The sequence below is a fragment of the Bradyrhizobium sp. LjRoot220 genome, from assembly GCF_964252915.1.
In the GTDB taxonomy this organism is placed as follows: Bacteria; Pseudomonadota; Alphaproteobacteria; order Rhizobiales; family Xanthobacteraceae; genus Bradyrhizobium.
Genome location: NZ_CAXUPS020000003.1, coordinates 1 through 111,872 on the forward strand (window position 1 = coordinate 1; position 111,872 = coordinate 111,872).

Genomic DNA, 111,872 nt, shown 5'->3' on the forward strand with positions numbered 1-111,872 from the left:
TATGAGAGGGCAAGGAAATTACTGGCAAAAGCTCGGGCGCAATGCGTCGCGAGAATGCAAACACATATTCAGTTGTCATCACCCGCGAAGGCGGGTGATCCAGTATCCCAGAGACAGCAGTGATTGAACCGATACGCCGCGGCGTACTGGATCACCCGCCTTTGCGGGTGATGACAGTTGGGGGTGGAGCGGCATCCCGATGGATTGCTTCGCCTCGCTCGCAATGACGAATGTAGATATGGTAACGATATCAACACCATAACCCCGCCGTTAACGACGCAATGCAGCCTCCACCAACATTCCATGGCGCTTTGGCTGCGAATGGCCTAAAGGGTGCCTATCTCATTCAAATCGTTCGGGTCATGGGACCCGCGCATCCTGCAGCCGGCAGCTTCGACCGTTTGGTTGGTGGCGTTGTCAGGTGTTTCCGGCGCAAAAGCGCCCATTAAGGTTCTGATCTCGTGACATCCCTGACCACAAGTCCGCCGCTCGCCCGAGCTTTGGCCGAGCGCAATTTTGATTCCCTGACGCCGGTGCAGACCGCCGTGCTGGCGAATGACGCTGCCGGCCGCGATCTGCTGGTGTCGGCGCAGACCGGCTCTGGCAAAACCGTCGCCTATGGGCTGGCGATATCAGCCGAACTGCTCGGTGATGCCGAGCGCTTCGAGCGCGCGGGCGCACCGCTGGCGCTGATCGTCGCGCCGACGCGTGAGTTGGCGTTGCAAGTCCATCGCGAACTCGCCTGGCTCTATCAATATGCCGATGCCCGCGTGGTTTCCTGCGTCGGCGGCATGGACCCGCGCCGCGAGCAGCGTGAGCTTGCGGCCGGCGCCCACATCGTGGTCGGCACCCCGGGCCGGCTGTGCGATCATTTGAGGCGCAACCGCCTCGACATTTCCGAATTGAAGGCCGTTGTGCTCGACGAGGCCGACGAAATGCTCGATCTGGGATTCCGCGAGGACATGGAATTCATCCTCGAGACCACGCCGGAGACCAGGCGCACGCTGCTGTTCTCGGCGACCCTGCCGCGCGTCATCATCGCGCTCGCAAAAGAATATCAGCAGGAAGCGTTCCGGATCGAGGTCGGTGGCGACGAAGGCGGTCACGCCGACATCGATTACCGCGCCATCCGGATCGCGCCCGGCGACGTCGACCATGCGGTCGTCAACACCCTGCGCTTCTTCGAATCGCCGAGCGCGCTGGTGTTTTGCAATACCCGCGAGGCCGTGCGGCATTTGCAGGCGACATTGTCGGAGCGCGGCTTCTCGGTCGTGGCCCTGTCAGGCGAATTGACCCAGAACGAGCGCACCCACGCACTGCAGGCGCTTCGCGATGGTCGTGCCCGGGTTTGCGTCGCGACTGACGTTGCCGCGCGCGGCATCGATCTGCCGAATCTCGACCTCGTCATCCATGCCGATATCCCGAACGATCCCGAAGTGATGCAGCATCGCTCCGGCCGCACCGGCCGTGCCGGCCGCAAGGGCGTCAGCGTCCTGTTGGTGCCGCCGGCGCGCAAGCGGCGCGCGGAAGTGCTGCTGAATTTGGCCGGTATCGATGCGATCTGGGGCACCGCGCCGCAGGCCGATGAAATCCGCAAGCTCGACCAGGAGCGCATGCTAAAGGACGCGCTGTTCGCGGAAGAAACCACGCCGGAGGATCTGATGCTGGCGCAGGCCCTGCTCGCCGAGCGGTCGGCTGAGGATATCGCCGCCGCACTGGCGCGGCTCTATCGCGCGCGGTTGCCGTCGCCCGAGGACATCATCGATCCCGGCGAGCATCGCAGCCGGGGCCGCGAGGAGCGCGGCCGCGAACGCGACAGCCGGGCGCCGCGCGGCGAGGATCGCCGAACCGATGCGCGCTCGAAGCCGAAAAAACCGTCGGCGCGCCATGTCATGGGCGAGGGCAGTGTCTGGTTCCGCGCCTCGATCGGCAGCCGCAAGAATGCCGAAGCGCGCTGGCTGCTGCCGATGATCTGCCGCCGCGGCGGCATCGACAAGACGGATATCGGCGCCATCCGCGTCATGGATACGACGACCGAGTTCGAGATTTCCGCGCGCGCTGCCGACAAGTTTGTCGGAAACCTGCGCCGTCCCGACAAGGAAGACAATATTCGCATCGAGTCGCTGCCCGAGGGCCCGCAGGGCGAGCCCGCGGCCGAACAGCGTCCGCCCGCGCGCGAGCGTGAGGAAAGGGCGCCGAGGCCGCACGGCAAGCCTTGGCAGGACAAACCGCGGGATGCCATGCCTTTGGACAACAAGCCTTGGGACAACAAGCCTCGCGAAGACAAGCCTCGCGACGAAAAAGCTCGAGGCGACAAGCCTTGGAGCAACAAGCCGCCCGGCGGCAAATCCCGCGACAGCAAGCCGTATGACGACAAGCCTCGCAGCGAAAAGACGCCTGGATTCGACAAGGAAAGGCGATACGATAAAAAGCGGCCGTTTCGGGAAAAGCCCGCTTACGCCGCCAAGCCGAAGCATGCCGGGGCTGCCAAACCTGCGTTCGGGAAGAAGAAGAAAAAATTCCGCGACTGAGGGGCGTGACGATGGTCTGAGTGTTCGTCATCCCTAGAGCACGATTCGAAGGACCCGACGATGCCCACCTTTCCGACTTCGACCACCGTTCTCGACTCCATCCTGTTCCGCGATGCCTTCGGCACGCCGGCGATGCGGGAAGTGTTCTCGGACTTCAGCCTGATCTCGCGTTACGCCGAGGTCGAGATTGCGCTGGCGAAGGCCGAGGCGCGCTGCGGCGTGATCCCGGCGGAAGCGGCCGAGGAGATCGCACGACGAACCGACGCCTCGGCGTTCGATTTCGAGCTGCTGCGCAGCGAGACCGACATCGTCGGTTATCCGATCCTGCCGCTGGTGCACCAGATGGCAAAACAATGCGGCGAAGCGGGCCGCTATGTGCATTGGGGCGCCACCACGCAGGACATCATGGACACCGCCGTGGTCCTGCAGGTCCGCGCCGGGCTCGAAATCATCGAGGCTGATATCACAGCCCTCCGCGGCATCCTCGCCGACCTCTCCAAGCGTTACCGTGACACGCCGATGGCGGGGCGCACCCATCTGCAGCAGGCGCTGCCGGTGACGTTCGGCTACAAGACCGCGATTTATCTGGCGATGTTCGACCGCCACGCCGAACGTCTCGCACAATTGAAGCCGCGCGTGCTTGTCGGTCAGTTCGCGGGCGCCGCCGGCACGCTGGCTTCGCTCGGCGACAACGGGTTTGAGGTCCAGCAAGCGCTGTGCGAGGAACTCGGCCTCGGTGTCCCCGTCTCGACCTGGCACGTCGCGCGCGACGGCTTGGCAGAAGTGATCAATTTTTTCGGTCTCGTCACCGGCTCGCTCGGCAAGATCGCGCTCGACGTCATGATCATGGCCTCGACGGAATTCGCCGAAGTTTACGAGCCGTTCGTCAAGGGTCGCGGCGCGTCCTCGACCATGCCGCAGAAGCGCAATCCGATTTCGTCCGAACTGATGCTGGCGGCGTGCAAGGGCGTGCGCCAGCACGCTGGTTTGATGCTGGACGCGATGGTGCAGGATTTCGAACGCGCCACCGGGCCCTGGCATGCCGAATGGATGGCGGTCCCGGAAAGTTTTGTCCTCACCGCGGGCGCGCTGCATCAGGCCAAATTTGCGTTGGGCGGCCTGATCGTGGACGAAAAGAAGATGGCCGAAAATCTCGATATCAGCCGCGGCCTGATCGTCGCGGAAGCCGTGATGATGGGCTTGGCGCCCGACATCGGCCGGCAGGAAGCGCACGACGTCGTCTATGAAGCTTGCCGTATCGCCAATGAGAAAGGCATGACGCTGGCGGATGCGCTGTCCGCGGACCCGCGGGTCGCATCGCGCATCGATCGCGCGACCATCGACCGGCTGACGTCGCCGAAGAATTATCTCGGCCTCGCGCCTGAGATGGTCGACCGCGTATTGGCGGCGTCGAAGCGTTGAAGGATCGCGCCGATTCGCCTATCTCTGTAGCAACGATTGATTTGAGGACCGGTCATGACCGCACACGAACGTAATTTTTCGACGCCGATCGACCCCGTGAAGCTTGACCGCCTCGCCGAAGTCGCGGTGAAAGTCGGCCTGCAGCTGCAGCCGGGGCAGGACCTGCTCTTGACCGCGCCCTCGGTGGCGCTGCCGCTGGTGCGAAAAATCGCCGAGCATGCCTACAAGGCCGGTGCGGGCCTGGTGACGCCGTTCCTGTCGGACGAGGAGATCACGCTGTCGCGCTATCGCTACGGCCATGATGACGGTTTTGATCGCGCCGCCGGCTGGCTCTATGAGGGCATGGCGAAGGCGTTCGGCAATAACACCGCGCGGCTGGCGATCGTCGGCGATAATCCGATGCTGCTGTCGGGCGAGGATCCGACCAAGGTGGCGCGGGCCAGCAAGGCCAATTCGATGGCCTATCAGCCGGCGCTGGAAAAGATCGTCAATTTCGAAACCAACTGGAACATCATCGCCTATCCGAGCCCGGCATGGGCGAAGCAGGTATTTCCAGACGTTGCCGAGGATGTCGCGGTGGCAAAGCTCGCCGAGGCGATCTTCGCGGCCTCGCGTGTCGATCAGGATGGCGCTGTCGCCGCCTGGGAGAAACATAACGCGGTGCTGCGCGAGCGGACCCAATGGCTGAACGGCCAGCGCTTCCACGCGCTGAAATATTCGGGGCCGGGCACGGATCTTACGATCGGCCTCGCCGACGGCCACGAATGGGAAGGCGGCGCGTCGATGGCCAAAAACGGCATCACCTGTAACGCCAATATCCCGACCGAGGAAGTCTTCACCACGCCGCATTGCCGGCGCGTCAGCGGGCATGTCGTGAGTTCAAAACCGCTGTCCTATCAGGGCACCTTGATCGACAACATCGCTGTTCGCTTCGAGGAAGGCCGCATCGTCGATGCCAAGGCCTCGCGCGGCGAGGAAGTGTTGAAGAAGGTGCTCGACACCGATGAGGGCGCCGCGCGTCTCGGCGAGGTGGCCCTGGTGCCGCATTCCTCGCCGATCTCCAAAAGCGGGTTGTTGTTCTTCAACACGCTGTTCGACGAGAACGCCGCCTCGCACATCGCGCTCGGCCAATGCTACTCAAAGTGCTTCATCGACGGCGGCAAGCTGACGCCGCAGCAGATCGCGGCGCAAGGCGGCAACAAGAGCCTCATTCATATCGACTGGATGATCGGCTCGGCCGAGACCGACATCGACGGGATTCACACCGACGGAAGCAGCGTCCCGGTATTCCGCAAAGGCGAGTGGGCGTAAGCTCACTTCCGCCGTGAACTAGGCGAGCTTCAGCTGATAGAAATCCGTCGCCGTCTTCGAAAACATCGCCGTCTTCTCGGCCTCGCTATATTGAGCGGCGAGCCGTTTGAAGGCGTTGAAGATCACCTGGTAGCTGCACTGGCCCTTGTCCGGCGGAAAATTGCTCTCGAACATGCAGCGGCTGGGCCCGAAGGCCTCGATGCAGGTCTCTATATAAGGATGCCACGCGGCGGCGGCCTGTTCCGAGGTCGGCGGCTTCGGACGCAAGTGGAAGTCATAGCCGAGCAGGCTCATCGCAAGCCCGCCGAGCTTGACCACGACGTTCGGGCACTTGGCGATCTCCTGGATCGAGGCCTTCCAGACCGCAAAGATCTCCTCGCGCCGGCCCGCATAGCTGGCGATGCCGATCGGGCCGCCGCAATGATCGAGCACGATTTTGGTATCCGGAAAGGCGCGGGCGAGATCGGTGAGTTCGCCGATCTGCGGATGAAACAGCCAGGCATCGAAGCTGAGGCCGAGCGGGGCGAGACAGGCAAAACCCTTGCGGAATGTCGGATCGAGCAGCAGGCCTTGCGGCCGCGTCGCATACATGCCGGCGACATTGGGGTCGGCATCCCATGCCGAGGAATGCCGGATGCCGCGGAAGCGGCCGTTGCCGGCGACGATCTCCGCCTCCAGCACCGGCTTGGCGTCGTCGCCGAGCAGGAGATTGACGTGGCTGACAATGCCGGCGCAGATCGCGGCCTTGCCGTAGCCGCCGCTCGCCGCCATCGCGGCGACGCCGTTGGCGAACTCGACCTCGCCGACCGGGCGAAAGGCCTCGGGCCCGTGCGCGCGATACATCGAGCGGCAGTCGACATAGACGGTGGCGATGATGTTGTGGCCGGAGGCGATGTCGGCCGCCATCTCCTCGATCATGTAGCGCAGCCCGCCGCGATCCCAGAGATGATGGTGCGGATCGACGATCGGACGGCCGGGGTCGAGGATCTCCTCGGTGTATTGCGCCAGCCAGTCCTCGCGCGGATCGGCATAGAGCCCGCTCCTGGAGGCGGGTGCAGTGCTGACGGCCATCGATGGTCACTCCCGATTATTGTTGTTGCTTCCCGTCATTGCGAGCGTAGCGAAGCAATCCATCTCTCCGCTTGCCGTACTATGGATTGCTTCGCTGCGCTCGCAATGACGATGGTAATCTATCGGATGCTTGCTTCACACCCCGTCGAGAATGATCACCGTCGGCGTGCGGGGCAGCGTTTCCCGCGAAATCTTCAGGGTGCGCTCGGTGCGCTGGTCGATCTCGAACTGCTTGCCGATCAGGCGCATGAATTCGTCGAGCGGGGTGGCGAAGCGGTGCATCGGCAGCACCACGGAGGCGCGCAGGCGCTTGGTGATCTCGGAAACGCCGTCGAGCGACATCGTAAAGGTGCCGTCGATCGGAACCATCACGATATCGAGCCGGCCGATCGCGGCGAAATGGCTGTCGTCGAGCTTGTGGTGCAGATGGCCGAGATGGCCGATGCAAAGCCCGGCGACCTCGAAGATGAAGATCGAGTTGCCGTCCCGGATCATCTCGCCGCCGGCGCCATCGCCGTAGTAGCGGCGGATGTCGGTGGGCACGTTGCGGATATAGACGTCGTCGACGCGCAGGCCGACCAGCGCAGGCTGACCCTTCTCGCCCCAGCCGTGCAGCACATGCTTGATCTTGGGATCCGGAAACAGCGTGAAATGCGTCGAATGCGCCCGGTTCATGGTGACGACGTCGGGCAGCCGCCCGGTCTGGTAGTAGCCGTTGAAGTCGGTCCCGATCCGCACGCCGCCGGGCGTGTCGATGTAATAGGTGGAATGCCCGACATAGGTGATCGCGACTTCCTCCACCTTGGCTGCGGTGTGGCGAAGGCTGACCGGGATCGCGCGCGGCGGGGCGTTGGCCATCGCCAGGCATTCGCTGCGCAGCGGCGATTGCGCGGTCGCCGGAATGATCAGCGAACCGAGAAAGGCAGTGGCAAGCACGAGCGATCGCAGCATGGCATGATCCGTATGCGGCGACGGCCGCTGGTGCAGTGTATCGCCGAATCCGGCGTCCGTCATGATGCCAATCGCGCACAGCTCCTGTGCCGCATTTGCTTCAGTGGCGTCAGGCGATACCGTGTGGCCGGATGCCACCACGGAGCGATGCCTTGACCGAACAAGCGCCTACCCAAAATGCCCCGCGCGCACCATCGTCGACGCGGCTGGAACCGCTGCGCCGTATCGACGCCGGCGTGCTCGAGATCGCCTATTACGAGGCGGGGCCGGCGGATGGGCCGGCCGTGATGCTGATGCACGGCTTCCCTTACGACATTCACGCGTATGTGGACGTGGCTCCTCAGCTTGCCGCCGCGGGGTGCCGCGTCATCGTTCCCTACCTGCGCGGCTACGGTCCGACCCGGTTTCGCGACAGTGTGACGCGACGTTCGGGCGAGCAGGCGGCCTTGGGCGCGGACCTGATGGCGCTGCTGGATGCGCTCGGCATCGCGCGCGCGGTGTTCGCGGGCTATGATTGGGGCGGCCGGGCGGCCTGTATCGGCGCGGCACTCTGGCCGGAGCGCTGCATCGGACTGGTGTCGGTCAACGGCTACAACATCCAGGATATTGCCAACGCGATGGTGCCGGCGCCGCCGGACCGCGAGGCGTCGCTCTGGTACCAGTACTATTTCCAGCTCGAACGCGGCCGGGCAGGGCTGGCCGCCAACCGGCGCGGCATCGCCAAACTATTGTGGCAGCAATGGTCGCCGAACTGGCAATTCGACGACGCCTGCTTCGATCGTACGGCGGCGGCATACGACAACCCCGATTACGTCGACGTGGTGATCCACAGCTATCGCCATCGCTTTGGTCTCGCCGAGGGCGATCCGCAATATGCCGATCTGCAGCGCCGGCTGGCGGCGCAGCCGGCCATTGCGGTGCCTACGATCACGCTGGATGGCGATCGGGATGGCGTGAGCCCGGCCACCGATGGCAGCAAGAGCGCGCCGAAATTCACCGGCCGCCGGGTCCACCGTGTGGTGCCGCGCGCGGGACATAATCTGCCGCAGGAACAACCCGAAGCATTCGCGGCGGCGGTGCTGGAATTGATCAAGGCGTAAGTCGAGTTTGCCGCATTGCCACGAGTGCCGAAAAACTCCTATCCTGCTGCACTCGCCCGATGCTGCTGCAAAAAGGCCGGGATGTTCCCGTTCATTGAGTCGGAGATCAAGCGCTGGGGCGACGTGATCGAGCGGGTGAAGCTGGGGAAGCCGCAGGGCGCGGATCGATCCCGGTCAGGATAGCAGCCGTACGGACTGACCCTGCGCTTCCATCAGCTTAACGGCCTTCCTGTCAAACGAAGCAAAGGTGTCGGCCCCAAGCCAATTCCCTTCATGGGCGATGACGCCGTCGGCAAAGTCACCCCCGCTGTCCAGCAAAGCCAGTCCAGCTTCGGCAGCAGAACGGTCTACGGCTACATTCCCAGCATTGATCAATCGTCGGATCGCTTCGGCAATTTCACCAGACGGAATCTTGTAACCTTGTGAGAGCACCCAGACCAACTCGCAAAGCGCCGGTATCGAAACCGCCACTATTTCGGCTCGCTTTAGTGCCGTCTGAGCCACTCTGCTTTGCTGCTCGTGGTCTTCGGTAATGGCTCGAACGAGCACGTTGGTATCGGCAGTGAGTTTCATCGCTTGCCGGCCCATCCCCGAGCCGCGATTTTATTCATCTCCTCGATCGAGAGAGATGGCCCCTCATTCCGCTTCAGGAAACCGAAAGCATCCGATATTTTCCCAGTTGGCCGGGCGGCCTTCACCTCGATCCGACCGTCAGGAAGCTTGTTCACGGTGATCTTCTCGCCCGGATGCACCCCAAGGTGCTCCAGCACATCCTTGCGCAGCGTTACCTGGCCTTTGGCCGTGACGGTGAGTGTGCTCATGGCAAAATCTCCTCGCGGACCCTTATTACAATGTAAGGCAGAAAAGCCTTACTATCAATAGATCGGCAAAAGCCCGACCCCCACGAGCCGCAAGCCTTGCCCGTAAGCCGTCGCCACCCGATCGAGCAGCGCCAGCATGACCGGCGCATCGGGCATCGGCAGTACCTGGTCGATCCGTTCGGTCAGGCTCTCTCATTCCCTGGGCCTGCGGGTGCGCCGAGTTGCGGCGGTGGTGGCCCGAGATCTTCGTCGAGTGAGCTCCTCAGCAGCTTGAGCTCAATGTCCAGATTGCCGAGGTCGGCACCCTGCAAATTCCGCGCGTAATGGGTGAAGGCGGTATCGAGCCGGTCGATCAGTTCGCCGGTCGCGGTGATGCGCGCCATGTCGCGCACGCCGCCCTTTTCAAGCAGGGCGTAGGCCTCGGCGAGTTCGGCCGCGCGCGGCAAGTAATAGGTGAGGAAGCGGCGCACCAGATCGACACGCAGCGGGTCATCTTCGACGCCTGCGAAGATCTCGCGGGATACCCGCGCCAAATGGCGGACGCGGTCGGCGACTTTGGGCGTGCCGATCGAACTCACCGCGACCTCCAGCCGAACCGCAAGCGGCTCGGCCTCGGTCAGCAGTTCCCGCGCGAACTCGATCTTGCCGCGCGCCGCCCCGCTGGCATCCAGCCCCTCGAACGGTTTGCGCGGCGCAAACGCGCTCACCAGCCCGCCGCCCGCCGCCACGCTGACGATGCAGGCGACCCAGAACGGCATGCCGGCGCCGATCGCCAGTACCGGCAGCAGAACAGCGGCCGCGGCGCCGCCCGCGATCCAGTTCATGGTTGAAAAGCCTGATAGCATTCGGTTGTAACCTCGCACCGCGCGAAATGCCTGGATCAGACGGTTGGGATCGACTTGGACATCGCTGATTTCAGCTCATCGGTCAGTTGCGCCATCCGCTGCTCGATCTCGGCGCGTTTCTTGCGGCCTTCCGCCTGGACGTTGAGCACGCCCGAAATCGTATCGACCAGATCGCTGTTGGTCTTTTCCAGCGTCGCGATGTCGATGATGCCGCGCTGCGATTGCTTTTCGATCTCAATCGCCTGGGTCTTCATCATCTCCGAAGCCTGCTTCATCATCTCGTTGGTGGCGTCGGTGACGGTCTTTTGCAGGTCGAGCGCGGATTTCTGGCGGGTGAGGCCGAGCAGCAGGATCATTTTCTGCTTCCAGACCGGAATCGCGAGTTCGGTCGTCGCCTGCAGGTTCTCGATCAGGGTCTCGTCGCCGGACTGCACGATGCGGATCTGCGGCAATTGCTGAATGCCGATCTGGCGCGCCTGCTGCAGATAGAAGACGCGCTTCTCGAGCCGGTCGAGCGCCTGGGCGGCGTCCTGATAGGTTTGCGCCGCCAGCAAGGCGTCGCTGCCTTCGCCGGCCGCCTTCACGGCCTGTTCCAGCTCGACCAGCCGGCCACGGCGGAAATCCTCGGCAAAGGTCTTGCCGGCGGCGATATGCGAATCGAGGTCGCCGAGCGATGCCTTGGTTTGCTCGTGCAGTTCATCCAGCACGGCGATGTCGCGCCGCAAGGTTTCCTTGTTGCGGTCGAGTTCGACGCAGACCCGGTCGATCTGCGAGGCGACATCGCCGAATTGTTCGGAGAAACGCCGCAGGCGCGATTCCATCGAGGAGAACAGGCGGGTGAAGAAGCCGCTGTCCTTGAGCGTCGCGGGATCGAGCCCGCGCGCCTTGCCAAGGATGTCTGACAACAGTTTGCCGGTGGTGCCGAGCTCCCGGTTCTGGGTCTGGGCGAGGATGCGGTCCGCGAACTCGACGACCGAACGCTGCGCGCGATCACCGAAGGTGACGATGCGCGATCGATCGGAGATGTCGATCTCCGACTTGATCCGCGCGACTGCGGACGCATCCACCATGACCGCCGGGACGTTGATGGTTTCGCTCATCGCGCTTTCTCCAGTGCTCATTTCCCGAGGGGCCACATGCTGCCGCGGTAGTGCTTCGGCAAGATAGCCCAGCCTGCGACACGAATCGACGACGAAGGCCGGGTCGTCCGGGCCATTCCGGCTGTCTGAAATCTATCTCAACTTCAATAAGATACCGCTTTGTCTGGGTTCGGTCCGCCAAGGTTCATGCTGAACTCCCGGCGCTTCTGCATCAGCCCCGTCGCGGGCTGAGCTTCAGTCCCGCCGCGGGCTGATCTTCCATGTCCCGGCCAGCATCAATGCGGTCATGGCGCCGCTGATGACGGCGGCAATCGGGATTGTGACGGCCAGGATCGCGGTCGCCGCCCATCCGATCGAGCAAAACGCTTCGGCGAACGTCGCCACCCGCGACGAAGTCTGGCGGCGGCGAAACTGGCTGCGTTTGGCCTGGACGCGAAACCAGAGCTGGATCGCAGCCGCCGACACCGTGGCGATGACGACGAAGATGGCGGTGATCGACGCCTGCACCGGTGAGGCCAACGCCAAAGCGGCAACCAAAGGCGTGAAGATCACGCCGATCGCGATCATCACCACTTCGACCTTGGCGCGGATCACACTGCCCGGCGGCATCGGGGCGGTCGCGACCAGGTCGGCGGCGTCCTCGCCTGAAATCGTGAGCCAGGCCAGACCGCCGGCGAGTTGGCCGGCCGCCATTACGATGACGGGCGTGATCAGGACGGTCGCCGCCGAGCTGTCGGAGAAGCTGCGCCACAGCATCAAGGCCGGCGGCACCAGATAAAGCAGTTGCATCAGGCTCTGCGACACCAGCCAGGGGTCGCGCCGCAGCAGCATGAATTCCTTCCAGCGAAGGGCCGCCTGGCGCGAGCCGCGACGAAACGAGGTGGCGCGAGATCCGCGACGGATCGTTGTGGTCGCGGACGCGCTGACGACGGTGCCGGCGAATTTCGGCGAGAATATCGCCATCACGCCGCCGAGCAGCACGAGGCTGCCGGCCAGCAAAATCGACAGTACCTGGCCGTCACCGATCGCGGCGCGCGCCGGCCACCACAGCGGACTGTCGAAATCGGGGGCATAGGCCGCGGCGGCGGCCGATGTCAGCACCGTGAACCGCGATAGCGTGCCGTAGGAAAGGATCGCGGCGACCTGGAGCGCGATGACAAAACCCGCGCCGATGATGGCGGCGAGGATTTGCGCGGCGAGCCGCGTCCGGCTCGGGCCAATCAAGCGAAACAGCAATACCGTGATCGCGATCGCAACCGCCGCGGCGGATAGGCCAATGGCGATGACGACGCCGAACGCCGAGAACCACCTGATGCCGCCGCCGATGATGAGAACGTCGACGAACGGGCTCGACAACAGCAGCGCCATGGCCGTGACCGACAGCGCGATCGCCGCAATCCGCACCGAGAAGACGTTGGTCAGTCTGGCCGGCGACGACATGATCAAATCGAGATCGGCACGCGCATAGAACACGCGCGTCACTGATTCGATCGCCTGCGACAATATCAGCGCCCAGGCCAGGAAGATGGTTGCCGACATCACGATCAGCGTCGGCTTGTCGAGCGGCGCCTGCAAATCGGCAAAGCGGCCGATCACCGCATAGGCCGGCAGATGCAGGAAGGCGGCGAGCACGAGCAGCCCGATCACCGCGCGCTTTCGCTTGCCGCGCGAGCCGGTCATCATCGCCAGCCATTCGCGCCACGCCAGCCGGATTTCGTGCCGGGCAAACCAGCTGATCGCCGTCGCCGAACTCATGCGGCGGCCGCGTCGGTGTCGACGAGTGCGATGAACATGTCTTCGAGGCTGGTGTCGCCACGGCCGTTCTGTTGGCGCAGTTCGGCCAGTGTGCCTTCGGCGACCAGCCGGCCCGCGGCGATGACGCCGATCCGGTCGGCCATGCGTTCGGCGACTTCCAGAATATGCGTCGTCATGATCACGGTGCAGCCGGCGCGGACGCGCGCCTGCAGCAATCCCTTGACGTGACGCGCGGACAGCGCATCGAGGCCGGTAAGCGGCTCGTCCAGAATGATCAGGCGGGGGTCATGGACCAGTGCACCGGCCAGCGCCACCTTCTGGCGCATGCCTTTCGAAAATCCTTCGCAGCGCTCGTGCAGATGCGGTGCGAGCCCGAGCGACACCAGAAGGTCCTGGGCCGATGATTCGGCAACGGCGGCATCGACGCCCCATAGACCGGCGACGAATTCGAGATATTCCAGCGGCGTCAGCTTGTCATAAATCATCGGCTCGTCCGACACCCACGCCATGATCTGCTTGGCGGCGACGGGATCGGCCAGCGCATCGATGCCCAATATAGAGACAGCACCGGCGTCGGGGCGCAGCAGGCCGGCCACCATCCGCAGCGTCGTGGTCTTGCCGGCGCCGTTGGGGCCGAGCAGGGCGTAGAATTCGCCTGACCGAACCGTGAGATCGAGCGCGTCGACCGCTGGGCGGTCAAAACGCTTCGTTAACCCTCGCACCTGCAACGCTGATACATCGGGGTTCATGATGTCGGGACGGTCCGGGTTCATGTGTCACCGCGAACCATGGACCGAAGAACTTTCGGCACGGTGAATCGAAGGCCCCAAATCGCGCGGATATGCGCTTGCAAGGCCACTTCCACCCTGCGGCATTTGTCCGCAATTGTTAACGCCGGGCCGCAACCAGCACTCTGTTGACAGTTGTCGGCGCTTTGGTCTCAATGGGGCCGGACATGTGTGGCCTTCAGCGCTTCGACACAAGAGCGTGAAGGCGGGATGCAATAGGGTGATCAGTAGAATCGCCGGGCATCCAGGGGGAGGGAAACGATGCTGGACTTCGTTCAGCAACTGGTGAGTGGCATCGCGCTTGGCTGCGTTTACGGCCTTATCGCGCTTGGATTCGTGCTGGTCTACAAGGCCACCGAAGTCGTCAATTTCGCCCAGGGCGATTTGATGATGCTGGGCGGGTTCTTCGCCTTCACGTTCATCGGTATGCTCGGCCTTAATTACTGGCTCGGATTCGCCGGCGCGGTGATCTGCATGGCGCTGTTTGGCATGCTGGCCGAACGCGTGGTGGTGCGCCCGATCCTCGGCTATCCCCAGTTTTCCATCATCATGGTGACCATCGGGCTCGGTTATTTCCTGCGCTCCATTGCCGGCATGATCTGGGGCACCGACGATCTCAAGATCGAGACGCCGTTCAGCCAGGGCGTGCTGCGGATCGGCTCGCTGGTGCTGGCCCATGACAAGCTCTCGGTGATCGCCGCGACCGGGATTCTTTGCGCGCTGCTGTATCTGTTCTTCAACCGCACCACGCTCGGCACCGCGATGCGCGCCAGTTCCGAGAACATGCTGGCTGCCTATTACATGGGCATTCCGGTCAAGCGTGTGGTGTCGATCGTGTGGGCGATCAGCGCTGCGGTCGCCACCGCCGCCGGCGTGCTCCTTGCGCCGATCACCTTCATTCATTCCAACGTCGGCCTAGTGCTGGGATTGAAGGCGTTTCCGGCCGCCGTGCTCGGCGGCTTCGGCTCGATTCCGGGAGCGGTAGTTGGTGGCGTGCTGATCGGCGTGATCGAGAGCATGGCCGGCTTCTACCTGCCGCAAGGCTGGAAGGATGTCGCGCCCTACATCGTTCTCCTCGTAGTGTTGCTGCTCAAGCCCGAAGGCCTGTTCGGCGTTCATACGCGCAAGAAGGTTTAGGGGCAGCGATGCGTTTTCTCTTCAAGACCGACTACGAAGACGACATCCGGCTGTTCCCGCACAGTGGCTATCTGGTCACGTATGGCACGCTGCTGGCCTTGCTGGCGGTCGCGCCGTTCGTGCTCTCCAGCTATATCGTCAGCCAGCTGGTGTTCGTCTGCATCTACGCCATCGTCGGAGTGGGTCTGATGATCCTGACCGGCTTTACCGGGCAAGCGTCGCTCGGCCACGCCGCGTTTCTCGCCATCGGCGCCTACACGGCGGCCTTTCTGCAGCAATACAACGTTCCGTTTCCGGTGTATTTCCTGGCCGCGGGGTTGCTGACCGGCGTGGTCGGCGCGCTGGTCGGATTCCCGGCGCTGCGGCTGCAGGGCATCTATCTCGTCATTGCAACGATTTCCTTTGCCTTCATCGTCGAGGAAATCCTGGCGCGCTGGGAAAGCGTGACCCATGGCAATGAGGGCATGCGCATCAAGACCATGCAACTGCTCGGCACCGCGGTGTCGCGCGACAGCCCGGGCTTCTATTTCGTTTGTCTGGGCTTCCTGATTCTGACCATTCTCGGCACGCTCAATCTGTTGCGCTCGCCGACCGGCCGGGCCTTCGTCGCGATCCGTGACAGCGAGACGGCGGCGCGCAGCATGGGCATTAACGTCTCGCTCTACAAGGTGAAGTCGTTTGCGATCAGCGCCGCGATCACCGGCTTTGCGGGCGTTCTGTTCGCGCACAAGCTGTCCTTTATCAGCCCGGAAATGTTTACCCTTCAGCTCTCGATCGAGTTCATCATCGTGATCCTGATCGGCGGCACCTTCAGCCTGCACGGCGCGGTGCTGGGTGCGATCTTCCTGGTCATGATCGATCCGTTCCTGACTTACCTGAAAGACGACCTGCCCGGCATCATCGCGGGAGTTGCCGCCACGTTCGGCGCCGGCAAGGACGCGGTTGCAAATATCAGGGACAACGTGGCTGCGATCGCCTCCGCCAACGGGCTGAAGGGCGCGATCTACGGCCTGATCATCGTGCTGTTCGTGCTGTTCGAGCCGCTTGGCCTCTACGGACGCTGGCTAAAGATCAAACTCTTCTTCCAGCTGTTCCCGCTGTACAAGCGCGCCACCTTCAAGCGGCAGAAGATCTATGTGAAGTCGGAGCGGAACCGATGAGCTATTTCCGTGCTGAAGACCTGTCGCTGCACTTCGGTGGCCTCAAAGCCGTCGACGCCGTCAGTTTCGCGGTGGAGAAGGGCGAAATTCTTTCGATCATCGGTCCCAACGGTGCCGGCAAGAGCTCGATCTTCAATCTGATCTCGCGCATCTACCCGCCGACCTCGGGCAAGATCTATTTCGAGGATCAGGACATCACCCAGCGGCCGCCTTACGAAATTGCCGGCCTCGGCATCGCCCGCACCTTCCAGAACATCGAGCTGTTCGAGAATGCGACCATGCTGAGCAATCTCCTGGTTGGCCGGCATCGCCACTCCACCACGCAGCTGTGGGAGGAATTGCTGTTCCTGCCGAAGGTGCGCGCCCACGAAAAGGCGCATCGCCGCCGCGTCGAACAGGTGATCGAATTCCTCGACCTCGAAGTCTATCGCGACAAGCTGATCTCGGGACTGCCCTACGGCGTCCGCAAGGTGATCGAACTTGCCCGCGCGCTGTGCTCGGAGCCGAAGCTGATCCTGCTCGACGAGCCGTCGTCCGGGCTGAACGTCGAGGAAACCGGCGACATGTCGTTCTGGATCCGCGATTTGAAGACCGACCTCGGCATTACCGTGCTGATGGTCGAACACGACATGTCGCTGGTGAACCGGGTATCGGATCGGGTGATCGCGCTGAACTACGGCAAGGTGATCGCGATGGGATCGCCTTCCGACGTGCAGCGCCATCCCGACGTCGTCGCCGCTTATCTCGGTGCATGAGGGTGATGCCATGAGCGCTTCCGACATCATCCTCAAGCTCAGCAATATCGAGAGCTATTACGGGCCGATCCAGGCGATCCGGGGCATCAGCCTCGAAGTGCCGCGCGGCCAGATCGTCACCCTGCTCGGCGCCAACGGCGCCGGCAAGACCACCGTGCTGAAAACCATCTCCGGCATTCTCGATCCGCAGAAGGGGTCGATTGAATTTTTGGGCAAGTCGATCACGCGCATGGAAGCCGACAAGATCGTGCGGCTTGGCCTCAGCCATGTGCCGGAGGGACGCGAGGTGTTCCCGTTCCTGTCGGTGCGCGAGAACCTGATGATGGGCGCCTACCCGCGCAAGGACCGCGACGGCGTCGCCGAGGATCTCGAACGGGTCTACGGCTATTTCCCGCGGTTGAGGGAGCGCATCAACCAGCCGGCCGGCCAGCTTTCCGGCGGCGAACAGCAGATGCTGGCGATCGGCCGCGCGCTGATGAACCGGCCGACGCTGTTGTTGCTGGACGAACCTTCGCTCGGGCTGTCGCCGCTCCTGGTGAGGGAGATCTTCACCATCATCAAGCGCGTCAACGAGGAGCAGGGCATGTCGATCCTGCTGGTCGAGCAGAATGCCAAGGTGGCGCTTGAGACGGCGCATTACGGCTATGTGCTGGAAATCGGCCGGGTCGTCATGAACGACAGCTGCGAGCGGCTGATGCATTCAAAGGACATCCAGGAATTCTATCTCGGCGCCAAGGAAGAAGGCGCCCGCGGCGAACGGCGCTGGAAAAAGAAGAAAACCTGGCGCTGAAGAACGTGGCTTTAAGGCTGAGTTGAGGCTAAATTCGAAGCCCTGCTACGGAAAAAGACCGCCCAAAGCGGCATTCGGGCAGGTGAAAGAGGGAGAAAACGAGCATGGCCAGACCGGCAGTGCTGACGGTCGCCGACACGATAGCGAGGAGTTTTCTGCTTTCCGTGGAGACGCGCGGCGATCGGCCGGCGATCCGCGAAAAGAAGTTCGGCATCTGGCAGCCGACCAGTTGGCGGCAGTGGCTGCAGATATCGAAGGATATCGCCTACGCCCTGCATGCCACCGGCTTCAAGCCGGGCGACGTCGCCTCGATCATCGCGAACGCGGTTCCCGAGTGGGTGTATGCCGACATGGGCATTCTCTGCGCCGGCGGCGTCTCATCCGGGATCTATCCGACTGACTCGGCGGTCCAGGTCGAATACCTCATCAACGATTCCTCGACGCGGGTCCTTTTCGCCGAGGATGAAGAGCAGCTCGACAAGATCCTGTCGTGCCGCGCGCGCTGTCCGACCCTGCAGAAGATCGTCGTGTTCGACATGGAAGGCCTTTCCGGCTTCAGCGACCCGATGGTGATGTCGCTGGCCGAATTCACCGCGCTCGGGCGCAACCACAGTCACGACAACCCCGAACTGTGGGATGCGATGATCGCAAGCCGCAGCGCGGGCGATCTTGCCATTCTGGTCTACACGTCCGGAACCACAGGCCCGCCCAAGGGCGCGATGCATTCCAATCGCAGCGTCACGCACCAGATGCGCCACGCCAACGATCTGTTCCCCTCCACCGACGCCGAAGAGCGGCTGGTGTTCCTGCCGCTCTGCCACGTCGCCGAGCGGATCGGCGGTTACTACATTTCGCTGGCGCTGGGATCGGTGATGAATTTCGCCGAAAGCCCGGAAACCGTGCCGGACAATCTGCGCGAGGTACAGCCGACCGCGTTTCTGGCGGTGCCGCGGGTTTGGGAAAAATTCTATTCGGGAATCACGATTGCACTCAAGGACGCGACCCCGTTCCAGAACTGGATGTACCGCCAGGCGTTGGCAATCGGCCATCGCATGACCGAGCGCAAGCTCGAGGGCGAAACGCCGCCGCTGGCCTTGCGGCTCGCCAATCGGCTCGCCTATTGGATGGTGTTCCGCAACATCCGTCGCATGCTCGGGCTCGATCGCTGCCGTCTCGCCTTCACCGGTGCGGCGCCGATCGCGCCGGATCTGATCCGCTGGTATCTCGCGCTCGGCATCGACATGCGCGAGGTCTACGGCCAGACCGAAAATTGCGGGGTGGCCACCGTGATGCCGCCCGACCGCATCAAGCTCGGCTCGGTCGGCAAGGCCGCGCCCTGGGGCGAGGTCGCGATTTCCCCGCAAGGCGAGATCCTGATCAAGGGCGACTTCCTGTTCATGGGTTACCTCAACCAGCCGGAAAAGACCGCCGAGACCATCGACGCCAAGGGCTGGCTGCACACCGGCGACGTCGGCTCGATCGACAATGAGGGCTTCGTTCGGATCACCGACCGCATGAAGGACATCATCATCACCTCGGGCGGCAAGAATATCACGCCTTCCGAGATCGAGAACCAGTTGAAGTTCTCGCCCTACGTCTCCGATGCCGTGGTGATCGGCGACAAGCGGCCGTTCCTCACCTGTCTCATCATGATCGACCAGGAGAACGTCGAGAAGTTCGCGCAGGATCACGACATTCCCTTCACCAACTACGCGAGCCTGTGCCGCGCGCCCGAGATCCAGGACCTGATCCAGCGCGAGATCGAGGCGGTCAACGTCAACTTCGCGCGGGTCGAGACCATCAAGAAATTCTTCCTGATCGAGCGACAATTGACGCCCGAGGACGAGGAATTGACGCCGACCATGAAGCTGAAGCGCAGTTTCGTGAACAAGCGTTACGCCGCCGAGATCAACGCCATGTACGGCGAGCGGGCGGTGGCGTGAACGAAGACTTTTGAACCCAAATTGTAGAAACGGCGAAGGATAATAAGGCCCCGCCCTTCGCTCAACACGGGCCAACGAAGAGGAGACTGCAATGTCGAAATCGTTCAAGGCGCTGGGCCTTGCGGTGAGCGCCCTTGCGCTGACCCATCTGCCGGCCTCAGCGCAAACCAAGGTTACCAATGAAGGCATCTCGGCGAGCGAGATCGTCATCGGCACCCATCAGGATTTGTCCGGGCCGATCAAGATGTGGGGCGTTCCGGTCTCCAACGGCATGAAGATGGCGGTCGAGGAAATCAACACCGCCGGCGGCATCAACGGCCGCAAGATCAAGCTGATCATCGAGGACTCCGGCTACGATCCGAAGCGCGCCGTGCTGGCGTCGCAAAAGATGGTCGAGCGCGACAAGATCTTCGCGATGGTAGGCCCGATGGGCTCGCCGACCGTGCTGGCCTCGCAGGACATCCTGTTCGATGCCGGCGTGCTGCAGTTGTTTCCGCTGAGCGCGGCCGAATTCACTTACAAGTTCGATCCGGCCAAGCCGCAGGAAAGGCTGAAGTTCAGCAATTTGCTGCCCTATGTCGAGAGCACCCGTGCGGTGGTCAAATTCATGGTCGAGGCCAAGAATTTCAAGAAGCCCTGCATCATGTATCAGGACGACGAGTACGGTAAAAACGTGCTTGACGGCTTCAACCAGCAGGTCGCCGCGATGAAGCTGACGCCAGCGTCGATCACCAGCTACAAGCGCGGCGTCTCCGATTTCTCGGCGCAGATCGCCAAGATGAAATCCGACGGCTGCGACGTGGTCGTGCTCGGCACGGTGATCCGCGAGACCATCGGTGCAATGGGCGAAGCCAAGAAACTCGGGTGGGACGTGACGTTCCTCGGCGCCACCCCGACCAACGTGCTTGAAGTGCCGACGCTCGGCAAGGAAGCAGTGGAAGGGCTTTACGCTGCCGCGGCTTTCGAGATTCCCTATGAGGATACGGCCAAGGGAAAAGTGAAGGATTGGCTCGCCAACTACAAGAAGATGTTCAGTGCGGACGCCAACACCCAGGCCATCATCGGCTACAATTCCGTGGTGACTTTCGCTCATTTTGTGAACAAGGCCGGCAAGGATCTCACCGGCCAGAAGCTGCTCGATGCCCTGGAATCCGGCGACAAGTTCATGGATATCTTCAATTCGCCGCCGACCATCTTCTCCAAGACCAACCACCTCGCCAGCACCGTGACGCAGATCCAGCAGATCAAGAACGGCCGCTGGGTGCTGGTGAAGGAAGGCTTGATGTTCTGACATAGGTTCGCCTTCCGAAGGCTGACCTTCCAAGCGACGAAAGGGCTGCGCGATCATCTCGCGCAGCCCTTTTTTAGTTGTGTTCTGCGGACTCCTCCGTCATTGCGAGGAGCGAAGCGGCGAAGCAATCCATCTATCCGCTATGCCGCGCTATGGATTGCTTCGCTTCGCTCGCAATGACGGCTGCTACTTCTTCGGCTAATCACCTCGGCGGTGTGCTGGATGCAATCAGCCGGCCATCGTCAACGCGGCGCTCCAACGAAAAAGGGCTGCGCGATTGTCTCGCGCAGCCCTTCCTTGTTTGGCTTGAAGCCGCTTCCGTTACTTCTTCGGCTGCGCCGTGGCTTCGGCCGGTTTCGGCCGGATCGCGTCCGCGGTGCCCTGGATGAAGGCTGCGATCTTGGTCACGTCCGCTTCCGTCAGCTTGCCGGTGAAGTCGGGCATGCCCCGGTCGCGGAACGGGCCCTTGAACACGAAGTCCTTCAGGTTCTCGATGGTCTCCTTGGTCACATAGCCGAGGTTTCGGACATTGCCGCCCTTGTCGATGCCGGGCACGCCGTGGCACTGGGCGCAGGCGGTGACATAGAGCGCGGTGCCCTCGGGTACGTCCTTCGGGTCGTACTTGACGCCGGCGAGCAGGCCTTCGGTCTGGTACTTCACGAACGCCGGCAACGGCGCCTTGCCGTCGACCGCAAAGGTGTAGACCGTGCCCGGGCTCTGCAACTCGGTGGCGCGTGCGGCGATGCCGAACACGCCGCCCCAGCCGACCGCGATCGAGACATATTGCTTGCCGTCGATCATGTAGGTCGAGGCCGCCGCGACCACGCCGGTGCCGGTCGGCGACTCCCAGAGCTTTTCGCCTGACGTGGCGTTGTAGGCGATGAAGCGCCCGTCAGCGGTGCCCTGGAAAACCAGGTTGCCTGCGGTGGTGAGCGTGCCGCCGTTCCACGGCGCGACATATTCCGCGCGCCAAACCTCCTTCTGCTTGACCGGATCCCAGGCCAGCAGCCGGCCGAAGGCGGGCGCCTTCGGCGGCGTCGCATTCAGCATGAAGCCGACGTTCCAGCCCGCAGCCGAAGCGAATTTACCGGGCTCCTGAGCATTATGCTTGAACGCCTTTTCCGGCGTCAGGTTCACCGGAATGTTCTGCGCCGGCAGATAGACGAGGCCGGTCTGCGGATTGAACGACATCGGATGCCAGTTATGGGCGCCGTACGGGCCGGGAATGCTGTCATACGGATCCTTGCCCCGCGCCGCCGGTACTTCGATCGGCCGCCCATTGGCGTCGTAACCGGTCGCCCAGTTCACATCGACGAAGTTCTTGGCCGAGATGAACTTGCCGTTGGTGCGGTCGACGACGAAGAAGAAGCCGTTCTTCGGCGCGTGCAGAATGACCTTCCGCGGCGCGCCATCGATATTGATGTCGGCCAGGATCATCGGCTGCGTCGAGGTGTAGTCCCAATGATCGCCGGGGGTTTCCTGGTAGTGCCAGGCATATTTTCCGGTGTCGGCGTTCAGCGCCACCAGCGAACCGAGATAGAGATTGTCGCCGCCGGCGGGGCTGCGCAGATCGCGGTTCCACGGGGAGCCGTTGCCGGTGCCGATATAGACCAGGTTGAGATCGGGATCGAAGGTGATGGTGTCCCACGCGGTGCCGCCGCCGCCGTTGACCCAGTATTTGCCGGCCGGATCCCAGGTCTTGGCCGCCGCCGCCATCGATTCATCCTCGAACGGCTTCGATGGATCGCCGGGCACCGTGAACCAGCGCCAGGCCTGGTTGCCGGTCTCGGCGTCATAGGCGGTGACGTAGCCGCGCGCGCCATATTCGGCGCCGCCATTGCCGATCACCACCTTGCCGTTGAACACGCGCGGCGCGCCGGTGATGGTGTAGGAATGCTCCTTGCTGGCGATGGTGTCTTTTTCCCAGACCTTCTTGCCGGTCACGGCATCGAGCGCGATCAGGCGGCCGTCATAGGCGCCGACGAAAACCTTGCCCTTCCACAGCGCCACGCCGCGGTTGACGACGTCGCAGCAACCCTTGTAGCCCTTCTCCTTGTCGATGCCGGGATCGAAGGTCCAGAGTCTCTTGCCGGTGCGGGCATCGATGGCGTGGACCACGCTCCACGACGCGGTCTGGTACATGATGCCGTCGACCACCACGGGCGTCGCCTCGACGCCGCGGGAGGATTCGAGCGGATAGCTCCACACCAGGCCGAGCTTCTTGACGTTGTCGGTGTTGATCTGGTTCAGCTTGGAAAAGCGCGTTTCCGCATAGTCGAGGCCGATGGTCGGCCAGTCGTTCGAGGTTGCGGTGTTGGCCTTGATCGAGGCGCCGTCGACGGCCGCGGTAACGGCCTTGATGTGATCCGGCGATCCCTTGGCGGGACTTTGCGCGAGGGCCGCCGTGGAAGAGATCGCGAGCCCAAACCCGATCGCCAGCGCAAGGCGAAGCGGCCGATGCAGATTGGGAAAGCTTTCAGGAAAAAAACCGCAAACAGAATCGACGCACGGCGAACGTGTCATTCTAGTCCCCTCCTAATGATCTCTAGCGGATCTGGCGAGATCGTATGCCGGTGGGAACGATGGCGTCAATCAAAGGCGAGTGCGAAAAGAAAAAGAGAAAATTCGTATCGCCTTGTTTTCGCCAAGCCGACCGAGGACGCGATCCGGCTGCACCGCAGCATGGCGCAAGCACTCGCATTGTATCCGATCACCCATGGAAATCGCAGAAGCCTTGCATCCGATATTCCAGAGGCGCAGCATATATCGCGCACCGCGATACCGCATCGGTCGGCTACAACGCAGGCGTGACGCAGCATGCAGTTGCGCAATGATCGCTGCGAAATGGGAATGGCAGTCTGACTATTTTCAGTCTGCCTGCGGCAGAGCCTGATCGGCAGGCGCAATAGGGCTGGGTGCTGCCAGCGAGTTGACGACGACCGGCGCCTCGGGATTGCTGCTTGATGCGACGAGGACGGGCGCGTCGGTATAACGCATGACGCTGTGCCGATCGAGCATGTAGGTCGGCCGGACGTTTCGGATGTCGGAATCCTCGACCATCGCCATGCGGCGGTTGTCCAGCATCAGCCACCGCCCGTCCAGCCGCGCGGCGGCAACGGCGTGGTCCCCGCCGCGGATGGTGTCGCGCATGATCACGATCCGCAGATCGTCGGGCGCAATCCCGGCCAGGCGCAACGCCACGAATTTCGCAATCGCGTAATCCTCGCAGTCGCCGCCCCGCGTCAGCGTCGCGAGCGGCGAGGCCCAGACGTCGAGTTCGCCATATTGTGCGAGATCGCTCGTCGCCTTGACCGCAAGGTTGATGGCCCGATTGATCTCGCCGAGCCGGGCGCGGCCCTCGCGCAGCCTGGCGGCATCGACGATGGCGAGAAATTGCAGCGCGGCCGGCGAGACGCAGCCCTCGCGGTCGCCCTCGCACAGCGCCAGCTGCACCATTTCGTCGTCGAGGCGACGCTGCAGGCTTTGCCATTTCTGGTGCAGCCTGCCGTCGAGAAGCATCGCGGTGGGCTGCCCGAACGGCTCGACGGATTTCTTGATCAGAACCGCCGTGCCGGGTGACAGCAGCGTCCCCGCGGCCACCGGCCCAAACCAGGCCAGGCTACTTGCGAGCAAGCTGCACCCGAGAAAGGTTGCGCGCAACGCACGCGGATAATCTGAGATCGCCATCTGACACCCCTCGTCCGGGCATTATCGGCAGGCTCGTTAACCTGCTCGTGACCGGATCATTTCCCTGGGGGCATCCTGGGCAGGTGGGCTTTTGATCTGCTTAAAACGGGCGATACCGGGCCGGAAAGCGCAAAACAGCTTAAAATCTGTCTCGCCGGTTTCCCTAAAATATTATCGAACCTTTTCAGGCGCGAGGCTGCCCTATCCATGGGATGGTGCTTAACCGCGCCTTATCGTTAATTTCAGGTTAACATGATTTATTCGGTCAGATTCGCGTGAGTTGTAAGCTAAGTCACAGTTTTGACTTGGAAACTGTCATCATATGCCGTAGTTCCACGGCTTCAGAGAAGTAACAAGTATAGACTATATCCCTTTTACTTGGGGCGGGCGATCTAAGCTTCTAAACTCCAAAAATCCGGTCTTCATTTCCTCGATATGTTAGGACGTGCTTATGAATTTTGGGAACATAAGAGTATAATGCTCTATACTCGCTGCTGCCTAAGCAAGTTGCACAAGCAATGATTGGTTCCGTGAGGAGCCTTTCGATGATATGCAAGCTTAGAACATTGAATATTGTATATGTATTAACCTTAGCGCCGACGGTGCCCTTTTGAGCTTAGCCGGCAAATTTACCGACGTGCTGTCTGACGGCCAGAGCACTCATTTGGGTGGGCACGTCCACGTCGAAAGCGTTTCGGCGCATGCGCCGCCGGGCGCCATTATCGTTCCGGACGCGCATCTGCTGTTCACCGGCGATTTCAAGCGCGCAGGCGTCGATCTGATTCTATCGGGCGACGGCCGCGAACTGGTGCTGCACGACTATTTCAAGGGCGAGAAGCGGGCAGCCCTGGCCTCGACCGATGGCGCCCATCTGACCGGCGATATCGTCAACGCGCTGACCGGCTACACCCAGTTCGCGCAGGCCGACGGCAGTCCGAGCGTGGCCCAGGTCATCGGCCATGTCACCAAGCTGATCGGGACCGCGACCGCGATCCGCAACGGTGTTTCGATCATTCTGAACAATGGCGACAACGTCAACAAGGGTGACGTGGTCCAGTCCGGCTCCGATTCGACGCTCGGCATCACCTTCATCGACGGCAGTGTGTTCGGTCTCGCATCGAACGCCAAGATGGTGCTGAACGAAATGATTTACGACCCGAACGGGTCGAATAATTCGTCGCTGATCAGCCTGGTGCAGGGCACCATCTCGTTCGTCGCCGGCGCGACCGCCAAGAAGGGCGACATGAAGGTCGACACGCCGGTGGCGACCATGGGCATCCGCGGCACCGCGGTGCTGGTCGAAATCGATTTCGAGGTGCCGGGCCAGGGCGGCGCGCCGCCCGCGAAATTCCAGGTGCTGGTCGAACCCGACGGCACCACCGGCTCGTACATTCTGTATGACAAGACCACGATGACGCCGATCGCGACCGTCAATCAGGCCGGTACGCAGACGATCGTCAGCGGCCAGGGCACGGTCAACTTCCTCTCATCCGTGCAACTGTCGCCCGATGCGCAGAAGATCATCTCCGACGTCTTCCAGCTGAAATTCACCGATCTGAACAATCCTCAGCAACTGCAACGCTTTGGCTCTGCGCCGGTTTCGGAAACATTGAACCTCAAAACGGCGAGCGGGCAAGACGTCGCGGTGACGCTGAAATTCGCCCAGCTTACCGACACTCCCACCGTTTCAACTCCCAGCACGACCCCAAAAGGGCAGGAACGCATTCCGGGGCCACCGGATGTCGCCACCACCGATGCCGAATTTACCGAACGCGCCGGGCTGACCGGCAGTCCGTCGCAGGATACGCTGACCGGCCAGATCAAGTATAGCGACCTTAACGTCGCTGATCGGCCGACTGCCCAGGCGGCGTTCTATTCGTTTAAATACGAGAACGCGCAGCACAACGATGTCACGACGTCACTGACCGCCAAGCAGATCGCCGCGATCACCGCGGTAGAAGTGCCGCTCGTCGTGGTGCAGGATCCCGCCGCCACGAACAAGGGCATCGCGACCTGGACCTACACCGTCCCGGACGGCGCCTTCGACTTCCTGGCCGCCGGCGAGACCTTGACGCTGACCTATCAGGCGCGGGTCGACAATAATTTCGCGGCAAACAACGAGATCACGTTCAAGACCTTCACCATCACGATCACCGGCACCAATGACCGGCCGACCGTTACCACCAGTGGCGGCACCGTCATCGAGCGGGACGGCACGGGCAATACCACGATCGATACGATCTCGGGCACGGTCAACTTTACCGATGCCGATTTGACCGATCGTCCGGTGGTGAGCGCGGCGCTCTCGACAAACGAGCCGTTTCGATATCTCGACGCGGAGGGACATAACGTCACCGCCACGCTGACGCCGGCGCAATTGGCGGCGATTGCAGCCGTCAAGGTTCCCTTGAGCGTGGTGCAGGGGGGCGGAAACGGCCATAACGGTTCGGCGACCTGGACCTACAGCATCGCCGACCATGCCTTTGATTTCATCGCCAAGGGCGAGACGCTGATCCTCAATTACGTCATCAAGGTCGACGATGGCCATGGTGGCGTGGTGTTCACGCCGGTCAGCATCTCGATCAACGGCGCCGACGTCACCGTGATCGGCACCAACGATGTCCCCACCATCGCGACGACAGACGACGCGTTCGCCGAGCTGTCGAACCCGAATCAGCCAAATCCGACGGGATCGCCGATAGAAGATACGGCATCAGGCACGATCACCTTCACCGACGTCGATTTGACCGACCTGCCGGTGGTGAGTGCCGCCTACACGTCGTACACCTATTTTGGCGCGGCGGAGAACCCGTTGTCGCTGACGGCGCAGCAATTGGCCGACGTCGCCGTGGCGCTGGGCGTGACGCAGACATCAGGCAATACCAATAATGGCTCGGCGAGCTGGACCTACAATGTTGCCGACGGCAAGTTCGACTTCCTCGCGGTCGATGAAATCCTGACGCTGACCTATACCGCCACCGTCGACGACGGCCGTGGCGGGGTGATCACAAAACCGTTCACGATCACCGTCACCGGCACCAACGATACCGCGACCATCACGACGACGAGTGCCGCTTTCACGGAGATGGCCGGCACCGGCAACGCCGCGACCGATCATGCCGGCGGCACCATCAACTTCACCGACGCCGACCTCAGCGACCGGCCGGTTGTGACCACGCAGTTCTCGGACTACACGTACAAGGCAGCCAACGGCACTACCAATCTGACGCTGACGCCGCAGCAGGCGGGCGACCTTGCGGCCGCGCTGTCGCTGACAGCGGCCGGCGGCAATACCAATGCCGGTTCGGTGACCTGGTCCTACGACGTCGCCGACAACAAGTTCGACTTCCTCGCCGATGGCGAGGTCCTGACGCTGACCTATATTGCGACCGTCAACGACAGTCATGGCGGGGTGATCACCAAGCCGATCACCGTCACCGTCGCCGGCACCAACGATGCGCCGACGGTGACCGCGGTGAATGCGGGCACGTTGACCGATTCGGCCATCAACGACAGCTTCGGGAATCTGACGGGAACGCTGGTCGGATACGATGCCGACCATGACGAGACCGCATCGCTAAGCTATAGCGCGCTCGATTTGACGAGCCATCCGGTGAACTCGGCCATCGCAGGCCAGTACGGTTGGCTGACGGTGAACGGCGACGGCACTTGGAGTTATGTCGCCAACGCCACGGTGATCAATGCCCTGCATGCTGGCGCCTATACCGAGACGTTTACGGTGCAGACGTCAGACGTGCACGATGCCGTCGGGACCGCCGTGCTCACCGTGCACGTCAATGGTGCCAACGACACCCCGACGCTGGGGGATGCAGTCGTGGGCAAACTCACCGACGGCACGGCGAACGACAGTTTCAACAATCTTACCGGAACATTGGTCGGCAACGACCGGGACAGCGGCGAAACCGCCACACTGCAATACGCAGCACTCGATGCCGGCGACCCCGTCAACTCAGCGGTAGCGGGCCTCTATGGGGCGCTCACGGTGAACTCCGACGGCACTTATACCTACGTCCCCAATGCAACCGTGATCAACGCGCTGCATGCCGGCACCTATACCGATACCTTCACGGTGCAGACGACCGACGCGAACGGCGCCACCGCCACTGCGATTTTGACGGTGGACGTGACCGGCGCCAACGACACGCCGACGCTGGGAGCGGTGACCGCGGGCAAATTCACCGATGGCGCGGCGAACGACAGTTTTAACGATCTGACGGGAGCGCTGACCGGCAATGATCGCGACAGCGGCGAAACCGCAACGCTGCAATATGCCGCACTCGATGTCGGTGAGCCGGTCGATACGGCGGTTGCAGGTCTCTATGGTTCGCTGACGGTAAACGCCGACGGCACCTATACCTATGTGCCCAATGCGGCCGCCATCAACGCGCTGCATGCGGGCGCCTACACCGACACCTTCACGGTGCAGACCACAGACGCGAACGGCGCCATCGCCACGGCGGTTCTCACCGTGGACGTCACCGGCGCAAACGACGCGCCGACGCTGGCGGCGGAGAGCGCGGGAACGCTCACCGATACCGCAGGTAATACCAGTTTCGGCAATCTGACCGGCACGCTGGACGGCGCGGATCTCGACAACGGCGAGACGGCAACGCTGCAATATGCCGCGCTCGACGCCTTGAACAGCGTCGCGGCAACGGTGGTCGGCGACTACGGTTCGCTGACGGTGAACGCCAACGGCACCTACAGCTATGTCGCCAATGCCGCCGCGATCAAAGCGCTGCATGCGGGCGCCTATACCGAGACCTTTACAGTGCAGACGTCGGACGTGAACGGCGTCTCCGCGACCGCTGTTCTCACGGTAGACGTGGTCGGCGCCAATGATACGCCGACCCTCACCGCGGTGAACGCGGGAACGCTGGCCGATACGGCCGCGAACGACAGTTTCGGTAATCTGACGGGGGCGCTGGTCGGGGCTGATCTCGACAGCGGCGAGGCCGCGTCGCTGCATTATGCCGCGCTCGATGCCGAAAACAGCGCCGCGGCAACCGTCGTCGGCGACTACGGTTCGCTGACGGTGAACGACGACGGCACCTACAGCTATGTCGCGAATGCGTCTGCGATCAACGCAATGCCGGCGGGCGCGTATACCGACACCTTCACGGTGCAGGTCGCCGACGCTAACGGCGCCACCAGTTTGACGACGCTCACGGTGGATGTCACCGGCGTCAACGATGCACCGTTGTTCGTGGGCCTCGATCTCGCCGCGACCTATCATGCCGGCGACGATCCGGTCGCGATCGTCAACAATGTCGCCGCCAGCGATATCGACAGCGCCAATTACGCCGGCGGTTCGCTGACCGCGACGGTGACGGAGGGCGGCCAACCCGGGGATACGCTTTCCATCGCCGGCAATCAGTACATCGCGCTCAACGGCGCAGACGTGATGTTCGATGCGGACGGCGTCGGCTCTGGCGCTGCCGTCGCGATCGGCACGCTGACCGATGGCATCAACAGCCTGACGATCGATCTGAATGCCGACGCCACCGACGTTGCCGTTGCGGCGTTGACACAGGCGATCGAGTTCTCGAACACAGTCGAGAGCCCGGAGACGGGCGATCGGACCGTAACGTTCACGCTCCATGATGGCGGCGGCATCGTCAACGGCGGAATTGATAGTGCGTACTTTACCGCCAAGGTGAAGGTCGACGAACCAGTCCTGCGGACCCCGACAAGCCTCGTGATCGAAACCGACCAGTTCCAGATCAGCGAGGACGGCGAAGGGGCGACGACGGTGACGGGTCTCTACGTCGGCGGTACCATCCCCTCAGGGGCGGCGGAAACAATCACGCTCACCGCGGCAACCGGCGCATCTCCGGCCAGCGGTGCTACACCGTCGACCGACACCGGCACGCTCGCGGAAATCAACGCGACATTGGGCGACGGCGTCACCTACGATCCCGGTGCTGACCCGCAGCCGCAGACCGACAAGCTCGTGTTCACCGTCACCGACAGCCTTGGCGGCTCGGACACGGTCAATTTCATCTTCAATCAGGCCGGCACCGGTCCGGACATCAGCCTGACCGGCACCTCAGGCAAGGATGTGATCTTCGCGACCGAAAACACCGACACCCTGACCGGCGGCGCGGGTGCCGACCAGTTCGTGTTCCGGACCAGCGATGGCCCCGACACCATCACCGATTTCGCGCCGGGCCAGGACCGTATCGACCTGCGGGCGTTTACGGAGATCGATTCGTCCAATATCGATGACTGGCTTTTGACGGCGGCCAGCCCGGCAAATTCGGATGACGTGCTGATCACGGTGAATCCCGACAAGAGCATCCTCCTGCAGCATCTCGTCGGCAGCCTGACCGCCAGCGATTTCATCGTGTCGCCGCACGCCTGATCCCGGACCTCCGCTCAGATTAGAGTGCCAGGAGCGCGGCGCGGTGCCGCAACCGGTTGGAACAATCGGCCTGACCGTGATACCGAAGCAGCATGAAGCGGCTGAGGATAATATCGCGATGGTTCAAGCGGCGCTTCGGCTATGCCCGGCTGGCTTGCCTTGCGCTGCTGATCGGGTTTGCCGCGCTGCGCGTGCTCGACCCGGCTCCGATCGAAGAGTTGCGCGTCCGGACCTTCGACGCCTTCCAGCGCGTCGATCCGCGCAAGAAGACCGCGCGTCCGGTCACCATCGTCGATATCGACGACAAGAGCCTGGAGAAGCTCGGACAATGGCCGTGGCCGCGGACGCGGCTCGCGGATCTGGTGACCGAACTGACCAATCTCGGCGCCGTCGTGATCGCCTTCGACGTGGTGTTTCCGGAGCCCGACCGGCTCAATCCTGAATTTGTCGCCGATACCTTCCGTAACCTCGACGAGGAAACCCGCAGCCGGCTGCGCGCGCTGCCGAGCAACGACCAGCTATTCGCCGATGCCATCCGCGCCTCGCGCGTGGTGCTGGGCGAATCGGGATTGCCGGAAGAACTGGGCGTGCTGGACAAGACGCTTCCGGTGACCGGGCTTGCGATGCTCGGCGAGGAGCCGCAACGCTTCATGTTCGAATTCCCCGGCCTGCTGCGCAACACCAAGGTGCTGGAACACGCCGCCGCCGGGCGCGGGCTCTTCACCATCCGGCCCGAACGCGACGGCATCGTGCGGCGGGTGCCGATGATCATGCTGGCGCAGGGCCAGGTCATGCCCTCGCTGAGCTTCGAGATGCTGCGCGTCGCCACCGGTTCGGGCACGATCCTGGTCAAGGCCGAAAAGGCCGGCATCAAGAGCCTCGGCATCAAGGGGTTTCAGCTGCCGACCGACGGCAACGGCCAGCTCTGGGTTCACTACGCCCGCCACGATGCCTCGCTCTATGTCCCGGCAATCAACGTGCTGGACAAAACCGTAGCCCCCGAGAAGATCGCCGGCAAACTGGTGTTGATCGGCACCTCTGCCGTCGGTCTCAACGACATCAAGACCACGCCGGTGTCGCGCGCCATGCCCGGGGTGGAAATCCACGCCCAGGTGCTCGAGAGCGCACTGACCGGGGAGGTCATCGCGCAGCCGATCTACGGCATCGCGATCGAGTTCGCCACCGCGGTCTTGTTCGGGTTGCTGGTGATCGCGTTCGCGCCCCTGTTCGGACCGGTCACGCTGGTCGCGCTCGGTGCGGCGTTTGCCACCGCGCTGATCGGAACGTCCTGGTATTTCTATTCGCTGCACCGGCTGCTGATCGACTTCACCTATCCGATGCTGTCGACGATGTCGATTTATCTTACCCTGATCTTCTCGAGCTTCGTCCGCGAGCAGCAGCAGCGCAAACAGATCCGCACCGCGTTCTCGCAGTATATGTCGCCGGCGCTGGTGGCCCAGCTGGCGCAGTCGCCGGAAAAGCTCGTGCTCGGCGGCGAGGAGCGCGAGATGACCATCATGTTCTCCGACATGCGCGGCTTCACCTCGATCTCGGAGACCTACAAGCGAGATCCGCAGGGGCTCACCGCGCTGATGAACCGCTTCCTGACGCCGCTGACCAACGCCATCCTCCACCGCAAGGGCACCATCGACAAATATATGGGCGATGCCATCATGGCGTTCTGGAACGCGCCGCTCGACGACAAGGAGCACCAGCTCAACGCCTGCGAGGCGGCGCTGGACATGCTGGAGCGGGTCGACGAACTCAACCAGGAGCGGATGGAGGAAGCCGAGGAAGAGGGCCGTCCGTTCATTCCGCTCAACGTCGGCGTCGGGCTCAATACCGGAACCTGCGTGGTCGGCAACATGGGATCCGACATGCGCTTCGACTATTCGGTGTTCGGCGACAGCGTCAATCTGGCGTCGCGGCTGGAGGGCCAATCCAAGGAATACGGATTCCCGATCATCGTCGGCTCGAAGACCGCGCTCGCGGTCAAGGACAAGTTCGCCATCCTCGAACTCGACTTCATCATGGTCAAGGGCAAGAAGGAGCCCGAGGTGATCTACGCCATCGCCGGCCGGGAAGATACCGCGCAGTCCGGCCGCTTCCAGCGCTTGCGCAACCTGACCATCGAGATGCTGGCCTGCTACCGCGGCCGCGACTGGCAAGGCGCGCTGGCGGCGATCGAGCGCGGCCGCCGCACCGACGAGGTGAATTCGCTGGAGCTGTTGTTCAACCTCTACGAAGCGCGGATCCGCAACTTCCAGGAAGCTCCGCCGCCGGAAGACTGGAACGGCGCCTTCGCGCTGCTGACGAAGTAGGGCGCGCCGCTGTCATCACCCGCGAAGGCGGGTGATCCAGTATTCCAGAGGAGTCAGTGATCAAGCCGAGAAGCCGCGGCGTACTGGATCCCCGCGTTCGCGGGGATGACGATCGTTGGTTGGAATGCGGTAGGTCCGTAGGGTGGGCAAAGCGAAGCGTGCCCACCAATCCGGTACATGATTCGTTGATCGATGGTGGGCACGGCGCAAGGGCGCCTTTGCCCACCCTACGCTTCCTGACCTACTCCAGCCCGATCGTCGTCAAATCCTGAAACCAGTGCTGCGCCTGCACGAACTTCTTCACCTTGGGCGACAGCGCATGCGGGTTGGTGTCGTGCACCACCCACACCAGCGTGGCATCGTCGACGATCTGGGCGTGGGCCTGCGCCAGCAATTGGTCCTGCCTGGTGGCATCGAAGGTCTGCTTGGCCTCGTCGATCAGCGCGTCGACCTTCGGTGACTTGTAGCCGCCCCAGTTGACGCCAACAGGCGCGATCTGGCCGGAGTGGAAAAAGCGCACGATGGCGTAGAGCGGATCCGAAGTGACATAGGCGATGTTGTTGGAGGTGATGCCGGCGTTCATCTCGTCCGCCGCGCCCTTGCGCCAGGCCGTATAGAGCGTCTCGAGCTCGACCACCTTGAAGTCGATCTCGATGCCGATTTCCTTGAAACTCTGCTGCAGGAATTCGTTCATCGGCAGCGACAGCATCTGTCCGGTGCCGCCTTGCGCGATGATGAAGGTGGCCTTCAGCGGTTTCTGTTTGGAGTAGCCGGCTTCCTCGACCAGTTTTTTGGCCGCCGCCACATCGTGCTTGAGTTCGAAGCCGGGCTTGCCGAACCAGGGGCTCGACGGGTCGACCTGGCCCTTGGCGGGTTTTGCCAGTCCGTTCATCAGGCCGACGACCCCTTCACGGTCGATCGCAAGGTTGAGCGCCTTGCGCAGGCGGATGTCGGTCCAGGGCGAGCCCGGCAGCACGCTGAGATGATAATTCCAGACATGCGGCGTGACGTTGTCGACGATGCGCATGCCGGCGGATTTCAGCTGCGGCACCGCATCGGGCGCCGGCGTCTCGATCAGGTCGACCTGGCCGGCGAGCAGCGCATTGGTGCGCGTCAGCGCTTCCGGCATCGGAATCAGGACGATCTTGTCGGCCTTCGGAATCCGCTTCTTGTTCCAGTAATCCGGATTCTTGCTGAGTTCGGCGAGTTCGCGCGGCACCAGTTTTGTCAGCTTGAACGGCCCGGTGCCGGAGGGCTGGCTGGCGAACTTGTCCCAGTCCTTGCCGAGTTTTTCATACTGCGCCGGGCTCGAGACCAGGAACCAGAGCATCTGGTAGGGGAAGAACGAGTCCACCGTCTTGGTGGTGATCTCGATGCTGTCGTCGTCGATCTTGGCGTAGCTCGCGACCGAGGGCAGGCGGGTCTTCACCTGCGCGCTCTGGCGCTTGTCGAATTGCGGTGCCTTTTCGTTCAGCACCTTGTCGAGATTCCAGATCACCGCGTCGGCATTGAAGGCGCTGCCGTCATGGAATTTGACGTCCTTGCGCAGACTAAAGCGCCACTTGGTCTTGTCCTTGTCGTCGACCTTCCACTCGGTGGCGAGCCCCGGCACCAGCTTGCCGGGCCGCTCAGCCACGTCCATTTCCCAGGCCACCAGCGGATCGTAGATCGTGTAGGCGGAAAATTGATAAGCGCCGGCGCCGCGGTCCGGCTGGCCTGTCGTCAGCGGGATATCGGCCATCGAAATGCCGTAGCGCACCACGGATTCGGCCCTAGCCGGCGCGGCCGGCAGGGCGCCGACGGCGAGCGCCACAGCGGCGACGAGTAGCATCGAATTGCGGGTGCGCATGAACTAAGCTCCGTTGGCGTATTGGGAATACCCAATGCCAACCAAGCAAGCTTGATGCCAGAATAGGCAGTTCTGGCTTTTTCTTCGTGCCCGGGTGGGAAGAAACCATATGTCACATGGCTATTTCGCGAAGAACTATCTCTTTTGGCACAGGCGTTGCATAACTCTGCATAAGAAATAATCACCGGAAGTGGAAGAAGGGATTGCTGCAAATGCGTAACGAGAAACCAAGGAACACAGCGACGGCGCTCGCGCTGGCGATGGCATTGGCGGCGGGGTTGCCGCTGGCCGCCAGCGCCGAAACCGTGCTGCGCATCGGCATGACCGCTGCCGATATTCCGCGCACGCTGGGCCAGCCGGATCAGGGCTTTGAGGGCAACCGCTTCACCGGCCTCACGATGTATGACGGGCTGACGATGTGGGATCTGTCCTCGGCCACCAAGGCGAGCGTGATGATCCCGGGACTCTCGACCGAATGGAAGGTCGACGAGGCCGACAAGAAAAAGTGGACCTTCAAGCTGCGTTCCGGCGTCACCTTCCACGACGGCTCGCCGTTCAACGCCGACGCTGTGGTCTGGAATGTCGAGAAGGTGCTGAAGCAGGATGCGCCGCAGTTCGACGCCAGCCAGGTCGGCGTCACCGCCTCGCGCATGCCGACGCTGGCCTCGGCGAAGAAGATCGACGATCTGACGGTGGAATTGACCACCAAGGAGCCCGACAGCTTCTTGCCGATCAACTTGACCAATCTGTTCATGGCGAGCCCGGCGAAATGGCAGAAGTTGTTCGACGCAGCCGAGGGCGCGGATGCCAAGGCGAAATCGCAGGCCGCCTGGGCGGCGTTTGCGCGCGAAGCTTCCGGCACCGGTCCCTGGAAGATGTCGAAGTTCACGCCGCGCGAGCGGCTCGAACTGGTCAAGAACGAGGGCTATTGGGACAAGGCGCGCGTTCCCAAGGTCGACAGGATGGTGCTGCTGCCGATGCCGGAAGCCAATGCCCGCACCGCTGCATTGCTTTCGGGTCAGGTCGACTGGGTCGAGGCGCCCGCGCCCGATGCGGTCAAGGAAATCAAGGCGCGCGGCTTTACGCTGCAGGCGAACGAATCGCCGCATGTCTGGCCATGGCAGTTTTCGCGCGTCGAAGGCTCGCCCTGGAACGACATCCGGGTTCGCAAGGCGGCCAACCTGTGCGTCGATCGTGAAGGCCTCAAGGAAGGCCTGCTCGCCGGCCTGATGGTGCCGGCGACCGGCACCTTCGAGCCCGGCCATCCCTGGCGCGGCAAGCCCACCTTCGAGATCAAGTATGACCTCAAGGCGGCGCAAAAGCTGATGCAGGAGGCTGGTTACGGTCCTTCCAAGAAACTGAAGGTCAAGACCCAGACCTCGGCGTCCGGCTCCGGCCAGATGCAACCGCTGCCGATGAACGAATATCTGCAGCAGGCGCTGGCCGAGTGCTACTTCGACGTCCAGCTCGACGTGATCGAATGGAACACGCTGTTCACCAACTGGCGCCGCGGCGCCAAGGACGCGTCGGCCAACGGCGCTCACGCCACCAACGTGACCTACGCGGCGATGGATCCGTTCTTCGCGCTGGTGCGCTTCCTGCAGTCCTCGATGGCGCCGCCGGTGTCGAACAATTGGGGTTACATCAACAATCCCAAGTTCGACGAGCTGGTGACCAAGGCGCGCCAGACCTTCGATCCCGCGGCGCGCGATGCGGCGCTGGCCGAACTGCACGCCGCCTCGGTCGACGATGCCGCCTTCCTCTATGTGGCCCATGACGTGTCTCCGCGCGCCATGAGCCCAAAGGTGAAGGGTTTCGTGCAGCCGAAGAGCTGGTTCGTCGACTTCTCGCCGGTGACGATGGCGCCGTAATCGCTGTTCACCCTCTCCCCTTGTGGGAGAGGGTGGCTTCGCGTTCTCTTCGTCATGCCCGGGCTTGACCCGGGCATCCACGCCTTTCTGGCTTGTGGCCAAGACGTGGATGGCCGGGTCAAGCCCGGCCATGACGAGCGAGAAATTCGATCTGACTAAGGTTAGGTAACCTCGTGCTCGTCTATATCGCCCGCCGTATCGTCTATGTGATTCCGATCGTGGCCAGCGTGGCGCTGGTGTGCTTCCTCTTGGTGCACATCACGCCCGGCGATCCCCTGGTCGCGGTGCTGCCGGCGGATGCGTCCCAGGAGCTCGCCGCGCAATTGCGCACCGCTTACGGCTTCGATCGCCCGCTGCCGGTCCAGTTCGGGCTCTGGCTGTGGCGCGCGCTGCACGGCGATCTCGGCAGTTCGATCGCGACCGGGCGCCCGGTACTGTCGGAAGTGCTGCGCGCGGTCGGCAATACCGTGACGCTGGCGATTGCGGCCGCCTCGATCGGCTTTACGCTCGGATTATTCTTCGGCCTGATCGCCGGCTATTTCCGCGACACCTGGATCGACAAGGTCGCGACCTCGATCGCGATCGCCGGCGTTTCCGTGCCGCATTACTGGCTCGGCATGGTGCTGGTCATCATCTTCTCGGTGCAGCTGAACTGGCTGCCCGCGGTCGGCGCCGGTCCCGGCGGCTCCGGCGCCTGGGGCTGGGATTGGGAGCACATGAAATACCTGATCCTGCCGGCGATCACGACCTCGGTCATTCCCATGGGCATCGTCACCCGCACGGTGCGCGCATTGACCGGTGACATTTTGAGCCAGGATTTCGTCGAGGCCCTGCGCGCCAAAGGGCTGCGCGAACTCGACGTGTTCAAACACGTCATCAAGAATGCCGCGCCGACGGCGCTGGCGGTGATGGGGCTGCAGCTCGGCTACATGCTCGGCGGCTCGATCCTGATCGAGACTGTGTTCTCGTGGCCGGGCTCCGGCCTGCTGCTCAATTCGGCGATCTTCCAGCGCGACCTGCCGCTGCTGCAGGGCACGATCCTGGTGCTGGCGCTGTTCTTTGTGGCTCTCAACCTCCTGGTCGATATCGCGCAAGCCTCGATCGACCCGCGCATCAAGCGGAGCTAGCGCATGAGCGCGATCACAGATACCGCACTTCAAGCCGCGCCCGCGACCCAGGCGCGCGGCTATTGGGCCACGGTCGGCCGCCGCATCCGGCGCGACAAGGTCAGCATGGTCTGCGCCTTCATCCTGGCGCTGATCTTTCTGTCGGCGTTGTGCGCGCCGTGGCTCGGTCTCGCCGATCCCTATCAGGGTTCGATGATCCGCAGGCTTCGCCATATCGGCACGCCGAACTATCCGCTCGGCACCGATGAGCTCGGCCGCGACATGCTGGCGCGGCTGATCTATGGCGGGCGGCTGTCGCTGATCATCGGCATTCTGCCGGTCATTCTCGCGTTCTTTATCGGCACATCGTTGGGGCTGATCGCGGGCTACGTCGGCGGCAAGCTCAACACCGCGATCATGCGCACTGTCGACGTGTTCTATGCGTTTCCCTCGGTGCTGCTGGCGATCGCGATCTCGGGCGCACTGGGCGCCGGCATCGTCAACTCGATCGTCTCGCTCACGATCGTGTTCGTGCCGCAGATCACCCGCGTCGCCGAGAGCGTCACCACCGGCGTCCGCAACATGGATTTCGTAGAGGCCGCGCGCGCTTCCGGCGCCGGGCCCTTCACCATCATGCGCGTGCACATGCTCGGCAATGTGCTGGGCCCGATCTTCGTCTATGCCACCGGCCTGATCTCGGTGTCGATGATCCTCGCCGCCGGGCTTTCGTTCCTCGGCCTCGGCACCAAACCGCCGGAGCCGGAATGGGGCTTGATGCTCAACACGCTGCGCACCGCGATCTACGTCAATCCGTGGGTCGCGGCCTTACCCGGCGTCATGATCTTTGCGGTGTCGATCTGCTTCAACCTGCTCAGCGACGGCATGCGCAGCGCCATGGACATCAGGAACTGACGCGATGAACGAGACCAGCCCCGCAGTTCTGGAAAAGATCGAGGACGTCGGCGGCGCCGCGCAGCCGCTGCTGCAGGTCAACGGCCTGACCAAGCATTTCCCGGTGCGCGGCGATCTGTTCAGCGCGCGCAAGACCGTGCGCGCCGTCGATGACGTCTCGTTTTCGATCGCCAAGGGCGAAACCGTCGGGATCGTCGGCGAATCCGGCTGCGGCAAGTCGACCACCGCGCGCCTCCTGATGCATCTGATGAAGTCGGATGCCGGCGAGATCATCTATGACGGCATGCAGGTCGGCCGCGCTCTCTCATTACGCGAACTGCGCCGCGGCATGCAGATGGTGTTCCAGGACAGCTACGCCTCGCTCAACCCACGCCTCACCATCGAAGATTCGATCGCGTTCGGCCCGAAGGTCCACGGCATGGCGGATGCCGCGGCGCGGACGCTGGCGCGCGAGTTGCTCGGCAAGGTCGGCTTGCGGCCGGAAACCTTTGCCAACCGCTATCCGCACGAGATTTCCGGCGGCCAGCGGCAGCGCGTCAACATCGCGCGCGCGCTGGCGCTGTCGCCGCGCCTCGTCATCCTCGACGAAGCGGTGTCGGCGCTGGATAAATCGGTCGAAGCCCAGGTGCTCAATCTGCTCGCCGATCTCAAGCGCGAATTCGGCCTGACATATCTCTTCATCAGCCACGATCTCAACGTGGTGCGTTACATCTCGGACCGCGTGCTGGTGATGTATCTCGGTGAGGTCGTCGAACTCGGTCCGGTTGACAAGGTGTGGGACGAGCCGGCGCATCCCTATACAAAGGCGCTGCTGGCGGCGATGCCGTCGGCCGATCCTGATAATCGCACGCAGACGCCGCCGATCACCGGCGATCCGCCCAATCCGATCGATCCGCCGTCCGGTTGCCGGTTTCACACCCGTTGTCCCTATGCGGAGCCGCTCTGCGCAAATGCGACGCCAAAACTCAGCGATCTCGATACAATGGGTCACCAGGCGGCGTGCTACATGGCTATTCCCGGATCGGGGCATAGCCGCGCTCCGGCCAAGGAAACGACCAAAGAAACGACCAAGGAAAACGGATAAGGGAGCAAATCCGCAATGACAAAACCCAGTCCAAAAGAGGTCAAGGTCATGACCGATGTCGCAGGCGTGCCGGCTAGCGCCGAAATCGCCGAGCGGATCGCCAATTCCATCGGGCCGGCGTTCGAGAATTTCGCGCCGGTTGCCGGCACCCTGCCGTTCGATCTGGAACCCGCCAGCTTTCTGCTGGCGCAGAATCTGAAGGTGTCGAAATGAGCACCGAACCGGCCCTGATGTCGCTGGTCGCGGTCGCCAAGGCGATCGCGTCAAAGGAAGTTTCATCGCGCGAGGTGACAAAGTCCTGCCTCGACCGCATCGCGCAATGGCAACCGCGTCTCAACGCCTTCATGGCGATCGAGGCGGAGGAGGCGTTGGCGGCGGCCGATGCCGCCGATGCTGATCTTGCCAAAGGCAAAGCCAGTGGCGTGCTGCATGGCGTGCCCTTGGCGCACAAGGACATGTATTACGAGGCCGGCAAGGTGGTAACCTGCGGTTCGAAGATCCGCCGCGATTTCGTCGCCACCACGACCTCGACCGCGCTGCAGCGCCTGAAGGACGCCGGCACGGTCAGGCTCGGCTCGCTGCAGATGGTGGAGTTCGCCTACGGACCGACCGGCCACAATCCGCATTACGGCGCGGTGCGCAATCCCTGGAATGTCGATCACATCACCGGCGGCTCGTCGTCCGGCTCGGGTTCGGCGGTCGCCGCACGGCTGACCTTTGCGGCGCTGGGATCGGATACCGGCGGCTCGATCCGGATGCCCGCGCATTTCTGCGGCGTCACCGGATTGAAGACCACGGTCGGCCGCGTCAGCCGCGCCGGTGCGATGCCGCTGTCGCAATCGCTCGATACGGTCGGGCCGCTGGCGCAGAGCGCGGAAGACTGCGCGCTGCTGCTGGGACTGATGGCCGGCACCGACCCTGATGACCTCACCGCATCCACGCTGCCGGTGCCGGACTATATGGCGGCGACCAAAGGCTCGCTCAGGGGCCTCAAGATCGGCGTGCCGACCGCGTTCTATGTCGACGATCTCGACGCCGAAGTGGCGCGGGTGCTCGACGAGACGATCGCGACGCTGAAGAAAGAGGGCGCCGAAATCGTCTCGGTCGAACTGCCAGATCAGCGTCAGCTCACGGCCGCCTGCCAGTTGGTGCTCGCGACCGAAGCCGCCACCTTCCACAAAAGATGGATGATCGAGCGTCCGCAGGATTATGGCGCCCAGGTGCTGATGCGGCTGCAGAACGGTCTTGCGATTCCGGCAGTGTCGTATCTGGAAGCGATGCGCTGGCGCGGTCCGGCGCTGGCGGCGTATCTCGCTGCGGTCGCCGGCACCGATGCCGTGATCGCGCCGGTCGCGCCGATGCCGGCGGTGACCATCGCCGAAAGCGATGTCGGCAACAGCCTCGACGCGGAAGCCGTGATCCAGCGGATCACCAGGTTTACGCGCCCGATCAATTACCTCGGCCTGCCGGCGCTTTCGATTCCCTCTGGCTTCACCAAAAGCGGCTTGCCGGTCGGCCTGCAGCTGATCGGCCGTTCCTTTGACGAAGCGATGCTGCTGCGGATCGGCGCGGCCTTCCAGCGCGCCACCGACTACCACCAACAGGTACCCAAACCGGCATGACCAACCTCGTCGACATCCGAAATCTCAGCATCCGCTTCACCGGCGAGCGCACCGTGCACGCCGTCAACGACATCTCGCTCTCGCTCGGCGAGGGCGAGGTGCTCGGTCTCCTGGGCGAGTCCGGTTCGGGCAAGAGCGTGACGTTGCGCGCGCTGATGCGGCTGTTGCCGAAGAAGCGGACGCAGATTTCGGGCAGCGTGAACGTTCTGGGCCGCGACGTGCTGGCGCTTGATGACGACGAATTGTCGGCGTTTCGCGGCCAGACCGTATCGATGATTTTTCAGGAGCCGGCGCTGGCGCTCGATCCGGTCTATACGATCGGCCGCCAGATTTCCGAATCCGTGATGCGCCACGAAGGCAAGAGCGAGAAGGAAGCCACCGCGCGGGCGCTGGAAATGCTCGAGGTGGTGCGGATTCCCTCCGCCAGGCGCCGCCTCGATGCCTATCCGCACGAAATGAGCGGCGGCATGCGGCAGCGCGCGATGATCGCCCTCGCACTGGCCTGCAAGCCGAAAATCCTGTTGGCCGACGAGCCTACCACGGCGCTCGACGCCACCGTGCAGATCCAGATTCTCCTGCTGCTGCGCGAGTTGCAGCGCGAGTTCGGCATGTCGGTTATTTTCGTGACCCACGACATCGGCGTCGCCATTGAAATCTGCGACCGCGTCGCCGTCATGTATGCCGGCCAGATCGTCGAGCAGGGCACGTTGCGCGACATCGTGCGGACGCCGGTGCATCCCTATGCGCGCGGGCTGCTGGCGTCGACCACCCACGGCGCCAAGCGCGGCCAGCGGCTGGAGACCATCCCCGGCACGCCGCCATCGCTCGACAAGGCGCCGGTGAGCTGTTCGTTCGCGCCGCGATGCACGCTCGCGCAGCCGCGCTGCGCTGAGCAGACGCCGCCAAATGTGCCGGTTTCACCGCACCGCGTGGCACGATGCTTCCTGGCGACGCCGGCCGAGGCGGCGGCGAACTGATTGGGGTCCTACCGTTATAGGGCGTTATCTCACAACTCGTCATGCCCGGCCTTGCCGCCTTCGCTAAAGCTTCGGTGTGCCGACCACTCGTGGCCACGTCGAAGCCCTGGCGGAGACGGGTGCCGGGCATCCACGTCTTTGCAGCACGCAAGCAAGAAAGACGTGGATGGCCGGGCGTAGGCGAGCGGAAGCGACGCCGTCCTTCGGACGGCTATGCCCGGCCATGACGGAAGCTATCCACCCAGTCCCGGATCGGCCCAACGCTCGATCTGGGCGGGTCCAATGACCCGCTTGGGCTGATGTGGATTGAGGGTGCCTGCGCTCGCGGACCAGCCCTTTGCCAGAACCTGCATCGCGAACAGCTTGGCGTCGACTTCCGTTTTGAATTTGCGGGTCGAACGGACCATGCTCGTCGCACTCTCGTCGTTCCGGTCCGGCCCAAAAGTTACATACCAAATATCCGGTTGTGTCATGGCGGCATAACGCCTGTGGTGGCGGAAAGTTTCGCCGCGGAGGCCGGACGGCGGCACCGGTTTCGGGTCGTCACACCGGAGAATCAACGGTAGGCTAAACCGCAGCGTCAGATGGCGCGCGCGAGCCGGGAGATTTTCAGGTGCACGTATCCAACCAGGGCATTTTGGTCATCCTGTTGATCGGGCTCGTCGCCGGCTGGCTGGCCGGCAAGATCGTGCGCGGCACCGGCTTTGGCCTAATCGGCGACATCCTCGTCGGCATCGGCGGCGCGCTGGTTGCAAATCTTCTGTTGCCCAAGCTCGGCATACTCATCGGCACCGGCGTGGTCCGCGAGATCATCAATGCCACGATCGGCGCCGTCATCCTGCTGCTGGTGGTTCGGCTGGTTCGTGGCCGCAGGTAGCCGGAAAAAATCAGCCGCGACCCACCCGCTGGCGGCTGCCAGTCCGCGTCAGGATCGGGAGTATTGCAAAGCCCAAACCCCGGCAAATCCCGCGCCGAACTCCGCGAAACCCGTTCCGTCGGCTCGGTTCCCGGCTTTTTCGGCCAGGCGTCCTGCCGCCTGCGGCTGAACCGTATTCAGGTTAACGTGACTTAAATAGACGCTGGCCACAAACATCGGTAGAACCAGCCCGTTACCTAATCCCTTTTGAAGAGACACGAATTAATGGCAGCTGCTCCCGGCGTCCGGCGGTCCGAACTCGGTGTAGCGCTGCGCGCCTGCCGCAACGCGTTCATCGGCGTCGGCATCATGAGTTGCGCGATCAATCTGCTGTACCTGACCGGCTCGATCTTCATGCTGGAGGTCTATGACCGCGTGATCCCGAGCCGGAGCGTACCGACCCTGATCGGCCTCGTCGTGCTCGCCGGCGGACTATACGTCGCCCAGGGCGGTCTCGACCTGATCCGGGGCCGCATTCTCGGCCGCATCGGAACCGCACTCGACGAAGCCATCAATGCCCGCGTGTTCGACACCGTCGTGCGCCTGCCGCTGATGGTGGGCGCCCGCAACGAAGGCCTGCAGCCGCTGCGCGACCTCGATAACGTGCGCTCCTTCCTCGGCAGCCAGGGGCCGGGCGCGTTCTTCGATCTGCCTTGGCTGCCGTTCTACCTCGCCATTTGCTTTGCATTCCACTGGCTGCTGGGCCTGACCGCGCTGGTCGGCGCCATCATCCTGGTGATTCTCACCGTGATCACCGAACTGATGTCGCGCCAGCCGGCCAAAGACGCCATGACGCTGGCGGCGCGGCGCAACGATCTGGCGGCGACCAGCCGCCGCAACGCCGAAGTGCTGGTCGCGATGGGCATGGCCGGAAGGCTGACCAAGCGCTGGACCGAGGCCAACGAGAGCTATCTGGCCGGCAACCAGCGCGCCAGCGACGTCGCGGGCGGCCTTGGCGCAATCGCCAAGGTGCTGCGCATGATGCTGCAATCGGCGGTGCTGGCGGTCGGCGCCTATCTGGTGATCCATCAGGAGGCGTCCGGCGGCATCATCATTGCGGGCTCGATCCTGAGCGCGCGGGCGCTGGCGCCGGTCGATTTGGCGATCGCGCACTGGAAGGGTTTTGTCGCGGCGCGCCAGAGCTGGCATCGCCTCAACAAGCTGCTTGAACAGATGCCGGCGCAGAACACGCAGACCTTGCTGCAGAGCCCGTCGAAGCGGCTGTCGGTCGAGGGCGTCACCATCGTGGCGCCCGGCGATCAGCGGGTCATCGTCCAGGACATCACTTTCACGGTCGAGGCCGGCACCGGCGTCGGCGTGATCGGACCCAGTGGATCGGGCAAGTCGTCGCTGATCCGTGCGTTGGTGGGTGTCTGGACGCCGGTCCGCGGCAAGGTCCGGCTTGACGGTGCGGCGCTCGACCAATGGTCGTCAGATGTGATCGGCTGTCACATCGGCTATCTGCCGCAGGACGTCGAATTGTTCGCCGGCTCGATCGCCCATAATATTTCCCGTTTCGATCCCGACGCCAAATCGGATGCGATCATCGCCGCGGCCAAGGAGGCCGGCGTGCACGACATGATCATCAAGATGCGCGAGGGCTATGACACCCAGATCGGCGAGCAGGGGGCCGCGTTGTCGGCAGGGCAGGCGCAGCGCGTCGGGCTGGCGCGGGCGCTGTATGGCCATCCGTTCCTGATCGTGCTCGACGAGCCGAATTCCAACTTGGACACCGAGGGCGACGAGGCGCTGACCCGCGCGGTTCGCGGCGCGCGCGCGCGCGGCGCCGTCGTGATCGTGGTGGCGCACCGGCCGATCGGCATCGAGGCGGTCGACCAGTTGCTGGTGCTGAAGGACGGCCGCATGCAGGCGTTCGGGCCGAAGGAAACCGTGCTCGGCCAGGTGCTGCAGCGCGTCGCGCCACCGGCGCCGATCAAGATCGTTGCCCCCGGAGCCAAGTCATGAGCGAGGAGTTGCAAGGCGCCCGCCGTTCGATACGGTCGCATCTGGTCGTTGGCCTGGCGCTGATGCTGGTGCTGGTCGGCGGATTCGGCGGCTGGGCCTCGACGGTGCCGATCTCGGGCGCGCTGATCGCGCCCGGCTCGGTGGTGGTCGATTCCAACGTCAAGAAGGTGCAGCATCCGACCGGCGGCGTCGTCGGCGAAGTGCGGGTGCGTGACGGCGACACCGTCAAGGCCGGCGACATCGTGGTCCGTCTCGACGAGACCGTGGTCAAGGCGAGCCTTTCGATCGTCGTCAAAACCCTCAATGGGCTGTTGGCGCGCGCGGCACGGCTGGAGGCCGAACAGCGCGGTCTCGACACGATCAAGTTTCCCGCGTTGCTGACCGATCGCGCCGAGGATCCCGATGTCAGGGACGTCATGGCCAGCGAAACCAAATTGTTCGAGGTTCGCGTCAACGGCCGGGCTGGGCAAAAGGCCCAATTGCGCGAGCGCGTGATGCAGCTGAAAGAGGAGATCGAGGGCCTTTCGGCGCAGGAAAAGGCCAAGGACAAGGAAATCGCCTTGGTCGAAAAGGAACTGGTCGGCGTCCGCCAGCTCTACGATCAGCGGCTGATCCAGATCTCACGCCTGACCACGCTGGAGCGCGATTCCGCCCGGCTGTCGGGCGAACGCGCGCAATACATCGCCTCGCGCGCGCAGGCCAAGGGCAAGATCACCGAAACCGAGCTGCAGATCATCCAGATCGACAAGGAACTGGTCAGCGAGGTCTCCAAGGATTTGCGCGAGACCAACGACAAGATCGGCGAATTCGTCGAGCGCAAGGTCACCGCGGAAGATCAGCTGCGCCGCATCGACATCCGGGCGCCGCAGGCCGGCATGGTGCTGCAGTCGACGGTTCATACCGTCGGCGGCGTGATCACCGCCGGCGACGCCATCATGATGATCGTGCCGCAGGCCGAGGATCTCTCGGTCGAGGCCAAGGTCAATCCGCAGGACATCGACAAGCTGCAGATCGGCCAGAAGACCTTGCTGCGGCTATCGGCCTTCAACCAGCACACCACGCCGGAACTGAACGGCAAGGTCACAAGGGTTTCGGCCGACGTCACCACCGAGCAGCGCACCGGGCAAAGCTATTACACCATCCGCGTCTCGATGCCGCCGGAAGAAGTCGCCCGCCTCGGCGCCAACAAGCTGATCCCGGGCATGCCGGTGGAAGCCTTCGTGCAAACCGGCGACCGCACCATGTTCTCGTATCTGATGAAGCCGTTGAGCGATCAGCTGATGCGCTCGTTCAGGGAGAAGTAAGTTGCTGCCGTCCCTGCGAACGCAGGGACCCATACGCCGTGTCGGTAGTTGCGAGAGACGGGTGTTCGACGACTGTACCTAATCACGAAAGCCTGTGGTTATGGGTCCCTGCGTTCGCAGGGACGACACTGACGGCCAATCAATAGCACCGCGTGATGTTGATGGTCTTCTGCCCGTTGCGTCCGGGAACGGTGACGGGCTCCGAGGAACAACTCGACACATAGGGCCGGTCGGACGGGATGACATTCGGCGGATACCGATGCGCCCAGTCCCAGGGCACATCATACGTATAGGTGTAACGGATATCGCGGGATGCCGGTTGCGCAAACTCGGCCAGCGGCGCGCCATTCCCATTGCTGGGCGAATAGTAATAGCCGCCTGCACCCGGCCAGTAGGTCCCGACATGGTGCCGGCGGTGATGTCCGAAACCGTGGACGGCCGGTGAATGCGGCCCCGCACGCACGCCACCGGGCGCGGCGCCCGATCTTGCGAATGTCTCGTTCGCGGCAAGCAAGAGCGCGGCTGCGCTGACGGAGGCGACAAGCGCCCAATGCATTCTGTACGCCATGGCACATACCGATCGTTGGTTTCTGTGGCTCCCCAACGCACGCTAGGTCGGGCCCCCGGTGGCCGCAAACCCATCCTTAATTATTGGTTAAGATGTAATGTTAACAGGCAGCCTGCTATCGAAGGATCTCGGCCGAAAGTGCTCCACATTTCATGGGGTTGCTTTCTTTGCATGGGGTTGTTTTCGCGATTTTGCGCCGGGGCTCCCTTTGATGCAGGCCCATCGCGCGTCGAAGACGAGCCAGGCTATCGCCTGTCATACTCGTTCGGTCCCATCGCCCAGGCCCATTGTTCGTGCCCGGGCGCATAGGTGCGGTTGGTCTCTGCCGGATTGCGGTTGATCAGCGGCCGCATGAACATCGGGTGCGTGGCGCTGCGCACCTCGTGTTCGACGGTGAACAGGTGCCTGCCGGTGTCGAGGTCGACGATGTCCTTGAAGCGGTACTGGTAGGCGTTGTCCTCCTGCGAGACCAGATCGCGCTCCAGCAGCTTGCGGTAGGGGCCCGAGAAATTGGTGATGTAGATCTGCACGTGGTGGCCGTCGAATTCCGGCTGCGGCCGGTCGGTCTCGCGGAACTGCAGATACTGGTCCTTGCCGACCTTGATGCGCGCCATGGCGCCGTCGCCGTTTTTGAGTTCGGCCGGCATTCCCATGATCTCGGGATAGAAGGCGCAGATGGCTTTCGTGGTGCCGACCGGCACGTCGAACTCGACATAGGGAATGCCGAGCGTGATGCGCCCGAAGCGCGCGGCGTCCGGCTCATAGCAGCGCACCCGATTGCCCCACGGGCAGATCGCCTCGACGTGGTCATTGCGTTCGCTGAACCCGAACCTGGTGCCTTCGAGTTTCCCGGCGACCGACGCCAGCCGTTCGAGCAGCGCCGCGCGGCCTGACATCACGATGCCGGTATGGCCGCGAACCACCTGCGGCGCGCCGTCAGGCAAATGAAACTGGCTCTTGCCGACATTGACCCACATGTTGCTGTCGGACACCATCAAATAGGGATCGCGGGTCAGCCCGAGGCCGGCGACATAGAACAGCGTCGCCAGCCGTTGATCGGGCACCGTCACGTTGACATGTTCGAAGTGGATCGAGTTGCCGAGATCCTCTGCGGCGCGGTTGAACGGCTGTTGCATGGATACGATCCTTGAAGCGCTTTTGCCCGATTATAGTCATGCGCGGGACCCTGATCCAGCCGTCGCCGCGACGGCAGAGCAGGTATCTTCCCCGAGCGCACCAAGCGCATCGCCGATCGGACATTTGAAAAGGGTGCGACGGATATACCCAGCCGATCGTGCTGGGATTGGTGATAGGATAGCTTCGATAGGCAAGCGATCGGAAAGCCGGGATCCGCGGCACAGGCCGTCGTCACGGCGTGAACCACAGTCAGACGGGAGCGGGTGCCGAGATGATCACAATCCCCCAATTGACTGCGCAAGCCCTGGGTTCGTTCCTGTCACGGGAAACCGAGGGACGGTTCGGCGCCTCGCATTCCGATTTGACGAAACTACTGCCTTTTGCCGCGAGGCTGACCCTGGAGTGCATCGGCAACAGCGATGCGCTGTACCACAACATCGAGCACACCATGCTGGTGACGCTGGTGGGCCACGACATCCTGGTCGGCCGCGCGCTGGCGCGCGCCACCACCGCCGACGACTACGCGAACTTCATCATGGCCTGCCTAGCCCATGATATCGGATATGTGCGCGGCGTCGTCCAGGGCGACGAGGATGACGCCTTTGTTGCGGACCTCAGTGGCCGCAAGGTCCATTTGCCGGTTGGATCGTCCGACGCCGCGCTCGCGCCTTACCATGTTGACCGCTCAAAGCTGTTCGTGATCGAGCGGCTGGATGCCGTGGAGGAAGTCGACGCGGCCCGGATTGCCCGGGCGATCGAGTATACTCGCTTTCCCTACGCGACGGTGCCGAACGACGGTGACGACCTCAACGAGGAGGAGGGATTGCTGCTCCGCGCCGCCGACCTGATCGGCCAGCTCGGCGATCCCAATTACATGCGCAAGTCGAATGCGCTGTTTTACGAATTCGAGGAGATCGGGTTGAACAAGACGCTGGGCTACGCGACGCCCGCCGACATCGTTTATCGGTTTCCGCAGTTCTACTGGACCAATGTCGCGCCGCAGATTCAGCTTGCGATCCGCTATCTCAATGTCACCTCCAGCGGCCGGCAATGGATCGCCAACCTGCACAGCAACGTCTTCCGCGCGGAGCGGGAGGTGAATCTGTCGGGACCGCAGCGCTAGCTGCGTTGCGGTCCGAACGTCATTACGACATCATCGACTGGCGCTGGCGAAATTCCTGCAACGCCGAGCGCTCCTTGGCGGCTTCCGCCAATCCGCCGCCGATTTGATTGCGATTGATGCCCATATCCATCAGCTCCCTGTCGCTGAGACTGCGCAGGATGACGAGATTGGCCTGCTGCTCACGCTGGGCAATCAGCTTTGCGATGTAATTATTGATCCTGCGGCCAAGCCAAACCTGCCATGATCTGAAAGTGCTCCGGATCGAGCCGGTCGTGATAAAAGTGCTGGACGTATTGTTTAGCATCGACATGTTGTTTCTCCTTTGAAACGGTGACACCCCCTTTCGTGAGTGCAACATGCCCGATGCGGGCTCCCATGACTTTCAGAGTAGCGCGATTTGTTCTTCTGATTAGCTTGAGATGGTCTTGATGTTGATCAATTGGACCAGCCGCGTGTGAAGCAGTTCACATTTGGCGCGCCGCATCGCCTCACTTCGACAAGTTCTCCAGCAACAGGTTCAGCGCCGTGCTCGCGAACTTCTGCATATTCGCCTGGCGGTCCGCGCTGCCGGTCTCCAGCGTGATCACCTGCTGCTGTGGACCCGCGACCGCCATGCAGCTGTGGCCGGCGGCGTCGCCGTAACGGTTGCCGGTCGGTCCCGTGGCGCCGGTCTCGGACAGGCCCCAGTCGGTGGAAAAACGCTGGCGCACCTGATTGGCCAGCAGTTTGGCGTAAGGCTCCGACGCCGAGCGGAGGCCCTTCATCGCCTCATCGGAAATATCCATCAGGATGCGCCGCGCGTCGCGGGTGTAGACCACGCCGCCGCCGAGGAAATAGGCCGACGCGCCGGGCACCGAGAGCAGCGCTGCCGAGATCAGGCCGCCGGTCGAGGACTCCGCGATTGCTATGGTTTGTTTCCGCTCGATCAGCTTGATGGCGATTTTCTCGGCGATACCAACCAGTTCTTTCATGTTCCCTCAACTCCGGCGCAGCATGCGTTTCAGCAGCGACTTCTTGTCAGGCTTGTCTGCCAGCGAATGATAGACGACGCGAATGAAATTCTTGGAGGCGAGCTCGGTCGGCGCCCATTTCTTGTCGAGGTCGGCAAACGGTTTTGCCGCCACCACATCGTCCTCGCTCTTGCCTTCCTTCACCAGCTTGGCCATGCGGTCGCGCGCGGTTACCAGCATGGCGCGGTATTCGGTCAGCGCGGCCTTGTCGGCGACCGGGCCGTGGCCCGGCACGATGCGGGTCCTGGCGTTGGTCATTTTGAGATAGGCGTTGGTCGCTGCGATCATGCCCCTGATGTTGCCGCCATTGGCGAAATCGATGTTGGGATAGCGGCCGTTGGTAAAAGTGTCGCCGGTCGACAGCACGTTGGCGGTCTTGAACCACACATAGGTGTCGCCGTCGGTATGGGCGTGGGCGACGTGCCGGAGATCGGCGACGCGGCCGGGCAGCCGGAGCTTGAGCGTCCCGCCGGCATAGGTCTTCTTCGGCAGCGCGGCTGGAGCGGCCGGCGGCGTCTTGACGCCAGTCAGGCCGTTGGTGGTGCCCTCCGCCAGGCGAATCTTGACGTTGACGTCGGCAACGATGGTGGCGCCGTCCCTGGCAAAGGCTTCATTCCCGCCGGTGTGATCGCCGTGATAATGGGTGTTGACGAGATATTTGATCGGCAAATTGGAAATGGTTGAAATCGCGGCCTTGATCTTGTCGTGCAGCGGCGCGAACTGGCCGTCGACCATGATGATGCCGGTTTTGCCCACCGCCACCGTGATGTTCCCGCCCTGACCTTCGAGCATGTAGACGTTGTCGCCGAGATCCGTGGTCTTGATCTCGACCTTGGAGAAATCGACCGGCGGCGGTGCTGCTGACGGGGCAGGGGGCGCCTGCTGCGCGGCTGCTGCGCCCGCCAGCAAAAGGGTGATGGCAAACGCCGTGCTTCCAGTCCGAATCATCAAAATCTCCTAAGGGCCGACCCATGTTTTCCTAGCACAGGGGGCTGGCGTTTGCCGAGTTGCGGCTCGCCGATCAGCCTGCTTGAATGGGGCCCAAGAACCAAGCGGCGTGGCCTACAAGATGCCGTGAGAGGAAACATCATGACGTCACCGATCGCTGGCGGCGTGGATTGCGACCTGCATCCCGCGGTGCCTCATCTGACCACCCTGCTGCCGTACATGAACGATTACTGGCGCGACCAGGTGACGACGCGCGGCATGACCGACCTGGTGTCGCAATCCTATCCGGCCAATTCGCCCATCAGCGCGCGCCCGGACTGGCGTCCGGCGCAGGGCAAGCCGGGCTCCAGCCTGGCCGACATGCAGAAGCAGGCGCTCGACCGGTTTCAGGTCAGCTACGGCATCTGCAATCCGCTCTATGGCGTGCAGATGGTGTTCTCCGAGGACATGCAGGACGCCTTCTGCCGCGCGCTGAACGACTGGCTGGTCAAGGAATGGCTCGACAAGGATCCCCGGCTGCGCGGCTCGATCGTGATCCCGACCCAGAGCGTGGAAAAATCCGTCGCCGAGATCGAGCGCTGCGCGAAGGACCCGCGATTCGTTCAGGTGTTGATGCTTGTCATGGGCGACATGCCGCTCGGCAAGCGCGCCTACTGGCCGATCTATGCCGCCGCCGAGCGACTGGGGCTCGCCGTCGGCGTCCATGCCGGCAGCGCCTATCTCAACCCGCCGACCTCGGTCGGCTGGGGTTCCTATCACATCGAGGATTACGTCGCCCAGGCGCAGGCGTTCCAGACCCAGCTGACCAGCCTGATCGTCGAGGGCGTGTTCGCCCGGCATCCGAATCTCAAAATGGTGATGCTGGAAAGTGGCTTCACCTGGCTGCCGTCCTATCTGTGGCGGCTGCACAAGTTCTGGCGCGGGGTGCGGATGGAAACGCCCTGGGTCGACCGCGCGCCGCTGGAAATTGTGCGCAGCAATATCCGCTTTTCGCTGCAGCCGGTCGACGCGCCGCCCGATCCCGCCACGTTAAATCGCCTGTTCGACCATATGCAGTCCGACGAATTGCTCCTATTCTCGACCGACTATCCGCACTGGCAATTCGACGGCGACGAGGTGCTGCCGGAGGGGATTTCGCCAGACCTTGTGCGCAAGATCATGATCGATAATCCGCTCGCGACGTACCCTCGGCTGAAGCAGCCCGCACTCAAGGAGGCAACGCCATGAATGTGCAGTTCCGTCCGGAGCCCGCCGCTTCCACCAGCGTCAAAACCGCGATCGCCGATTGCGACATCCACCCGGCGCGCGCCACTGCAACCGAGCTTTATCCGTTCCTCGCCAAACGCTGGCACGCGCATCTCGAGACCTACGGCAAGCAGGCCTATCAGGGCATGATGGAAGGCCCGCCCTATCCGAAGGCGCAGCCCAACGCCTCGCGCCGCGACGCGTATCCGCCGGAAGGCGGCAAGCAAGGCTCCTCGCTCTCCTTCATGCAGCAGCAGCTGCTCGACCCCTACAATGTCGCGCTCGGCGTGCTCAATCCGCTCGACACCGGGCAGGGGCTGCGCAACCACGATCTCAGCGCCGCGCTGGCGACCGCGATCAACGACTGGCAGATCGAGAAATGGACCAGCAAAGATTCCCGCCTCAAGGGTTCGATCGTCGTCGGCAACGAGGATGGCCCCACCGCCGCCGCCGAAATCCGCAAGCGCGCCGGCGATCCGAATTTCGTTCAGGTGCTGCTGCTCAGCCGCAATGTCGAGCCGCTCGGGCAGCGCCGCTACTGGCCGATCTATGAGGCGGCGCAGGAGATCGGCCTGCCCGTCGGCGTGCACGCCTTCGGCTTCGGCGGCAATCCGATCACGGCGTCGGGCTGGCCGAGTTTTTACATCGAGGAGATGGTCGGCCACTCGCAGTGCCAGCAGACGGCGCTCGCCAGCCTGGTGCTCGAAGGCGTGTTCGAGCGCTATCCCAAACTGAAGATGGTGATGATTGAGGCCGGCTTCGGCTGGGCGCCGTCACTTTCATGGCGGCTCGACAAGAACTTCGAGCGGCTGCGCAGCGAGGTGCCGCATCTCAAGCGCCGTCCGTCGGAATATATCCGCGACCACATCTGGTGGACCACGCAGCCGATGGAAGACCCGGAACGCCGCGAGCATCTGTTCGAGGTCATCCAGTGGATCGGCTGGGACAAGCTGCTGTTCGCGACCGACTATCCGCACTGGGATTTCGACGAGCCCTCGCGCGTGCTGCCCCCCGGCGTCAGCGACGCCAACAAGCAGGCGTTCTATCTCGACAATGCGAAGAAGCTGTACGGGATCATTTGATGGCGCGGCATGTGATTGCCCCGGTGGATGAATTGCCGCCGGGGACGCGAAAATTCCTCACCATCGACGAGCGGCCGATCGCGATCTTTAACGTCAAGGGCGAGTTCTTCGGCCTGCTGAACCGCTGCCCGCATCAGGGCGCGGCCTTGTGCGAGGGACCGCTGATCGGGCTCGCGACCTCGTCCGATCCCGGCGAGATCGAGTATACAAAACTCGGCGAGATCATTCGCTGCCCCTGGCACGGCTGGGAATTCGATATCCGCACCGGGCAATCCTACTGCGACCCCAAACGCTTCCGCGCCCGCGCCTATCCCGTCAATGTCGAGCCCGGCACCAATCTGGTGAAGGGGCCATATGTGGCGGAGACCATCGCCGTGTCGGTCGAGAGCGATTATGTGGTGGTGGATCTGTAGCGGCCGTCATTCCCGCGAACGCCGGCCGCTTCGCTATCAAACCGCGTCTTTGGCAACCTTGAGCGGCGACGCCTTCACCGACTTGCTGGCCGGCTTGGCCGCGAATTCCATCGGCTCTTTCGTGAATGGATTGATGCCGCTGCGAGCTTCAGTCGCCGGCTTGTTCACGACCGACATCTTGACGAAGCCGGGAATGACGAACTCACCGGATTCATTCAGCTCTTTGTAGCCGACGGTGGCCATATGCTCGATGACGGCCTTGACGTCATTCTTGGAAATCTGCGTTCCCTCTGCGATTGCATCGATCAACTGATTCTTGGTCATCTTGGCCATCGAAAATACCTTTCTGTGTGGGGGAGGACGGATTGAAGCGCACGCGCTACGCTGGCTGCATAACTCGGTCTGGAGCGCGGCACGGCCACGCAAATCGCTTCCCGTTCATGGCTGCGGTCATGAAGCTACCGGGCTTAAAACCTATCGAGGGCCAAAACGCAAGCAGCAGATCGGCATGTGGGGAACCGCTTCCGAATTAATCGGCACCTGCAGGAGGCTCGTACAGTTGGGGCGCCGGCGCCCTGCGAGGCCGCGCGCTGATTCTGCCCCGATCATCTTGCAATGACACAACAAAACCTTGCAGCCGCAATGGAGATGCAGACCGTGGTCTGGCCCTAGCTTCGAGCTATGTGCTTGCCATCGACATGAATATTCAATCGCTTGTTGAAAAATCCGGACGCAAAAATCTCCACAACGCGGTTGGCTTCTCCGGTTTTCAGCGCACCACGCAGCAGGGCCGTGCGGTTGTAAAGAGACACGCCGGAAGATGAATCGGCCAGCTGCCCATCGATGTACAGCTTCAAAATCATCAATCCCGGTTTCTCCATATCCGGGACCGCGCTGCATGCGATCTGATGTCCCTCGAAGATCGTATTCACTTCCTCGGTAAACACACCCATTGCTTGATCTGCTTTATCCCGTTGCTTACCGAAATTGGCGACATCGCCGAGACGCGCAAGATAGCATCTGAGCCGGGTTATGTGGATGTACTTTGAGCTTGCACGAGACGCAGCCGGGACTACCCGCAGCCCTATGATGGGCCGTTACTGCGCCTCGCGCCCGGTGAGGATGCTACCTCACACTGACGAGATCGATGTACTTTCTGGCACTGCCGTCATAGTGGAAATGATACTCCTTGCCGTAGCGGTGGCAGTCGGTCTTTTGCGGCGAGCGATAGCTTTCCAGGGCTTTGTCCCGCCATTTCGCCTTGCCGGAAAGATCGTCGTCGAATTTGAGATAGAGCGTCGGCGACTGGCCGACTTTGCCTTGCCCGTACTCCCAGGTATGTGATGTGCGGCTGCCGGGGCTGATTGAACTCGACTCCCACTGGTCGTTGGCGCCCCACCTGGTCTTGTATCTCAACGTGATACTGGTCTTGTTTTCCAGGCAGGTCATTGCGAAACGATCTGCCGCCTCGGCCTTCCATGAGACGAGTGTGAGAACCAGGAGAACGGCCGATCCCTTGGCTACTGTGCTGCGTTGCATGTCACCTCTCCGTGTTGCAACGGGCTTTTTGAATTTCCCGCGTTCCGAGCATAGCATTATGGTTGCTATGTTAACGTGAACCAGTTCACATCGAAGCGCTCAGATCGGCCGACAGGACGTCCGCTGATGTTTTTCGGGAATCTCGCGCGTGGCGTCGCCTTCGCCGCTATGTCTGCAACGTTCCTTGCAGCAGCTTGATGCCGTCGGCGAGCGCGCGCTGCATCAGCAGCGCGTCGACGCCGTAGGCGATCATGCGAAAGCCCTTGGCGCGGAAATCGCGCGCCGACTTCTCATCGCCGGCGAGAAAGCCTGGCGTCTTGCCGTGTTTCCGGCAGGCCTCGACCAATTTATCGACGGCGTCGTGGACCATCGGATTGTCGAACTGCCCCGGGATGCCCAGAAAGTTCGTCAAATCGTAGTGGCCGAGCCAGACCACGTCGACGCCATCGATGGCGGCGATCGCGTCGACGTTCGCGATGCCATCGGCGGTTTCGACCAGCGCAATCACCATCGTCCGCGTGTTGGCCTGCGCGATCTTGTCGGTCTCGGCGCCATCGGCATAGTCATCGTGCGCCGCGACATTGAACGCGGCGCCCCGACGCCCAACCGGGGGATATTTCGTGCAGTCGACGATCGCCCTGGCCTGCTCCGGGGTTTCGACCATCGGCACCATGATGCCCATCGCACCGATATCGAGCGCGCGTGCGATGTGATGATAGTCGCCGGAGGGAACGCGCACGAGCGGCACCAGATCGAGCCCGCGGCAGAATGCGAACTGCGCCTTGATCGTCTCGAAGCCGACGCCCGAATGCTCCATGTCATAGAGGATGAATTCCGCGCCCGCCTCGCGGCAGATCGCCGGGTAGCCGGGCGTGAAGAATTCGAATGTCATCGTGCCGAACGCACAGCCACCGGCCGCGAGCCGGGGCTTCAATGGATTTGGACGCAACGGATTTCTCCCCGAAGGTTCTTATTGTTCAAGCGCCCGGCATGGCCAACACGGCAGCGCGGCCGGGCACGCGCGTTGCTGTAACTTTACGCACGGCCGCCGTCCCGATCAATGCAGCCGTCCGGTAGGTCCTGCACGCGACCGGCATAACCGTCGCTCTGGGGAATGTCCGCTGACGAGGGAAGCACCGACATCAGATGGTTGAACGGATATGTCCGCGAATGAACCCGAAGCAAGCCGCGGGCCGTCGCCAGCGGCCGAGCGGTTGTGCCACCGATCTGATATCCTGCGCCGCGAGGGCTGGTTCAGCCTCTCACGCAGATGCGCGTTGGGTATGTTGATGTGTTGCATGCCCAGCAATTGAACCAAACGATTTTTGTTCGTTTTCGCGGGAGCGATCATGAAGAAGTGTCTTCTGGTGACGATTCTGGTGGCTCTCACCGGTACGGCCGCGGGGGCGCAGGCCACCAAAGACGCGCTCATCGCCCGTGCGAAATCATTCGAACTCGATACGCCCTATGTGCCGCCGCCAGGCGATCCCTTGATGCATCATGCCGCCGGATATGCGAAGGTCATGTGCTCAGCTGTATTCTTGAGCGGCCTTGCGCCCGATTTCGCGGCCGCAAATGTTGGGTTTTTCACGGCGCCCTACCGACAGCGCGCGAAGCTCGGCAAGCCAGTCATCGATCACGTCAACAAGGCGGTCCACGTCACGCTCCCCAACGGCGTGACCCGGACGGCCAAATATCTCGGGAGCCAGGGTTGCGTCGCGTTCCCCGCCGGCGAGAGCGCCATGAATTTCAAGCCGGTCGCCGTCACGAGCCGATTACCCGATCCCGCAACCCGATTGTGGCCCATGGGCGACCTGCTGCCGCAGGATCCCTTGCCGGCAGAAATCGACGCCGAGAAACTCAAAGCTGCCGTGAATGCCGCGTTTCAGCCGGCCGAAGCATTGACCGCGGCGTTCGTTGTGACGTGGAAAGGCCGCCTCATTGCCGAGCGCTACGCGGAAGCCGTCACGGCGCAGACGGCGCTCGAAGGCTGGTCCATGGGCAAGAGTGTTACGGCAACGCTCTTTGGCATTCTGGTCAAGGACGGCGTCTATGAATTGGACCAGCCGGCACCGGTCCCTGAATGGCAAACGCCCGGCGACCCGCGCGCCAAAATACGCATTGCAGATCTCCTTCACATGTCGAGCGGGCTCCGGATCAGGGCGCCCCAGGACCCGGATTATGATCCAACGGGGCCTTACCCGGATCACGTCTATCTTTATACCGGCGGTATCGATTCCTTTCACTACGCGGCAACACGGCCATTGCAATGGCCTCCCAATACGGTCGGACGCTATCGCAATACCGATCCGGTTCTGATCAACTATCTGATCCGGCTCGGTGTCGAAAAAAGCGGCGGCGAATATCTCTCATTTCCTCAGCGGGTGCTGTTCGACAAGCTCGGCATCCGTACCATGGTGATCGAAACTGATCCGTTCGGAAATTTTCTGGGGCAAGGTTATGAGGTGGGCTCCGCGCGCGATTGGGCGAGGCTTGGCAACCTCTATCTTCAGGGGGGCGTTTGGAACGGTGAGCGCATTCTCCCGGAGGGCTACACCACATTCGTCAGCACGCTTGCGCCCGCCTGGGCCGCGGACAATCGGCCGATCTATGGAGCGTTTTTCTGGCTCAACGGCGACGGACAATATCCAGTCCCGCGCGATGCCTATTACATGGCGGGCGCTGGCGGGCAGACCACGCTGATCATTCCCTCGCACGATCTCGTCGTCGTGCGTCTCGGGCACTCTCTGGGCGAATTGTACGCCCCTTCAGGCTTCAGCAGGGCGCTGGCGCTGTTGATCGAGGCGGTGCCAAAAGCCCAATAGCCCCGGGGCCCGAATTTCCTGTTGGGCCATTTGGCGAGGGCGGGCCGAGAGGAGAGGATCAAAAAAAATCGCGCACCTGCGGTTGCTGTGAGCAGCACTACGTCCCCGCACACAATTCGCGGGCTGTGTCACAGCGCGAGAAATCCAAATGCGACAATCGCAGCCACCATGCTCGCGAAAATCAGCAGTGCCGGAAGGGATATTCTGATCAATGGTCTCGTCGAATCGCGCGCAGCCGACAGGCCGGGCTGAGGTTGAGGCCGTCTCTGGGGCCGCGCGGCTTTGCCCTCTGACGTAGGCGTGTGAGCCTTTGGTTCCGGGGCCGCGCCCACGCCTCCCATCTCGCTGTAATAAGCGCTATAGACCTCGCGAACCGCCAGGGCCGTGGACTCGGCCTCGCTCATCGTCTCGAGCCGGCTTCTGTAGCTGGTCAGAAAGCTCTGTGCGTTTGCGGGAAGGTCGTCGAAACCACCGAGCTTGGCCATCATGAGCCAAGTGGCAAAATCCGCCTCGGCTTTCGTGCGAGCTTTCCTGGCGATACCGGGGCTGGAGCTAGGGGACATGGTGGTCCGATTGGTTTGTCCGCCCAAACTCGCCGGCGTTCATGGCGATCGTTGGACAGTTCGCACGTCCGGGGTTGGCACGTTTGAGGCATGCCGCGGTCCTCGATTATGTCTGCTTATGGGTTGGGCCGGAAGTGGCGGCGGGAGGTCCGAACCAGATGGTCAGCGCCTCAGCAAGTCCCATCTCGGTTGCATCGCCCACCCAGGCCACATATCCGTCGGGCCGAATTAACACGGCATCGGGAGCATTGACCGCGCCAAGTGCAGGAAGTTCCCACGCGTCATCATACCTGGCATCGATCAACTGAACCCGATCCGCCCACGGTGTGATGTCGAAACCGCCGGGCTCGGCGAGATTGAGCAGCACCGGCCGGGCACCGTGCAGCAGGGTGAACAGGCGCAGCGGGCCGCCTTCGGTGATCAGGTCGATATCCGGCATGCGGCGCCCGAGCAGGGGATGTCCTGCGCCGAGATCGTAATGAATGCCCAGGCCGGACATGTCAGCGGCGAACCGCTTGCGCGGCTCGTCCATGCACATCAGCTCGGACATCGCCTCGCGCAAGGCGTTGGTGCGGTCGTCGGTGCGGAGCAGGGCTACTTTGGCCATCGTGTTGCGTAGCGCGATGGCGGCGACCGGGTGCCGCTCGGTATGGTAGGTATCGAGCAGGCTTTCCGGCGACGTCTGCTTGACGACTTGTGCCAGCTTCCATCCCAGATTCACCGCATCCTGCACACCGAGGTTGAGGCCCTGTCCGCCCGCCGGGTAATGCACGTGTGCGGCGTCGCCGGCCAGCAGCACCCGTCTGTCTCGGTAGGAAGCCGCCTGCCGGGTCATGTCGGTGAATCGGGTGATCCAGGTCGGGCTATGGATGCCGTAATCGGTCCCGTAGATGTCGATCAGCGCCGCGCTGAGATCGCCTAAGTTTGGTTCGCCGCCGGCCCCGACCTGCCGTTCGGTCACCATCACCCGTAGCGGCCCGCCATCCAGGTAAATCAGCTCGCCGTCGCGGATCTCGTAATTCAACCTGCCGAAGGAATGGACGCCGAATTCGTTGCGGTGAATTCCCAATTTCGGCTGCTCGGTCACCTCGACCTCGGCGAGCAGGTTGCTCACGGTCGGATCAGATCCGGGGAACGCGATGCGGGCGGCTTTGCGGATCAGACTGCGGCCTCCGTCGCACCCGACGAGATACTCCGCGCGCAGCGACGCACCGTCGGACAGCGCGACGTCCACGCCGGTGTCGTCCTGCGTGAAACCTGTCACCTCAATTCCGCGATAGATCGGCACCTTCAGCTCGCCGACCCATTCGGCCAGGATGCGCTCGATATGGTTCTGCCACAGCCCGAGCCCGTAATTGTGCCGGGTGGGAAAGTCGCTGATATCAAGGGCAAGGTGGAAGTGCACGGCCTGAAAGGTCTGTCCCTGCGAGAGGAACCTGTCGGCGATGCCGCGCTGATCGAGGATCTCGATGCTACGGGAATGCAGACCGCCGGCGCGTGCGCCCGCAAGCTCCTGGCTGGCGCGCCGTTCGACAATGGCGACGTCGATATCAGCCAGCGCCAGCTCGCCCGCCAGCATCAGCCCTGTCGGGCCGCCTCCGGCGATCACCACCGCATGCTCAGTCCTTGCCGCACCCATTTCGTCCCCCCGTAGCTGTTGGCTTCGGCTGGCGTTCTACGGGATGACCGGGGTCTTGAAGCAAGCCCCCTGCACGCTACATATCAGTGTGGGGAGACTGGGTATTCCGCTTTTTGCGGACGGATCTTGCCGTTCAAACCATCACAGCGTTGAAGGCCGCCACCGGTTCGGGCAAGGCGGTAACGGTTCTCGGCGCGGCTGGAATGGTTCGGGCAACCAGCCGCTCGAGATCGCGAACCGTCTGTTGCTCGACGAACTTGACCGCGATGCCGTTGGGCAGCAGCCGCACCACGCGGCCGACCAACGCGCCGACCGCGAGCGGCATGCCGACGGGCGGCTGCACGGCGGTCGACACCGCAACGCCGGAGACCGAGCAATCGATGATGAAGCAGGGATGGGCCGAGCTGTCGGCCAGGGTCAGCGTGGAATGCGGATTGGGTGGCACGAAGCGCGCGTTCTTTCGCAGCTCCAGCATCGCCGGATTCTTCTGCTTCTTCTCCAGCCAGATCAGCATGTCCGAGAGTTTTTCGCGCCGTGCGCGGGTCATCTCCAGCTCGAGCATGAAACTGCGATCCATCGTATCGCTGATGCTGCCCTCGAATTTTCCGAAGTCGCGGAAATACGACGTGAGGCGGTCGCCGATCTTGCCGACCACGGGCACCTCGACGATCATCCGGAACGGCGACACGCGCGTGGTGCGGCAGGCGAAGGTGCGAAGCTTGCCTTGCGGGTCATACCAGTTCGGCAGTGTGTAGCTGCCACCGACGATGACATTGACCGCTCGCTGGCTGAGGAAATCCTGAACAGGCACGGGGGATCCTTGCTGAGGGGCATGGAAGAGTTTGAGCGGCCGCTGATCTCCGTCAGCTTGGAAGGCAGCTCCTCGGCCATTCGCGACCTCGGATGCACGGCGCGAGACGACCCATCGGCCTGTTCAGGGCCGGGCCTTCTCGTCTAGGTAGATTTACGGGAATTTTCTGAACGGGTGGTAAAAAGGTAGGCGGAATTGGTAGATTACCTAATGAACCATGAATGGAACCCGAGGGCGAGTACGTGGTGGTGGATTAGAAGCCGCCAGTAGCTTCGTCGCGCAAAGAAAAGCCCGGCTCGGGCCGGGCTTTTCATTCATTAGCGCTTGTCGTGACCTTGGCCACCGCCCGGTCCGCCGCCGCCGCGTGGTGCGACGTTGATGTGCGGCGCGCCGCCGCCATGCGGCACCGCGGGCGCTGCTGCGCGCGGGGCAGCTGGGGCCGGCATTTGCGCGCGTGCGTTCGTCGGCGGGCCACCGCCGCCGCGGGCACTGGGTTGCGCCATGTGGGGCGCGGCACGCTCGATCCGCGGCGCAGCCGCACGCGGTTGGTCATGACCGCGGGCCATGATCGGCGGCGTCTGCGTGCGGGCGCGGGCCGTCGGCGGCTCGCGCACGGCTGCTCTTGCGTTCTCACGCGTCATCCGCGCGTTGTCGCGCGTCATGCGGGTCTGCACCGCTGCGCGTTCGTGCCGTTCGCGTGCGGTACGCGTCGCAATGTCCTTCTCCCGCGTCACGCGTTCCGTCACACCGGCGCGCGTCCGTTCCTCGATGCGGGCACGCGACCTCTCCACGACACCAGCACGCGCCCTTGCCTCGGGGAGCGTAGCGTCGCGCGCTGCCGCCGCGCGGCCGATCCGAGCCGCCGCCGGGTTGATCGTCAACCGCGTCGCGAAACGCTCATGAGATCTCCAGTAATCGCTCCAGTAGGCGCGGCGCTGATACCAGGGACGTCCCGCATAGTGGCTCGACCAGTACGAGGCCAGCACGAATGGCACGACGGGAACGTCGATCCTCTCGACATAGTCGGGTAGATAGACGTAGCGGTTGCGGTAGAGATATTCGAGATATTGCGACGATACCCAGCCTCGGTCATCCGACCAGCTCACATCGCACCAGGCGATGCCTCTGAGACAGCCATGGATGTTGACACGGGCGCCGCCGGGAATGCGGTCGACCGTTGGAAAGCCTTCACCGGGCCCCGCCCTCAGGCTGACCGTGGTGGTGACGATACCCGGCGCCGCCAGTGCGGCGGTCGGCATCAGCAGCACGGCCGCTGCGATAATCAATCCTCTCAATTTCATGTTCATGACGAGTTCCTCCTCACGAGTCGGAACGCCGTAGCGAAACAGGCGTTCCCTGAAGAGTGGGCGCGTTAGCAGAATGCAGGCGTCTCGCAGGCGCGAGAACGCGGTGTACTTGCTTGTCGTTGCGGGATGCGCCGGGCGCGCAGTGCCGCATGCCCCGACTTGCTTGCGATCTGGAGACTGAGTCGTCCCGCGCGCAACCGCAATCTGGATGGGGTAGGTGCGACAAAACAACCCGACGGGCAAATCACTTCGGCTTTGCGGAAATCGTGTCAAGCCCCAGAATAAAAAATATTTCGCTTTTACAGAATCAAAATCAGAGATACATATTCGGCCATCCCGTCCTGGTCAGAAGGGCGTCGGCCGTGGTCACGGACGTTGGACGGGGTAGCGGTGGACGTGACGGTGCCCTTGACCAAAGGCGCCGAAGCGTACGGTGAAGACGAGTGGTCCCGACGTCGCGGTGCTGGCGTCAATGCACCTGGAGGCAATAGCTTCCAGGGCGCAACGGAGGCAAAAGAGCCGTTCTCCGGGGAGAGCACGTTATAAGCCGTAAAGCCATTGCGCAGGGAAGGCCGGGTGTTCACCGCTGGACCTGTATGCTCGTGTGCATTTTTTCTATGCAAACCGCACACGAGACCGCGGGTGCAGCGCGCACCCGGTCTTCCCTGCGCCCTCTCATTGGAGGGCGGGAAGTTTCTGGCAAGACTCGGGCGCAATGCGTCGCGAGAATGCGAAGGTGTGCTTCCGTCATCCTGAGGCGCGAGCGTAGCGGTGCACCTGCACCGCTGGGCGAGCCTCGAAGGATGAATCGGCCACAGCCGGGCCGTCGTCCTTCGAGGCGCGCAAGAGCGCGCACCTCCCGAGTGAGCGCAAATGCGCTCATCCGGGGATGACGGGATCGAGATAAGCGGGCCACCAGGTGCCGATGATTGAATCGAAAGGTCACGGCGTACTGGATCCCCCGCATGCGCGGGGGATGACGGCTGTGTGTGGAAGGAAGACCGCGGCAAGTGCGCCTTCGGCTGTCCTGCGCGCCTCAATCAAACAAGCTCGAAACCGACTCTTCCGCCGCGGTGCGGCCGATGGCTTCGGCGATCAGTCCGGCGATCGAGAGCGTGCGGATGTTGGCGGCCTTGTTGACCGCCTCGGTCGGCAGGATCGAGTCGGTTATCACCAGCTCCTTGAGCCGGGAGCCGGCGATCCGCGCGGCGGCGCCGCCGGACAGCACGCCATGGGAGATGTAGGCGTAGACTTCCTTGGCGCCGTTGGCGATCAGCGCGTCGGCCGCGTTCACCAGCGTGCCGCCGGAATCGACGATGTCGTCGATCAGGATGCAGGTATAGCCGGCGCAGTCGCCGATCACGTTCATGACCTCGGATTCGCCGGCGCGTTCGCGGCGCTTGTCGATGATGGCGAGCGGCGCGTTGATCCGCTTGGAGAGGCCGCGGGCGCGCACCACGCCGCCGACGTCGGGCGACACCACCATCACGTTGGCGAGGTCGAAGCGCTCCTTGATGTCGCGCACCATCAGCGGCGAGGCGTAGAGGTTGTCGGTCGGGATGTCGAAGAAGCCCTGGATCTGGCCGGCATGCAGGTCGAGCGTCATGACGCGGTCGATGCCGGCATGCGTGATCAGGTTCGCGACCAGCTTGGCGGAAATTGGCGCGCGCGAGCCGACCTTGCGGTCCTGCCGGGCGTAGCCGAAATACGGGATCACCGCCGTGATGCGGCGCGCGGACGAGCGGCGCAGCGCATCGGTGATGATCAGCAATTCCATCAGATGGTCGTTGGCCGGATACGAGGTCGACTGGATGATGAACGCGTCCGAGCCGCGCACGTTCTCGAGCACCTCGACGAAGATTTCGTTGTCAGCGAAACGCCGGACGCTGGCCTTGGTCAGCGGCAGGTCCAGCCCCTCGGCGATGGCCTTCGCCAAAGCGGGATTGGAATTGCCGGCGACCAGCTTGATGGAGCCGTTCTTGGCGGACATCGACGCTTCTCCCCGCGCCTTGCTGGATACGACATTCAGCATCTCAGATACCTGTAGCCCGGCGGGTTTCGATGCGCGAGGAGATATCAGGCAGGTGGTGCGGCTGGCAACCCATTGGCCCGGTTTTCCCTCGCAAAAAGCGGCCCATACGGGACATTACGGGGATAGCGTTACTGGCCGCTGAAGCCCAGCGCGGCCACGCCAATTGCACCTTCGGCGGGTGCTGTCTGCTCCACGCTCGCGACCGCGGAGCCGCGGCGGCCGGGCGAGGGGGCCGGCGCGGGCTGCGGCGCATCCGGCGTGCCGTTGATCATGCCGCTGAGGCCGGCAAGGCCGGCCTGCGCGATCTTGCGCAGCACGAGATCGTCAGCGGCGGCCCAGGCGTCGCGGCCGGCCTTGCCGGCCGGTTCCTCGCCCGAGAGCCGCAGCGCGCGCTGCTGGTTGCTGTCATAGACGTCCCAGACCCAGGCAATGACCGTTTTGCCGCGCACCACCTGCGCCGAGAGATAGCTGCGCACGCGGTAGGACGCGCTGCCTTCGCGCGAGACAATCGACAAGTTCCGCAGCTTCGATTCGCTGTCGAGCACGCCGACCATGCGGTCGAACACGGCCGGCGGCGGGCCGTCGATCGATTCGAAGGCCACGGTCGAGCCGCCGCCGCTGGTGGCCATCGCGTACGATCCGCCCGCGGCACCCCCGCCGGCGCAGCCGCCGAGCGCGCATGCGACCACGAACAGTGCCGCGGCGACGATCGCGCGCGGGGCTCGCAGGCAAGAGGCTGGGATGAGGTCCCTCATGGCCCCCCGATATCGTTAAAATGGATTAAGGTCTAGGGCAGGGAAGCCACAGCCGGTGCCATACCCAGTGCGGTTATACGCGGGCAATCACCGCAACGGGTCCGCCGCCCGGCGGTCCCTGATGTTCGGCGCCGCCGGATACATAGACCGCGCTGGTCCCGGCGAGCCCGGCGATGAGACCGCCAACGGCCGCGCGGGCGTGCCGGGTGGCGCTGATGTCGGTGTCCTCGAGCATGATGTGACGGAATCCACGCACGGTTCCGTCCGGCGACGCTTCCGCCTTGGCGAAAATATTGACCAGACGATCCCGCATGACCCGATCGGAAGTATCGCCGAAACCGAGCCCGACGCTCCGCAGCGCCCCGATGACAGAAGCGGCATCGATGGCGTCGCGCATCACGCCATGCCCGATGAGGAAAGGGCTGGCCGACAGTTGCGAATTGCCGAGCACGATCACCACATTGTGCATCAGTTCGATGCCGGCGGAGGTGGAGGCCACGGACGAAAACAGGCTCCAGTCCTTCAGGATCCGCTCGTCGTCGATATTGCCTTCGATTTCGCCAAGCGCTGCGGCCACGCCGAGCGCCGAGGCGCCACGCGAGTAGGCCATCGATCCATACGCGCTGGTCGTGGCTGTCGTCTGCCCTCGCGCGTGGGCCGCCTCGACACGCTCGCTCGTCAGCAACGGACATTTGATCTGGACGAAATGCACGTCGGCGGGATCGTCGATCCCGGCATCCGCCATGGCGCTGCGGACCGCGCTGGCGGTCTCGTCGATCTGGGCGCGGCGGCCAAGTTCCTCCGGCAGGAATTCACGGGTCTGCGCGATGCCGATGCTCAGACGCTTGCCCGCGATGAGCTTGCTGGCGCCGGCGTCGGCCGTCGTGCGCGCGAACACCGTGATATGCGGACTGAGCACGCCTTCGGTGCCGCCCGACATCACGAACGCAATTCTGTGTTCGACGTCGCGGGATGCCAAACCGAGGCGAGGCGCGAGCGCGGCGCAGAGCGCGGACACCGCAAACTCTCGCGTAAAATCGTTCACGCCGCCATTGCCTTCGGTCTTGCCAAGGATCGCCAGGATCGACGCTGGTTCGATCTCGCCCGCGTCGATGAGATTAATCAAACCCGAGACGTCGCCCGGCCCCCTGGTCGGGATCAGGACGACGTCAACCGATGTCGTGCGCAGGGTCATTCAGGGTTCCAGCGCAATGGCGTGAACGTGACGGCCGTAGTCCGGCTCCTTGCGATGCACCGAGCGGCGGTAGCTGTAAAAACGCTCGTCGGAATAGGTGTCGACGCCGATGTCGTCGATCATCAGCACGCCGGCATTTTCCAGCCGCATCCGGATGTAGCCGGCGAGGTCGAACATCGAATGGCCGGCGCGCTCCGAGGGGATGAAGTACGCGGCATTGCCGGCGTCGGCGTCCAGAAAACGCTCGACAAACTCGCCGCCGACTTCGTAGGAGTGCTGGCGGATCAAAGGGCCGATCGCCGCCACCACGCCGCTGCGGTCGGCGCCGAGCCTCTCCATTGCATCCACCGTGGATTCGATAATTCCGGTCAGAGCGCCCTTCCAGCCGGCATGGGCGGCGCCGATCACGCGGGCGGTGGGATCGACGAACAGGACCGGCCCGCAATCGGCCGCGGTGACGCCGATCGCAAGGCCCTCGGTGCGGGTGACAAGGGCGTCGGCGCGCGGCTTGTCGCCGGGCCATGGACCGGTTGCCACCACGGCATCGGGCGAATGGATCTGGTGCAGGCTGAGCAGGCGATCCGGCGCGACGCCCATTTGATCGGCCATCCGGCGGCGATTCTCCGCGACATGGGCGGCATCGTCGCTCGAACCGAGGCCGCCATTGAGGCCTTGGTAAATTCCGCGGGACACGCCGCCTTCGCGGGTAAAGAAGGCGTGGCGCAGGCCCGGAATGGCCGACAGAAGCGACGAGCCGTAGGTCATGGAGCCTCTGTTTCGGAATACGCCGCTTCGTCGGACAGGCCCGCGACCGAGGTCAGATTCGGCTCCGTGATCGCCAGCACCTTGAACATCGAGCCCATGCCGCCGCGGCCGCTGTCGGTCAGCCGCTTCAGCGCGGCGGAAATATCGGCGGACACTTCCGGCGTGGTCTTGCCCATCAGCGTGACGGCGCGGGTCTCGATGCCGAGCCGCTTGAGGAACTCGCCCTGCGTCACCGGTCCGTGGGCGCGCGCGCCCATGTCTTCGGCGGCACGCACCAGCGCCTGGAAGTCGACATGGGCGGTGACGTCGGCCTGGCCTGGATTCTTCAGGGGATCGGTGAAGCTGTGGCGGGCGATGGCCTGGAAGGTATCGCCGGCGTCGCTGCGCAGGTGGCCGTAATCGATAATCAGCGCCGCGCCGTCCTGCTCGCGCACGCGCTTCGCGATCTTCATGATCTCGGCGTCGGGCCGCCATTCGAACACGGCGCCGACCGGGGCGGCGCGCACCAGCGGCGGCAGCAGCACCTCGAAGCGCGGCGTCGGCTCGTCGGCGGCCGCGAATACCAGCTTGCCGCTGTCGTCGAGCTTGATCACGCGCTCGTGCCAGCCGGTCTCGCGCTTTACCACCTGGTGGATCGGCAGCACGTCGAAATATTCGTTGGCGAAGATCACCGCGGGCCCCTCGGGCACGTCGTCGATGCTGTCGTGCCAACTGAGATTGCGCACTCCGGACAGCGTCGCGCGCTGCTTCTCGCGCAGCACCGGATTGATCTCGACGAGGTGGGTGCTGAGCGATTGATAGAGCGGCGGCAGCACCCGCAGCGCGCGCAGCGCGTCCGCCATCATGGTGCCGCGGCCGGGCCCGAGTTCGACCAGCCGCAGCGTCGGCGGCGAGCCGATCGCCTTCCAGACCGAGGCGGCCCAAAGCCCCAGCAATTCGCCGAACATCTGGCTCACTTCGGGCGCGGTGGTGAAATCGCCCTCGCGGCCGAGCGGATCGCGCGACACGTAATAGCCGTGGTCGGGATGCATCAGGCACAATTCCATGTAGCGCCAGACCGGCATCGGGCCTGACGATTGGATCAGCTTCCTGATCTCGGATTGCAGCGGCGAATGTTCGGTCACGGCCTGCCTTGCCTCAAATTGACTTCTGCAAATGCTCCGGCGCCTTGCGCCATGCCATCACCATCAGGATGGCTCCGGCAACGATCATCGGCACCGACAACAGCATACCCATAGTCAGCCCGCCCCACAAAAATCCAAGCTGCGGGTCCGGCTCGCGGAAGAATTCGCTTATAATACGTGCAATGGCGTAGATCGCGATGAAACTGCCGAGGATCAGGCCCGGGCGCTTCAGGGCGCCCATCCGGATCATGACCGCCAATATCGCAAACAGCAGGACGCCCTCGAGCGCCGCCTCGTAAAGCTGGCTGGGGTGGCGCGGCAGCGGTCCGCCGTTGGGGAACACCATCCGCCAGGGCACGCTGGAATCCGCCGGCCGGCCCCACAATTCGCTGTTGATGAAGTTGGCGAGCCGTCCGAGCAGCAACCCGATCGGCCCGACCCCGGTGGTGATGTCACCGAGCGAGAGGATCGGAATGCCGTTGGCGCGGCAGAACAGCATCACCGCGGCGACGCAGCCGAGGAAGCCGCCGTGAAACGACATGCCGCCCTTCCACAATTCGAAAATTTCGGCCGGGTGCTGTGCAAAGTAGGCGGGATTGTAGAACAGCACGTAACCGGCGCGGCCGCCGACGATGATGCCGATGGTGACCCACAGGACGAAATCATCGAGCTGCGCCAGCGTGATCGGCGCCGGCCCGCCCCACAATTTCTCATTTTTGACCAGTGAACGCGCATAAATCCACCCCAGTACGATGCCGCCGATATAGGCCAGCGCATACCAGCGGATCGCGATCGGCCCGATCGAGATCGCGATCGGATCGAAAACCGGAAAGGCGATGGTCAGGAAGGGCATCGGGCTCACAGCGCTTTGGTGTAGACGGCATACGCCACGCCGAAGATCGGCGGAGCGTCGTAGGCTTTGACAAAACCCATCCTGAGATACATCGGCAAGGCCACTGTCATGATCGGACTGGTGTGGAGTGCGATCAGCGGCGATCCATCGCGTTTGGCCCTGGCGATACATTCATTGCTCAAGGCGTGCCCGATCCCTTTGCCGCGAAACGCGGGGTCGACAATGAGCATGCGGATGATCGGCCAGCGCTGGTCGAAGAACGGCGCCTTGGGGCGATCCGGTCCGAAATAGGCGACGGCGCCTGCGAACGCGTGCTGTAGTTCGGCAATGATGACTTCTCCGGTGGCGCTGAGCGCTGACGTCTTCGACAGGCCGGCGAGCATCGCCGGCCAATCCTGGTAGTGATCGCGAAACTGGCCAAAGGCCGCAATCGCCGTCCGGTTCAGGTTCTCCGCATCCGAGTTCTCATAATCCCTGATTCGGATGTCAGTCATTCGGAGCCTTGCGATCAGGTGGCGAGGTTACGGCGATAGAGCGCCAGCAGCCGCTCCCAGTGCCGCTCGGCGGCGTCGCGGTGGTAGACCGGCCGCTTCGGGAAGGCAAAGCCGTGGTGCGTGCCGGGGTAGATCTCGACCTCGTTGTTCGATCCCTTCATGCTCTGCTGCAATTTCTCGATGATTTCGACGGGCGCGTAGATATCGGTCTCGGCGCAGGCGAAATACAGTTCGGCCTTGGTCTTGGCGGCGGCAATATGCGGGCTGTCGGGCTGGTCGGTCGCCAGATGGGTGCCGTAGATCGAGGCCGCGGCTTTCACCTGCTCCGGAAAATGCGTCGCGGCGTTGACCGCGTAGCGGCCGCTCATGCAGTAGCCGACGGTGCCGACGACGGCGGCGTTCGCGGCTTTTTGGGTCGCGGCGTAGGCGAGCAGGGCCTTGGTATCCTCCATCACCAGGGGAATATTGATCGAGTTCATGAACCCGAACATCCGCTTGCGCTCGGGCGCGTCCGGATCTGGCGGAATTGGTCCGATCTCCATCACGCCGGAGCGGTAGTACATATTGGGCAGCATCACGTAGTAGCCCGAGGTCGCGAGCCGCCGCGCCATGTCGCGCAGTTCCTCGCGGATCGCCGGCGCATCCATGTAGAACAGGATGACCGGAAACGGTCCGCCGCGCTCGGGATGGGTGATGAAAGTGGTGGTCTTGCCGTCCTTGGTCTCAATGTCGATCTGCTGGTCGATCATGGGCGCATCGATTCTGTTTTTTGGTTGGGCGTCCGCACGATTGCAAGGAAAGTAGGGCATGACAAGGCGAACGAACATCACCTTGGCGTTGACCCTCGCCCTTGAACCGCGCCTTCGGAATCGCCATTGTCTTGGCGGAAAGCAGAGCCAGTTGCAGCGACCGGAGCGTTCAGCGATGACCCAGACCAACAATCGGTTTTTCGACGAGATCGGCCGTTTGATGAACGACGCCGCCGGCGCCGCGCAGGGCGTCAAGCGCGAAGTCGATGCGGTGGTTCGCAACCAGGCCGAACGCATCCTGCGCGACCTCGACCTCGTCAAGCGCGAAGAGTTCGACGCGGTCAAGGACATGGCGCGGCTGGCGCGCGAGGAAAACGAGGCGCTGAAGACCCGGATCGCCGCGCTGGAAGCCAAGCTCGGGGTTTCGCCACAGGCGGGTTGAGGGCGGACGGGTCGCCAGATCGCCCTTTACTCCGGGGAAGGGCAGGGGCAGAAAAATCCCCTGATTTCCTTGTCATTTTGGCGCTTTGGGGCTAAAAGCCCGCCACGTCCGCAGCCCCCGCACCCCTGGAGGCTTGCTGTCGGACGCTACCGGGCCGCGCTGCGGCCTTTAACTTTTTAGAAAACAAGGACTTAACACGATGGCGACCGTCAAGGAATTGAAGGCGACCGCGCGTCCGCAGAGCGGCAAGGGGGCCGCCCGGGCAGAGCGTCGCGCCGGGAGAGTTCCCGGAGTGATCTATGGCAACAACCTGCCCCCCGTGACCATCTCGGTCGACGACGCCGAGCTGCGCCAGCGCATTCTGGCCGGCCGGTTCCTCACCACGATTTACGACATCGATCTCGAGGGCAAGAAGCACCGCGTGATTCCGCGCGACTTCCATCTCGATCCGGTGCGTGACTTCCCGCTGCATGTCGACTTCATGCGGCTCGGCGAGGGCGCCACCATACGCGTCAGCGTTCCCCTGCATGTGGTGAACGGCGAAACCTCGCCCGGCGTCAAGCGCGGCGGTACGGTCAACATCGTCACCCACAGCATCGAACTGGAATGCTCGGTCGACAACATTCCGCAGTATGTCGAGGCCGATGCCGGCGCGCTGGAAATCAGCCACTCGCTGCATTTGTCCGACGTCAAGCTGCCTGCCGGCGTGAGGTCGCTGTCGCGTGAAGACGCGACGCTCGTGACCATCGTGCCGCCGTCCGGCTACGCCGAAGAACTGAAGGCGGCTGCGGCGGCTGCTGCTGGCGGCGCGGCTCCCGGTGCTGCTCCGGCAGCGGGTGCGGCTGCTGCGCCCGCAGCGGGTGCTGCCGCTCCGGCGGCGGGTGCGAAGGCGCCCGCGGCTGGCGCCAAGGCGCCTGCCGGCGACAAGAAGAAGTAAGCGGACGCGGGATGCCGCGTCATGCGACTTTTTGTCGGCCTCGGTAACCCCGGCGCGAAGTACGCGAACAACCGGCACAATATCGGTTTCGCGGTCGTCGATGAAATTGCGCGGCGTCATGGTTTCGCACCATGGCGCCGCCGTTTTCAGGGCGAGACGTCGGAAGGCACGCTCGAGCGCGAACGCGTGGTCCTGCTCAAGCCCACGACTTATATGAACGAGTCCGGGCGCTCGGTGCAGGAAGCCGCAAATTTTTTCAAGCTCGGCGCTGGCGAGATCATCGTGTTTCAGGATGAACTCGAACTGCCGGCGGCGAAAGTACGCGTTAAGGTCGGCGGTGGCATTGCCGGCCATAACGGGTTGCGCTCGATCTCCTCGCATATCGGCAACGAGTATCGCCGGGTGCGGCTCGGGATCGGTCATCCCGGCGTCAAGGATCTGGTGCACAGCCACGTGCTGTCGGATTTCGCCAAGAGCGATCGGCCCTGGGTCGAGGCGCTGTGCGAGGCGGTCGCCGAAAATGCCGGTTTGCTTGCGACCGAGCGCGACTCGACGTTTCAGAACAAGGTGCATCTCGTGATGCAGGCCAAAGGTTTTTTTGAAAAGGGCGATGACGGCGCGCCGTAACGCGCCGCCACAGCCAGCAACGGGCTTCAGGACACGTCATGGGATTCAAATGTGGTATCGTTGGCCTGCCCAATGTCGGCAAGTCGACGCTGTTCAACGCGCTGACCGAGACGGCAGCGGCGCAGGCGGCGAATTATCCGTTCTGCACCATCGAGCCGAATGTCGGCGAGGTGGCGGTGCCGGATCCCAGGCTCGACAAGTTGGCGGCGGCCGCCAAGTCGGCGCAGATCATCCCGACGCGGCTGACCTTTGTCGACATCGCAGGCCTGGTGCGCGGCGCCTCGAAGGGCGAGGGCCTCGGCAACCAGTTCCTCGCCACCATCCGCGAGGTCGACGCGGTGGCGCATGTGGTGCGATGTTTTGAGGATTCCGACATCACCCATGTCGAAGGCAAGATCGCGCCATTGGCTGACATCGAGACCATCGAAACCGAGCTGATGCTCGCCGATCTCGACAGCCTCGAAAAGCGCGTCGACAATCTCGCCAAGAAGGCCAAGGGCAACGACAAGGATGCCAAGGAACAGCTCGACCTCGTCAACCGCGCGCTGGTGCTGCTGCGCGAGGGCCGGCCGGCACGGTTTCTCGAGCGCAAGCCGGAAGAAGAGCGGGCCTTCGGCATGCTCGGCCTGCTGACGTCGAAGCCGGTGCTCTATGTCTGCAATGTCGAGGAAGGCTCGGCCAAGGACGGCAACAGTTTTTCCAGGCAGGTGTTCGAGCACGCCAAAAAAGAGGGCGCGGTCGCGGTGGCGATTTCGGCCAAGATCGAGTCCGAGATCGCAACCCTGTCACGCGAGGAGCGCGCCGAGTTTCTCGACACGCTCGGACTGGAAGAGGCCGGCCTCGACCGCCTGATCCGTGCCGGCTACCAGCTGCTCGACCTCATCACCTACTTTACCGTCGGGCCGAAGGAGGCCCGCGCCTGGACCATCAACCGCGGCACCAAGGGCCCTGCGGCCGCCGGCGTGATCCATACCGATTTCGAGAAGGGCTTTATCCGCGCCGAAACCATCGCCTATGCCGACTATGTCGCGCTGGGCGGCGAAGCCGGCGCGCGCGACGCCGGCAAGCTGCGCCTTGAGGGCAAGGAGTATGTTGTCGCCGACGGCGACGTCATGCATTTCCGGTTTAATACTTGAGAATAAACGGTTCGGCGTCATCCCCGCGTGAGCGTAAGCTCATCGCTGGAGGTGCGAGCCCGCATGGGCGAGCCTCGAAGGATGATTGTTCAGCGCAAATGGCTCATCCTTCGAGGCGCGCAAGAGCGCGCACCTCCCGAGCGAACGCAAGTGCGTTCGTCCGGGGATGACGGCGAGTTCGTCGAGGCGGCAAGCCAATCAATGCATCTGGCCCTGGTCGCGGATCGCGCCGAGGTGTTCATTGATGCGGAACACGATCAGGATGAATTCTGCGGCGATGCGCGTAAACACCACGCCGACCACGACGCTGGCGATCGAGGACAACAGCACGATGAAGCCGCCGAACGGGCTGACTGCCATCGCGCCCAGCCCCGAGAAAATGCCGGATATGCCGAACAGCACGATCAGGCCGATCACCAGCCAGTAAAAGGTCTTGATGATCGTGGGGGTGATGAAGCGGTCCCACTGAAACAGATCCTGAAAATCGAACATCGGTGGTTCTCCCGGCAAGTCGAAGGTGATTCGCGTCCAGCCTCGCTCCTGAGCGGACAGGGCCTAGCTCCGAACAGGGGCCCGAGCAAGCCGAAGACGAGCACCGCTCGCAGCGGCGTTCGTCCCTCGGGCACGTGCCATGCGGGTGGGCGGGTTGAGATTGCTGCAAATAACGGCCACAATCAGGCTCCCGCACGGTAAAAATCACATCATGCCACCGCTTACCTTCGAAGATTTCAAGCCCGGCCATTTCGGCACGTTCGGACCGCGCCACGTCACGCGCGAGGAGATCCTGGCTTACGCTGCCGAGTACGACCCGCAACCGATGCATCTGGACGAAGCGGCTGCAGCCAAGTCGATGCTGAAGGGTCTGTCCGGATCGGGCTGGCATCTTTGCTCGATCATGATGCGGATGATGGTCGACGGCTTCATTGGCTGCACCGCGTCGATGGGCTCGCCGGGCGTCAACGAGATGCGCTGGCTCGCGCCGCTGCGGCCGGGCGACGATCTGACGCTCGATATCGAGATCGCCGAGGCGCGGGTATCGCGCAGCCGCCCAGAGACCGGGATCGTGACGTTCAAGGGCGTGGTCAAGAACGCCGCCGGCGTGACGCTGGGCGAAATGGTGTCGCCGATCATCGTGCGCCGTCGCGCCGAAGCGGGGGCGGAATAGGATCGTCGATGCGTTTCTTTGAGGACATTGAAATCGGTTCGCGGCGTGAGCTCGGATCGTTCACCTTCACCGCCGAGCTGATCAAGCAATTCGCCGCGCAGTTCGATCCGCAGGCGTTTCACCTCGACGAGGAGGCGGGACGTCAGTCGCTGTTCGGCGGGTTGGCGGCGTCGGGATGGCATGTCGGTTCCGTCTGCATGAAGCTGCTGGTCGCCGACGGCCAGCGCCTGACGCGAGAGGCCCTCGCACGCGGCGAGGAGGTTGCGATCTGGGGACCGTCGCCCGGCTTTCGCGAGCTGCGCTGGATCAGGCCGGTATTGGCCGGCGACACCATCAGTTTTTCGAGCGTCGTCGAAACCAAGCGCACGTCGGAGAAGCGCCCCGAATGGGGCATCCTGCAGGCCCGCAACACCGGCGCCAACCAGCGCGGCGAACCGGTCTACTCGTTCTTGGCCACCGCCTTCGTGCCGCGTCGGAACACGGGTTCCTGAGGTGCTCTCTCCTACGTCATGGCCGGGCTTGACCCGGCCATCCACGACTTGGCTTCGATAGCGATGAAGACGTGGATGCCCGGCACAAGGCCGGGCATGACGAAGAGGAGCCTGGTTAGCGGCTCTCTTATCGGCACCGGCGCGATTGAAGATTCACAGAAACCGATTTTTTGCTAACGCATTTTGAACTTTTAGCCTGCCATATGCGACCTAGGGGAAGTACCGAGGGGACGACCATGGCAGATCGCAGCCACCTGAAACTTGTCGGCTTTATTTTCGCGACCATCACGCTCGGCGTGATGCTGACCACCGCGATGGTGGTGAAGACCTATGCCGACGGCGGCTACACGCTTGAGAGCACGTCGTTCGCCCGTCACTAAAAGTCAGAGTTTGCTAACCATAGCGCTGGATCGCACCAGCACTTGGAACCGCGCGTCTGTCGCGCCACTGCGTCAGTTGCTCCAGAGTGTCACCGTTGCTCCAGACGCGTCAGCTGCTCCAGATCAGGGTCATCAGCACGACCGCCACCGTCAGCAGTCCGACGAACCGGATCATGAGCGTGCCCATGCCGTGTACCGAATGCTGCAGCGGATGGGTGTTGTTCGGCTGACCGTTTTGCATCTCGTATCCTTGGAAGTTTGCCTACCGTTGCTGGCGGCATCCGTCCCTTGATCCCGACGCGCTGCTTATAGAGTTCAAGACAGTCATTTACCAAACGAAACCGCCGCCTCCTGTTGAAGAAGACGGCGGGTGTAGGATTTTTGCAACGGTATGGATCAGCTAAGATCCTGGATCAGCTGAGCCTTTTAGATCAGCTGTTGCGCAGCCCGTCGGCGGCGCGTTTCCACTGCGTGACGTTGTCGGCGATCATGCGCGTTGATTTCATCGCGGCCTGGCTGAGCTGCGCATAACCGGAGATTTCGCGCTGAACGCGCTGGCCTTCGGCATGCAAGAGATCGCGCAGGCTTTCGAGTTCCGAAATCAGCTTTTCGATTTCAGCAAGCGAAGTTCCGGCGACGCGCTGGATCAGCGAGTTGACGTTGTTGACGGTAGCTTCCGCGCTGGCATCGAGCGGCACAGTTTCCGCGGCGCCGGCCGACGGACGGCGCAGATAGGCGATGTCGTTGCGGACGAAGTCGCGGATTCCCGCCTCGACTTCCGAAACCGCAGCGAGATTGTTGTCGACATCCTCAGTTGGTTCAACTTGTTCGGATCGGTTGGTAACGTTCATCGGCCATTCCTCTGTTTCGCGATAAGCGAGCGCGGACGTCCCCCGCACGACGAAGTGAAGCGTTGCTATCAAGGCTGTTGAATTTGGCCGCATCTAGGCCAATATACGGCAATGCTGGATCATTCTGGCGCGATTGGCGAGTAAGTGCAGGGCTTTACCAACTGCGCTTGAAGCCCGCGCCAAAACTCTTGTTAACCACTCCCGAGGAGGTCTCGCCGACCGAGCCCGAGATGGTGACGCCGTCGAACAGCTTCTGCTCGGCGCCGACCTTGCGCAGCCATTTGTCGTCCGAGGTCGACAGCGTCTGGCCCGCCATGAAGCTGGTGCCGGTGTCGGCGATGCTCAGTTTCGCCGACTGGTCGGTCTCATAGCTGCGGGTCGGATGGCTGACGATGCCGGGCACCGGAACGATGCCCTGCTGGATCAGATTGTAGCCGTTCTGCAGCGTGAGCGAGTATTGCTCGCTGAGCGGCAGCGATTTGCTTAAGGAGGTGCCGAGCTTGCTCTGGTCCGCCCCGGGATCGACGCGGGCCTCGATCGATGTCTTGTCCCAGATCGAGCCGACGCCGGGCGCGGTGATCGCGGCCCAGGCGGTGCCGGAGGATTGGGGGACGCTGCCGCCATTCGCCAGTTTTTCCGACAACAGTTCCTGGGCCGTCAGCGTGCCCTGCCGGGCCACCGTCATGTCGGCGCCGATCCGCGCATCCCAGAACGGCGTCAGCGATTGCTTCACCGACACGGCGGAGGTGCCGTTGGTCCTCTGGTTCGCCGACCATGCGGTATCCGCGCTGGCCGCGGCTTTCGACGCGGCGCGGGCCTTCGCGGCCGGCCCGGTCACGGGCGCGGCGTCGAGATCGAGCTGGCCCCAGTCGAGCTTGCTGACGTCGATATCCCTCATGATGTCGGGGTCGTTGACGTCCGGTGCCGCCGCGACGTCGGGCGCCGCGGCGGCTTCCTCCGCGGCCTCTTCGGTATCCTCATTGGCGGGCGGCGTCTGCGCCGCCACCGACAGCACCGCGGCCAGGCTGAAGCCGGCAACCAGCATCGGCAGCCTTATCCAGCCAAATCGTGTCGTTGAAGTCATTGCCCGCCCGCATTCCAAATCAGGCTGACAATGCGTTGGCGGTGGTGCGAAATTATGGCGAGGGCGCATTGGCGCGCCCTCGCACTCCGTCATGACCGGGCCGCAGCGTCGAGCGCAGCATCGCACTCCATACAGCGCGAAGCGCGTCGTCACGCTGTTGTCGCAACCACGTCTTCCAGGGGCTGGTGAAGAGGACGTGGGTCCCCGCGACCTCTAGGCCCGGCCATGACGAAACGGATCGATCAGGGATTGACGCGGGCTAAACCGCCATCCGCGGCAGGTGGATGGGATAACCGATGGTCTGCTCGACGAGATCAAAGGTGTCGACCAGCACGCGGAGATTGGTCAGCTTGCCGGCCCTGAACTGCGCGAAATGCGCGAGCCGCAGGCTGATGGGCTTGTTCGAATCCAGCGCGGTGAGCGAATAGCGCATCATCGAGGCGGCGGAATCGACCCCTAGCATGATCGACTCGCGGTCGAAGCGATGGACTCGGACGTTCTCGGCGATCTGCCGGATCACCTCGATCACGGCCGCCTTGCCCCGGCGCGAACCGAAGAACGGAAACATGTCGATCGGGCCGTAGACCGCCCAGTCGACGTCCTCGTCGAGCAGGGCTTCGAAATCGGCGGGCTGGCGTTCGTTGATCGCACGATGCAACGCGCGAGAAAAACGCCAGAGACTGTGCTCCGTCATTTGATTTGGTCCTTGAAACTGATTTCAAACGGCGACGTCCAAGGGCGTCCGCATCGACGCCGTGCCGGTCGCTAAATTCCCGGTCGCTAAATTCGTTCGTGTACTAACAATAGGGGTTTCCGGCGAAAATACAACCGACGTTTTTGCATTGCACAAATGCAGGATTTCCCGCGTTTTACCGCCGCAAGCGCGGTTTTTACCGGTCCCCGCGGCGCACCGGCTCGCGTTCGATGGCGATCTGGGCGTCCTTGATGGCGATCACGCTAAACAACAGGGCGCCCCCGATACCGCCGATCACGGCGCCCAGCGGCATGAAGGTGAAGAACACCAGCATGGCGTTATAGCCTTCAAAACTCGTGGTTTTAAAGATCTCGACCCAGGCCAGCCCGGCCCCGATCCCAAGCGCTGCACCCCCCAATGTCCCCAGCGCCAAACCAAGCAGAGCCAGCAATGCGATCTTCATATGTTCTTCGTGTCCGGAAAATGCCTTGTGGTGTGTCGCTGGCGGAGCGGCGAGGTTCAACATAGGCCGGAAAAATAAGCTGGAGGCTTGTCGCCCTTCAGGACCGCGCTGACGTCGCGCTCGAGCACCTGCTCGACCATGTCGAAGGCGTCGATGATCTCGGCGATGAGCCGGACGACTGACTTGGTAATGCGAGGAATAAGGAGGCGCGTGGCATACGCTGCGCCAGCGCGGCTGCTGGTGCATTCGCGTGCGAATGAATTGCTACGGATTCGAATTTCAAACAGCCCGACTCTTCAATCCGTCAACCTGAGGTGCGCGCTCTTGCGCGCCTCGAAGGACGACGGCCCGGCCGGTGGCCGATTCATCCTTCGAGGCTCGCCGAAGAGGCTCGCACCTCAGGATGACGGGGACGCAGCTTCGCGTTCTCGCGGCACGATCTGCCCGAGTTTGGCAAGTAGTCGTCGCCCTCGAAATTCAGAGGACGCAGGGAATGCCGGATGCGCGCTGCACCCGCGATCTCGTGTGCGAATAGTGCAAACAAAGCTGCACACGAGCATACAGGGCAGCGGAGAACATCCGACATTCCCTGCGCAATGGCTTTACGGCTTATAGCGAGCTCTCCCCGGTGAGCCTATACTCTGTTGCCACCGTCGCTGCGCCGAAATGAATCCGACGCAACTTGACGCCAGCCTAAGGGCGTCAGGACCACACGTCTTTGCCGTACGCTCTCGTGCCGTTCGTTATCGGCGCTACCAGCGTCCACCGCGACCCGTCCCAACGATCGTGACGATCATGATACGCCCCTCTGGCGGGACGGGATGGACGAAGATATAAACCGATTTTTGATTCTGGAAAAGAGAAATATTTTTTATTTCGGGGCTTGACACGACTTCCGAATGTCAGAACTGATTTGCCCGTCGGGCTATTTTGTCGCATTTCGTCGCTTGCTCCCCGCGGCTGGTCGCTATTGTAACCGTCGTCCCGGCCTTGAGCTCAGATGCGCAATTGCGCATCGGGGGACCCATAAACACTAGCAGTAGTTAGTTGCACGCTGGTCGTTATCTTTCTTTTCCAGCAATGTTGGCCGCGGCGTATGGGTCCCGGCTCAAGGCCGGGACGACAACTAACTTACGTGTCACCCCTGCGGCGCCACCTTGCGCGTGACGAGATCGACGATGAAATTTCCGCGCTTCTCATAGCCTTCAGGCACGTAGGCCTCGCCTCGCGAAAGCCGGCCAAAAACTTCCTTTGGCTTCGGAAAGCCCTTGCGGCAAGCCTTGGTGATCGTCTCCGCGTCGGCGTAGCTAACCGTCACGCTCACGGTCTGCGGCCGCGGCCCGGCTTTGATGTTCGAGACCTCGAAATATTTCGAGCGCTCCTTGCAGGTGACGACGTTGGCGCCGTAGGCGCGAATTGAATCCGTCGCGGTCAGGAGGAAGTCGGGCGAGATGCTGACGTTCCTGCTGTCGTCCTGGGTGAACACGAACTCCGCGACGCCGGTTTCCAGATGGCCCTGGCCGATATGGCCGGTGATGCAGACCAGCCAATCCTGCCCCGCGCTCCTGGCCAGGGTGATGCAGTCATTGACCTGCGAGCCCGGCTGGAAGCTTCGGAAGATGGTCTTGCCGTCGCTCTGCTCGAACACCACGGCGCCGCCATTGTCGGTGGCGCGCGGCTCGCATCCGCTCTCGTAATTGACCACCAGCAAGGGATTGCCGGCGGCGATGAACCGGCCGCCGCGGCGATCGCTGGTCAGCCTGACGTCGCAGGCGCGGCTTCCCGCATCCGGATAGTTCCTGGCCCGTTTGCAGGTCGATCCCTCGATGTCCTGAGCGTCGCAAAACGTCGCCAGCAGCGTACGGTCGGCATCATCGGCGTGCGCCGGGCTGGCGAGAAGGCAGGCAAAGGCCAGCGCGAGGAGGGCAGGGATCGATTTCAACATCGGCGGATCATGGTTTCAGTCGGCGGGAACAGTCAATTCATTCTTGCTTGGTCGGCGCAAGGCGGGGACGCGTTCACGCCGGGAACGAGAACGGCCGGTCCCGCGTTTTTATGCAATGGAGAACCTGATGACGAAACGCCCGACCAAAGCCATCCCGCCCGTTCCCGACGACAACCAGAGCCACAAGGGCCCCGGCAGCGCGCCGAAGGTGCCGATCGACACCACCAAGGGCCACCGCGACGACGAGAAGAACAACATCAATGAACAGGGCGACCACGGCAACATGAAGCAGAACACGAGCAACAGACGGTCGGGGTGATCGTTCCTCAACCTCGCCCCGCTTGCGGGGCGATGTGATATCGAGCCCGGAATCCATAACCACGATCGTGAGTATGGATTCCCCGATGCGCAATTGCGCATCTGAGGCCTGCGCCCGCGAGCCCCGGAATGATGGCCGAATCCGTGACGCCCATCACGTCACACCCTACGCGACCCACCTATCCTGGCGGCATCAACTTCCCAACGGGAAAACAGGAGCCGCCGCCATGAACGCCATCACCGCCCCGAAATCGCCTGGCCTCAACCGCCTCGAAGGCATGACGCTGACCGCCACCCTGCAGGCGCTTCCGACCTATGCCGCCGCAGCGCTGCTGCTCAAGCTCGTCGGCAGCAGCCAGATCGTCAGCTACCCCGGTGGCGCCGCGACCTTCGTCGTGTTGGCCTCGTTCTTCCATGCGCTGATCCTGCCCTGGCTCGCCTCGAAATGCCCGAAATTCTGCAAGGCCAGCTACGAGCCGCTGTTCTTCGATACCAGTCTGTCGTTCGCCGAGAAGGTCATGCGCTGGCGCACCCAGCCGATGGCCTCGCTGCAGCTGCTCTCCAACATGGTGATTCTGTCGCTGCTGGCGGTGGCGGCGTTGAGTGTGTGGTGAGGTCTTTCGTCATTCCGGGGCGCGCGAAGCGCGAACCCGGAATCCATAACCACGATTGCAATGTTGGAATGATGCGCGAATGGGGCCTATTCTGACGCCGGATTCGATCTCACTCTCGTCGAGCAATTACCTCTCTTAGATTCGCCAACGTTACTACTGAGTCGGGCAGGCCGATCAGTATCAGCGGACATGGATTTCGACGCCACGTTGAACACGATCTGCAACTTGCTCCAATGAGTCGTGGCAGCACCAAACTTGTCGCTCACGAAATGATCGACCCAAGCATCACGAAACGGTATTGGGTTTTTCTTCGGAAGTTACTCGCTTCATCACGTCGGCAGTTTGACGGTTCGTTCGAGTGAGACCGATTCGTTTCATGTCGTCATGTGAGTCGACGCTCTGGTCATCGACGAAGCGCGGACCAAGCGCTTCATTGAACTTTGGAGTGTGCTACCACGGGTGACGATAATACCCAGTGAAATTGCACCGTCGGCATGTAGGCGCTTAAAGTTTTCCAGATCGCGATCGAAGAATGGGTCCTTATTGTTCCACTCAATCTCAAGGGCGAGCATCCCTGCTTTGAAGGCCCGGATATGATCGACCTCATGCGATCAGCCTCACGCTCGACGCCGTCGATAATCCGTTGCACGACGAAGTTATGTTTGCGCCAGTCAGCCGCGAGCGCATTCCGCAACCGCTGCGCCTTGGTTTCACCACCACCAGATCCGATGATCTCTTCGATGGGTATGGTGGACGAGCAGCACGTCTTCAAGCTGCTCAGCGACTTCCGGGAAGTCGACGCTAAAGAATTGCTTCCGCGTGAGATCGAAAAGTCGATCTCGAAGGCGCGCTCCCTCAGGCGATCAAACATTGGCTTCGACGTCTCCTGTCCCGGTCTCAATATTTTCTATCCACCATCCATCTTGAGAACGTATCGTGAACATGATATTGCGTGTCTGGGATACCGCGTATACCGCGTATACCGCGAGTCATGCCTAACGTCTTGAGTCGCCGATGCTTTCCGCCGGACAGGATTTGCTGCGTTTTGCGGATAAGCGTCGATTTGGGACCATCATGGCTGATCCGCCATGGCAATTCACCAACAAGACCGGAAAGGTAGCGCCTGAGCACAAGCGCCTCGCTCGCTACGGTCTGGCGAAATCGACGAGATTTGCGCGCTACCTGTGCCTGAAATCGCGGCGCCGACAGCGCATCTGTACCGTGGTGTCCGAATGCGATGCTGCCGGATGGCCTCGCGGTCATGAAGGCGTGGGGCTTTACCTACAAGTCCAATATCGTCTGGCACAAGGTACGGAAGGATTGAGGGCTCGGACGTACAGGGTGTTGGGTTTTATTTCCGCAACGTGACTGAGCTTATCCTGTTCGGCGTGCGCGGCAAGAACGTACACTCGAGGGGGTACAGGTCCATCGGCAAATCTTTGCTCGGAGAGAGGCCCCTCACCCGACCCTCCAAGAGCGAGCTTCGCTCGTCTCGACCCTGCAAGAGCGGGGCGAGGGAGCGATTCGAATCCGTGACGCCCATCACGTCACACCCTACGCGACCCACCTATCCTGGCGGCATCAACTTCCCAACGGGAAAACAGGAGCCGCCGCCATGAACGCCATCACCGCCCCGAAATCGCCTGGCCTCAACCGCCTCGAAGGCATGACGCTGACCGCCACCCTGCAGGCGCTTCCGACCTATGCCGCCGCAGCGCTGCTGCTCAAGCTCGTCGGCAGCAGCCAGATCGTCAGCTACCCCGGTGGCGCCGCGACCTTCGTCGTGTTGGCCTCGTTCTTCCATGCGCTGATCCTGCCCTGGCTCGCCTCGAAATGCCCGAAATTCTGCAAGGCCAGCTACGAGCCGCTGTTCTTCGATACCAGTCTGTCGTTCGCCGAGAAGGTCATGCGCTGGCGCACCCAGCCGATGGCCTCGCTGCAGCTGCTCTCCAACATGGTGATTCTGTCGCTGCTGGCGGTGGCGGCGTTGAGTGTGTGGTGAGGACTGTTGTGCGTACGCCACAATGTCCCGAATCCTTTGGCTGGCGCCAGCGGTGAAGTTGTATTGCGCGCACGCGCTTGGTAGATGAACGTCGCGGCGACAGGCCGCGCTCTCGACCAATGGAGGTGTGTCATGTGCAAGAACAGCGACTACGAAAACCTCCCCTGCTTTCAGCACCACGCGTAAGCGGCGGAAGTCGTTCCCCTCGGAAACCCATGTCAAGCGTGGACGGCGTGTCGTCCATGGCGATGTCGAGCTGGTCGAAAAGCTTGGCCGCAACGATTTGTGCCCGTGCGGCTCCGGACGCAGGTTTCAAATTCTGCTGCTTGAAGTCGGGTGACTATGACGGATCGAACCGGGACTATTACTTTTAGGGAGTAATCTTTCCAACGTCATTCCGGGGCGCCGCGAAAGCGGCGAACCCGGAATCTCGAGATTCCGGGTCTGATCTTTCGGACCATCCCGGAATGACAACTTAGTTGGCTTCGATCGGAGCCCAAAGTTCCCCCGCCCTTTTGCGCCTTGGAAAGCGACCGAGCGTGCGAGGTCGGGATCATTAATAACAGAATTTGGATTCTTCGAAGTCGATTTTCATTCTGTGGGTGCAGCGGCGCGTTGCCGGCTCTTGGTGTCGCCGCTTCGTGGCGGCGAAACGGTTTTCATAATACGGCGGACGCGCTTCCCGTTCCCTCCGTAGATCTTCCCTTCTTCAAATCTGCGCAAATATCTGATGACCGTCTCAGCTTTCTTTAGCTTTCCCAACATCTGCGCGTCCAACCGCGTTGACCTTTGATGATCCTCTTCGCTGTCTGGCCACTTATAATGAATGAAGGAATTGCGGATTTCATTTATCGCGCCAATCGCATTTTGAATATCAGATCGAATTGGCTTGTGACCGAGTAGCGCTAAAATCCAAGTGCATTTAGCCCGCACGCTCGCTTCCCTGAGAAGCTGTTTGACCATCAGCTCATCTATATGTTTTTGGTGACAGATTTGGGTGATAAGCCAATTCAGCTTGTGTTCAAAAAAAGTCGCGAAATAGAGCGCAGCAAACTCAAACTTTTCCTGACGAAAGGATCGGCGAGCTTCAGCGAGCAGACTTTGCGTGTGGTCAATTCCTGGCCTGAGCCGAATTGTTTTGTTGGCTAAGCCTGTCCGGATGAAAGATGCGACTTCCGTTTTTAGTTGCGCGTCGGTCTTTCCATCCGGGATTATAATTCCATCGCGGACTAGCTGCAGCGTAATCTGCGACGCCAACATCGCTCCTACTTTTAATAGAAATTCTTTTTCTGCTTTGGTCCGCTTACCAGGGGCATTTTTCTGTTGCATGAGAATCCGCAGCCCTTCGCGACCGTTTCAACTACTACCTCTTCTTCCACCCGCCGCGATGCCCCGGTGCACCGCCGCTCGATCGCGGGGCCGGGCCGAACTCGGGCCCTGACTGGCGCGAGTCGGTGGGCTGGAAGATTTTGCTGCTGCCGCCGATGTCGGGCTTGCGCGGTTTGGCGCCGCCGGGGCGGTAGGGCAGGGACTCCGGGGTGTGCATTTCGTCGAGGTGGGGTTTGTGGACTTTGGAGGTACTGCTGCTGGCACCACCCGCGGGGTACCCCTCACCCCGACCCTCTCCCCGCGAAGGGCGGGGCGAGGGGGAAGAGGCAGCGCCCCGCATACCGCCGCGTTTCTTCGAAGCACTGGAAGGCAGATTCGCCGCATCGCCGTACTTCCGCGTGCCTGCATAAGCACCAGCCTTTGCCGCGACACCGCGCTGCTTGATGGTCGGATCGTCGACCACCGCAAGCTCGGTCGCGCGGAGGCGTTTGACTTCGTCGCGGAGGCGGGCGGCTTCTTCGAAGTTCAAATCGGCGGCGGCTTCGCGCATTCGGGTTTCGAGGTCGTTCAGCACGGTCTCGAAATTGTGGCCGATAGAGATGACGTCGTCGGCCATGCCGCCGTCGCCGATTTCCACCAGCACGTGGTCGCGCTCGTAGACGCTGTTCATGATGTCGCCGATGGACTTCTTGATGCTCTCCGGCGTGATGCCGTTGGCGGTGTTGTATTCGACCTGCTTTTCGCGGCGGCGGTCGGTCTCGGCGATGGCGCGTTCCATCGAGCCGGTCATCTGGTCGGCATAGAGGATCACCTTGCCGTCGACGTTGCGCGCGGCGCGGCCGATGGTTTGGATCAGCGAGGTCTCGCTGCGCAAAAAACCTTCCTTGTCGGCGTCGAGGATCGCGACCAGCGCGCATTCGGGAATGTCGAGGCCTTCGCGCAGCAAATTGATACCGACCAGCGCGTCGAACGCGCCGAGCCGCAAGTCGCGGATGATCTCGATGCGCTCGATGGTGTCGATATCGCTGTGCATGTAGCGCACGCGAATGCCCTGCTCGTGCAGGTATTCGGTGAGGTCTTCCGCCATGCGTTTGGTCAGCACCGTGATCAGCGAGCGATAGCCGGCCTGCGCGGTGGCGCGGACTTCGCCGACGAGGTCGTCGACCTGGGTGCGCGCCGGGCGGATGTTGACCGGCGGATCGATCAGCCCGGTGGGGCGGATCACCTGCTCGACGAACACGCCGCCGCTCTCGTTCAGCTCCCACCCGCTCGGCGTCGCCGACACCGCGACCGATTGCGGGCGCATCATGTCCCATTCCTCGAAGCGGAGCGGGCGGTTGTCCATGCAGGAGGGCAGCCTAAAACCGTATTCGGCCAGCGTCGCCTTGCGCCGAAAATCGCCTTTGAACATGGCGCCGATCTGCGGCACGGTGACATGGCTTTCGTCGGCGAACACCAGCGCGTTGTCGGGGACATATTCGAACAGCGTCGGCGGCGGCTCGCCGGGGCGGCGTCCCGTGAGGTAGCGCGAATAGTTCTCGATGCCGGCGCAGCTTCCGGTCGCCTCCATCATTTCAAGATCGAAGGTGGTGCGCTGCTCCAGCCGCTGCGCTTCCAGGAGCCGGCCCTGATTGTTGAGCTGATCCAGCCGCAGCTTCAGTTCCGACTTGATCGACTTGATCGCCTGCACCAGCGTCGGCCGCGGCGTCACATAGTGCGAGTTGGCGTAGATCTTGATGAATTCGAGATCGTCCTGCTTGTGGCCGGTGAGCGGATCGAATTCCTCGATATTCTCCACGGTGTCGCCGAACAAATTCACGCGCCAGGCGCGATCTTCATAGTGCGCCGGGAAGATATCGATGACGTCGCCGCGGACGCGAAACGTGCCGCGGGTGAAATCGGCCTGGGTGCGCTTGTATTGCAGCGCCACGAGGTCGGCGATCAATTGCCGCTGGTCGATGCGCTCGCCCTTCTTCAGCGCGAACGTCATCGCGGTATAGGTCTCGACCGAGCCGATACCGTAGATGCAGGACACCGACGCCACGATGATGACGTCGTCGCGCTCCAGCAGCGCGCGCGTCGCCGAATGGCGCATGCGGTCGATCTGCTCGTTGATCGAAGAGTCCTTCTCGATATAGGTGTCGGTGCGCGGCACATAGGCTTCGGGCTGGTAGTAGTCGTAATAGCTGACGAAGTATTCGACCGCGTTGTCGGGGAAGAAGCTCTTGAACTCGCCATAGAGCTGCGCCGCCAGCGTCTTGTTCGGCGCCAGGATGATGGCGGGGCGCTGCGTCGCCTCGATCACCTTGGCCATGGTGTAGGTCTTGCCGGAGCCGGTGACGCCGAGCAGCACCTGGGTGCGGTCGTTGCGGCTGATGCCCTCGACCAATTCCTTGATCGCGGTGGGCTGGTCGCCCTTCGGCTCATACTCGGATTTGATCTCGAAGCGCACGCCGCCTTCGGATTTCTCCGGGCGGGGCGGGCGATGCGGCGTCCAGATCTTCACGCCGCCGCCTTCGCCCTTGAATTCGGGGCGGCCGTCGCGGATCAGATCTTCCAACGCATCGGCGGTGGCCTGGACGCCGAGCGCCTCCATCTTGTTGCGCGGCGGCCGCGCCAGCGCGGCGGCGTCTTCCTCCTCGGTGGTGAAGCCGAATTGCTTTGCCAGTTCCGGATCGAGCGTGGGGATGGTGGCTGAGGTGCCGTAATTGGCTTGCGGGGCTTCGTCGAGTTCCTGCCGTGCGGAGAGACCCCCACCCTGACCCTCCCCCGCAAGCGGGAGAGGGGACGCAGGTTGCGCATCCGTAGCTTTATCTGTTCCTCCAGCGCCCGGCGCTAATCGCCTGGAGCCCTCTCCCGCTTGCGGGGGAGGGTTGGGTGGGGGTGTTGCCGCGGGCGAGCTGCGCGCAAGAGACGCATCACGCTTCGCCACGCCCGCGCCGGTTTCGCGCGTCGACGACCGCGCGCGGTGCACGGCGGCTTCGCCGCCGGAACGGCGGTCCTTCGAATTATCCGGCGGCGGCTGCAGGCCAGTGCCCGAACCCATGCCGGCGTCGCCGCGATTGATCGCGGGATTGAGCAGTTCCGCCAGCGCCGGCCCGATCGGCTGCACGTCGGGGCGGTGGGCTTTGGATTTGGGAGTTTTGCCGGATTTTTTCGGGGATTCGGGTTTCTTCGCCATCGGGCGAATATGGGGCCAATCGGCGCGCGAAAAAAGGGCAAAGCCGGTGTCGATTGCACGGCCAGATCAGGCCGTTCCGTTTGTCAGCAGCTGTCAGCGTCAGGCGAAGACGTCGCTGGAATCCGCAAGCTTCGCGGCGGGCGAATCGGCCTTGACGATGTCGAGATGGATGCCGCCACACTTCGTGCAGCGCATGGTCCAGTATTCGGCGCCGGCCTTGCCGGGGATGATGCGCAGCACCGCAAGGGGCGCGGTGCATTGCGGGCAGTTCGACATCACCTGCCTGGATTGCGTCGCCGGTTTCGCCTCGGATTGCGGCGCTGGCGCGGTCATGGTCAGGCCATGAGGTAGCGCTGTCGGTTCCGCTCGATATGGGCCTTCGCGTCCGCGATCGCCGCTTCCGGATCGGACCATGCGAAGCCGACTTCGAGCGTCGGAAACGACAAGCCATCGATGACGACCGGCGCGAGATCGGCTCGTTGTATCCTGGCGTGCCATTGCCCTCTCCCCGCCTCGAACGACTGAATTTCAAAGCCGCCGTAAATCATGGCGTGTCTCCCGGAATTGCCCGGGGCCGAGCAGAGCACGGCATGGCAAAAGCGGATGTGAACGGGTTCACATCTGCCGCTCTTTTTTGGACCGCGGGGCGGGAACTTCAGCGGCGGGCGGCAATATGATCGGCGAGCACGGCTGCATCGTCGTCGACGCCGGACAGGAAGGCGGAATACAATTTCGAAAGATACGGCAGGCCGAGAAAGTAGAGCCCCGGCACCTCGGTGACGCCGCTCCGGTGGCGCGGTTCGCCGCTGCCATCCCTGACCGGAAGGTCGATCCAGCCGAAATCGACACCGTAGCCGGTGGCCCAGACCACCGCGTGGACCTGCTCCTTGCCGAGGTCGAGGCGCCGGATCGGCTCGGTGAGGCAAGGCGGGTCGGCCAGCACCATGCGGGCGGCGGGGTCATCAGGCAGATCAAGGCCGTGCCGTTCGACATGCGCGTCCAGCATGTCGAGGAAAGTCGCATAATAGGTGTCCCCGTTGGCGACACTCTCTGCCAGGCCAGGCGCAATCTCGAGCACGCCGTCGCGCGCCGCCAAAACCCTTCCCAGCAGCGTGATGCCGTCGTTCGCAAAACGGCGGAAGTCGATGGTGTAGCCGCCATAGGCGCCCGTGATCGACGGGTTGACCCGGATCGGGCCGCGCTGTTCCGCCGTCATGTCGAACAGGCCCAGGGCGCCGAACCACCAGGTTAAATCCTGTCCGCGGTAACGGCGCGGCATCCTTGTGTGCTGCCCGACTGCAAGAAAAACGCGGCGGCCGGCGCGATGCAACTCCTCTGCGATCTGCGCCCCCGATGCGCCAGCGCCAACCACCAGCACGGCGCCATCAGGCAATTGTCGGGGGTTTTGATAGCGGCTGGCATGGACCTGAAACACCGGATGATCGCGCAGCAGATCCGGTATCAGCGGCCGCTGATACGGTCCGCTCGCGACCACGACGTTTCTTGCCTCGATCGTCCCGTCCGCGGTCTCCGCGATGAAGCCGGCATCGCCGCGTCGCAGCCGCGTCACCTCGACGCCGCAGCGGATCGGCGGCGCGACGAATTTCGCAAAGGCGTCGATGAATTTGACGATCTCGCCTGACGTGGCGAACGCATCGGGATCGCTGTGCGGAAAGGCAAAATCCGGCAGTTGCACAGACCAGTTCGGAAACTGGAATTTCAAGCCGTCCCAGCGTTCGCTGCGCCAGCGCTCGGCGATCCGCCCCCGCTCCAGCACCAGATGCGCGATGCCGCGCTGCTTGAGCCGGTAGCTCATCACCAGCCCGGCCTGGCCGCCGCCGATCACCAGGGTGTCGATGCGCTCAATCGGCATGACGCGGGCCCTTGCGGCGGGAGGCCGGCTCGGCGGCGGCGCGGATGATCCAGCGCCGGAACGCAACGAAGTCGCGCTGGCCGGTGCGGAATTCGCGATAGACCAGATACCAGCGCATCCCCTTGGGCACGCTCAGCGTAAACGGCGCCACCAGCCGCCCGGCGGCGAGGTCGTCGTCGATATAGGGGCGGATGCCCATCGCGATGCCGAGGCCATCGACCGCGGCCTGCAGCGCCTGACCATAGAACTGAAATTCCGGTCCGCGCGCGGTGACGCGGGTGATGCCGGCGGCCTTCAGCCATGACGGCCAATCATCCGGCGAATGCGCGACGCGCAACAATGTCGGTCCCTTCAAATCGCCGGGCCGCTTGAGCGAGCTGGCGAGCCTGGGCGTGCAGACCGGTTGCAGATCAGCCGCGAACAGCGGCTCGGCAATCAATCCCGGCCATTCGCCGTCGCCAAGCTGGATGCCGCAACTCCAGTCCTCGCCGAACGGGGCGGCCGCGCCGCCGGTGGTGATGCGCACATCGATGCTGGGTTCTTGCTTGTAAAAATCCGCCAGCCGCGGGATCAGCCAGCGCATCGCAAAGCTCGGCCCGACGCCGATGGTCAGCACGCGGACGGTGGAGGGCGCGGTGACCTGCGCGGTCAGGCTCGCCAGCGCATCGAAGATCGGCGTCAGCCCGCTCTGATAGGCGCGCCCGGCCGCTGTCGTGACCAGGCGGTTGGCCTTGCGTTCGAACAGCGCAACCCCGAGCCGGTCTTCCAAAAGATGCACCATCCGGCTGACCGCCGCCGCCGAGACGTTGAGCTCATGGCCGGCCGCCGCAAAGCTGCCGCTGCGCGCCGCAGCCTCGAACGCCTTGATGCCGTTGAGGAAGAGCAGCCGCCGCATCGAACCCTCAGGAAAACTTATGGCAGGGCAAGATAACTCAGTTTGCACGCGCCGTCCAAGCGCGGCAAAACAATAACATGGCGTTTTCGAGCGAAGTGGAGTCCGGTTCGCGTGAAGAAAACGCGTCAAATCAAAAGGAGCAGAGCATCGGTTCTGACACGATCAGAATCGCTGCACTGGCGGAGATTGCAATGACGCTGCTTTTGATCGCAGCTTTGGGCCTGTTGATGGTCGCGACAGCTTTCCTGTCGGGCCTGTTCGGCATGGCCGGCGGCATGATCCTGATCGGTGTGCTGCTCGCGCTGATGCCGCTGCCGACGGCGATGGTGCTGCATGCGATCACGCAGATGGCGTCCAATGGCTGGCGCGCACTGCTGTGGCGCAAGCATATCCGCTGGCGGCCGGTGTTGGTCTATCTGATCGGCTGCGCGCTGGCGCTCGGGCTCTGGTCGCTGACCCGTTATGTGCCGGACAAGGCGATCGCGCTGCTGCTGCTCGGGGTTACGCCGTTCATGGCACGGCTGATGCCGACGGGGCTGAAGCCGAACCCGGACAGCATCTGGCAGGGCAGTTTCTACGGCTTCATCTGCATGGGCCTGATGCTGATGACCGGCGTGTCCGGCCCCTTGATGGATACGTTCTTTCTCGGCGGCAAATTCGACCGCCGCGAGATCGTGGCGACCAAGGCGACCTGCCAGGTCGCGAGCCACCTCGTCAAGCTGGTCTATTTCGGCGGCATCATCGACCAGGCCGCGACGCTCGATCCGGTTTTGGCGGCGGTCGCGATCGCGGCCTCGATGCTCGGCACCACGCTGGCGCGGCGGATTTTGGAGGCGATGAGCGATGCGCAGTTTCGCACCTGGGCGGGACGGCTGATCACCACGGTTGCCAGCTATTACATCCTCTATGGCAGCTGGCTGCTGGTCACGCGTTCCAGCGCATTGGCCTTCTAGTCGATATCTAACGGAGCAGGTCCCAATGACCGAGACGACAGACGCGCTGGTGCTCGATCTCGTTGAATGGGTGGCGCGCGAGCCGAGACTCTATTCCGAGGTAATCGAGACCTGGCGCACCTCATGCCCGCGGCTGACGATTTGGGAAGACGCGGTCGATCGCGGCTATGTCGCACGCCAGCCGGTCGAAGGCCTTGGTGTCAAAGTCGCGATCACCGAAGGCGGCGAAAGATTTTTGCGGGAGCATGGGCGGGCAGGCTGAATCGCTTCGCGCGCAAGGAACTTCGGCGCGCCATCACATTCGCGCGCGCAGGCCCAATTGCATTGACTTCACGGCACGACCCGACCACATTCATGCATCCGCATCCTTTTGCGATGCGTGCAAATTTGCTCAGCGGGACCGTGCCCATGATCGACCTTCATTACTGGACCACGCCGAACGGCCACAAGATCACGATGTTCCTCGAAGAGACCGGGCTGAAGTACAAAATTTTCCCGGTGCAGATCGGCAAGGGCGAACAGTTCAAGCCGGAATTTCTGGCGATCGCGCCGAACAACCGGATTCCCGCGCTGGTCGATCATGAGCCGAAGGGCGGGGCTAAGCCGATCTCAGTGTTCGAATCCGGCGCGATGCTGTTGTACCTGGCGGAGAAGACCGGAAAATTCCTGCCCGCCGATCTCTACGGCCGCTTTGATGTGATCCAATGGACGTTCTGGCAGATGGGTGGACTCGGGCCGATGGCCGGGCAGAACCATCACTTCCGCAACTACGCCGAGGAAAAGATCAAATACGCCATCGACCGCTACGTGAACGAGACCAACCGGCTCTACGGCGTGCTCAACAAGCGCCTCGCCGACCGCGAATTCATCGCCGGCGATTACTCGATCGCTGACATGGCGAGCTATCCCTGGATCGTGCCCTACAAGAACCAGGACCAGAACATCGACGATTTCCCGCATCTGAAGCGCTGGCTGGAGACCATCCGCGCGCGGCCCGCAACCGAGCGCGCCTACGCGCTGGCGAAAGAGGTCAATCCGAATTTCGGCCAGCCGGTGAACCGCACCGAGGAAGAGCGCCGGGTGCTGTTCGGCCAGACCGCGGCAGTGGTGCGGTAGCTCCACCGTCATCATCCGCGCAGGCGGATGATCCAGTAAGCGCAGGCGGTCGTGATTCACGCGGCCGCCACGGCGTACTGGATGCCCCGCTTTCGCGGAGTATGACGAGAAAGGGACACGCTTGACAGAAGCCGGGCGTCTCCGTCATTCTTCCCGGGCTGCATGTAGGGCGCATCGGCTTTCGCCGAAGGGGCAATGCCCACCTACGTAACGTCAACCGTAGCCGCGCCCATGCCGAATCTCGAAAACCTCAGGAAGCAGGCCAAGCTCGTTCTGCGCTGGCATCGTGACCGTTACTATCCGGTCGCGGCGCAGATCAGGTCGGGCCTGCCTCGCTATGGCCAGATGACCGATTCCGAAATTCTTGCGCAAAGCTTCAAGCTCAGCGACGCGCAGGAACTGGTCGCGCGGCAGCATGGCTTCGAGAGCTGGCAGGCGCTCAAGACAGGACTCGACACCATGTCAGATCATGCAGGCACCATCGCCACCAAAGCTGTTATCGCCGCCGCCGAACCGCAACTCTTCGTCGCCGATATCAAAACTTCCTGCGATTTCTTTACCGGCAAGCTCGGCTTCACTGTCGCGTTCACCTACGGCGAGCCGCCGTTCTACGCGCAAGTTTTGCGTGATGGGGCGAGGCTCAATTTGCGTTGCGTCGAGGGGGCGGTGATGGACCCCGATCTGCGCGACCGCGAGCAACTGCTCGCTGCGTCGCTCACCGTCGCGACGGCGGAAGAGATCAAGCAACTCTTCCTCGAGTTTCAGACGGCAGGCGTCTCGTTCTTCCAGACACTCAAGCGCGAGCCCTGGGGTGCGCGGGATTTTATTCTGAAAGACCCGGACGGCAATTTGTTGCTATTCGCGGGGCCGGCGGAGTAACGCTTCCGTCATGGCGAGCCACCGGGTCGCGCGAATGTGCGCCCAATGATAGGCTCCGCGAAGCAATCCGTAGCCTCCAAGAGGATGAATGGATTGCTTCGTCGCAAGTGCTCCTCGCAATGACGGTCACGACGAACGGCGCGCAAACCCACCGCGCGTTCGCAGCATTTCCACGACCGCGCCAAGATCATCCACCACCGCCGCGCATCGCGCGCGCGATTCGTCGGTCGGCGGCGCCATGTCCGGCACCATGATCGTGATGGTGCCGGCAGCATGCGCCGCCGTGACGCCGTGATTGGAGTCTTCGACGGCGACGCAGAATTCCGGGCTCAAGCCGAGTCTTGACGCAGCCAGCAGATACAGGTCCGGGCTCGGCTTGCCGCGCGCGACGTCGTCGCGGGTCAGGATGGTTTCAAAACGGTCGCGGATGCCGGCGAGCGTCAGATGCGCCTCGGTCGTTCGCCGTGACGACGAGGTCACGATCGCCATCGGGCATTTGCTATTCTGCAGCGTATCCAGCAGTTCGACGGCGCCACGCTTCAGCGGCAGGCCTGCTTGAAGAGTTTCGTCCCGCCGCGCAAGGAACGCCCTGTTGACGTCAACCAATGGAAAGCTCTCGCCATAGCGCGCATGGAGCATGGCTTCGCAATCCGGACCGGGCAGGCCGACCATCGCATGGCAGAGCGTCTCGACGTCGTCGGTGTAACCGTAGGCACCAAGCGCCGCGACGAGGCTGTCGAAATAAACCCGCTCGGTGTCGAGCAGCGTTCCATCCATGTCGAGCAGCACGGCCCGGACGTCCCAAATGCCGGTCACGTCGCGACCGTGCTCGAGGCGCGTGCGGCCGCCTGGCGCAGGCAATCCGGACACAGGCAATCGCTGCCGTCCAGCGGCATCGGCATGCGGAAAGCTTCCTCGCTGCACCAGCACGGCCCGGACAGGTTGCAACTGAATTCAGTGCCGCAGCCGGCGCAGGCGAGGCGGCGCGTGGGAGAATTTTCTGGCCGATTTGTCATGAAACGGGCTGTTTTCTGACCGGGTTTTAATTCGGGGTTCATCCCGAAAGGCGTTATGCTTGCCGGCAAATCATACATCGGGGACAGCGTGAGGGAAATCCGATGAGCCGCGATTCGCAAGCCGCATTGGTGGCGCTCAATCGCTTCGGACTAGGCGCCCGCGGCGGCGCATCCGGCGATTTCGTCAACGCGGCTTCCGATCCCCGCGGCTTCGTCAAGGCGGAAATGAACCGGCCGAGCGGCGTGCTGCTCGAAGTTCCCGGCCTGCAGTCGACGGCGGCGCTCGGCAAGGCGGTGTTCGACTATCAGTTCGAGATCCAGCAGGCCCGCGACGCCGCTTCGAAATCACCGGCCAAGCCGTCCGCGCCGTCAGCTGCGACGGAGGGGCCGCAAGCGCCTGTTGACGCGAAAGGGCCACGGCGAAGCCTGTCGCTCAACAGCATCGCCATGGACATGGCACCGAGGGAGCCGCCGGCAAAGCCGCCTGAAGGCGGCGCCGCGCCGAACGCGTCGCCCGCCGCAATGTCTCCCGAGACGACGCCGCCCGCGGCGCCAAAACCGCCGCCGCAACCGCTCAACATCATCCAGAAGACGTTTCGTGCCGAGGCGCTGGCGCGGCTGCAACGCGGCATCATCGCCGATTGCGGATTCACCGAGCGCCTGGTCGTGTTCTGGTCCAATCATTTCTGCATTTCCGCCAACAAGGGCGGGCTGGCGCGGATGTGGGCGGGCTCGTTCGAGCGCGAAGCGATCCGGCCCTTTGTGCTCGGGCGTTTCGCTGACATGCTGAAGGCGGTCGAGCAGCATCCGGCGATGCTGTTCTTTCTCGACAACCAGCAATCGCTGGGCCCGGATTCGCGCGCCGGAAAAAACCGCAACCGCGGCCTGAATGAAAATCTCGCGCGCGAAATCCTGGAATTGCATACGCTCGGGGTCGGCGGCGGCTATTCGCAGGACGACGTGACCTCGCTGGCGCGCGTCATCACGGGATGGACCTATGCCGGACGGCAGGGGCAGCTCGGCGCGCCCGGCACCTTCGTGTTCAACGCCAATGCGCATCAGCCCGGCGCGCAGCGCGTGATGGGAAAGATCTACGAGTCCAATGGCGCGGCGCAGGGCGAGGCGGTGCTGGCAGATATCGCGCGCCATCCCTCGACCGCAAAGTTCATCGCCACCAAATTCGCCCGCCACTTCGTCGCCGACGATCCGCCGCCGGCGCTGGTGGCGCGGTTGGCCGATGTGTTCGGCAAGACCGACGGCGATCTCAAGGCGCTCGCGACGGCGCTGGTCGATTCCGACGAGGCCTGGAAGACACCACTGACCAAGGTGCGCTCACCTTATGAATTCCTGGTTGCCAGCGGCCGCTTGCTGGCGCAAATCCCCGGCGATCCCGGCCGCTATCTCAACGGCCTCAACGTGCTGGGCCAGCCATTATGGGCGCCTGCCGGCCCGAACGGTTTTTCGGATACCAACGCGGTATGGGCGGCGCCCGAAGGCATGAAGCTGCGGCTCGATATTTCGGCGCAGATTGCCTCGCGCCTCGCCGACACCATCGATCCGCGCGACCTGCTCGAACTGGTCGCCGCGGATGCGGCGTCGGCGGAAACGCGGCGCACGGTCGAGCGCGCCGAATCGCGGCAGCAGGCACTGGCCTTGCTGTTGATGTCGCCGGAATTCCAGAGGAGATGACGCCAATGGAAACGAAGCTGAATTGCTGCGAAAGCCTCTCGTCAGCCGCCACCTCGCGCCGCGCCGTGCTGCTTGGCGGTGCTTCCTTTGCCGCCTGGGCCTATTTGCCGAAATTCGCCCGCGCCGCCGACGGCCGCGATCCGCGGCTGGTCGTCGTCATCCTGCGCGGCGCGCTGGATGGTCTTGCGACCGTAGCCCCGATCGGCGACCCCGATTATGCCGGCCTGCACGGATCGATCGCGCTGACGTCGGGCGGGCCGAACGCGGCGCTGATGCTGGATTCCTTCTTCGCGCTGCATCCGGCGATGCCTGAGTTCGCGCGGATGTACCGCGAAAAGAAAGCCGCCGTGGTTCATGCGGTGGCGACCTCCTATCGCGAGCGCTCGCATTTCGACGGACAGGACGTGCTCGAAAGCGGCTTTGCCGGTCCCGGCCGGGTGCAATCCGGCTGGCTCAACCGCGCGCTGGAATCGTTGCCGAAGGGCGAACGCGTGACGAGCGCGCTCGGCGTCGGGCCGACCACGCCTTTGGTGCTGCGTGGTGCGGCGCCGACCGTCAGCTGGACCCCGGTGGCGCTGCCGCAGGCCGGCGAGGATACCGCAATGCGCCTCGTCGAACTCTATCGTCAGCGCGATCCCGCGCTGGCGGCGGCGTTGACGCAGGGCCTCGCGCTCGACAAGGCCGCGCAAGGCGATGACATGAGGCCGAAGCCCGGCACCAACGGCGCCGCCAAGCTGATGGCCGCCGACGACGGCCCGCGGATCGGCGCGCTCGCCTTTGACGGCTGGGACACCCACGCCAACGAGGGCGGCCCGGTCGGCCGTCTGGCGCAGCTGTTGTCGGGCCTCGACGGCGCGCTGGCCGAATTCGAAAACGGGCTGGGCCCGCGCTGGCGCGACACGGTTGTCGTTGTCGTCACCGAGTTCGGCCGCACCGCGCGCATCAACGGCACCGCAGGCACCGACCACGGCACCGGCACCGTGGCGCTGCTCGCCGGCGGCGCGGTGAAGGGCGGCCGGGTGATCACGGATTGGCCCGGGCTGAAACCCGCCAATCTCTACCAGGCCCGCGACCTCGCCCCGACCACGGACCTCCGCGCCATCATGAAAGGCGTGCTGCAGGATCAGTTCGGCCTGGCCGAGCGCGTGCTGGCGGCGACGGTGTTTCCGGACAGTGGCTCGGTGAGGCCGTTGAAGGGGCTGGTGGGGTGAATGTCGTCCCGGCCTTGAGCCGGGACCCATACGCCGCGGCCGGCGTTGTTGGAAAAGGAAGATAACGACCAGCGAGCAAACCAATTACCGCCGGTGGCTATGGGTCCCGGCGTTCGCCGGGACGACATCCTTCTTCGGAGCAACGAACACTACTTCGTAATCGCATCGATCTCCGCGATCTCCTGCGCACTCAGCTCCCAGTTGATCGCTTTCACGTTCTGCTCGACCTGTTCGACCCGGGTGGCGCCGGCGATGACGCTGGATACTTGCGGGCGCGAGGCGAGCCAGGAGAAGGCGAGTTCGAGCATGCTGTGGCCGCTTTTGTCGGCGAAGGCCTGCAGCTTCTCGACGATGTCTTCATTGCGCGGCGTGACGTAGCGCTCCTTCAGCGCCGGCGCCTTGGCAAAGCGCGTGTCGTCGGGTGCCGCGGCGCCGCGCTGGTATTTGCCGGTTAAAAGCCCGCTCGCCAGCGGGAAGAACGGCAGCAGGCCGAGCTTGTATTCCTGCGCGGCCGGCAGCAGATCCTTTTCGATGTCGCGCACCACCAGGCTGTACTCGTCCTGGCAGGAGACGAAGCGGTTGACGTTCATCTGCCGCGCGACCAGTTCGGCCTCGGCGATGCGCCACGCCGGAAAATTCGAATTGCCGATGTAGCGGACCTTGCCCTGGCGCACGAGATCGTCGAGCGCCCGCATGGTCTCCTCGATCGGCGTCAAGGGATCGTAATCGTGCTGCTGGTAGAGATCGATGTAGTCGGTCTTCAGCCGCGTCAGGCTGGCCTCGACCGCGGACATGATGTAGCGGCGCGAGGCGCCCTGCTTGGTGCCGTCCTTGCTCATCGGCTTGGAATATTTCGTCGCCAGCACGATGTCCTTGCGGCGGTCGCCGAGCACCGTGCCCAGTATCGTCTCCGAGCCGCCCATCCCGGAATAGATGTCGGCGGTGTCGAACAGGGTGATGCCGAGGTCGATCGCCTTGTGGATCACCTTGCGCGAGGTTTCGAGATCGGTGCGCTGGCCGAAATTGTTGCAGCCGAGGCCGACGGCGGATACGCGCAGGCCGGAACTGCCGAGATTGCGAATTTGCATGGATTGATCCTGTGGGAAGCGAGCGCGAGCCGAAACCGTATTGTGGCCCGCGCACCCTAACCCCGCAAGGTGCGGTCATACCTCGCGCGGCATGGCTGAACAGCAGGAAGAGCGTAGCTCAGCGGTCGGGCAAAAAAGTGCGCTGCAAAAAAAGAGGCGGCCCCGGTCAGACGCGGCGACTGACGGGGGCCGCTTGGGGCGCGTGATCCGAGACGGGGGGCCTGATCAAACGCAGGCGCAACCTAGCCGGGCTTTATTACGCCCCGGTGACAACAGGATTTATCCACAGGCTCTCGAAATGTGCTCGTGTCCCGGACGCGGGTGCAGCGCGCCTCGCGCTGCTCCGCAGAGCTCAGATGCGCAATTGCGCATCGGGGGACCCATCGCTCCGGCCCGTAGATGGACCCCGGATCAGCAGCGCATCACCATAGCGCGTCGAAGACGCGCGTAAACGCGCTCGTGGTGCTGCGCGGCATCCGGGGAACGCTTCAGAACACCTTGCGATAGACCACAATGCCGGTCTTCTCCGCCATCTTGTCGTAGAGCTGCATCGCGGTGTGGTTGGTGTTGTAGGTGAACCAGTACACCCGCGGCGATCCCGCCAGCTTGGCCTGTTCGTAGACGCCGTCGATCAGCGCGCGGCCGACGCCCTTGCCGCGTGCGGCCTGGCTGGTGAAGAGATCCTGCATGTAGACCGTCGGCTCGATTGCCGTGGTAGAGCGGTGAAGCAGGTAATGCGCCAGCCCGAGCAGTTCGCCGTCGCGCTCGGCCACCAAAGCGTGCACCGGCTCATAGGCGTCGAAGAAGCGCGCCCATGTCATCGCGGTGATGGCGGGGTCGAGTGCGGTCGGTCCGGTCCGCTCGTAGAACGCGTTGTAGCCGTCCCACAAGGGCAGCCATTTTGCGTAGTCCTGTCGGGTGACAAAGCGAATCGTGACATCGCCGGGCATGTTTGTTTCCGTGTTCGGGAAGGGGACCGCGTCGTCGGCGCGCTGGCTGACAACATCAGCCTACAGGCGCCACCGCAACGGATCAATCGGGGAGGGGTCTGGCAGCGTCGCTGCTTCTACTCGGCGGCGCGCAGGTGCCGGGCCAGGCTGCGGTCGCTGCCGCCGCGCAGCGCGCGGTAATAGTCGGCATTGCCGATGTCGTCGGTATGGCGCACCAAGTCGGTGACCGGCGTATAGCTCAGCATGCGCCCGCCATCCGGCAACGCGGTGCAGCTGAAGCGGAGCACCTGTCCGTGGGCAAGCTTGATGTTGATCGGTGTGGAATCGCCGGCCCGCATCATCTCGATGCGCTGCGCGATGAAGAGGCTCAATTCGTCTTCCGGCAGCTCGTAAGCACCGGTGTCGCGGCCGTGATACATCAGCGCGATGAACGGCGGCTTGGAATCGGCCTGTTCGTCGGACAGTGAAAAATAATCGCGAAACGCGCGGTTGATGAATTCGGCGCGGGTGTCGGAATCGAGCAGCACGATGCCGATATCGAACTGGTCGAGCGCCGCCGACAGCCGCATCGCGGTGGCATGATGCTTCTGCTCCCAGGCGAAGGCGTCGATCCATTTCTGCCGCAGCAGCCCGGTGATCACGGCGGTGCCGACGGCGGTTGCCGCCAGCAGCAGCATGCGCATTAGGTCGGAGGTGTCGTAGCCCGGCGCGGCGCGATGATTGAGGAAGAACAACGCCGAGGAGACCACGGCAATCGCGGCGCTGGTCAGGCCGGAGGCGAGGCCGCTGATGGAGCTGGCCAATGCCACGATGCAGACGAACAGCGGTGCAGGGTTGGGGACGGCAACGACATAGCGGTCGACGAGGAAGGCGGCGAGCGCCGTCGCTGTCGTCAGGGCCGGACCGAAGATGGCGCGCCAGTCGAACTGCATGCCCGTTCTCGCTGCCTCCCAAGGCGTTGATCGAGCGGCCATTATCGAGGCCGTTCTCGGTGCGTCGAGAATAAGGCACGCAGTGTGACGGATGTTTCGGGCTGTGGTGGCTTTTCTTTTCCTGTCCTTAAGACGACGTTGCGCGGGCCCGCAGAGCTTTCGCGTTTTTGAATTCAAATGATATTCAAAACACTTGGAACCGGGTCCGCGCCCGGCTATCAGCGCACGAAATTCATGAGGACATGATGCCGACCGTCTCCCCGCAGATCCTGCCGATCCTGATGCTGTTTATCTCCAACGTCTTCATGACCTTTGCCTGGTACGGCCATCTCAAATTCAAGCACAGCCCGCTGGTGCTGGTCGTGCTGGCGAGTTGGGGGATCGCGTTCTTCGAATACTGGCTGGCGGTGCCGGCCAACCGCTGGGGCAGCGCGGTGTATTCGGCAGCCCAGCTCAAGACCATGCAGGAAGTGATCACGCTGGTGGTGTTTGCCGGATTCTCGACGCTGTATTTGAAAGAGCCGCTGGCGTGGAATCACGCTTTGGGCTTTTTCTGCATCGCCGCCGGGGCGTTTTTGATCTTTCATAAATGGGGCTGAACAAAGCGTTTTCGAGAAAGCGCGTCAAAACCAGAAAGCGCTCAGCCGCCGGTGATCGAGCGGTAATGCTCAATCAGGCTCTTGCCGGAATCGTAGATGATATTGGCGATACGCCAATCCTCGCCGGGGCCGACGACGTGAACGAGGATCTTGTGCGGCTCGCCGCGATACTCGATCTCGACGCGGATGGTGGCCGGTCCCAGATCCTCTTCGCCGGAATGGCGCTCGACCTTGCCGACCCTGATCTCGGCGCCCGGCAGCACGCCCCAGCCGAAGAAGGCATTGAGCAGCGGACCCATCGTCTGGTTCTTGGGATATTGCCGCGGCGCGTGCATCAGCCGGCGCATGCCGGGCGAGAATAGCGCGTAGAAGTCTTCGTTGCTGAGCGGGGTCTTGGCGGCGAGCAGCCGCGCCTGCTTGTAATAGGTGGTTTCGACAAATTCCCGGATGCTCACGCCGCCGCATTCCGCGCGGCCGGGCTGCGTGGCGGCGAGCAGTGTGACGGCTCCTGACATGGCGAAAACAAACTGGCGCCGGTTCATGCGTGGATACCCGGAAACTGTCGGACTTCCCTGTAGTCGCAGCTTCCCGTTCACGCGTTCATTTCAGCAATTCTTGTTGTGAACTATTCTTGTCAGCTATTCTTGCCCGTTATCCTTGCGGACCGTCACTTTGCGGCAGGCGTCACCCGCAGGATCCGTCCGTTGGAGCTGTCGGTCAGCAGCCACAGGGCGCCGTCCGTGCCTTGCCTGACATCGCGAATCCGCTCGTGCAGATTTTGCAACAGGCGCTCTTCGCTCGCGACGCTGTTGCCGTTCAGCGACAGTCGCACCAGCATGCTGCCGGACAGCGCGCCGGTGAACAGGCTGCCGGACCATTTTGGAAACAGCTTGCCGGTATAGAACAGCATGCCGGACGGGGAGATCGACGGCACCCAGTATTTGGCCGGCTGCTCCATGCCGTCCTTGGCGGTGCCTTCGTGGATCTTGGCGCCGCTGTAATCGATGCCGAAGCCGATCACCGGCCAGCCGTAGTTCTTGCCCTTGCCGATGACGTTGATCTCGTCGCCGCCGCGCGGGCCGTGCTCGGCCTCCCAGACCTCGCCCGACGCCGGGTTGATCGCGAGGCCCTGTCCGTTGCGGTGGCCGTAGCTCCAGATTTCCGGCTTGGCGCCGGTGCGGCCGATGAACGGGTTTCCGGCCGCGGCCGATCCATCCGGTGTAATCCGGATCACCTTGCCGAGATGATTGCCGAGGTCCTGGGCCTGATTGCGATGGGCATAATGATCGCCCAGTGTCACGAACAGATTGCCGTCGTCGGCCTGGGCGATGCGGCAGCCATAATGATTGCCCGATGACAGCGGTCCTTCCTGGCGGAAGATGATTTTGGTTTCATCGAGGCGGCCGCCGCCGTCGTTCAGTTTGGCGCGCGCGATCGCCGTGCGGCCGCCGCCGCTGGTTCGCTCGGCAAAGCAGAAATAGATCGTCTTGTTTTGCGCGTAGGATTTGTCGATCGCGATGTCGAGCAGGCCGCCCTGGCCGGACGCCCATACGTCAGGCACGCCCTTGAGCGGCGGCGACAATTGTCCTTCCGCCGACACGATGCGGATGCGCCCCGGTCGCTCGGTCACCAGCATCCGCCCGTCGGGCAGCAACGCCAGCGACCATGGATTGACGAGGCCCCTGGCGAAGGTCCGCACTGCGAGGGCGCCCGCGGACGAGGGAAACTCCGTCTCCTCGCCGCGCGTGCCGGTGGCAATCACCAAGGTCGCGGTCAGCAGGATTGCTGCCGTCAGGGCCGCGGTCACAAGTCCGACAGGTGTCTTCATCATGCTCCGCTCGCGATGCCGGTCATCGCGCGTTGGTTTTGCCAAAGGTGCAAACGGAAAACGCTGAAATTATCCTGGAAACGGCATGGCCATGGTCGCCTTGATCGAGAGCACTGTCAGTGTGACGACGAGGCAAAGCGACAGCGCACCGATCGCCAGCGAGGCGGCGATGGCGTTGGTCAGCCGGGCGGAAGCAACTGGCGCAGGGCGGCTTTCGAAGCCGGCCGTGCCGGGCGACCGTATCATGGATATAAATCCTTCAAGACGCGGGCGAATCACCCGCGACATCGGGGAAAATTCACAGCCGTGGCCGGCAATATTGCGGCACGCGACCGCCGAAAATGGCAAAATCACGGCAAAGCTTAACGTTATTCCCGATGTCCTTAACCTTCGGGCCCGCCTCAAGCGAACGTGAAGGAGCTTGCCCGCGCTCAAGCCCCGGCGGCGATGCTGGCGGGGTCCTCGATCTCGGCTACCGGCTGCCAGTCCATGGCCACGAAACCGGGGGTTTGTTCGACCCGCCGCAGCCAGCTGCGGATCGCGGGGAAAGTCGCGAGGTCAAAGTCGCAGCGGTCGGCGACATGGGTGTAACCGAACAGCGCGATGTCGGCCACCGTGAGCTGGTCGGCCGCGAAATAGGCCCGGGTCTTGAGATGGTTTTCCATCACCTGAAGGGCGGCGTAGCCGCGCTCCATCCAGTCCTCCAGCGCGTGGGTCTGCAGGTCGCGGCCGCCCTTGACCAGCGACAGCCAGAAATAGGCGGCACCGAGATTGGGCTCCAGCGCGTGCTGTTCGAAGAACATCCACTGCAGCGCCTCGGCGCGTTCGACCCGCGATTCCGGCGCCAGCGAGGTGCCGCCGGCGACGTACCACAGGATGGCGTTGGACTCGGCGAGGTAGCGTCCCTCGGCGACTTCCAAGAGCGGCACCTGTCCGCTGGGATTCTTCGCCAGAAAATCCGGCGTGCGGCTTTCGCCGCGCAGGATGTCGACTTCGATCGCGCAATACGGCGCCTTGAGCAGAGACAGCGCAAGGCGGACCTTGTAGCTGTTGCCGGAGCGCTGCATCGAATAGAGCTTGTACATCGTGTCGGATTTCACTCGATCGGTTGGAGGTATCTCGCGCGCGGATCGCTGCAACGCGGTTAAACAATGATGCCGTTATGGTTGCGTCGCAAGACCCGCACAATGGAAAAAGTCGAAAACCTCTACCGCACTGCACGCGAGCAGAACGCCATGCCTCGACGGCTGGATCACGTGGTCGAGATTTGTGAGCAAAACGCTTCAAGCTTTCGCGATCTTGCCGGTGCTTGCAGTCCGGATTTTGAAATCGTTGCGAGACGGTTCGACCTCAAGTCCGAATCGACCTCGGAGCAATCCATCGCAGCAACCGATCGCGTCGGACCGCGGCGCAGAAAGGCATACCGGATTGGCCTGCGGCCGGGGATGATCAGGCCGTCAGCCAGCCCGTCGCGGCCCCGCCAGTTTCCTTGGCCAGATATGAGTCAATTCGGCGCAGTTTTTTTCTAAATATTGCGCCGACCGCGCCAGTGCCCCCTTTAAATTGAGGTCTTTCGGGCCAAGCTTCTTGCGATGCAGCGCGCATCGCTTTAGGGTGCGCCGATCCCAACATTTAGAATCGCGGATCATTCCCGAAACGGGCACTTAAGTGTGCCCACACATGCCATTCCCAGGAGATGATGATGCCTTTTCTGTCCGCTGCGCTCGACCGTGTGAAGCCGTCCGCGACGATCGCGGTCACGGATAAAGCACGTGCGCTGAAAGCGGCCGGCCGCAACGTCATCGGCCTTGGCGCCGGCGAGCCCGATTTCGACACGCCGGCCAACATCAAGCTGGCGGCGATCCACGCCATCGAGGCCGGCAAGACCAAGTACACCGCGGTCGACGGCATTCCCGAGCTGAAGGAGGCGGTCATCGCCAAGTTCCAGCGCGAGAACGGCCTGACCTACAAGCCGAACCAGATCATCATCGGCACCGGCGGCAAGCAGGTGCTGTACAACGCGCTGATGGCGACCATCAATCCGGGCGACGAGGTCATCATCCCCGCGCCCTATTGGGTCAGCTATCCGGAAATGGTGGCGCTGGCCGGCGGCGTGCCGGTGTCCGTGGTGTGCACGGCGGCGCAGGGTTTCAAGCTGCAGCCCGACGCGCTGGAGAAGGCGATCACACCGAAGACCAAGTGGATCATTCTCTGCTCGCCGTCGAACCCGACCGGCGCTGCCTATTCGCGCAGCGAGCTGAAGGCGATCACCGACGTGCTGGTGAAGCATCCCGAGGTCTGGGTGATGACCGACGACATGTACGAGCACCTGGTCTATGACGACTTCGTGTTCACCACGCCGGCGCAAGTCGAACCGAAATTGTACGACCGCACGCTGACGGTGAACGGGGTATCGAAGGCCTATTGCATGACCGGCTGGCGCATCGGCTATGCCGGCGGCCCGGCTGAACTGATCAAGGCGATGGCGACGATCCAGTCGCAGTCGACCTCGAACCCGTCGTCGATCTCGCAGTGGGCCTCGGTCGAGGCGCTCAACGGTCCGCAGGACTTCATCCCCGCCAACAACAAGGTGTTCAAGGAGCGCCGTGATATCGCGGTGTCGATGCTGAACCAGGCCAAGGGCATCGAATGCCCGCGGCCCGAGGGCGCATTCTACGTCTATCCGTCCTGCGCCGGCACCATCGGCAAGACCTCGCCGTCCGGCAAGGTGATCGCCAACGACGAGGACTTCGTCACCGAACTGCTTGAAAGCGAAGGCGTCGCCGTGGTGCAGGGTTCGGCGTTCGGGCTTGGACCGGCGTTCCGGATTTCCTACGCCACCAAGACAAGCGATCTCGAAGACGCCTGCAGACGCATCCAGCGCTTTTGCGGTAATTTGCGATAGCGCGTTACACGCGAGACCTGTTCCGCCCGATGCGGGACAGGTTCCGTTCGCATCCAAGCAAGCGCCGAGAAAGCAAGCGTCGAGAAAACGCGTCAGAAAAAAGGCGTGTCAAATCACATCGCGCATAAACCGTATGATGTTTTGAAGCCTTCTTTTCTTAAAGCGCCATGTTTTGGACACGGCGCTTCCTTCCTGTCCCCCCGCACCTTCAGTTCATCAAGCGGGGACGACACATGCTTTTCGGAAAACGCCTTACGACATCAGGCATCGCCATCGCGGCGCTGATCACGCCGATCGCGAGCGCGGATGCGGCACCGCCGGTTCGCGCCGGCGTCCTGCAATGCCAGGGCGGCCAGAATGTCGGCTTTGTCGTCGGCTCCGTGACCAGCCTCGAATGCGTGTTCAAGAGCGAAGGCCGCCGGCCGGAACCCTACATCGCCACCGTGCGCCGCTACGGCCTCGATCTCGGCATTACCGCACAGACGCAATTGGCCTGGGCGGTGAATGCGCCGAACAGACGGGTCAGCCGTGGCGATCTCGCCGGTAATTACGGCGGCGTCGGTGCCAACGCGTCGGTCGGTATCGGCGGCGGCGGTAACTTCCTGGTCGGCGGTCCGGCCAATTCCTACGCGCTGCAACCGCTCAGCGTGCAGGGCCAGACCGGGCTGAACGTGGCCGCCGGGGTGGCCGACCTCCAGCTGGAGCCGTTCCGCGGCTATGGCGGCCCGCGCCGCCACCACCGCCGGCATCATCGCCGCGGCTGAGAGCGATAACGTTATGAAAGAGGCCCGCGACAGCGGGCCTTTTTTATTTGAGCCCGTCATTCCGGGGCGGCTTTTTGTGACCGTCATTCCGGGGCGCGAAGCGAACCCGGAATCTCGAGATTCCGGGTTCGATGCTGCGCATCGCCCTCAGATGCGCAATGGCGCATCGGGGAATGACGGGCTAAAGGCAAAATCTGGCACGGCAATAGTTGTTATGCCATAGATGCGCGCACGCCCTTCCGCGTCTTTCTCAATTCCTGCTCGCATCCCATCCGGAGATTTCCTCATGCGCCGCTTGCTTCTCCCTGCCGCTGCCGCCATCGCCATGCTGGCCGCTTCGATCGCCGGTGCCAATGCGCAGCAGGCGCGCGTGCAGATCGGCGTGCTGGAGTGCCGCGGCGGCGCCAGCGTCGGCTTCATCGTCGGCTCGGTGACCAATCTCGGTTGCGTGCTGCGCGCCGAGGGCAGGCCGGAAGACCGTTACATCGCGACCATCCGCAAAGTCGGCCTCGATCTCGGCATCACCCAGGAGTCCGCACTGGCCTGGGCGGTGTTTGCGCCGTCGGTGCAGCTCGGACCGGGCGACCTCTCCGGCAATTATGTCGGCGCGCAGGGCAGTGCCACGTTCGGCGTCGGCGTCGGCGGCAACGTGCTGGTCGGCGGCTCGGCGAACTCGATCGCGCTGCAGCCGCTCAGCCTGCAAGGCCAGGTCGGCGTCAGCATCGCTGCCGGATTGGAAAGCCTGGAACTGCGGCCGGGGCGGTGAGATTCATTCAACCGGAATAAAAAAGGCCCGCAAAATGCGGGCCTTTTGCGGTCAGAGTTGACCTATCAGTATTTGGCGACGACGCCGTAATTGCCGAGCCTGTAATTGACGCCAAGCTTGACGGCGTGAATGTCCACGTTCGTGTTGACCGTGATCCCGGACGAACTTGTGAAAGTGTTCCGATTGCTAACGGTTTTGGTGTTGTCAAACCTCATGTAGTTGTACTCCGCCTTCCACGACCAGTTGTCGAGGAAAGCGTTCTCGATACCGGCGCCAACGGTCCAGCCGACCCGGGTCGCATGGGCGTCGGCCCGGGTCCCGCCCAGTAGCGGGACGGTCAATGCGTTGGTCTCGCGCATCAGTGCGCCGCCACCCTTGCCGTAAACCATCCAGCGGTTCCAGGCGTGACCGACGCGCCCCGTCAGGGTGGCGGACCAGTCGATCGCGACATCGTAAGTTTGGACGACGGTCGCGGATGGATCGACTACGCTCGTCCTCGCGCCAATGTTTGTTCCTGTGGCGTCGGCCTCGAGCCCGAACACCCAGTTGCCTGCCTGTCGGTTGAAGCCGACCTGTCCGCCGCCCACGAAGCCCTTTGGCTTCTGGGTGAAGGGCGGCGCGAACACGTTCCCGTCGAGACCAAAGGTGGTGGCGAAGTTGCGCTCGGTGCTTGCCGAACCGGCATGTCCGCCGACGTACAACCCCGTCCAGTCGTACGCGGTCGCGACCGGCGCTTTGTAAACTGGCGACGGTCCGGCACCTGCGACAGTCACCGGAACACCGAACCGGTAATTTATGCCGGCCTTGACGAAGTGAAGGTTGACGTCGGTATAGGACTTGATGCCCGAGAACGATGCTACGGAAAGGGCATTGGTGATGCTGTCGTTGCCGTCAAAGCGCATGTAACTGTACTCGGCTTTCCATGACCAGTTATCGTGGAAGGCATTTTCGACGCCGGCGCCGACGGTCCATCCGAGCCGCGTGACCTTGGCGCTATGGTATGGCGAATCCGGTATGATAAGCCCAGGTGCTATCAGGGCATAGGTTTCGTGCATCACCGCGGCGCCGCCCTTGCCGTAAAGCATCCAGCGGTCCCACGCATAGCCGAGGCGTCCGGTCAGGCTCGCGGTCCAGTCGATATTGACGTCAAAGGTCTGGGTGATGAGGGGCAGTGTGGGAACGGCAACCGTGGTCGAGCTGCGAAGCGTCGTGCCCGAGAGTTCTGCTTCGAGGCCCCAGACCCAGTTGCCGGTCTGGCGGTTGAAGCCGATCTGGCCGCCACCGGCAAAACCGTTCGGATGCTGCGAGAAGCCGGGATTGGAGACCCTCGTGATTATCCCGTTGCCGACAAAGGTTCGTTCGAAGGTGCGATCGGCACCGGCCCAGCCGAGGTGACCGCCGACATACATGCCCGTCCAGTCATAAAGACTGGCGATCGGCATCGCCTTATAGGCCGGGCGCGGTCCGAGATCGGCTGCGAATGCACCAGAGAGACCGCCCAATGAGATGGCTGCGGCTGCGAGCGTCGTCCGCGATAGATGATTGTACATGATGTCGCCCCGAACAATTCTACGGATGAATCCCGGTGCTGAATCGTCGGGTCCAGGTTCACCACGTCCTGTTTCATTCTTACCAAGGCGCCCAAAATCGACTTGTCCTGCTTGGCCTTCGATTTGTACGGCGTGGCACAGGCTGGCGATTGTCGGTCATCGTTGCAATCGCGCCACGCTTTTTCGGGCCTCGCCAATCGATATCTGGCGAGTAGAAAGGCGCCCGCCATATGCGAGCCCGTGTTTGTCCAGTCTGTCAGGAAATACTACGACATGAGAATTTCGCGATACGCGGATCAATATCGGGCACTGACTGCGATCGGCGTCGGGCTGAAGTGATAGTTCACGCCGAACTTGATCAGGTGCAGGTCCTGCGGCATCTTGTCGAACTGAGCGGAAGAAGCGCCCGATCCTGCGATGGGCGGAGCGTTGACGTTGCGAATGCCGGTCGCCGTCAGGTTCTGCGCAAGCATCTTGATGTAGTCGTATTCGAGCTTTGCCGACCAGTTGCCGCCGAGGGCGTACTCAACGCCGGCACCCGCCACGATTCCGGTGTGAAAGGCTTTGGCTTCCAGGTTGAAGACCGCGCTGAGATTTGGAGCGATCCGGGTGTCAGTAAGCCTGTGCCTCTCGTCAGCGAGCGCGACGCCAGCCTTGCCATATACCATCAGGCGGTCTGCCGTTACAAAACCTGCGCGCGCAGCCGCGATCGCAAGCCAATTGATCTTTGTCTCGAAGTCAAAAGTCTGAGTGGCCGCACCAAAGTTAAGGACTGTTGTCTGACTTCCTTTGATGCCGGTCCACATCCATTCGCCTTCGACGCCGAAGACCAAAGTGCCTGCCTGCGCGTTGACCCCGACAGTTCCGCCGGCAAGCCATCCGTTCACATCATACTTTCCGGTTGCGGGATTCGCCGGATTGAACAGATCTGGCCATTGCGCGTGGCCGAAACCGTATCCGGCCTGAACGCCGACATAGGCGCCCGACCAGTTGTATCCTGGCGCAGGCCTGACTGGCACAAACGTCGGATCGGTCTGAATTCCGCCAAGACGATAATTCACGCCGATCTTGCCGAGATGGAGCGCCTGCTCAATTGAGGCGCCGGCCGCATCCAGGGGAGTTACAACGCCATTGAGGTTCGCTGTTCCAGTAAGTCCTGCCGTTCGGGTGCCGAGATGGACGTAGTTGTACTCGGCCTTGACCGACCAGTTGTTTCCTAACGCATACTCCGCTCCGAAGCCGACAACGGGAGCCCATCGATGCTGGCTGCCGCTGCCCGAGGCCATTTCGGTAGCAGGAGCCAGAGGTGCGAAGCTCGAACTGCTAAAGCGGAAGGAATGCTTTTCCTGCGCGACTGCAAGGCCGCCCTTGGCGTAGACGAACCAGCGGTCGGCGGCCAGACCGGCACGCCCCGTAAACGTCACCAGGCCATCGATCTTCGACCTGGCGGTGCCTTCTGTCTGGAATCCAAGGGGCGGTCCGCCGTTGAGAAGCAACTGCGAGCTACCAATGTCAGTCCACGATCCGTCAAGCTCGAAGCCAAATACGAAGCTGCCGATTTGCTTGTTGATCCCGATCTGACCGCCGGCGAGGAGACCCTTCGCCAGAAAATCGTTGCCTAACACACCCGTCCAATCGGTCATGCCTCCACCGTAGCCGGCATGCAAGCCGATATAGACGCCGCTCCAGTCGTAAGGGGCCGGCGCGACCGGCATTGCCTTGTAGGCGGGGTGCGGTCCGTGATCGGCCGCGAACCCAGCTGAAAGGCTGCCCAATGAAATGGCCGCTGCGGCAAGCGTCGTCCGCGAGATGTGATGCATAATGTCGCCCCGAACAATTCTGAGGATGAGTCCTGATCTGAATCGTCAGGTCCGGATTCATCAGGTCGCGTTTCAGCAAGTCTTTGTGCATTCTTACCAAGCCGCCCATAATCGGCTTATCCTGAGCGGCTCTTGATTTGCACGGCGTGGCATCGCCTCCTGATTGCTGGCGAGCGTTGCAATCGCGCCACGGGTTTCGAACTGGCTGGCACAATTGGTTTGACTGGCACTGTCTGGATTGTGCCGATGCAGCTAGCCTGTCTTGATCTGGATCTGCTCGAAGCAAATCGAATTTTGAGGGCATCACAGGCGATGGATGTTGATGAGTCCGGTGGAAAGGCCGTTGGCGGCAAGATTCAGAAAGTTGTTTTTGCGCCAGAGCAGCTTCCGCCCCATCTGACCGATCAGGCAAAATTCGTGCTGTGGCAGGAT

General features: G+C 62.9%; 109 protein-coding genes (1 of these 109 running past the window's edge). 51 read left to right on the plus strand and 58 right to left on the minus strand.

What is annotated here, in order from left to right; genetic code table 11:
• Positions 1 to 461 precede the first annotated feature (461 nt).
• Genes ACSQ84_RS14090 through ACSQ84_RS14100 form a run of 3 tightly spaced genes read left to right on the plus strand, consistent with a single transcriptional unit; the run spans position 462 to position 5,264 of the window.
• Positions 462 to 2,531 carry a DEAD/DEAH box helicase gene (locus ACSQ84_RS14090; protein ID WP_436212295.1) on the plus strand — a complete coding sequence of 690 codons (2,070 nt, stop codon included), beginning with the start codon at positions 462 to 464 and terminating at the stop codon, positions 2,529 to 2,531.
• A 60-nt stretch (positions 2,532 to 2,591) separates the two neighbouring features.
• Positions 2,592 to 3,953 carry a class-II fumarase/aspartase family protein gene (locus tag ACSQ84_RS14095; protein ID WP_436212296.1) on the plus strand — a complete coding sequence of 454 codons (1,362 nt, stop codon included), beginning with the start codon at positions 2,592 to 2,594 and terminating at the stop codon, positions 3,951 to 3,953.
• Positions 3,954 to 4,007: 54 nt separating this feature from the next.
• The gene (locus ACSQ84_RS14100) at positions 4,008 to 5,264 is read left to right on the plus strand and encodes an aminopeptidase (protein WP_436212297.1); all 1,257 of its coding nucleotides are present in this window, start codon (positions 4,008 to 4,010) and stop codon (positions 5,262 to 5,264) included.
• A gap of 18 nt (positions 5,265 to 5,282) precedes the next feature.
• On the opposite strand, the gene ACSQ84_RS14105 is transcribed toward ACSQ84_RS14100, so the two are convergent.
• Entirely contained in the window at positions 5,283 to 6,335 is a 1,053-nt protein-coding gene (locus ACSQ84_RS14105; RefSeq protein WP_436212298.1) for an amidohydrolase family protein, read from the minus strand.
• Positions 6,336 to 6,470: 135 nt separating this feature from the next.
• Entirely contained in the window at positions 6,471 to 7,286 is an 816-nt protein-coding gene (locus tag ACSQ84_RS14110) for an MBL fold metallo-hydrolase (RefSeq protein WP_436213070.1), read from the minus strand.
• Positions 7,287 to 7,501: 215 nt separating this feature from the next.
• Here ACSQ84_RS14110 and ACSQ84_RS14115 point away from each other — a divergent pair, with 215 nt between their 5' ends.
• Entirely contained in the window at positions 7,502 to 8,386 is an 885-nt protein-coding gene (locus ACSQ84_RS14115) for an alpha/beta fold hydrolase (protein ID WP_436213071.1), read from the plus strand.
• Between the two features lie 174 nt (positions 8,387 to 8,560).
• On the opposite strand, the gene ACSQ84_RS14120 is transcribed toward ACSQ84_RS14115, so the two are convergent.
• From ACSQ84_RS14120 to ACSQ84_RS14145, 6 genes are all read right to left on the minus strand, one after another.
• Positions 8,561 to 8,959: a type II toxin-antitoxin system VapC family toxin gene (locus tag ACSQ84_RS14120; RefSeq protein ID WP_436212299.1), complete on the minus strand. Its 399-nt coding sequence runs from the start codon at positions 8,957 to 8,959 to the stop codon at positions 8,561 to 8,563.
• A complete protein-coding gene (locus ACSQ84_RS14125) occupies positions 8,956 to 9,207 on the minus strand; it encodes an AbrB/MazE/SpoVT family DNA-binding domain-containing protein (RefSeq protein ID WP_436212300.1) in 252 nt (83 codons plus the stop codon). Before ACSQ84_RS14125 ends, ACSQ84_RS14120 begins: the two co-directional genes overlap by 4 nt.
• Before the next feature lie 182 nt (positions 9,208 to 9,389).
• Complete coding sequence (locus ACSQ84_RS14130; protein WP_436212301.1) at positions 9,390 to 10,031, minus strand: 5-bromo-4-chloroindolyl phosphate hydrolysis family protein; 642 nt, start codon at positions 10,029 to 10,031, stop codon at positions 9,390 to 9,392.
• A gap of 56 nt (positions 10,032 to 10,087) precedes the next feature.
• Positions 10,088 to 11,173, minus strand: coding sequence for a toxic anion resistance protein (locus ACSQ84_RS14135; protein WP_436212302.1), 1,086 nt, complete (start codon positions 11,171 to 11,173; stop codon positions 10,088 to 10,090).
• Positions 11,174 to 11,386: 213 nt separating this feature from the next.
• Positions 11,387 to 12,907: a permease gene (locus ACSQ84_RS14140; protein ID WP_436212303.1), complete on the minus strand. Its 1,521-nt coding sequence runs from the start codon at positions 12,905 to 12,907 to the stop codon at positions 11,387 to 11,389.
• Positions 12,904 to 13,656: an ABC transporter ATP-binding protein gene (locus tag ACSQ84_RS14145; RefSeq protein WP_436213072.1), complete on the minus strand. Its 753-nt coding sequence runs from the start codon at positions 13,654 to 13,656 to the stop codon at positions 12,904 to 12,906. Before ACSQ84_RS14145 ends, ACSQ84_RS14140 begins: the two co-directional genes overlap by 4 nt.
• Positions 13,657 to 13,956: 300 nt before the next feature.
• Here ACSQ84_RS14145 and ACSQ84_RS14150 point away from each other — a divergent pair, with 300 nt between their 5' ends.
• The 6 genes from ACSQ84_RS14150 (at position 13,957) to ACSQ84_RS14175 (ending at position 20,771) form a co-directional block, all read left to right on the plus strand.
• Positions 13,957 to 14,832: a branched-chain amino acid ABC transporter permease gene (locus ACSQ84_RS14150; protein WP_436212304.1), complete on the plus strand. Its 876-nt coding sequence runs from the start codon at positions 13,957 to 13,959 to the stop codon at positions 14,830 to 14,832.
• Positions 14,833 to 14,840: 8 nt separating this feature from the next.
• Positions 14,841 to 15,992, plus strand: coding sequence for a branched-chain amino acid ABC transporter permease (locus tag ACSQ84_RS14155; protein WP_436212305.1), 1,152 nt, complete (start codon positions 14,841 to 14,843; stop codon positions 15,990 to 15,992).
• On the plus strand, positions 15,989 to 16,747 hold the full coding sequence (locus tag ACSQ84_RS14160; protein ID WP_436212306.1) for an ABC transporter ATP-binding protein: 759 nt from the start codon (positions 15,989 to 15,991) through the stop codon (positions 16,745 to 16,747). Before ACSQ84_RS14155 ends, ACSQ84_RS14160 begins: the two co-directional genes overlap by 4 nt.
• Positions 16,748 to 16,757: 10 nt before the next feature.
• A complete protein-coding gene (locus ACSQ84_RS14165) occupies positions 16,758 to 17,537 on the plus strand; it encodes an ABC transporter ATP-binding protein (protein WP_436212307.1) in 780 nt (259 codons plus the stop codon).
• Positions 17,538 to 17,641: 104 nt separating this feature from the next.
• Positions 17,642 to 19,480 carry an AMP-dependent synthetase/ligase gene (locus ACSQ84_RS14170; protein WP_436212308.1) on the plus strand — a complete coding sequence of 613 codons (1,839 nt, stop codon included), beginning with the start codon at positions 17,642 to 17,644 and terminating at the stop codon, positions 19,478 to 19,480.
• 91 nt (positions 19,481 to 19,571) lie between these two features.
• On the plus strand, positions 19,572 to 20,771 hold the full coding sequence (locus ACSQ84_RS14175; RefSeq protein WP_436212309.1) for an ABC transporter substrate-binding protein: 1,200 nt from the start codon (positions 19,572 to 19,574) through the stop codon (positions 20,769 to 20,771).
• 321 nt (positions 20,772 to 21,092) lie between these two features.
• On the opposite strand, the gene ACSQ84_RS14180 is transcribed toward ACSQ84_RS14175, so the two are convergent.
• Both ACSQ84_RS14180 and ACSQ84_RS14185 read right to left on the minus strand, forming a co-directional pair.
• Entirely contained in the window at positions 21,093 to 23,294 is a 2,202-nt protein-coding gene (locus ACSQ84_RS14180) for a PQQ-dependent dehydrogenase, methanol/ethanol family (protein WP_436212310.1), read from the minus strand.
• 345 nt (positions 23,295 to 23,639) lie between these two features.
• Complete coding sequence (locus tag ACSQ84_RS14185) at positions 23,640 to 24,458, minus strand: transglutaminase-like cysteine peptidase (RefSeq protein WP_436212311.1); 819 nt, start codon at positions 24,456 to 24,458, stop codon at positions 23,640 to 23,642.
• 664 nt (positions 24,459 to 25,122) lie between these two features.
• Here ACSQ84_RS14185 and ACSQ84_RS14190 point away from each other — a divergent pair.
• Both ACSQ84_RS14190 and ACSQ84_RS14195 read left to right on the plus strand, forming a co-directional pair.
• Complete coding sequence (locus tag ACSQ84_RS14190; RefSeq protein ID WP_436212312.1) at positions 25,123 to 30,843, plus strand: VCBS domain-containing protein; 5,721 nt, start codon at positions 25,123 to 25,125, stop codon at positions 30,841 to 30,843.
• 92 nt (positions 30,844 to 30,935) lie between these two features.
• Positions 30,936 to 33,164 (plus strand): CHASE2 domain-containing protein, encoded by a 2,229-nt coding sequence (locus ACSQ84_RS14195; protein WP_436212313.1) that lies wholly within the window; start codon positions 30,936 to 30,938, stop codon positions 33,162 to 33,164.
• A 241-nt stretch (positions 33,165 to 33,405) separates the two neighbouring features.
• Here ACSQ84_RS14195 and ACSQ84_RS14200 read toward each other — a convergent pair whose 3' ends face one another.
• The gene (locus tag ACSQ84_RS14200) at positions 33,406 to 35,013 is read right to left on the minus strand and encodes an ABC transporter substrate-binding protein (RefSeq protein WP_436212314.1); all 1,608 of its coding nucleotides are present in this window, start codon (positions 35,011 to 35,013) and stop codon (positions 33,406 to 33,408) included.
• Between the two features lie 260 nt (positions 35,014 to 35,273).
• On the opposite strand from ACSQ84_RS14200, the gene ACSQ84_RS14205 reads away from it, so the two are divergent.
• From ACSQ84_RS14205 to ACSQ84_RS14235, 7 genes are all read left to right on the plus strand, one after another.
• A complete protein-coding gene (locus tag ACSQ84_RS14205; protein WP_436213073.1) occupies positions 35,274 to 36,884 on the plus strand; it encodes an ABC transporter substrate-binding protein in 1,611 nt (536 codons plus the stop codon).
• Positions 36,885 to 37,057: 173 nt separating this feature from the next.
• Positions 37,058 to 38,011 (plus strand): ABC transporter permease, encoded by a 954-nt coding sequence (locus ACSQ84_RS14210; RefSeq protein ID WP_436212315.1) that lies wholly within the window; start codon positions 37,058 to 37,060, stop codon positions 38,009 to 38,011.
• A 3-nt stretch (positions 38,012 to 38,014) separates the two neighbouring features.
• Complete coding sequence (locus ACSQ84_RS14215; RefSeq protein WP_436212316.1) at positions 38,015 to 38,902, plus strand: ABC transporter permease; 888 nt, start codon at positions 38,015 to 38,017, stop codon at positions 38,900 to 38,902.
• A gap of 4 nt (positions 38,903 to 38,906) precedes the next feature.
• Positions 38,907 to 39,986 carry an ABC transporter ATP-binding protein gene (locus tag ACSQ84_RS14220; protein ID WP_436212317.1) on the plus strand — a complete coding sequence of 360 codons (1,080 nt, stop codon included), beginning with the start codon at positions 38,907 to 38,909 and terminating at the stop codon, positions 39,984 to 39,986.
• Positions 39,987 to 40,001: 15 nt separating this feature from the next.
• Complete coding sequence (locus ACSQ84_RS14225; RefSeq protein ID WP_436212318.1) at positions 40,002 to 40,199, plus strand: hypothetical protein; 198 nt, start codon at positions 40,002 to 40,004, stop codon at positions 40,197 to 40,199.
• Positions 40,196 to 41,608 (plus strand): amidase, encoded by a 1,413-nt coding sequence (locus ACSQ84_RS14230; protein ID WP_436212319.1) that lies wholly within the window; start codon positions 40,196 to 40,198, stop codon positions 41,606 to 41,608. The genes ACSQ84_RS14225 and ACSQ84_RS14230 overlap by 4 nt, the downstream gene beginning before the upstream one ends.
• Positions 41,605 to 42,585, plus strand: a complete 981-nt coding sequence (locus ACSQ84_RS14235) for an ABC transporter ATP-binding protein (RefSeq protein ID WP_436212320.1) — start codon at positions 41,605 to 41,607, stop codon at positions 42,583 to 42,585. Before ACSQ84_RS14230 ends, ACSQ84_RS14235 begins: the two co-directional genes overlap by 4 nt.
• Before the next feature lie 233 nt (positions 42,586 to 42,818).
• Here the strand turns inward: ACSQ84_RS14235 and ACSQ84_RS14240 are convergent, their stop codons facing one another.
• Positions 42,819 to 42,992, minus strand: a complete 174-nt coding sequence (locus ACSQ84_RS14240; protein ID WP_436212321.1) for a hypothetical protein — start codon at positions 42,990 to 42,992, stop codon at positions 42,819 to 42,821.
• A 206-nt stretch (positions 42,993 to 43,198) separates the two neighbouring features.
• On the opposite strand from ACSQ84_RS14240, the gene ACSQ84_RS14245 reads away from it, so the two are divergent.
• The 3 genes from ACSQ84_RS14245 to ACSQ84_RS14255 all read left to right on the plus strand — a co-directional run bounded on the left by ACSQ84_RS14245 (position 43,199) and on the right by ACSQ84_RS14255 (position 46,770).
• Positions 43,199 to 43,462 carry a GlsB/YeaQ/YmgE family stress response membrane protein gene (locus ACSQ84_RS14245; protein ID WP_436212322.1) on the plus strand — a complete coding sequence of 88 codons (264 nt, stop codon included), beginning with the start codon at positions 43,199 to 43,201 and terminating at the stop codon, positions 43,460 to 43,462.
• Positions 43,463 to 43,726: 264 nt separating this feature from the next.
• A complete protein-coding gene (locus ACSQ84_RS14250) occupies positions 43,727 to 45,466 on the plus strand; it encodes a type I secretion system permease/ATPase (protein ID WP_436212323.1) in 1,740 nt (579 codons plus the stop codon).
• Positions 45,463 to 46,770, plus strand: coding sequence for an HlyD family type I secretion periplasmic adaptor subunit (locus ACSQ84_RS14255; protein ID WP_436212324.1), 1,308 nt, complete (start codon positions 45,463 to 45,465; stop codon positions 46,768 to 46,770). Before ACSQ84_RS14250 ends, ACSQ84_RS14255 begins: the two co-directional genes overlap by 4 nt.
• A gap of 139 nt (positions 46,771 to 46,909) precedes the next feature.
• Here the strand turns inward: ACSQ84_RS14255 and ACSQ84_RS14260 are convergent, their stop codons facing one another.
• Both ACSQ84_RS14260 and ACSQ84_RS14265 read right to left on the minus strand, forming a co-directional pair.
• Positions 46,910 to 47,338: a hypothetical protein gene (locus ACSQ84_RS14260; protein ID WP_436212325.1), complete on the minus strand. Its 429-nt coding sequence runs from the start codon at positions 47,336 to 47,338 to the stop codon at positions 46,910 to 46,912.
• Between the two features lie 245 nt (positions 47,339 to 47,583).
• On the minus strand, positions 47,584 to 48,474 hold the full coding sequence (locus tag ACSQ84_RS14265) for a hypothetical protein (RefSeq protein WP_436212326.1): 891 nt from the start codon (positions 48,472 to 48,474) through the stop codon (positions 47,584 to 47,586).
• 272 nt (positions 48,475 to 48,746) lie between these two features.
• Here ACSQ84_RS14265 and ACSQ84_RS14270 point away from each other — a divergent pair, with 272 nt between their 5' ends.
• Positions 48,747 to 49,598: a metal-dependent phosphohydrolase gene (locus ACSQ84_RS14270; protein ID WP_436212327.1), complete on the plus strand. Its 852-nt coding sequence runs from the start codon at positions 48,747 to 48,749 to the stop codon at positions 49,596 to 49,598.
• Between the two features lie 22 nt (positions 49,599 to 49,620).
• Here ACSQ84_RS14270 and ACSQ84_RS14275 read toward each other — a convergent pair whose 3' ends face one another.
• The 3 genes from ACSQ84_RS14275 to ACSQ84_RS14285 all read right to left on the minus strand — a co-directional run bounded on the left by ACSQ84_RS14275 (position 49,621) and on the right by ACSQ84_RS14285 (position 51,556).
• Entirely contained in the window at positions 49,621 to 49,908 is a 288-nt protein-coding gene (locus ACSQ84_RS14275; protein WP_436212328.1) for a hypothetical protein, read from the minus strand.
• A 178-nt stretch (positions 49,909 to 50,086) separates the two neighbouring features.
• On the minus strand, positions 50,087 to 50,569 hold the full coding sequence (locus ACSQ84_RS14280) for a CinA family protein (protein WP_436212329.1): 483 nt from the start codon (positions 50,567 to 50,569) through the stop codon (positions 50,087 to 50,089).
• A 6-nt stretch (positions 50,570 to 50,575) separates the two neighbouring features.
• Positions 50,576 to 51,556 carry an MBL fold metallo-hydrolase gene (locus ACSQ84_RS14285; RefSeq protein ID WP_436212330.1) on the minus strand — a complete coding sequence of 327 codons (981 nt, stop codon included), beginning with the start codon at positions 51,554 to 51,556 and terminating at the stop codon, positions 50,576 to 50,578.
• Positions 51,557 to 51,697: 141 nt separating this feature from the next.
• Here ACSQ84_RS14285 and ACSQ84_RS14290 point away from each other — a divergent pair, with 141 nt between their 5' ends.
• The 3 genes from ACSQ84_RS14290 to ACSQ84_RS14300 are packed head-to-tail and all read left to right on the plus strand — an operon-like array spanning position 51,698 to position 54,296.
• Positions 51,698 to 52,783, plus strand: coding sequence for an amidohydrolase family protein (locus ACSQ84_RS14290; RefSeq protein WP_436212331.1), 1,086 nt, complete (start codon positions 51,698 to 51,700; stop codon positions 52,781 to 52,783).
• Complete coding sequence (locus tag ACSQ84_RS14295; protein ID WP_436212332.1) at positions 52,780 to 53,883, plus strand: amidohydrolase family protein; 1,104 nt, start codon at positions 52,780 to 52,782, stop codon at positions 53,881 to 53,883. The genes ACSQ84_RS14290 and ACSQ84_RS14295 overlap by 4 nt, the downstream gene beginning before the upstream one ends.
• Positions 53,883 to 54,296: a Rieske (2Fe-2S) protein gene (locus ACSQ84_RS14300; RefSeq protein ID WP_212442333.1), complete on the plus strand. Its 414-nt coding sequence runs from the start codon at positions 53,883 to 53,885 to the stop codon at positions 54,294 to 54,296. The genes ACSQ84_RS14295 and ACSQ84_RS14300 overlap by 1 nt, the downstream gene beginning before the upstream one ends.
• A gap of 36 nt (positions 54,297 to 54,332) precedes the next feature.
• Here ACSQ84_RS14300 and ACSQ84_RS14305 read toward each other — a convergent pair whose 3' ends face one another.
• The 5 genes from ACSQ84_RS14305 to ACSQ84_RS14325 form a co-directional block, all read right to left on the minus strand.
• On the minus strand, positions 54,333 to 54,629 hold the full coding sequence (locus ACSQ84_RS14305; protein WP_436212333.1) for an HU family DNA-binding protein: 297 nt from the start codon (positions 54,627 to 54,629) through the stop codon (positions 54,333 to 54,335).
• 335 nt (positions 54,630 to 54,964) lie between these two features.
• On the minus strand, positions 54,965 to 55,249 hold the full coding sequence (locus ACSQ84_RS14310) for a hypothetical protein (RefSeq protein WP_436212334.1): 285 nt from the start codon (positions 55,247 to 55,249) through the stop codon (positions 54,965 to 54,967).
• A 172-nt stretch (positions 55,250 to 55,421) separates the two neighbouring features.
• Positions 55,422 to 55,835, minus strand: coding sequence for a hypothetical protein (locus ACSQ84_RS14315; protein ID WP_436212335.1), 414 nt, complete (start codon positions 55,833 to 55,835; stop codon positions 55,422 to 55,424).
• Positions 55,836 to 56,001: 166 nt separating this feature from the next.
• Positions 56,002 to 56,784: an HpcH/HpaI aldolase family protein gene (locus ACSQ84_RS14320; protein ID WP_436212336.1), complete on the minus strand. Its 783-nt coding sequence runs from the start codon at positions 56,782 to 56,784 to the stop codon at positions 56,002 to 56,004.
• A gap of 580 nt (positions 56,785 to 57,364) precedes the next feature.
• Positions 57,365 to 57,493 (minus strand): hypothetical protein, encoded by a 129-nt coding sequence (locus ACSQ84_RS14325; protein ID WP_436212337.1) that lies wholly within the window; start codon positions 57,491 to 57,493, stop codon positions 57,365 to 57,367.
• An 84-nt stretch (positions 57,494 to 57,577) separates the two neighbouring features.
• Here ACSQ84_RS14325 and ACSQ84_RS14330 point away from each other — a divergent pair, with 84 nt between their 5' ends.
• The gene (locus tag ACSQ84_RS14330) at positions 57,578 to 58,660 is read left to right on the plus strand and encodes a serine hydrolase domain-containing protein (RefSeq protein ID WP_436212338.1); all 1,083 of its coding nucleotides are present in this window, start codon (positions 57,578 to 57,580) and stop codon (positions 58,658 to 58,660) included.
• Between the two features lie 128 nt (positions 58,661 to 58,788).
• On the opposite strand, the gene ACSQ84_RS14335 is transcribed toward ACSQ84_RS14330, so the two are convergent.
• The 12 genes from ACSQ84_RS14335 to ACSQ84_RS14390 form a co-directional block, all read right to left on the minus strand.
• Positions 58,789 to 59,223, minus strand: a complete 435-nt coding sequence (locus ACSQ84_RS14335) for a hypothetical protein (protein WP_436212339.1) — start codon at positions 59,221 to 59,223, stop codon at positions 58,789 to 58,791.
• A 106-nt stretch (positions 59,224 to 59,329) separates the two neighbouring features.
• Positions 59,330 to 60,862: an FAD-dependent monooxygenase gene (locus ACSQ84_RS14340; RefSeq protein ID WP_436212340.1), complete on the minus strand. Its 1,533-nt coding sequence runs from the start codon at positions 60,860 to 60,862 to the stop codon at positions 59,330 to 59,332.
• A 133-nt stretch (positions 60,863 to 60,995) separates the two neighbouring features.
• A complete protein-coding gene (locus tag ACSQ84_RS14345; protein WP_436212341.1) occupies positions 60,996 to 61,673 on the minus strand; it encodes a PilZ domain-containing protein in 678 nt (225 codons plus the stop codon).
• Between the two features lie 317 nt (positions 61,674 to 61,990).
• Positions 61,991 to 62,974 (minus strand): SH3 domain-containing protein, encoded by a 984-nt coding sequence (locus ACSQ84_RS14350; RefSeq protein ID WP_436213074.1) that lies wholly within the window; start codon positions 62,972 to 62,974, stop codon positions 61,991 to 61,993.
• Positions 62,975 to 64,016: 1,042 nt separating this feature from the next.
• Positions 64,017 to 64,970, minus strand: coding sequence for a ribose-phosphate pyrophosphokinase (locus ACSQ84_RS14355; RefSeq protein ID WP_436212342.1), 954 nt, complete (start codon positions 64,968 to 64,970; stop codon positions 64,017 to 64,019).
• A gap of 170 nt (positions 64,971 to 65,140) precedes the next feature.
• Entirely contained in the window at positions 65,141 to 65,767 is a 627-nt protein-coding gene (locus ACSQ84_RS14360) for a hypothetical protein (protein ID WP_436212343.1), read from the minus strand.
• Positions 65,768 to 65,840: 73 nt separating this feature from the next.
• Positions 65,841 to 66,956: a ring-opening amidohydrolase gene (locus ACSQ84_RS14365; protein ID WP_436213075.1), complete on the minus strand. Its 1,116-nt coding sequence runs from the start codon at positions 66,954 to 66,956 to the stop codon at positions 65,841 to 65,843.
• 6 nt (positions 66,957 to 66,962) lie between these two features.
• Complete coding sequence (gene pgeF / locus ACSQ84_RS14370) at positions 66,963 to 67,727, minus strand: peptidoglycan editing factor PgeF (RefSeq protein WP_436212344.1); 765 nt, start codon at positions 67,725 to 67,727, stop codon at positions 66,963 to 66,965.
• Positions 67,724 to 68,851 (minus strand): class I SAM-dependent methyltransferase, encoded by a 1,128-nt coding sequence (locus ACSQ84_RS14375; protein ID WP_436212345.1) that lies wholly within the window; start codon positions 68,849 to 68,851, stop codon positions 67,724 to 67,726. The genes pgeF and ACSQ84_RS14375 overlap by 4 nt, the downstream gene beginning before the upstream one ends.
• Before the next feature lie 13 nt (positions 68,852 to 68,864).
• Positions 68,865 to 69,704 (minus strand): prolipoprotein diacylglyceryl transferase, encoded by an 840-nt coding sequence (lgt, locus tag ACSQ84_RS14380; protein WP_436212346.1) that lies wholly within the window; start codon positions 69,702 to 69,704, stop codon positions 68,865 to 68,867.
• A gap of 5 nt (positions 69,705 to 69,709) precedes the next feature.
• Positions 69,710 to 70,198 carry a GNAT family N-acetyltransferase gene (locus ACSQ84_RS14385; RefSeq protein WP_436212347.1) on the minus strand — a complete coding sequence of 163 codons (489 nt, stop codon included), beginning with the start codon at positions 70,196 to 70,198 and terminating at the stop codon, positions 69,710 to 69,712.
• Positions 70,199 to 70,212: 14 nt separating this feature from the next.
• Positions 70,213 to 70,947: a dienelactone hydrolase family protein gene (locus ACSQ84_RS14390; RefSeq protein WP_436212348.1), complete on the minus strand. Its 735-nt coding sequence runs from the start codon at positions 70,945 to 70,947 to the stop codon at positions 70,213 to 70,215.
• 175 nt (positions 70,948 to 71,122) lie between these two features.
• On the opposite strand from ACSQ84_RS14390, the gene ACSQ84_RS14395 reads away from it, so the two are divergent.
• The 4 genes from ACSQ84_RS14395 (at position 71,123) to ychF (ending at position 74,089) form a co-directional block, all read left to right on the plus strand.
• A complete protein-coding gene (locus ACSQ84_RS14395; RefSeq protein WP_436212349.1) occupies positions 71,123 to 71,389 on the plus strand; it encodes an accessory factor UbiK family protein in 267 nt (88 codons plus the stop codon).
• A 199-nt stretch (positions 71,390 to 71,588) separates the two neighbouring features.
• Positions 71,589 to 72,326, plus strand: coding sequence for a 50S ribosomal protein L25/general stress protein Ctc (locus tag ACSQ84_RS14400; protein ID WP_436212350.1), 738 nt, complete (start codon positions 71,589 to 71,591; stop codon positions 72,324 to 72,326).
• A 21-nt stretch (positions 72,327 to 72,347) separates the two neighbouring features.
• Positions 72,348 to 72,953 carry an aminoacyl-tRNA hydrolase gene (gene pth / locus ACSQ84_RS14405; RefSeq protein WP_436212351.1) on the plus strand — a complete coding sequence of 202 codons (606 nt, stop codon included), beginning with the start codon at positions 72,348 to 72,350 and terminating at the stop codon, positions 72,951 to 72,953.
• 38 nt (positions 72,954 to 72,991) lie between these two features.
• Complete coding sequence (gene ychF, locus ACSQ84_RS14410) at positions 72,992 to 74,089, plus strand: redox-regulated ATPase YchF (RefSeq protein ID WP_436212352.1); 1,098 nt, start codon at positions 72,992 to 72,994, stop codon at positions 74,087 to 74,089.
• A gap of 198 nt (positions 74,090 to 74,287) precedes the next feature.
• On the opposite strand, the gene ACSQ84_RS14415 is transcribed toward ychF, so the two are convergent.
• A complete protein-coding gene (locus ACSQ84_RS14415; protein WP_436212353.1) occupies positions 74,288 to 74,581 on the minus strand; it encodes a DUF4282 domain-containing protein in 294 nt (97 codons plus the stop codon).
• 211 nt (positions 74,582 to 74,792) lie between these two features.
• Here ACSQ84_RS14415 and ACSQ84_RS14420 point away from each other — a divergent pair, with 211 nt between their 5' ends.
• From ACSQ84_RS14420 to ACSQ84_RS14430, 3 genes are all read left to right on the plus strand, one after another.
• Positions 74,793 to 75,254, plus strand: a complete 462-nt coding sequence (locus tag ACSQ84_RS14420; protein ID WP_436212354.1) for a MaoC family dehydratase — start codon at positions 74,793 to 74,795, stop codon at positions 75,252 to 75,254.
• An 8-nt stretch (positions 75,255 to 75,262) separates the two neighbouring features.
• Positions 75,263 to 75,745, plus strand: coding sequence for a MaoC family dehydratase (locus ACSQ84_RS14425; protein ID WP_436212355.1), 483 nt, complete (start codon positions 75,263 to 75,265; stop codon positions 75,743 to 75,745).
• A 236-nt stretch (positions 75,746 to 75,981) separates the two neighbouring features.
• On the plus strand, positions 75,982 to 76,125 hold the full coding sequence (locus ACSQ84_RS14430; RefSeq protein ID WP_436212356.1) for a hypothetical protein: 144 nt from the start codon (positions 75,982 to 75,984) through the stop codon (positions 76,123 to 76,125).
• A 109-nt stretch (positions 76,126 to 76,234) separates the two neighbouring features.
• Here the strand turns inward: ACSQ84_RS14430 and ACSQ84_RS14435 are convergent, their stop codons facing one another.
• From ACSQ84_RS14435 to ACSQ84_RS14460, 6 genes are all read right to left on the minus strand, one after another.
• The gene (locus ACSQ84_RS14435) at positions 76,235 to 76,366 is read right to left on the minus strand and encodes a hypothetical protein (protein WP_436212357.1); all 132 of its coding nucleotides are present in this window, start codon (positions 76,364 to 76,366) and stop codon (positions 76,235 to 76,237) included.
• 190 nt (positions 76,367 to 76,556) lie between these two features.
• On the minus strand, positions 76,557 to 76,976 hold the full coding sequence (locus tag ACSQ84_RS14440; RefSeq protein WP_436212358.1) for a hypothetical protein: 420 nt from the start codon (positions 76,974 to 76,976) through the stop codon (positions 76,557 to 76,559).
• Positions 76,977 to 77,130: 154 nt separating this feature from the next.
• Entirely contained in the window at positions 77,131 to 78,060 is a 930-nt protein-coding gene (locus tag ACSQ84_RS14445; RefSeq protein WP_436212359.1) for a hypothetical protein, read from the minus strand.
• A gap of 259 nt (positions 78,061 to 78,319) precedes the next feature.
• Positions 78,320 to 78,754, minus strand: coding sequence for a nuclear transport factor 2 family protein (locus ACSQ84_RS14450; RefSeq protein ID WP_436212360.1), 435 nt, complete (start codon positions 78,752 to 78,754; stop codon positions 78,320 to 78,322).
• A 196-nt stretch (positions 78,755 to 78,950) separates the two neighbouring features.
• Positions 78,951 to 79,217 (minus strand): hypothetical protein, encoded by a 267-nt coding sequence (locus ACSQ84_RS14455; protein ID WP_436212361.1) that lies wholly within the window; start codon positions 79,215 to 79,217, stop codon positions 78,951 to 78,953.
• Between the two features lie 1,138 nt (positions 79,218 to 80,355).
• Positions 80,356 to 81,162 carry a hypothetical protein gene (locus ACSQ84_RS14460; RefSeq protein WP_436212362.1) on the minus strand — a complete coding sequence of 269 codons (807 nt, stop codon included), beginning with the start codon at positions 81,160 to 81,162 and terminating at the stop codon, positions 80,356 to 80,358.
• 127 nt (positions 81,163 to 81,289) lie between these two features.
• Between ACSQ84_RS14460 and ACSQ84_RS14465 the strand changes: the two genes are divergently transcribed.
• Both ACSQ84_RS14465 and ACSQ84_RS14470 read left to right on the plus strand, forming a co-directional pair.
• Positions 81,290 to 81,481 (plus strand): hypothetical protein, encoded by a 192-nt coding sequence (locus tag ACSQ84_RS14465; RefSeq protein WP_436212363.1) that lies wholly within the window; start codon positions 81,290 to 81,292, stop codon positions 81,479 to 81,481.
• 226 nt (positions 81,482 to 81,707) lie between these two features.
• Entirely contained in the window at positions 81,708 to 82,094 is a 387-nt protein-coding gene (locus ACSQ84_RS14470) for a hypothetical protein (RefSeq protein WP_436212364.1), read from the plus strand.
• A gap of 374 nt (positions 82,095 to 82,468) precedes the next feature.
• Here ACSQ84_RS14470 and ACSQ84_RS14475 read toward each other — a convergent pair whose 3' ends face one another.
• A complete protein-coding gene (locus tag ACSQ84_RS14475) occupies positions 82,469 to 82,666 on the minus strand; it encodes a BglII/BstYI family type II restriction endonuclease (RefSeq protein ID WP_436212365.1) in 198 nt (65 codons plus the stop codon).
• Between the two features lie 442 nt (positions 82,667 to 83,108).
• Between ACSQ84_RS14475 and ACSQ84_RS14480 the strand changes: the two genes are divergently transcribed.
• From ACSQ84_RS14480 to ACSQ84_RS14490, 3 genes are all read left to right on the plus strand, one after another.
• Entirely contained in the window at positions 83,109 to 83,462 is a 354-nt protein-coding gene (locus ACSQ84_RS14480) for a hypothetical protein (RefSeq protein WP_436212366.1), read from the plus strand.
• Between the two features lie 247 nt (positions 83,463 to 83,709).
• Positions 83,710 to 84,096, plus strand: coding sequence for a hypothetical protein (locus tag ACSQ84_RS14485; RefSeq protein WP_436212364.1), 387 nt, complete (start codon positions 83,710 to 83,712; stop codon positions 84,094 to 84,096).
• A gap of 127 nt (positions 84,097 to 84,223) precedes the next feature.
• The gene (locus ACSQ84_RS14490; RefSeq protein ID WP_436212367.1) at positions 84,224 to 84,436 is read left to right on the plus strand and encodes an SEC-C metal-binding domain-containing protein; all 213 of its coding nucleotides are present in this window, start codon (positions 84,224 to 84,226) and stop codon (positions 84,434 to 84,436) included.
• A 251-nt stretch (positions 84,437 to 84,687) separates the two neighbouring features.
• Here ACSQ84_RS14490 and ACSQ84_RS14495 read toward each other — a convergent pair whose 3' ends face one another.
• From ACSQ84_RS14495 to ACSQ84_RS14520, 6 genes are all read right to left on the minus strand, one after another.
• Positions 84,688 to 85,425, minus strand: coding sequence for a hypothetical protein (locus ACSQ84_RS14495; RefSeq protein ID WP_436212368.1), 738 nt, complete (start codon positions 85,423 to 85,425; stop codon positions 84,688 to 84,690).
• A gap of 34 nt (positions 85,426 to 85,459) precedes the next feature.
• Complete coding sequence (gene uvrB, locus ACSQ84_RS14500; protein WP_436212369.1) at positions 85,460 to 88,606, minus strand: excinuclease ABC subunit UvrB; 3,147 nt, start codon at positions 88,604 to 88,606, stop codon at positions 85,460 to 85,462.
• Between the two features lie 99 nt (positions 88,607 to 88,705).
• Positions 88,706 to 88,939, minus strand: coding sequence for a hypothetical protein (locus ACSQ84_RS14505; protein WP_436212370.1), 234 nt, complete (start codon positions 88,937 to 88,939; stop codon positions 88,706 to 88,708).
• Between the two features lie 2 nt (positions 88,940 to 88,941).
• Positions 88,942 to 89,154 (minus strand): hypothetical protein, encoded by a 213-nt coding sequence (locus ACSQ84_RS14510; RefSeq protein WP_436212371.1) that lies wholly within the window; start codon positions 89,152 to 89,154, stop codon positions 88,942 to 88,944.
• A 107-nt stretch (positions 89,155 to 89,261) separates the two neighbouring features.
• Positions 89,262 to 90,479 carry an NAD(P)-binding domain-containing protein gene (locus tag ACSQ84_RS14515; protein WP_436212372.1) on the minus strand — a complete coding sequence of 406 codons (1,218 nt, stop codon included), beginning with the start codon at positions 90,477 to 90,479 and terminating at the stop codon, positions 89,262 to 89,264.
• Complete coding sequence (locus ACSQ84_RS14520) at positions 90,469 to 91,374, minus strand: LysR substrate-binding domain-containing protein (protein ID WP_436212373.1); 906 nt, start codon at positions 91,372 to 91,374, stop codon at positions 90,469 to 90,471. Before ACSQ84_RS14520 ends, ACSQ84_RS14515 begins: the two co-directional genes overlap by 11 nt.
• Before the next feature lie 191 nt (positions 91,375 to 91,565).
• On the opposite strand from ACSQ84_RS14520, the gene ACSQ84_RS14525 reads away from it, so the two are divergent.
• The 4 genes from ACSQ84_RS14525 (at position 91,566) to ACSQ84_RS14540 (ending at position 94,322) form a co-directional block, all read left to right on the plus strand.
• The gene (locus ACSQ84_RS14525; RefSeq protein ID WP_436212374.1) at positions 91,566 to 92,327 is read left to right on the plus strand and encodes a sulfite exporter TauE/SafE family protein; all 762 of its coding nucleotides are present in this window, start codon (positions 91,566 to 91,568) and stop codon (positions 92,325 to 92,327) included.
• 25 nt (positions 92,328 to 92,352) lie between these two features.
• Positions 92,353 to 92,589 (plus strand): hypothetical protein, encoded by a 237-nt coding sequence (locus tag ACSQ84_RS14530; RefSeq protein WP_436212375.1) that lies wholly within the window; start codon positions 92,353 to 92,355, stop codon positions 92,587 to 92,589.
• Between the two features lie 146 nt (positions 92,590 to 92,735).
• Positions 92,736 to 93,443 carry a glutathione binding-like protein gene (locus tag ACSQ84_RS14535; protein ID WP_436212376.1) on the plus strand — a complete coding sequence of 236 codons (708 nt, stop codon included), beginning with the start codon at positions 92,736 to 92,738 and terminating at the stop codon, positions 93,441 to 93,443.
• 231 nt (positions 93,444 to 93,674) lie between these two features.
• Positions 93,675 to 94,322 carry a VOC family protein gene (locus ACSQ84_RS14540; protein ID WP_436213076.1) on the plus strand — a complete coding sequence of 216 codons (648 nt, stop codon included), beginning with the start codon at positions 93,675 to 93,677 and terminating at the stop codon, positions 94,320 to 94,322.
• A 126-nt stretch (positions 94,323 to 94,448) separates the two neighbouring features.
• Here the strand turns inward: ACSQ84_RS14540 and ACSQ84_RS14545 are convergent, their stop codons facing one another.
• Entirely contained in the window at positions 94,449 to 95,138 is a 690-nt protein-coding gene (locus ACSQ84_RS14545) for an HAD family hydrolase (protein WP_436213077.1), read from the minus strand.
• 302 nt (positions 95,139 to 95,440) lie between these two features.
• Between ACSQ84_RS14545 and ACSQ84_RS14550 the strand changes: the two genes are divergently transcribed.
• Complete coding sequence (locus ACSQ84_RS14550) at positions 95,441 to 97,027, plus strand: DUF1800 family protein (protein ID WP_436212377.1); 1,587 nt, start codon at positions 95,441 to 95,443, stop codon at positions 97,025 to 97,027.
• Positions 97,028 to 97,032: 5 nt separating this feature from the next.
• Positions 97,033 to 98,238, plus strand: coding sequence for a DUF1501 domain-containing protein (locus tag ACSQ84_RS14555; RefSeq protein WP_436212378.1), 1,206 nt, complete (start codon positions 97,033 to 97,035; stop codon positions 98,236 to 98,238).
• A 149-nt stretch (positions 98,239 to 98,387) separates the two neighbouring features.
• Here the strand turns inward: ACSQ84_RS14555 and ACSQ84_RS14560 are convergent, their stop codons facing one another.
• The 3 genes from ACSQ84_RS14560 to ACSQ84_RS14570 all read right to left on the minus strand — a co-directional run bounded on the left by ACSQ84_RS14560 (position 98,388) and on the right by ACSQ84_RS14570 (position 101,208).
• The gene (locus ACSQ84_RS14560) at positions 98,388 to 99,326 is read right to left on the minus strand and encodes an aldo/keto reductase (RefSeq protein WP_436212379.1); all 939 of its coding nucleotides are present in this window, start codon (positions 99,324 to 99,326) and stop codon (positions 98,388 to 98,390) included.
• 488 nt (positions 99,327 to 99,814) lie between these two features.
• A complete protein-coding gene (locus ACSQ84_RS14565; RefSeq protein ID WP_436212380.1) occupies positions 99,815 to 100,276 on the minus strand; it encodes an N-acetyltransferase family protein in 462 nt (153 codons plus the stop codon).
• Between the two features lie 116 nt (positions 100,277 to 100,392).
• Complete coding sequence (locus ACSQ84_RS14570; RefSeq protein WP_436212381.1) at positions 100,393 to 101,208, minus strand: PAS-domain containing protein; 816 nt, start codon at positions 101,206 to 101,208, stop codon at positions 100,393 to 100,395.
• 245 nt (positions 101,209 to 101,453) lie between these two features.
• Between ACSQ84_RS14570 and ACSQ84_RS14575 the strand changes: the two genes are divergently transcribed.
• A complete protein-coding gene (locus ACSQ84_RS14575) occupies positions 101,454 to 101,807 on the plus strand; it encodes a DMT family protein (protein ID WP_436212382.1) in 354 nt (117 codons plus the stop codon).
• A 41-nt stretch (positions 101,808 to 101,848) separates the two neighbouring features.
• Here the strand turns inward: ACSQ84_RS14575 and ACSQ84_RS14580 are convergent, their stop codons facing one another.
• The 4 genes from ACSQ84_RS14580 to ACSQ84_RS14595 all read right to left on the minus strand — a co-directional run bounded on the left by ACSQ84_RS14580 (position 101,849) and on the right by ACSQ84_RS14595 (position 104,720).
• A complete protein-coding gene (locus tag ACSQ84_RS14580; protein WP_436212383.1) occupies positions 101,849 to 102,349 on the minus strand; it encodes a hypothetical protein in 501 nt (166 codons plus the stop codon).
• A gap of 125 nt (positions 102,350 to 102,474) precedes the next feature.
• A complete protein-coding gene (locus ACSQ84_RS14585) occupies positions 102,475 to 103,635 on the minus strand; it encodes a PQQ-dependent sugar dehydrogenase (RefSeq protein ID WP_436213078.1) in 1,161 nt (386 codons plus the stop codon).
• Positions 103,636 to 103,704: 69 nt separating this feature from the next.
• Positions 103,705 to 103,881, minus strand: coding sequence for a hypothetical protein (locus ACSQ84_RS14590; RefSeq protein ID WP_436212384.1), 177 nt, complete (start codon positions 103,879 to 103,881; stop codon positions 103,705 to 103,707).
• Between the two features lie 185 nt (positions 103,882 to 104,066).
• A complete protein-coding gene (locus ACSQ84_RS14595) occupies positions 104,067 to 104,720 on the minus strand; it encodes a glutathione S-transferase family protein (protein ID WP_436212385.1) in 654 nt (217 codons plus the stop codon).
• 102 nt (positions 104,721 to 104,822) lie between these two features.
• Between ACSQ84_RS14595 and ACSQ84_RS14600 the strand changes: the two genes are divergently transcribed.
• The 4 genes from ACSQ84_RS14600 (at position 104,823) to ACSQ84_RS14615 (ending at position 108,070) form a co-directional block, all read left to right on the plus strand.
• Positions 104,823 to 105,164, plus strand: coding sequence for a hypothetical protein (locus ACSQ84_RS14600; RefSeq protein WP_436212386.1), 342 nt, complete (start codon positions 104,823 to 104,825; stop codon positions 105,162 to 105,164).
• Between the two features lie 173 nt (positions 105,165 to 105,337).
• Positions 105,338 to 106,540 carry a pyridoxal phosphate-dependent aminotransferase gene (locus ACSQ84_RS14605; RefSeq protein ID WP_436212387.1) on the plus strand — a complete coding sequence of 401 codons (1,203 nt, stop codon included), beginning with the start codon at positions 105,338 to 105,340 and terminating at the stop codon, positions 106,538 to 106,540.
• Positions 106,541 to 106,773: 233 nt separating this feature from the next.
• Positions 106,774 to 107,304 carry a DUF992 domain-containing protein gene (locus tag ACSQ84_RS14610; RefSeq protein WP_436212388.1) on the plus strand — a complete coding sequence of 177 codons (531 nt, stop codon included), beginning with the start codon at positions 106,774 to 106,776 and terminating at the stop codon, positions 107,302 to 107,304.
• Between the two features lie 286 nt (positions 107,305 to 107,590).
• On the plus strand, positions 107,591 to 108,070 hold the full coding sequence (locus ACSQ84_RS14615; protein ID WP_436212389.1) for a DUF992 domain-containing protein: 480 nt from the start codon (positions 107,591 to 107,593) through the stop codon (positions 108,068 to 108,070).
• 65 nt (positions 108,071 to 108,135) lie between these two features.
• On the opposite strand, the gene ACSQ84_RS14620 is transcribed toward ACSQ84_RS14615, so the two are convergent.
• Entirely contained in the window at positions 108,136 to 109,620 is a 1,485-nt protein-coding gene (locus tag ACSQ84_RS14620; protein ID WP_436212390.1) for an outer membrane protein, read from the minus strand.
• Positions 109,621 to 109,916: 296 nt separating this feature from the next.
• On the minus strand, positions 109,917 to 111,440 hold the full coding sequence (locus ACSQ84_RS14625; RefSeq protein ID WP_436212391.1) for an outer membrane protein: 1,524 nt from the start codon (positions 111,438 to 111,440) through the stop codon (positions 109,917 to 109,919).
• A 132-nt stretch (positions 111,441 to 111,572) separates the two neighbouring features.
• Between ACSQ84_RS14625 and ACSQ84_RS14630 the strand changes: the two genes are divergently transcribed.
• Positions 111,573 to 111,872, plus strand: partial view of an AraC family transcriptional regulator gene (locus ACSQ84_RS14630; protein ID WP_436212392.1) — the start only. It continues 912 nt past the right edge of the window; 300 of the gene's 1,212 nt are visible here — the first part of the coding sequence; it begins with the start codon at positions 111,573 to 111,575; its stop codon lies beyond the right edge, outside the window.

Bases quoted from the DNA above. Each gene is read 5' to 3' on its own strand.
- ACSQ84_RS14335 (WP_436212339.1), bottom strand. From the start codon at position 59,223: ATGTCCCCTAGCTCCAGCCCCGGTATCGCCAGGAAAGCTCGCACGAAA.
- pth (WP_436212351.1), top strand. From the start codon at position 72,348: ATGCGACTTTTTGTCGGCCTCGGTAACCCCGGCGCGAAGTACGCGAAC.
- ACSQ84_RS14425 (WP_436212355.1), top strand. From the start codon at position 75,263: ATGCGTTTCTTTGAGGACATTGAAATCGGTTCGCGGCGTGAGCTCGGA.
- ACSQ84_RS14215 (WP_436212316.1), top strand. From the start codon at position 38,015: ATGAGCGCGATCACAGATACCGCACTTCAAGCCGCGCCCGCGACCCAG.
- ACSQ84_RS14385 (WP_436212347.1), bottom strand. From the start codon at position 70,198: ATGACTGACATCCGAATCAGGGATTATGAGAACTCGGATGCGGAGAAC.
- ACSQ84_RS14455 (WP_436212361.1), bottom strand. From the start codon at position 79,217: ATGAAGATCGCATTGCTGGCTCTGCTTGGTTTGGCGCTGGGGACATTG.
- ACSQ84_RS14395 (WP_436212349.1), top strand. From the start codon at position 71,123: ATGACCCAGACCAACAATCGGTTTTTCGACGAGATCGGCCGTTTGATG.
- ACSQ84_RS14550 (WP_436212377.1), top strand. From the start codon at position 95,441: ATGAGCCGCGATTCGCAAGCCGCATTGGTGGCGCTCAATCGCTTCGGA.
- ACSQ84_RS14350 (WP_436213074.1), bottom strand. From the start codon at position 62,974: ATGAAATTGAGAGGATTGATTATCGCAGCGGCCGTGCTGCTGATGCCG.
- ACSQ84_RS14390 (WP_436212348.1), bottom strand. From the start codon at position 70,947: ATGATCGACCAGCAGATCGACATTGAGACCAAGGACGGCAAGACCACC.
- ACSQ84_RS14255 (WP_436212324.1), top strand. From the start codon at position 45,463: ATGAGCGAGGAGTTGCAAGGCGCCCGCCGTTCGATACGGTCGCATCTG.
- ACSQ84_RS14235 (WP_436212320.1), top strand. From the start codon at position 41,605: ATGACCAACCTCGTCGACATCCGAAATCTCAGCATCCGCTTCACCGGC.
- ACSQ84_RS14150 (WP_436212304.1), top strand. From the start codon at position 13,957: ATGCTGGACTTCGTTCAGCAACTGGTGAGTGGCATCGCGCTTGGCTGC.
- ACSQ84_RS14125 (WP_436212300.1), bottom strand. From the start codon at position 9,207: ATGAGCACACTCACCGTCACGGCCAAAGGCCAGGTAACGCTGCGCAAG.
- pgeF (WP_436212344.1), bottom strand. From the start codon at position 67,727: ATGACCTACGGCTCGTCGCTTCTGTCGGCCATTCCGGGCCTGCGCCAC.
- lgt (WP_436212346.1), bottom strand. From the start codon at position 69,704: ATGCCCTTCCTGACCATCGCCTTTCCGGTTTTCGATCCGATCGCGATC.
- ACSQ84_RS14340 (WP_436212340.1), bottom strand. From the start codon at position 60,862: ATGGGTGCGGCAAGGACTGAGCATGCGGTGGTGATCGCCGGAGGCGGC.
- ACSQ84_RS14560 (WP_436212379.1), bottom strand. From the start codon at position 99,326: ATGCAAATTCGCAATCTCGGCAGTTCCGGCCTGCGCGTATCCGCCGTC.
- ACSQ84_RS14295 (WP_436212332.1), top strand. From the start codon at position 52,780: ATGAATGTGCAGTTCCGTCCGGAGCCCGCCGCTTCCACCAGCGTCAAA.
- ACSQ84_RS14605 (WP_436212387.1), top strand. From the start codon at position 105,338: ATGCCTTTTCTGTCCGCTGCGCTCGACCGTGTGAAGCCGTCCGCGACG.
- ACSQ84_RS14105 (WP_436212298.1), bottom strand. From the start codon at position 6,335: ATGGCCGTCAGCACTGCACCCGCCTCCAGGAGCGGGCTCTATGCCGAT.
- ACSQ84_RS14110 (WP_436213070.1), bottom strand. From the start codon at position 7,286: ATGCTGCGATCGCTCGTGCTTGCCACTGCCTTTCTCGGTTCGCTGATC.
- ACSQ84_RS14200 (WP_436212314.1), bottom strand. From the start codon at position 35,013: ATGCGCACCCGCAATTCGATGCTACTCGTCGCCGCTGTGGCGCTCGCC.
- ACSQ84_RS14310 (WP_436212334.1), bottom strand. From the start codon at position 55,249: ATGGGTGTGTTTACCGAGGAAGTGAATACGATCTTCGAGGGACATCAG.
- ACSQ84_RS14120 (WP_436212299.1), bottom strand. From the start codon at position 8,959: ATGAAACTCACTGCCGATACCAACGTGCTCGTTCGAGCCATTACCGAA.
- ACSQ84_RS14435 (WP_436212357.1), bottom strand. From the start codon at position 76,366: ATGCAAAACGGTCAGCCGAACAACACCCATCCGCTGCAGCATTCGGTA.
- ACSQ84_RS14585 (WP_436213078.1), bottom strand. From the start codon at position 103,635: ATGAAGACACCTGTCGGACTTGTGACCGCGGCCCTGACGGCAGCAATC.
- ACSQ84_RS14195 (WP_436212313.1), top strand. From the start codon at position 30,936: ATGAAGCGGCTGAGGATAATATCGCGATGGTTCAAGCGGCGCTTCGGC.
- ACSQ84_RS14330 (WP_436212338.1), top strand. From the start codon at position 57,578: ATGAATTTCAAGCCGGTCGCCGTCACGAGCCGATTACCCGATCCCGCA.
- ACSQ84_RS14165 (WP_436212307.1), top strand. From the start codon at position 16,758: ATGAGCGCTTCCGACATCATCCTCAAGCTCAGCAATATCGAGAGCTAT.
- ACSQ84_RS14565 (WP_436212380.1), bottom strand. From the start codon at position 100,276: ATGCCCGGCGATGTCACGATTCGCTTTGTCACCCGACAGGACTACGCA.
- ACSQ84_RS14315 (WP_436212335.1), bottom strand. From the start codon at position 55,835: ATGCAACGCAGCACAGTAGCCAAGGGATCGGCCGTTCTCCTGGTTCTC.
- ACSQ84_RS14305 (WP_436212333.1), bottom strand. From the start codon at position 54,629: ATGGCCAAGATGACCAAGAATCAGTTGATCGATGCAATCGCAGAGGGA.
- ACSQ84_RS14130 (WP_436212301.1), bottom strand. From the start codon at position 10,031: ATGAACTGGATCGCGGGCGGCGCCGCGGCCGCTGTTCTGCTGCCGGTA.
- ACSQ84_RS14600 (WP_436212386.1), top strand. From the start codon at position 104,823: ATGGAAAAAGTCGAAAACCTCTACCGCACTGCACGCGAGCAGAACGCC.
- ACSQ84_RS14470 (WP_436212364.1), top strand. From the start codon at position 81,708: ATGAACGCCATCACCGCCCCGAAATCGCCTGGCCTCAACCGCCTCGAA.
- ACSQ84_RS14580 (WP_436212383.1), bottom strand. From the start codon at position 102,349: ATGAACCGGCGCCAGTTTGTTTTCGCCATGTCAGGAGCCGTCACACTG.
- ACSQ84_RS14140 (WP_436212303.1), bottom strand. From the start codon at position 12,907: ATGAGTTCGGCGACGGCGATCAGCTGGTTTGCCCGGCACGAAATCCGG.
- ACSQ84_RS14420 (WP_436212354.1), top strand. From the start codon at position 74,793: ATGCCACCGCTTACCTTCGAAGATTTCAAGCCCGGCCATTTCGGCACG.
- uvrB (WP_436212369.1), bottom strand. From the start codon at position 88,606: ATGGCGAAGAAACCCGAATCCCCGAAAAAATCCGGCAAAACTCCCAAA.
- ACSQ84_RS14555 (WP_436212378.1), top strand. From the start codon at position 97,033: ATGGAAACGAAGCTGAATTGCTGCGAAAGCCTCTCGTCAGCCGCCACC.
- ACSQ84_RS14475 (WP_436212365.1), bottom strand. From the start codon at position 82,666: ATGCTCGCCCTTGAGATTGAGTGGAACAATAAGGACCCATTCTTCGAT.
- ACSQ84_RS14180 (WP_436212310.1), bottom strand. From the start codon at position 23,294: ATGACACGTTCGCCGTGCGTCGATTCTGTTTGCGGTTTTTTTCCTGAA.
- ACSQ84_RS14225 (WP_436212318.1), top strand. From the start codon at position 40,002: ATGACAAAACCCAGTCCAAAAGAGGTCAAGGTCATGACCGATGTCGCA.
- ACSQ84_RS14515 (WP_436212372.1), bottom strand. From the start codon at position 90,479: ATGCCGATTGAGCGCATCGACACCCTGGTGATCGGCGGCGGCCAGGCC.
- ACSQ84_RS14230 (WP_436212319.1), top strand. From the start codon at position 40,196: ATGAGCACCGAACCGGCCCTGATGTCGCTGGTCGCGGTCGCCAAGGCG.
- ACSQ84_RS14170 (WP_436212308.1), top strand. From the start codon at position 17,642: ATGGCCAGACCGGCAGTGCTGACGGTCGCCGACACGATAGCGAGGAGT.
- ACSQ84_RS14360 (WP_436212343.1), bottom strand. From the start codon at position 65,767: ATGAGGGACCTCATCCCAGCCTCTTGCCTGCGAGCCCCGCGCGCGATC.
- ACSQ84_RS14250 (WP_436212323.1), top strand. From the start codon at position 43,727: ATGGCAGCTGCTCCCGGCGTCCGGCGGTCCGAACTCGGTGTAGCGCTG.
- ACSQ84_RS14145 (WP_436213072.1), bottom strand. From the start codon at position 13,656: ATGAACCCCGATGTATCAGCGTTGCAGGTGCGAGGGTTAACGAAGCGT.
- ACSQ84_RS14520 (WP_436212373.1), bottom strand. From the start codon at position 91,374: ATGCGGCGGCTGCTCTTCCTCAACGGCATCAAGGCGTTCGAGGCTGCG.
- ACSQ84_RS14095 (WP_436212296.1), top strand. From the start codon at position 2,592: ATGCCCACCTTTCCGACTTCGACCACCGTTCTCGACTCCATCCTGTTC.
- ACSQ84_RS14505 (WP_436212370.1), bottom strand. From the start codon at position 88,939: ATGACCGCGCCAGCGCCGCAATCCGAGGCGAAACCGGCGACGCAATCC.
- ACSQ84_RS14495 (WP_436212368.1), bottom strand. From the start codon at position 85,425: ATGCAACAGAAAAATGCCCCTGGTAAGCGGACCAAAGCAGAAAAAGAA.
- ACSQ84_RS14280 (WP_436212329.1), bottom strand. From the start codon at position 50,569: ATGAAAGAACTGGTTGGTATCGCCGAGAAAATCGCCATCAAGCTGATC.
- ACSQ84_RS14135 (WP_436212302.1), bottom strand. From the start codon at position 11,173: ATGAGCACTGGAGAAAGCGCGATGAGCGAAACCATCAACGTCCCGGCG.
- ACSQ84_RS14615 (WP_436212389.1), top strand. From the start codon at position 107,591: ATGCGCCGCTTGCTTCTCCCTGCCGCTGCCGCCATCGCCATGCTGGCC.
- ACSQ84_RS14620 (WP_436212390.1), bottom strand. From the start codon at position 109,620: ATGTACAATCATCTATCGCGGACGACGCTCGCAGCCGCAGCCATCTCA.
- ACSQ84_RS14430 (WP_436212356.1), top strand. From the start codon at position 75,982: ATGGCAGATCGCAGCCACCTGAAACTTGTCGGCTTTATTTTCGCGACC.
- ACSQ84_RS14460 (WP_436212362.1), bottom strand. From the start codon at position 81,162: ATGTTGAAATCGATCCCTGCCCTCCTCGCGCTGGCCTTTGCCTGCCTT.
- ACSQ84_RS14450 (WP_436212360.1), bottom strand. From the start codon at position 78,754: ATGACGGAGCACAGTCTCTGGCGTTTTTCTCGCGCGTTGCATCGTGCG.
- ACSQ84_RS14205 (WP_436213073.1), top strand. From the start codon at position 35,274: ATGGCATTGGCGGCGGGGTTGCCGCTGGCCGCCAGCGCCGAAACCGTG.
- ACSQ84_RS14355 (WP_436212342.1), bottom strand. From the start codon at position 64,970: ATGTCCGCCAAGAACGGCTCCATCAAGCTGGTCGCCGGCAATTCCAAT.
- ACSQ84_RS14415 (WP_436212353.1), bottom strand. From the start codon at position 74,581: ATGTTCGATTTTCAGGATCTGTTTCAGTGGGACCGCTTCATCACCCCC.
- ACSQ84_RS14610 (WP_436212388.1), top strand. From the start codon at position 106,774: ATGCTTTTCGGAAAACGCCTTACGACATCAGGCATCGCCATCGCGGCG.
- ACSQ84_RS14240 (WP_436212321.1), bottom strand. From the start codon at position 42,992: ATGGTCCGTTCGACCCGCAAATTCAAAACGGAAGTCGACGCCAAGCTG.
- ACSQ84_RS14625 (WP_436212391.1), bottom strand. From the start codon at position 111,440: ATGCATCACATCTCGCGGACGACGCTTGCCGCAGCGGCCATTTCATTG.
- ACSQ84_RS14265 (WP_436212326.1), bottom strand. From the start codon at position 48,474: ATGCAACAGCCGTTCAACCGCGCCGCAGAGGATCTCGGCAACTCGATC.
- ACSQ84_RS14485 (WP_436212364.1), top strand. From the start codon at position 83,710: ATGAACGCCATCACCGCCCCGAAATCGCCTGGCCTCAACCGCCTCGAA.
- ACSQ84_RS14155 (WP_436212305.1), top strand. From the start codon at position 14,841: ATGCGTTTTCTCTTCAAGACCGACTACGAAGACGACATCCGGCTGTTC.
- ACSQ84_RS14575 (WP_436212382.1), top strand. From the start codon at position 101,454: ATGCCGACCGTCTCCCCGCAGATCCTGCCGATCCTGATGCTGTTTATC.
- ACSQ84_RS14285 (WP_436212330.1), bottom strand. From the start codon at position 51,556: ATGATTCGGACTGGAAGCACGGCGTTTGCCATCACCCTTTTGCTGGCG.
- ACSQ84_RS14535 (WP_436212376.1), top strand. From the start codon at position 92,736: ATGATCGACCTTCATTACTGGACCACGCCGAACGGCCACAAGATCACG.
- ACSQ84_RS14480 (WP_436212366.1), top strand. From the start codon at position 83,109: ATGCTTTCCGCCGGACAGGATTTGCTGCGTTTTGCGGATAAGCGTCGA.
- ACSQ84_RS14540 (WP_436213076.1), top strand. From the start codon at position 93,675: ATGCCGAATCTCGAAAACCTCAGGAAGCAGGCCAAGCTCGTTCTGCGC.
- ACSQ84_RS14525 (WP_436212374.1), top strand. From the start codon at position 91,566: ATGACGCTGCTTTTGATCGCAGCTTTGGGCCTGTTGATGGTCGCGACA.
- ACSQ84_RS14400 (WP_436212350.1), top strand. From the start codon at position 71,589: ATGGCGACCGTCAAGGAATTGAAGGCGACCGCGCGTCCGCAGAGCGGC.
- ACSQ84_RS14220 (WP_436212317.1), top strand. From the start codon at position 38,907: ATGAACGAGACCAGCCCCGCAGTTCTGGAAAAGATCGAGGACGTCGGC.
- ACSQ84_RS14510 (WP_436212371.1), bottom strand. From the start codon at position 89,154: ATGATTTACGGCGGCTTTGAAATTCAGTCGTTCGAGGCGGGGAGAGGG.
- ACSQ84_RS14100 (WP_436212297.1), top strand. From the start codon at position 4,008: ATGACCGCACACGAACGTAATTTTTCGACGCCGATCGACCCCGTGAAG.
- ychF (WP_436212352.1), top strand. From the start codon at position 72,992: ATGGGATTCAAATGTGGTATCGTTGGCCTGCCCAATGTCGGCAAGTCG.
- ACSQ84_RS14270 (WP_436212327.1), top strand. From the start codon at position 48,747: ATGATCACAATCCCCCAATTGACTGCGCAAGCCCTGGGTTCGTTCCTG.
- ACSQ84_RS14290 (WP_436212331.1), top strand. From the start codon at position 51,698: ATGACGTCACCGATCGCTGGCGGCGTGGATTGCGACCTGCATCCCGCG.
- ACSQ84_RS14175 (WP_436212309.1), top strand. From the start codon at position 19,572: ATGTCGAAATCGTTCAAGGCGCTGGGCCTTGCGGTGAGCGCCCTTGCG.
- ACSQ84_RS14445 (WP_436212359.1), bottom strand. From the start codon at position 78,060: ATGACTTCAACGACACGATTTGGCTGGATAAGGCTGCCGATGCTGGTT.
- ACSQ84_RS14530 (WP_436212375.1), top strand. From the start codon at position 92,353: ATGACCGAGACGACAGACGCGCTGGTGCTCGATCTCGTTGAATGGGTG.
- ACSQ84_RS14185 (WP_436212311.1), bottom strand. From the start codon at position 24,458: ATGGCGATCTCAGATTATCCGCGTGCGTTGCGCGCAACCTTTCTCGGG.
- ACSQ84_RS14570 (WP_436212381.1), bottom strand. From the start codon at position 101,208: ATGCAGTTCGACTGGCGCGCCATCTTCGGTCCGGCCCTGACGACAGCG.
- ACSQ84_RS14440 (WP_436212358.1), bottom strand. From the start codon at position 76,976: ATGAACGTTACCAACCGATCCGAACAAGTTGAACCAACTGAGGATGTC.
- ACSQ84_RS14590 (WP_436212384.1), bottom strand. From the start codon at position 103,881: ATGATACGGTCGCCCGGCACGGCCGGCTTCGAAAGCCGCCCTGCGCCA.
- ACSQ84_RS14300 (WP_212442333.1), top strand. From the start codon at position 53,883: ATGGCGCGGCATGTGATTGCCCCGGTGGATGAATTGCCGCCGGGGACG.
- ACSQ84_RS14160 (WP_436212306.1), top strand. From the start codon at position 15,989: ATGAGCTATTTCCGTGCTGAAGACCTGTCGCTGCACTTCGGTGGCCTC.
- ACSQ84_RS14275 (WP_436212328.1), bottom strand. From the start codon at position 49,908: ATGTCGATGCTAAACAATACGTCCAGCACTTTTATCACGACCGGCTCG.
- ACSQ84_RS14465 (WP_436212363.1), top strand. From the start codon at position 81,290: ATGACGAAACGCCCGACCAAAGCCATCCCGCCCGTTCCCGACGACAAC.
- ACSQ84_RS14595 (WP_436212385.1), bottom strand. From the start codon at position 104,720: ATGTACAAGCTCTATTCGATGCAGCGCTCCGGCAACAGCTACAAGGTC.
- ACSQ84_RS14260 (WP_436212325.1), bottom strand. From the start codon at position 47,338: ATGGCGTACAGAATGCATTGGGCGCTTGTCGCCTCCGTCAGCGCAGCC.